At 61.2% G+C, this 113,258-nt stretch carries 109 protein-coding genes, 2 tRNA genes and 4 pseudogenes (1 of these 115 running past the window's edge); 40 read left to right on the top strand and 75 right to left on the bottom strand.

What is annotated here, in order from left to right; all coding sequences use genetic code 11:
- Positions 1 to 1,079, bottom strand: partial view of a molybdopterin-binding domain-containing protein gene (locus BM177_RS03410; RefSeq protein WP_091677977.1) — the 5' portion only. It extends 46 nt beyond the left edge of the window; the window shows 1,079 of its 1,125 coding nt (coding positions 1-1,079); its start codon is at positions 1,077 to 1,079; the stop codon falls past the left edge of the window.
- Positions 1,080 to 1,264: 185 nt separating this feature from the next.
- On the opposite strand from BM177_RS03410, the gene BM177_RS03405 reads away from it, so the two are divergent.
- Both BM177_RS03405 and BM177_RS03400 read left to right on the top strand, forming a co-directional pair.
- Positions 1,265 to 1,501, top strand: coding sequence for a sulfurtransferase TusA family protein (locus BM177_RS03405; protein ID WP_091677972.1), 237 nt, complete (start codon positions 1,265 to 1,267; stop codon positions 1,499 to 1,501).
- A complete protein-coding gene (locus BM177_RS03400) occupies positions 1,501 to 2,292 on the top strand; it encodes an NUDIX hydrolase (protein ID WP_091677969.1) in 792 nt (263 codons plus the stop codon). The genes BM177_RS03405 and BM177_RS03400 overlap by 1 nt, the downstream gene beginning before the upstream one ends.
- 10 nt (positions 2,293 to 2,302) lie before the next feature.
- Here the strand turns inward: BM177_RS03400 and BM177_RS03395 are convergent, their stop codons facing one another.
- On the bottom strand, positions 2,303 to 2,653 hold the full coding sequence (locus BM177_RS03395) for a hypothetical protein (protein WP_091677965.1): 351 nt from the start codon (positions 2,651 to 2,653) through the stop codon (positions 2,303 to 2,305).
- 200 nt (positions 2,654 to 2,853) lie between these two features.
- Between BM177_RS03395 and BM177_RS03390 the strand changes: the two genes are divergently transcribed.
- Complete coding sequence (locus tag BM177_RS03390) at positions 2,854 to 3,582, top strand: superoxide dismutase (protein ID WP_091677961.1); 729 nt, start codon at positions 2,854 to 2,856, stop codon at positions 3,580 to 3,582.
- Between the two features lie 39 nt (positions 3,583 to 3,621).
- Here BM177_RS03390 and BM177_RS03385 read toward each other — a convergent pair whose 3' ends face one another.
- The 5 genes from BM177_RS03385 to BM177_RS03365 all read right to left on the bottom strand — a co-directional run bounded on the left by BM177_RS03385 (position 3,622) and on the right by BM177_RS03365 (position 10,005).
- Positions 3,622 to 4,809 carry an FAD-dependent monooxygenase gene (locus tag BM177_RS03385; protein WP_091677956.1) on the bottom strand — a complete coding sequence of 396 codons (1,188 nt, stop codon included), beginning with the start codon at positions 4,807 to 4,809 and terminating at the stop codon, positions 3,622 to 3,624.
- Between the two features lie 24 nt (positions 4,810 to 4,833).
- Positions 4,834 to 5,082 (bottom strand): zinc-finger domain-containing protein, encoded by a 249-nt coding sequence (locus BM177_RS03380; RefSeq protein ID WP_091677952.1) that lies wholly within the window; start codon positions 5,080 to 5,082, stop codon positions 4,834 to 4,836.
- Between the two features lie 97 nt (positions 5,083 to 5,179).
- A complete protein-coding gene (locus BM177_RS03375; RefSeq protein WP_175492483.1) occupies positions 5,180 to 6,205 on the bottom strand; it encodes a glycosyltransferase family 4 protein in 1,026 nt (341 codons plus the stop codon).
- A 416-nt stretch (positions 6,206 to 6,621) separates the two neighbouring features.
- On the bottom strand, positions 6,622 to 9,294 hold the full coding sequence (ppdK, locus tag BM177_RS03370) for a pyruvate, phosphate dikinase (RefSeq protein WP_091677943.1): 2,673 nt from the start codon (positions 9,292 to 9,294) through the stop codon (positions 6,622 to 6,624).
- 126 nt (positions 9,295 to 9,420) lie between these two features.
- Positions 9,421 to 10,005, bottom strand: coding sequence for an HdeD family acid-resistance protein (locus tag BM177_RS03365; RefSeq protein ID WP_091677938.1), 585 nt, complete (start codon positions 10,003 to 10,005; stop codon positions 9,421 to 9,423).
- Between the two features lie 461 nt (positions 10,006 to 10,466).
- On the opposite strand from BM177_RS03365, the gene dxs reads away from it, so the two are divergent.
- From dxs to BM177_RS03350, 3 genes are all read left to right on the top strand, one after another.
- The gene (gene dxs / locus BM177_RS03360) at positions 10,467 to 12,410 is read left to right on the top strand and encodes a 1-deoxy-D-xylulose-5-phosphate synthase (protein WP_091677935.1); all 1,944 of its coding nucleotides are present in this window, start codon (positions 10,467 to 10,469) and stop codon (positions 12,408 to 12,410) included.
- A gap of 67 nt (positions 12,411 to 12,477) precedes the next feature.
- Positions 12,478 to 13,206 (top strand): TlyA family RNA methyltransferase, encoded by a 729-nt coding sequence (locus BM177_RS03355; protein WP_091677932.1) that lies wholly within the window; start codon positions 12,478 to 12,480, stop codon positions 13,204 to 13,206.
- Positions 13,203 to 14,474 carry a class I SAM-dependent RNA methyltransferase gene (locus BM177_RS03350; protein WP_175492482.1) on the top strand — a complete coding sequence of 424 codons (1,272 nt, stop codon included), beginning with the start codon at positions 13,203 to 13,205 and terminating at the stop codon, positions 14,472 to 14,474. Before BM177_RS03355 ends, BM177_RS03350 begins: the two co-directional genes overlap by 4 nt.
- Positions 14,475 to 14,543: 69 nt before the next feature.
- Here BM177_RS03350 and BM177_RS03345 read toward each other — a convergent pair whose 3' ends face one another.
- Positions 14,544 to 15,674, bottom strand: coding sequence for a calcium:cation antiporter (locus BM177_RS03345; protein ID WP_244532072.1), 1,131 nt, complete (start codon positions 15,672 to 15,674; stop codon positions 14,544 to 14,546).
- A gap of 141 nt (positions 15,675 to 15,815) precedes the next feature.
- A complete protein-coding gene (locus BM177_RS03340) occupies positions 15,816 to 16,628 on the bottom strand; it encodes a rhomboid family intramembrane serine protease (protein WP_091677925.1) in 813 nt (270 codons plus the stop codon).
- Positions 16,629 to 16,900: 272 nt separating this feature from the next.
- Between BM177_RS03340 and BM177_RS03335 the strand changes: the two genes are divergently transcribed.
- Positions 16,901 to 17,134 (top strand): hypothetical protein, encoded by a 234-nt coding sequence (locus BM177_RS03335; protein ID WP_091677921.1) that lies wholly within the window; start codon positions 16,901 to 16,903, stop codon positions 17,132 to 17,134.
- A 133-nt stretch (positions 17,135 to 17,267) separates the two neighbouring features.
- On the opposite strand, the gene prfB is transcribed toward BM177_RS03335, so the two are convergent.
- From prfB to BM177_RS03315, 5 genes are all read right to left on the bottom strand, one after another.
- Positions 17,268 to 18,399 (bottom strand): peptide chain release factor 2 gene (gene prfB, locus BM177_RS03330; protein ID WP_139223496.1). Its coding sequence is split into 2 segments (ribosomal slippage): positions 17,268 to 18,329 and positions 18,331 to 18,399, totalling 1,131 coding nucleotides; the frame shifts between segments, so codons are not numbered across the junction.
- Positions 18,400 to 18,503: 104 nt separating this feature from the next.
- Positions 18,504 to 18,884: a hypothetical protein gene (locus tag BM177_RS19425; protein WP_139223495.1), complete on the bottom strand. Its 381-nt coding sequence runs from the start codon at positions 18,882 to 18,884 to the stop codon at positions 18,504 to 18,506.
- A 157-nt stretch (positions 18,885 to 19,041) separates the two neighbouring features.
- On the bottom strand, positions 19,042 to 19,650 hold the full coding sequence (locus tag BM177_RS03325; RefSeq protein WP_091677912.1) for a DNA-3-methyladenine glycosylase I: 609 nt from the start codon (positions 19,648 to 19,650) through the stop codon (positions 19,042 to 19,044).
- 4 nt (positions 19,651 to 19,654) lie between these two features.
- Entirely contained in the window at positions 19,655 to 19,951 is a 297-nt protein-coding gene (locus BM177_RS03320) for a YciI family protein (protein ID WP_091677907.1), read from the bottom strand.
- A gap of 10 nt (positions 19,952 to 19,961) precedes the next feature.
- Positions 19,962 to 20,561: a TetR/AcrR family transcriptional regulator gene (locus BM177_RS03315; protein WP_091677904.1), complete on the bottom strand. Its 600-nt coding sequence runs from the start codon at positions 20,559 to 20,561 to the stop codon at positions 19,962 to 19,964.
- A 446-nt stretch (positions 20,562 to 21,007) separates the two neighbouring features.
- On the opposite strand from BM177_RS03315, the gene BM177_RS03310 reads away from it, so the two are divergent.
- Both BM177_RS03310 and BM177_RS19420 read left to right on the top strand, forming a co-directional pair.
- A complete protein-coding gene (locus BM177_RS03310) occupies positions 21,008 to 21,934 on the top strand; it encodes an NADP-dependent oxidoreductase (protein ID WP_091677901.1) in 927 nt (308 codons plus the stop codon).
- A gap of 522 nt (positions 21,935 to 22,456) precedes the next feature.
- Entirely contained in the window at positions 22,457 to 22,834 is a 378-nt protein-coding gene (locus BM177_RS19420) for a hypothetical protein (protein ID WP_139223494.1), read from the top strand.
- A gap of 38 nt (positions 22,835 to 22,872) precedes the next feature.
- Here BM177_RS19420 and BM177_RS19915 read toward each other — a convergent pair whose 3' ends face one another.
- The 8 genes from BM177_RS19915 to BM177_RS03270 all read right to left on the bottom strand — a co-directional run bounded on the left by BM177_RS19915 (position 22,873) and on the right by BM177_RS03270 (position 30,009).
- Positions 22,873 to 23,100, bottom strand: coding sequence for a hypothetical protein (locus tag BM177_RS19915; protein WP_175492481.1), 228 nt, complete (start codon positions 23,098 to 23,100; stop codon positions 22,873 to 22,875).
- A 149-nt stretch (positions 23,101 to 23,249) separates the two neighbouring features.
- Positions 23,250 to 24,089 (bottom strand): hypothetical protein, encoded by an 840-nt coding sequence (locus BM177_RS03300; protein ID WP_091677893.1) that lies wholly within the window; start codon positions 24,087 to 24,089, stop codon positions 23,250 to 23,252.
- Positions 24,076 to 24,555 carry a hypothetical protein gene (locus BM177_RS03295; protein WP_139223493.1) on the bottom strand — a complete coding sequence of 160 codons (480 nt, stop codon included), beginning with the start codon at positions 24,553 to 24,555 and terminating at the stop codon, positions 24,076 to 24,078. The genes BM177_RS03300 and BM177_RS03295 overlap by 14 nt, the downstream gene beginning before the upstream one ends.
- Before the next feature lie 416 nt (positions 24,556 to 24,971).
- Positions 24,972 to 27,437: a primase-helicase family protein gene (locus tag BM177_RS03290; protein WP_139223492.1), complete on the bottom strand. Its 2,466-nt coding sequence runs from the start codon at positions 27,435 to 27,437 to the stop codon at positions 24,972 to 24,974.
- 174 nt (positions 27,438 to 27,611) lie between these two features.
- Positions 27,612 to 27,911 (bottom strand): helix-turn-helix domain-containing protein, encoded by a 300-nt coding sequence (locus BM177_RS03285; RefSeq protein WP_139223491.1) that lies wholly within the window; start codon positions 27,909 to 27,911, stop codon positions 27,612 to 27,614.
- Between the two features lie 101 nt (positions 27,912 to 28,012).
- On the bottom strand, positions 28,013 to 28,570 hold the full coding sequence (locus BM177_RS03280; protein ID WP_091677879.1) for a hypothetical protein: 558 nt from the start codon (positions 28,568 to 28,570) through the stop codon (positions 28,013 to 28,015).
- Positions 28,570 to 29,781 (bottom strand): tyrosine-type recombinase/integrase, encoded by a 1,212-nt coding sequence (locus BM177_RS03275; protein WP_091677875.1) that lies wholly within the window; start codon positions 29,779 to 29,781, stop codon positions 28,570 to 28,572. Before BM177_RS03275 ends, BM177_RS03280 begins: the two co-directional genes overlap by 1 nt.
- 138 nt (positions 29,782 to 29,919) lie before the next feature.
- Positions 29,920 to 30,009, bottom strand: a tRNA-Ser gene (locus BM177_RS03270).
- Positions 30,010 to 30,374: 365 nt separating this feature from the next.
- On the opposite strand from BM177_RS03270, the gene BM177_RS03265 reads away from it, so the two are divergent.
- The 5 genes from BM177_RS03265 (at position 30,375) to rimO (ending at position 35,888) form a co-directional block, all read left to right on the top strand.
- On the top strand, positions 30,375 to 31,094 hold the full coding sequence (locus BM177_RS03265; RefSeq protein ID WP_091678729.1) for an outer membrane protein: 720 nt from the start codon (positions 30,375 to 30,377) through the stop codon (positions 31,092 to 31,094).
- A 238-nt stretch (positions 31,095 to 31,332) separates the two neighbouring features.
- The gene (locus tag BM177_RS03260; RefSeq protein ID WP_091677870.1) at positions 31,333 to 32,139 is read left to right on the top strand and encodes an outer membrane protein; all 807 of its coding nucleotides are present in this window, start codon (positions 31,333 to 31,335) and stop codon (positions 32,137 to 32,139) included.
- 292 nt (positions 32,140 to 32,431) lie between these two features.
- Positions 32,432 to 33,238: an outer membrane protein gene (locus tag BM177_RS03255; protein WP_091677866.1), complete on the top strand. Its 807-nt coding sequence runs from the start codon at positions 32,432 to 32,434 to the stop codon at positions 33,236 to 33,238.
- A gap of 359 nt (positions 33,239 to 33,597) precedes the next feature.
- A complete protein-coding gene (locus tag BM177_RS03250; RefSeq protein WP_091677861.1) occupies positions 33,598 to 34,407 on the top strand; it encodes an outer membrane protein in 810 nt (269 codons plus the stop codon).
- Positions 34,408 to 34,520: 113 nt separating this feature from the next.
- A complete protein-coding gene (gene rimO, locus BM177_RS03245; RefSeq protein ID WP_091677858.1) occupies positions 34,521 to 35,888 on the top strand; it encodes a 30S ribosomal protein S12 methylthiotransferase RimO in 1,368 nt (455 codons plus the stop codon).
- Between the two features lie 135 nt (positions 35,889 to 36,023).
- On the opposite strand, the gene mltG is transcribed toward rimO, so the two are convergent.
- The 5 genes from mltG to fabD all read right to left on the bottom strand — a co-directional run bounded on the left by mltG (position 36,024) and on the right by fabD (position 41,581).
- Positions 36,024 to 37,853: an endolytic transglycosylase MltG gene (gene mltG / locus BM177_RS03240; RefSeq protein WP_091677855.1), complete on the bottom strand. Its 1,830-nt coding sequence runs from the start codon at positions 37,851 to 37,853 to the stop codon at positions 36,024 to 36,026.
- 118 nt (positions 37,854 to 37,971) lie between these two features.
- Positions 37,972 to 39,234, bottom strand: coding sequence for a beta-ketoacyl-ACP synthase II (fabF, locus tag BM177_RS03235; protein WP_091677851.1), 1,263 nt, complete (start codon positions 39,232 to 39,234; stop codon positions 37,972 to 37,974).
- Positions 39,235 to 39,348: 114 nt separating this feature from the next.
- Positions 39,349 to 39,588, bottom strand: a complete 240-nt coding sequence (locus tag BM177_RS03230; protein ID WP_091678727.1) for an acyl carrier protein — start codon at positions 39,586 to 39,588, stop codon at positions 39,349 to 39,351.
- A gap of 276 nt (positions 39,589 to 39,864) precedes the next feature.
- Positions 39,865 to 40,602: a 3-oxoacyl-[acyl-carrier-protein] reductase gene (gene fabG / locus BM177_RS03225; protein ID WP_091677847.1), complete on the bottom strand. Its 738-nt coding sequence runs from the start codon at positions 40,600 to 40,602 to the stop codon at positions 39,865 to 39,867.
- Between the two features lie 25 nt (positions 40,603 to 40,627).
- Complete coding sequence (gene fabD / locus BM177_RS03220) at positions 40,628 to 41,581, bottom strand: ACP S-malonyltransferase (protein ID WP_091677843.1); 954 nt, start codon at positions 41,579 to 41,581, stop codon at positions 40,628 to 40,630.
- A gap of 278 nt (positions 41,582 to 41,859) precedes the next feature.
- On the opposite strand from fabD, the gene BM177_RS03215 reads away from it, so the two are divergent.
- From BM177_RS03215 to rplI, 6 genes are all read left to right on the top strand, one after another.
- On the top strand, positions 41,860 to 42,600 hold the full coding sequence (locus tag BM177_RS03215; protein ID WP_091677840.1) for an outer membrane protein: 741 nt from the start codon (positions 41,860 to 41,862) through the stop codon (positions 42,598 to 42,600).
- 202 nt (positions 42,601 to 42,802) lie between these two features.
- Entirely contained in the window at positions 42,803 to 43,219 is a 417-nt protein-coding gene (locus tag BM177_RS03210) for a hypothetical protein (protein WP_091678723.1), read from the top strand.
- A 228-nt stretch (positions 43,220 to 43,447) separates the two neighbouring features.
- Entirely contained in the window at positions 43,448 to 43,894 is a 447-nt protein-coding gene (rpsF, locus tag BM177_RS03205) for a 30S ribosomal protein S6 (protein WP_091678720.1), read from the top strand.
- The gene (gene rpsR, locus BM177_RS03200; RefSeq protein ID WP_091677836.1) at positions 43,894 to 44,136 is read left to right on the top strand and encodes a 30S ribosomal protein S18; all 243 of its coding nucleotides are present in this window, start codon (positions 43,894 to 43,896) and stop codon (positions 44,134 to 44,136) included. Before rpsF ends, rpsR begins: the two co-directional genes overlap by 1 nt.
- A gap of 143 nt (positions 44,137 to 44,279) precedes the next feature.
- Positions 44,280 to 45,365 carry a YybS family protein gene (locus BM177_RS03195; protein WP_091677832.1) on the top strand — a complete coding sequence of 362 codons (1,086 nt, stop codon included), beginning with the start codon at positions 44,280 to 44,282 and terminating at the stop codon, positions 45,363 to 45,365.
- A complete protein-coding gene (rplI, locus tag BM177_RS03190) occupies positions 45,365 to 45,934 on the top strand; it encodes a 50S ribosomal protein L9 (protein WP_091677829.1) in 570 nt (189 codons plus the stop codon). Before BM177_RS03195 ends, rplI begins: the two co-directional genes overlap by 1 nt.
- A gap of 151 nt (positions 45,935 to 46,085) precedes the next feature.
- Here rplI and BM177_RS03185 read toward each other — a convergent pair whose 3' ends face one another.
- Entirely contained in the window at positions 46,086 to 47,777 is a 1,692-nt protein-coding gene (locus BM177_RS03185) for a porin (RefSeq protein ID WP_091677825.1), read from the bottom strand.
- 347 nt (positions 47,778 to 48,124) lie between these two features.
- On the opposite strand from BM177_RS03185, the gene BM177_RS03180 reads away from it, so the two are divergent.
- The 3 genes from BM177_RS03180 to BM177_RS03170 all read left to right on the top strand — a co-directional run bounded on the left by BM177_RS03180 (position 48,125) and on the right by BM177_RS03170 (position 49,471).
- A tRNA-Ser gene (locus BM177_RS03180) sits at positions 48,125 to 48,218 on the top strand.
- Positions 48,219 to 48,384: 166 nt separating this feature from the next.
- The gene (locus BM177_RS03175) at positions 48,385 to 48,846 is read left to right on the top strand and encodes a DUF2147 domain-containing protein (protein WP_175492480.1); all 462 of its coding nucleotides are present in this window, start codon (positions 48,385 to 48,387) and stop codon (positions 48,844 to 48,846) included.
- A gap of 160 nt (positions 48,847 to 49,006) precedes the next feature.
- A complete protein-coding gene (locus BM177_RS03170) occupies positions 49,007 to 49,471 on the top strand; it encodes a hypothetical protein (RefSeq protein ID WP_139223490.1) in 465 nt (154 codons plus the stop codon).
- Positions 49,472 to 49,702: 231 nt separating this feature from the next.
- Here the strand turns inward: BM177_RS03170 and BM177_RS03165 are convergent, their stop codons facing one another.
- The 8 genes from BM177_RS03165 to BM177_RS03130 form a co-directional block, all read right to left on the bottom strand.
- A complete protein-coding gene (locus BM177_RS03165) occupies positions 49,703 to 50,173 on the bottom strand; it encodes a hypothetical protein (protein ID WP_175492479.1) in 471 nt (156 codons plus the stop codon).
- A 590-nt stretch (positions 50,174 to 50,763) separates the two neighbouring features.
- Positions 50,764 to 52,251 carry an Asp-tRNA(Asn)/Glu-tRNA(Gln) amidotransferase subunit GatB gene (gene gatB / locus BM177_RS03155; RefSeq protein WP_091677808.1) on the bottom strand — a complete coding sequence of 496 codons (1,488 nt, stop codon included), beginning with the start codon at positions 52,249 to 52,251 and terminating at the stop codon, positions 50,764 to 50,766.
- A 41-nt stretch (positions 52,252 to 52,292) separates the two neighbouring features.
- On the bottom strand, positions 52,293 to 52,568 hold the full coding sequence (locus BM177_RS19415; protein ID WP_139223489.1) for a hypothetical protein: 276 nt from the start codon (positions 52,566 to 52,568) through the stop codon (positions 52,293 to 52,295).
- Positions 52,565 to 53,062: an endonuclease domain-containing protein gene (locus tag BM177_RS03150; RefSeq protein WP_244532070.1), complete on the bottom strand. Its 498-nt coding sequence runs from the start codon at positions 53,060 to 53,062 to the stop codon at positions 52,565 to 52,567. The genes BM177_RS19415 and BM177_RS03150 overlap by 4 nt, the downstream gene beginning before the upstream one ends.
- Positions 53,059 to 54,540 carry an Asp-tRNA(Asn)/Glu-tRNA(Gln) amidotransferase subunit GatA gene (gene gatA / locus BM177_RS03145; protein WP_091677804.1) on the bottom strand — a complete coding sequence of 494 codons (1,482 nt, stop codon included), beginning with the start codon at positions 54,538 to 54,540 and terminating at the stop codon, positions 53,059 to 53,061. Before gatA ends, BM177_RS03150 begins: the two co-directional genes overlap by 4 nt.
- Positions 54,541 to 54,723: 183 nt before the next feature.
- A complete protein-coding gene (gatC, locus tag BM177_RS03140) occupies positions 54,724 to 55,011 on the bottom strand; it encodes an Asp-tRNA(Asn)/Glu-tRNA(Gln) amidotransferase subunit GatC (RefSeq protein WP_091677800.1) in 288 nt (95 codons plus the stop codon).
- Positions 55,012 to 55,180: 169 nt separating this feature from the next.
- Positions 55,181 to 55,444: a hypothetical protein gene (locus BM177_RS03135; RefSeq protein ID WP_091677796.1), complete on the bottom strand. Its 264-nt coding sequence runs from the start codon at positions 55,442 to 55,444 to the stop codon at positions 55,181 to 55,183.
- A 57-nt stretch (positions 55,445 to 55,501) separates the two neighbouring features.
- A complete protein-coding gene (locus tag BM177_RS03130; RefSeq protein ID WP_091678714.1) occupies positions 55,502 to 56,200 on the bottom strand; it encodes a metal-dependent hydrolase in 699 nt (232 codons plus the stop codon).
- Positions 56,201 to 56,318: 118 nt separating this feature from the next.
- Between BM177_RS03130 and ruvX the strand changes: the two genes are divergently transcribed.
- Complete coding sequence (ruvX, locus tag BM177_RS03125) at positions 56,319 to 56,801, top strand: Holliday junction resolvase RuvX (RefSeq protein WP_091677792.1); 483 nt, start codon at positions 56,319 to 56,321, stop codon at positions 56,799 to 56,801.
- Positions 56,802 to 56,887: 86 nt separating this feature from the next.
- Entirely contained in the window at positions 56,888 to 57,040 is a 153-nt protein-coding gene (locus tag BM177_RS19910; RefSeq protein WP_175492478.1) for a hypothetical protein, read from the top strand.
- A 554-nt stretch (positions 57,041 to 57,594) separates the two neighbouring features.
- Here BM177_RS19910 and BM177_RS03115 read toward each other — a convergent pair.
- Positions 57,595 to 59,082, bottom strand: a complete 1,488-nt coding sequence (locus tag BM177_RS03115) for an amino acid permease (protein WP_091677785.1) — start codon at positions 59,080 to 59,082, stop codon at positions 57,595 to 57,597.
- Between the two features lie 293 nt (positions 59,083 to 59,375).
- Here BM177_RS03115 and istA point away from each other — a divergent pair.
- From istA to BM177_RS03105, 3 pseudogenes are all read left to right on the top strand, one after another.
- Positions 59,376 to 59,921, top strand: a pseudogene (istA, locus tag BM177_RS19905) (IS21 family transposase); the annotation flags it as partial.
- A pseudogene (locus tag BM177_RS19900) lies at positions 59,913 to 60,257 on the top strand (ATP-binding protein); the annotation flags it as partial. The pseudogenes istA and BM177_RS19900, both read left to right, overlap by 9 nt.
- Positions 60,258 to 60,342: 85 nt before the next feature.
- A pseudogene (locus tag BM177_RS03105) lies at positions 60,343 to 60,534 on the top strand (integrase core domain-containing protein); the annotation flags it as partial.
- 19 nt (positions 60,535 to 60,553) lie between these two features.
- On the opposite strand, the gene BM177_RS03100 reads toward BM177_RS03105, so the two are convergent.
- From BM177_RS03100 to BM177_RS20895, 12 genes and pseudogenes are all read right to left on the bottom strand, one after another.
- Entirely contained in the window at positions 60,554 to 61,768 is a 1,215-nt protein-coding gene (locus BM177_RS03100) for an NAD-dependent epimerase/dehydratase family protein (protein ID WP_091677776.1), read from the bottom strand.
- Entirely contained in the window at positions 61,765 to 62,826 is a 1,062-nt protein-coding gene (locus BM177_RS03095) for an ATP-grasp domain-containing protein (protein WP_210185877.1), read from the bottom strand. The genes BM177_RS03100 and BM177_RS03095 overlap by 4 nt, the downstream gene beginning before the upstream one ends.
- Positions 62,827 to 62,899: 73 nt before the next feature.
- The gene (locus BM177_RS03090; protein ID WP_091678711.1) at positions 62,900 to 63,673 is read right to left on the bottom strand and encodes a TylF/MycF/NovP-related O-methyltransferase; all 774 of its coding nucleotides are present in this window, start codon (positions 63,671 to 63,673) and stop codon (positions 62,900 to 62,902) included.
- 200 nt (positions 63,674 to 63,873) lie between these two features.
- Positions 63,874 to 64,440 (bottom strand): dTDP-4-dehydrorhamnose 3,5-epimerase, encoded by a 567-nt coding sequence (gene rfbC, locus BM177_RS03085; protein ID WP_091677770.1) that lies wholly within the window; start codon positions 64,438 to 64,440, stop codon positions 63,874 to 63,876.
- 8 nt (positions 64,441 to 64,448) lie between these two features.
- Positions 64,449 to 65,675, bottom strand: a complete 1,227-nt coding sequence (locus BM177_RS03080) for a class I SAM-dependent methyltransferase (protein ID WP_091677765.1) — start codon at positions 65,673 to 65,675, stop codon at positions 64,449 to 64,451.
- Positions 65,672 to 66,745 carry a CDP-glucose 4,6-dehydratase gene (gene rfbG, locus BM177_RS03075; RefSeq protein ID WP_091677761.1) on the bottom strand — a complete coding sequence of 358 codons (1,074 nt, stop codon included), beginning with the start codon at positions 66,743 to 66,745 and terminating at the stop codon, positions 65,672 to 65,674. Before rfbG ends, BM177_RS03080 begins: the two co-directional genes overlap by 4 nt.
- Positions 66,742 to 67,872, bottom strand: a complete 1,131-nt coding sequence (locus BM177_RS03070) for a DegT/DnrJ/EryC1/StrS family aminotransferase (protein ID WP_091678708.1) — start codon at positions 67,870 to 67,872, stop codon at positions 66,742 to 66,744. The genes rfbG and BM177_RS03070 overlap by 4 nt, the downstream gene beginning before the upstream one ends.
- A gap of 150 nt (positions 67,873 to 68,022) precedes the next feature.
- Positions 68,023 to 69,237: a glycosyltransferase family 2 protein gene (locus tag BM177_RS03065; protein ID WP_091677758.1), complete on the bottom strand. Its 1,215-nt coding sequence runs from the start codon at positions 69,235 to 69,237 to the stop codon at positions 68,023 to 68,025.
- A 113-nt stretch (positions 69,238 to 69,350) separates the two neighbouring features.
- Positions 69,351 to 70,124 (bottom strand): glucose-1-phosphate cytidylyltransferase, encoded by a 774-nt coding sequence (gene rfbF / locus BM177_RS03060; protein ID WP_091677754.1) that lies wholly within the window; start codon positions 70,122 to 70,124, stop codon positions 69,351 to 69,353.
- Between the two features lie 620 nt (positions 70,125 to 70,744).
- Entirely contained in the window at positions 70,745 to 72,358 is a 1,614-nt protein-coding gene (locus BM177_RS03055; protein WP_091677749.1) for a two-partner secretion domain-containing protein, read from the bottom strand.
- Positions 72,359 to 72,721: 363 nt separating this feature from the next.
- Positions 72,722 to 73,535, bottom strand: a pseudogene (locus BM177_RS03050) (IS5 family transposase).
- Between the two features lie 307 nt (positions 73,536 to 73,842).
- Positions 73,843 to 73,965, bottom strand: a complete 123-nt coding sequence (locus tag BM177_RS20895; protein WP_280140519.1) for a hypothetical protein — start codon at positions 73,963 to 73,965, stop codon at positions 73,843 to 73,845.
- 369 nt (positions 73,966 to 74,334) lie between these two features.
- Here BM177_RS20895 and BM177_RS03045 point away from each other — a divergent pair, with 369 nt between their 5' ends.
- The 4 genes from BM177_RS03045 to BM177_RS03025 all read left to right on the top strand — a co-directional run bounded on the left by BM177_RS03045 (position 74,335) and on the right by BM177_RS03025 (position 78,619).
- The gene (locus tag BM177_RS03045) at positions 74,335 to 74,991 is read left to right on the top strand and encodes a hypothetical protein (RefSeq protein ID WP_091677745.1); all 657 of its coding nucleotides are present in this window, start codon (positions 74,335 to 74,337) and stop codon (positions 74,989 to 74,991) included.
- A 182-nt stretch (positions 74,992 to 75,173) separates the two neighbouring features.
- Positions 75,174 to 76,508, top strand: coding sequence for a flavin monoamine oxidase family protein (locus BM177_RS03040; RefSeq protein ID WP_342028886.1), 1,335 nt, complete (start codon positions 75,174 to 75,176; stop codon positions 76,506 to 76,508).
- Positions 76,509 to 76,823: 315 nt separating this feature from the next.
- The gene (locus BM177_RS03030) at positions 76,824 to 78,047 is read left to right on the top strand and encodes a GNAT family N-acetyltransferase (protein ID WP_091677739.1); all 1,224 of its coding nucleotides are present in this window, start codon (positions 76,824 to 76,826) and stop codon (positions 78,045 to 78,047) included.
- Between the two features lie 140 nt (positions 78,048 to 78,187).
- Entirely contained in the window at positions 78,188 to 78,619 is a 432-nt protein-coding gene (locus BM177_RS03025; protein WP_091677736.1) for an HIT family protein, read from the top strand.
- Positions 78,620 to 78,692: 73 nt separating this feature from the next.
- Here BM177_RS03025 and clpA read toward each other — a convergent pair whose 3' ends face one another.
- From clpA to BM177_RS03005, 4 genes are all read right to left on the bottom strand, one after another.
- Positions 78,693 to 81,176, bottom strand: a complete 2,484-nt coding sequence (gene clpA, locus BM177_RS03020) for an ATP-dependent Clp protease ATP-binding subunit ClpA (protein WP_091677732.1) — start codon at positions 81,174 to 81,176, stop codon at positions 78,693 to 78,695.
- Positions 81,177 to 81,189: 13 nt separating this feature from the next.
- Entirely contained in the window at positions 81,190 to 81,651 is a 462-nt protein-coding gene (clpS, locus tag BM177_RS03015; protein WP_425284359.1) for an ATP-dependent Clp protease adapter ClpS, read from the bottom strand.
- A gap of 501 nt (positions 81,652 to 82,152) precedes the next feature.
- Positions 82,153 to 82,698: a phasin family protein gene (locus BM177_RS03010; RefSeq protein WP_175492477.1), complete on the bottom strand. Its 546-nt coding sequence runs from the start codon at positions 82,696 to 82,698 to the stop codon at positions 82,153 to 82,155.
- Between the two features lie 179 nt (positions 82,699 to 82,877).
- Complete coding sequence (locus BM177_RS03005; RefSeq protein WP_091677725.1) at positions 82,878 to 83,219, bottom strand: phasin family protein; 342 nt, start codon at positions 83,217 to 83,219, stop codon at positions 82,878 to 82,880.
- A gap of 218 nt (positions 83,220 to 83,437) precedes the next feature.
- Here BM177_RS03005 and BM177_RS03000 point away from each other — a divergent pair, with 218 nt between their 5' ends.
- Positions 83,438 to 85,099 (top strand): serine hydrolase, encoded by a 1,662-nt coding sequence (locus BM177_RS03000; protein ID WP_091678698.1) that lies wholly within the window; start codon positions 83,438 to 83,440, stop codon positions 85,097 to 85,099.
- A gap of 47 nt (positions 85,100 to 85,146) precedes the next feature.
- Here the strand turns inward: BM177_RS03000 and BM177_RS02995 are convergent, their stop codons facing one another.
- The 13 genes from BM177_RS02995 to BM177_RS02935 form a co-directional block, all read right to left on the bottom strand.
- A complete protein-coding gene (locus BM177_RS02995) occupies positions 85,147 to 85,854 on the bottom strand; it encodes a DnaJ domain-containing protein (RefSeq protein WP_091677722.1) in 708 nt (235 codons plus the stop codon).
- An 11-nt stretch (positions 85,855 to 85,865) separates the two neighbouring features.
- Entirely contained in the window at positions 85,866 to 86,582 is a 717-nt protein-coding gene (locus BM177_RS02990) for a hypothetical protein (protein WP_091677719.1), read from the bottom strand.
- A 143-nt stretch (positions 86,583 to 86,725) separates the two neighbouring features.
- Positions 86,726 to 87,379 (bottom strand): glutathione S-transferase family protein, encoded by a 654-nt coding sequence (locus BM177_RS02985; RefSeq protein WP_091678694.1) that lies wholly within the window; start codon positions 87,377 to 87,379, stop codon positions 86,726 to 86,728.
- Positions 87,380 to 87,441: 62 nt separating this feature from the next.
- The gene (locus BM177_RS02980; protein WP_091677716.1) at positions 87,442 to 88,233 is read right to left on the bottom strand and encodes a YdcF family protein; all 792 of its coding nucleotides are present in this window, start codon (positions 88,231 to 88,233) and stop codon (positions 87,442 to 87,444) included.
- Between the two features lie 36 nt (positions 88,234 to 88,269).
- Positions 88,270 to 88,497: a DNA gyrase inhibitor YacG gene (yacG, locus tag BM177_RS02975; protein ID WP_091678691.1), complete on the bottom strand. Its 228-nt coding sequence runs from the start codon at positions 88,495 to 88,497 to the stop codon at positions 88,270 to 88,272.
- Positions 88,498 to 88,588: 91 nt separating this feature from the next.
- The gene (locus BM177_RS02970) at positions 88,589 to 89,251 is read right to left on the bottom strand and encodes a Maf-like protein (RefSeq protein WP_091677713.1); all 663 of its coding nucleotides are present in this window, start codon (positions 89,249 to 89,251) and stop codon (positions 88,589 to 88,591) included.
- Between the two features lie 27 nt (positions 89,252 to 89,278).
- Positions 89,279 to 89,497 carry a translation initiation factor IF-1 gene (gene infA / locus BM177_RS02965; RefSeq protein WP_012589799.1) on the bottom strand — a complete coding sequence of 73 codons (219 nt, stop codon included), beginning with the start codon at positions 89,495 to 89,497 and terminating at the stop codon, positions 89,279 to 89,281.
- 324 nt (positions 89,498 to 89,821) lie between these two features.
- A complete protein-coding gene (gene pssA, locus BM177_RS02960) occupies positions 89,822 to 90,706 on the bottom strand; it encodes a CDP-diacylglycerol--serine O-phosphatidyltransferase (RefSeq protein WP_091677710.1) in 885 nt (294 codons plus the stop codon).
- A 132-nt stretch (positions 90,707 to 90,838) separates the two neighbouring features.
- Complete coding sequence (locus BM177_RS02955; RefSeq protein WP_091677706.1) at positions 90,839 to 91,366, bottom strand: hypothetical protein; 528 nt, start codon at positions 91,364 to 91,366, stop codon at positions 90,839 to 90,841.
- Between the two features lie 114 nt (positions 91,367 to 91,480).
- Positions 91,481 to 92,884, bottom strand: coding sequence for a ribosome biogenesis GTPase Der (gene der / locus BM177_RS02950; protein WP_175492476.1), 1,404 nt, complete (start codon positions 92,882 to 92,884; stop codon positions 91,481 to 91,483).
- Complete coding sequence (locus BM177_RS02945; protein WP_091677699.1) at positions 92,884 to 93,663, bottom strand: tetratricopeptide repeat protein; 780 nt, start codon at positions 93,661 to 93,663, stop codon at positions 92,884 to 92,886. The genes der and BM177_RS02945 overlap by 1 nt, the downstream gene beginning before the upstream one ends.
- A 142-nt stretch (positions 93,664 to 93,805) precedes the next feature.
- A complete protein-coding gene (locus tag BM177_RS02940) occupies positions 93,806 to 94,366 on the bottom strand; it encodes a carboxymuconolactone decarboxylase family protein (RefSeq protein WP_091677696.1) in 561 nt (186 codons plus the stop codon).
- An 80-nt stretch (positions 94,367 to 94,446) separates the two neighbouring features.
- Positions 94,447 to 94,998: a hypothetical protein gene (locus BM177_RS02935; protein ID WP_091677691.1), complete on the bottom strand. Its 552-nt coding sequence runs from the start codon at positions 94,996 to 94,998 to the stop codon at positions 94,447 to 94,449.
- Between the two features lie 546 nt (positions 94,999 to 95,544).
- Here BM177_RS02935 and BM177_RS02930 point away from each other — a divergent pair.
- A complete protein-coding gene (locus tag BM177_RS02930) occupies positions 95,545 to 95,724 on the top strand; it encodes a hypothetical protein (protein ID WP_139223488.1) in 180 nt (59 codons plus the stop codon).
- Positions 95,725 to 95,786: 62 nt separating this feature from the next.
- Here BM177_RS02930 and BM177_RS02925 read toward each other — a convergent pair whose 3' ends face one another.
- The 4 genes from BM177_RS02925 to BM177_RS02910 form a co-directional block, all read right to left on the bottom strand.
- Complete coding sequence (locus BM177_RS02925; protein WP_175492475.1) at positions 95,787 to 98,753, bottom strand: PAS domain S-box protein; 2,967 nt, start codon at positions 98,751 to 98,753, stop codon at positions 95,787 to 95,789.
- Between the two features lie 140 nt (positions 98,754 to 98,893).
- The gene (locus BM177_RS02920; RefSeq protein ID WP_091677681.1) at positions 98,894 to 100,270 is read right to left on the bottom strand and encodes a glutamate--cysteine ligase; all 1,377 of its coding nucleotides are present in this window, start codon (positions 100,268 to 100,270) and stop codon (positions 98,894 to 98,896) included.
- Between the two features lie 186 nt (positions 100,271 to 100,456).
- Positions 100,457 to 101,263 carry a DUF937 domain-containing protein gene (locus BM177_RS02915; RefSeq protein ID WP_091677678.1) on the bottom strand — a complete coding sequence of 269 codons (807 nt, stop codon included), beginning with the start codon at positions 101,261 to 101,263 and terminating at the stop codon, positions 100,457 to 100,459.
- A gap of 50 nt (positions 101,264 to 101,313) precedes the next feature.
- A complete protein-coding gene (locus tag BM177_RS02910; RefSeq protein WP_244532067.1) occupies positions 101,314 to 102,669 on the bottom strand; it encodes an MATE family efflux transporter in 1,356 nt (451 codons plus the stop codon).
- Between the two features lie 363 nt (positions 102,670 to 103,032).
- On the opposite strand from BM177_RS02910, the gene BM177_RS02900 reads away from it, so the two are divergent.
- Positions 103,033 to 104,016 (top strand): cation diffusion facilitator family transporter, encoded by a 984-nt coding sequence (locus tag BM177_RS02900; RefSeq protein WP_091677670.1) that lies wholly within the window; start codon positions 103,033 to 103,035, stop codon positions 104,014 to 104,016.
- Between the two features lie 13 nt (positions 104,017 to 104,029).
- On the opposite strand, the gene BM177_RS02895 is transcribed toward BM177_RS02900, so the two are convergent.
- From BM177_RS02895 to BM177_RS19410, 5 genes are all read right to left on the bottom strand, one after another.
- The gene (locus BM177_RS02895) at positions 104,030 to 104,650 is read right to left on the bottom strand and encodes an ABC-type transport auxiliary lipoprotein family protein (protein WP_091677666.1); all 621 of its coding nucleotides are present in this window, start codon (positions 104,648 to 104,650) and stop codon (positions 104,030 to 104,032) included.
- Between the two features lie 105 nt (positions 104,651 to 104,755).
- Positions 104,756 to 105,829: an MlaD family protein gene (locus tag BM177_RS02890; protein ID WP_091677663.1), complete on the bottom strand. Its 1,074-nt coding sequence runs from the start codon at positions 105,827 to 105,829 to the stop codon at positions 104,756 to 104,758.
- A 47-nt stretch (positions 105,830 to 105,876) separates the two neighbouring features.
- A complete protein-coding gene (locus tag BM177_RS02885) occupies positions 105,877 to 106,665 on the bottom strand; it encodes an ATP-binding cassette domain-containing protein (protein WP_175492494.1) in 789 nt (262 codons plus the stop codon).
- A 141-nt stretch (positions 106,666 to 106,806) separates the two neighbouring features.
- Positions 106,807 to 107,946, bottom strand: coding sequence for an ABC transporter permease (locus BM177_RS02880; protein WP_091677656.1), 1,140 nt, complete (start codon positions 107,944 to 107,946; stop codon positions 106,807 to 106,809).
- A gap of 284 nt (positions 107,947 to 108,230) precedes the next feature.
- The gene (locus BM177_RS19410; RefSeq protein WP_139223487.1) at positions 108,231 to 108,473 is read right to left on the bottom strand and encodes a hypothetical protein; all 243 of its coding nucleotides are present in this window, start codon (positions 108,471 to 108,473) and stop codon (positions 108,231 to 108,233) included.
- Positions 108,474 to 108,746: 273 nt separating this feature from the next.
- Between BM177_RS19410 and BM177_RS02870 the strand changes: the two genes are divergently transcribed.
- From BM177_RS02870 to BM177_RS02850, 5 genes are all read left to right on the top strand, one after another.
- Complete coding sequence (locus BM177_RS02870; protein WP_091677646.1) at positions 108,747 to 109,799, top strand: hypothetical protein; 1,053 nt, start codon at positions 108,747 to 108,749, stop codon at positions 109,797 to 109,799.
- 10 nt (positions 109,800 to 109,809) lie between these two features.
- Positions 109,810 to 110,172 carry a copper resistance CopC family protein gene (locus BM177_RS02865; protein WP_091678685.1) on the top strand — a complete coding sequence of 121 codons (363 nt, stop codon included), beginning with the start codon at positions 109,810 to 109,812 and terminating at the stop codon, positions 110,170 to 110,172.
- 68 nt (positions 110,173 to 110,240) lie between these two features.
- A complete protein-coding gene (locus BM177_RS02860; protein WP_091677642.1) occupies positions 110,241 to 111,278 on the top strand; it encodes a CopD family protein in 1,038 nt (345 codons plus the stop codon).
- Positions 111,279 to 111,427: 149 nt separating this feature from the next.
- The gene (dgcA, locus tag BM177_RS02855) at positions 111,428 to 112,408 is read left to right on the top strand and encodes an N-acetyl-D-Glu racemase DgcA (protein WP_091677638.1); all 981 of its coding nucleotides are present in this window, start codon (positions 111,428 to 111,430) and stop codon (positions 112,406 to 112,408) included.
- A gap of 428 nt (positions 112,409 to 112,836) precedes the next feature.
- A partial coding sequence (locus BM177_RS02850) for a hypothetical protein (RefSeq protein ID WP_139223486.1) occupies positions 112,837 to 113,258 on the top strand: 422 nt, incomplete at its 3' end.

Raw genomic sequence — 113,258 nt, 5'->3', positions numbered from 1 at the left:
CAATTCGGGTCGACGGCAAGCCACGCGTCCGCCCGCGCGATGGCGCTCCAGCCGGGTTCGGCGCCCGATAGCGGCTCCCAGGCTTCGCCGCCCTCGGTCAGACTGCGGCGCAAAACCACAAGATCGCTCCATCCCGGATTCGAGGCGATCTTGCGCGTCAGCGGCAGGCTCTGACAAGGATCGCGCGCTTTCGAACCCGCGAATTTTCGTAGACAGGGGCGGACGAGCAAAAGCCAAGCTGCAAAGACGCATTCGAACCGTTCGGAGGTCAAGATAAAAACCGCCGCGTTCGCAGCGACCCCCCGCGAAACAAATCCGCATATCGTTTGTCCGGGACGCAGCGCGACGGCATAGGAAGAAATTGTTTCGGGTCCCGCGAGCCTTTCCAGCGCCAAACGGCCGGCTTCCCCGAGCGCGACAAAGAGATCGGCGGCGGAACTCAATTCTTCTTGCCGGACGCCCGAAGGAAACACAACGCAATCGACGCCTTCGCGTCGCGCCATTGAGGCGATCCAGCTTCCGCAGCCGGCTGGCCCTAGAATTCCAACGCGGGGACATCGGATGTTCAGGGATCCGATCCTAGCGAGTCGCAGAAACTCCGCACGATCCGGCCGCACAACCGCGCCCTCCGCGATGATCAACTCCCCCGCCGAAAAATCGCTCCCGGGCGGACGCAAGCCGTCGCCGGGCGCGGCGGTCTCGAAAATCTCGGCCCCACTCGGCGTCGCCTCGACGCTGTTTGGCGGCAGCACCGCGTCGGAGTTTGGCGGGGCCTCGCCGCCAAAGGCGATTCGGACCGGGGCCACGCTGGCGTAACACGGAGCGGCGCTCGACGCGCCAATCGTGTCCCGCGCAGCCACCGCCCACCCGTCCCGCAGAGCCACGGGAAAGAGAGGCGACGGCTCCAGAGCGTAGACCGCCTCCGAAGCGATGCGCCCGATAGCGGCTTCCGCCGGCGAGAGGACCGGCGCGACCGGCCGGCAAAACGGCGCCAGCGCGGCAAGAGCGTCCGGGAGGGACGTCAGCCGGCCGAATTTGCTCCAGACCAGCGATTTCGAAGAGTCAGGAAAAATATTCAACCGGTCGAATCCCTAGCGCATATTCCGATCGGATTGAATCAATCCAATCGACAAGACTATGCTCAAGCTTTTGACTTTGGAGCGATTTCTGATCGATCTCATGACTTCATGCGATCGGAAAGGGCTCTAGCGCTTGGCGCCAGCATCTATTACGCTCCTGCGATCATAGCCAGAAACATTCCTGCATGCCGGATCAATTGACCTCAACGATCCTCGACCTTCGCGGGTTGCTGTGCCCCTTGCCCGCGCTCAGGACTCGGAAAGCGCTGCGGCAAATCGCGACCGGCGATCTCTTGATCGTCGAATGCACAGATCCGCTCGCTGTCATCGACATCCCGCATCTCGTGCGCGAACAAGGCGACCTTCTGGAACTCCAGGAATCCGGCGCCGGCGTTCATCGTTTTCATATCCGGCGCGGCTGATGGCGACAGCAGCCATCGAGGCGTTCGCGATCCAAAACCAGGGGCCGGCCTTGAGGGATGAAACGCCTCGTATCCAGCGCATCGATTCCATTGTTTGCGAAAAGGAGCCCGGCGCCTGGTCCTTCGCCGTCGAACAGGGCGAGGCCATTGATCGTCATTGGGAGAAGGTGAGCGCGGCGAATCCGCTTCTCTTCAACGGCGCCGTCTTTATCATGCGGCGTTACGCCGTCGAGGTCGAGTCAAGCCGACGCATCTTGCGCGCCGCCGCCATCGAGGTTGAATACAAGGCGTTTCTCGCCTGGCGAAACTTCGGTTTTCCCGACCCCGACGTCACCAATTTTTTCGCTATGGCGGCGCTGGTTTCCGCCGACGGCGCCTTCATGCTCGGCCGGATGAACGAACACACCACCAGCGCCGGAATGATTTATTTTCCCGCCGGAACGCCCGATCCCGATGACCTCAAAGGAGACTTGGTCGATCTTGACGGCAGCGTCTTCCGCGAACTGGAGGAGGAAACCGGCGTTCGTTCCGACGAAGTCGAGGCGTCGCCGGGCTGGAGCGTTGTTTTCGAGGGGCAAAGGATCGCCTGCATGAAACTGCTCCGCTCCGGTCTGACCGCGGCCGAACTCGTGAAGCGGTTCGATGCCTTCGCCGCCACGCAGACCGCGCCCGAACTGCATTCGCTGACGCCTGTCTTTTCGCGGCGTGATCTCGATGAAGACCATATGCCCGCGTTCACCTTGCGCTATCTGCGCCACATGCTGGCGCAGCGCGAAGCGGCGGGTGGCTAGAGGGCGGACGTCAGGCCCGGTAGCCGTGACGTTGCTTGGTGGCGCGTATCAGGCTTTGCGCCTCGGCGTCGCGCCCGGCGGCGCAGGCTTGCGCGGCCTTCCCCAATTCGGTTTGAACCTGATCGTAAACCGTCTGATTGAGGTTGCCCGTTCCAACGTCGGCGGAGAGCACGGATTGGAAGCTGTTGAGTTCGCCCGTGCATTTGGCGGCCTCGGGCAGCGCCGGCCAATCCGGTTTCGCGGATGTGGACGCGGGCGCCGCCGCCACTGGCTGCGGGGCGGACCCGTTCGACGTAGCGTTGCAGGCGCAAAGGACCAGCGCCGCGCCCACGGAAAAAATCAATTGGAATCGAGACGCCATCTTGCACTCCAGAAGACAATTCCGATGCGTCTGACTTTCACCTGCCGAAAGATTCTGTCAAGTTCAGGCTCTCTACGAAACGCCCGTCCGCTTCCGGACCGCGTCAGGGGATGATGGCGTATGTATGATTCTGTCGCGTTGCGATGCGCGTCGGCGCGTGCACAAGACTCCCGCCTCCACCGCAGCCTTGAGAGGGTGAGATGAACTCCGGCCACACTATAGACAAGCGCGCGCTCAGCGCCGGAATAGACAGGCGCGCGCTCTGCGCCGGATCGCTCGCATTGATCGGCGTGACGGCCGTCAAAACATCCGCCGCGGCGGACGAGACTAAGCTGGAGGCGTCGTTTCCCGCCCTGCCCTATGCGGACGACGCGCTCGCTCCGGTCATTTCAAGCGAAACCATCGCCTATCATTACGGCAAGCATCATAAAGGCTATTACGACGCCGTCCTGAAAGCCGTGGCCGGCACCGAATTGTCCGGGCTGACCCTCGAGCAGATCGTCCGGAAAAGCGCGGGCGACGGCGCCGCTTTGTTCAATCCGGCCGGGCAGCTCTGGAATCATAATTTCTACTGGGTCAGCATGCGTCCGAAAGGCGGAGGGAAACCCTCCGGCGCAATCGCTGCGCGAATTGACGAAGACTTTGGAAATTACGATGAATTCAAGAAGCAATTCGCCGCCGCCGCGGTCAAGCATTTCGGCAGCGGCTGGGTCTGGCTCATCCAGGATCCAAACAACAAACTTGCCATCGTCGCCACCGCCAACGCCGATTCGCCCATGGCTCATGGCGTGCGCTGTCTTTTGACCTGCGATGTCTGGGAGCACGCTTATTATATCGACCACCGCAACCGCCGGGCCGATTACGCGAACGCGTGGCTGGACCAACTGGTCAACTGGGACTTCGCCAATCACAATCTCGGCGCGGGCTAAACGATCTTTTCCGGCGCCAGCCAATCGTTTGGCGCGCGTTCATCTGACGGCGTAAAGCCAATCCTGATGGGCGAGGAGTCTTCGCCCGCCGATCGCGCGAAAGGCGAGATCGCGCGCGAGCGCCGCAGGGCCGGACAAATGATAAAGTTCGCCTTGCCGGCGGGACGCCAGCTGAACCCGGCCCGCCCGCGCCCGCCGCGCGGTTTGATATGCGAGAAGCGCCCTCTCGACGCCGGCGCCGGCCGATAGAGCCTCGACCAAAGCCCCCGCATCCTCGATGGCCTGAGCCGCGCCCTGGGCGAGGAAGGGCAGCATCGGATGCGCCGCGTCGCCAAGAAGGGCCGCCCGCCCTTGAATCCAGGTCGGAATGGGATCGCGATCAAAGAGCGGCCATTTGCGCCACCCCGGGGCGGCGTGAAGAAGCGCCCGGGCGCTTTGCTCCCAATCGGAAAAGCGCGCTTCGAGAAAAGCCGCGTCGCCTGGCGTCGACCAGCCCATCGCCGCGGCTTGCGCGCCCGAGTCTTCCTCGACGATCGCCACCACGTTGACGACCGAGCCGCCGCGAAGGGGGTAATGAACGAGGTGGGCCTTGCGGCCTAGCCACAGCCCCGTCTCTGGACGAAGCAACGAGGCGGGAGCGTCGCCCGCGGCGACGAGGCTCCGCCACGCCGTCCGCCTTGAGGGCCTGAGCGCTCCCTCGCGCCCCAACATCTGATCGCGAATGCGCGAGCGTGAACCATCCGCGCCGATGAAGACGTCTCCGGCGGCGGCGCTCCGGTTCGCGCCCTGCTGGATGGAGATTTCGACGAAGCCGTCCGCGGGAGCGAAACCTGTGACCCTGCAGCCCGTGCAGAGGTCGATCGCCGTCTCGGCCCGGGCTCTTTCGACAAGCGCGCGGTGGAGGTCGCCGCGATGAACCACAAGATACGGCGCGCCCCATCGCGCTTCCGCGTCCTTGAGGGGAATCACCGCCAAAGCCGCGCCGTCGCCGGCGCGCCTGATGCGGATCGCCTCGGGACTGAGGCTGGCCGGAAGGAGATCATCCAGCACGCCGAAGCGTTTTAAAATCACGCTCGCATTGGGAGAGAGCTGCAGCCCGGCGCCGGCCTCCTGCAAAATTTCAGCTTGTTCGAAAACGCGGACTTTCCAGCCGGCCTTCGCAAGGCCCAGAGCAGCGCAGAGGCCGCCGATCCCGGCGCCCGCGATCAGCGCCTGGCTGGATGTCATCGCAGCGATCGAACCGGAGCGATCCTAGATCTGCGCCAATTCGGGATCGAACGCGCATTCAGCCGGCTCGCAGCCGCCATGCAGCGCCGCATCGAACACGTAATGCGTTGAGCAATAGGAGCAGATCGCTTCATTGTCTTCGCCCATGTCGATAAAAATATGCGGATGATCGAAGGGAGGCAAAGCTCCGACGCACATGAATTCCCTGGCTCCCACCCGCACCTGCCGTACGCCGGGTTGATTATGGAAATGAGGAGTCGCGTGGGCCGCCATGAGTCCGTCCTGAGATGCAAAAGCCTCCGCACTATAGGGGAGCAGCGGCGCGGCGGGTAGCCCCTTTGAGCGTTTTCCTGTCGCGGCCTTTGCCGATCTAATCGAGATTGCGGCTCACGGGCTGGGCTCCCGCGGGCGGTTCGGATTTTGAGGTCGATAATGTATCCTGACGCTGGCTTGTCCGAGGCTCCAGTTCATCGATCAGACTGTTCAGGTTCGCCTGGAAGTTGGGATCGAGAAATTTCGCGTCGACCTTGCGGCGTCCTCGCTCCCCCATCGCCTTCGCCAGGGCGGGCTGGGTCAACAAAATGTGAAGCCGATCGCAAATCATGGAAACGTTCGCCGAATCGACCACAAATCCGTCGAGGCCATCCGACACGACTTCTTTCGAGGCGCCCTTGTCGCTGCAAATCACCGGCAGGCCGAACTGCCAGGCTTCGAGATAGACGATCCCGAAGCCTTCCTTGGATGACGGCATCGCGAAGACGGTCGCCTGAGCGTAAGCGGCCTGCAGCGCTTCCGGACTGACCCAGCCGCGGAAATCGACGATGTCGGAGACGCCAAGGCTTTCCGCGAGCGATTCGAGCTCCGGTCTCAAAACGCCGTCGCCGATCATGACGTATCTGACATTCGGAATGGCAGCGCGGAGCTTCGCAACAGCCCTGATCATCTGATCGGCGTTCTTGCCGCGATCATGGGCGCTCATCCGGTTTACGGTGAGGATGGTCGCGGCGTCGCGGCGATGTTCATCGGGCTGAAACGCAATTTGGTCGACGGCGTTGGGCAACAGCCGGAACTTGCTCCTGGGCAAGCCGAAATCTTCCGCCATTTTCCGGGCGGTATAAGCGCTTACGGCGGCGATTTCAGTCACCGCTGCAAAAAACAGGCGTTCAGACCAATGTTTGCGCCGGTCGGGAGGGTCGATCCAGACCTCGATCCCGTGCACGAACAGCAAAATCGGCAATCTGGGCCTGAATAGGCGAACCAGCCCGGCGAGCGGAATGAGATTGACATGACAAATAACAAACAGATCAGCCTTGGATACGGCGGCCAAGGCCGCGGCGTACATGAATTTCAACCGATCCTTGAAAACAAAAAAATCGGCGGCGGTCTCCGCCGGCAAAGCATTAGCTTCATCATTTAAAAGGAAAACCTGTGGCGGAGGCTGTCTTTTTCCTAGAGCCCGCTTAACAAGTACATTGATTACTCGTCGATTGAAGTTTTGTATTCCGCCAATCTGACAGTAAGTCTGTAGCCCGCAAATCACCGCGCGCGGGCCTAATGCAGGATTTTCTGGAGCAGGAATCATTTTCCTAACTCGACTTGGCGAAAAACAATAGCGAACCCAACGCCAGATAGCTCATGCGAATTCCAAACGCTACTGTTTTATAATTAACGACGACGTCCGAGATTCAAATTATGATAAAAGTATACCGACAGATGACAACAGTATAAAGCGCATTATTCTCGCTAGACCATCGCTATCGCCATGAGCTGCTGGCGCTTCTCTGGACGCCCTCCCCCCGAACCCCCGCCGCATTAGCTTTTCGCGCGCTCGCGCAGCGCCGCCTGAGCCGCCGCAAGTCTCGCAATCGGCACCCTGAAGGGAGAACATGAGACGTAGGAGAGGCACAACTTTTCGCAGAACGCGATCGACTGCGGGTCGCCGCCGTGCTCACCGCAGATCCCTATTTTGATGTCGGGCCGCGTCTGACGGCCGCGTCGGCTGGCGATTTCGATGAATTCTCCCACCCCTTCCTGGTCAAGCGTGACGAATGGATCAGCGGGAAAGATGCCCTTGGCCACATACCCGCCCAAAAACGATCCCGCATCATCGCGGGAGAGCGCAAGACACGTTTGGGTCATATCATTGGTGCCGATCGAGAAAAACTCCGCGGTCACCGCGATCTCGCCCGCCCGCAAACTCGCGCGCGGCGTTTCAATCATCGTGCCGACCGAATAGGGAATGTTTTCGCCGGTTTCGCTCGCCACCGCCCGGGCCGTCGAATCGATCCTGGCCCTGACGAAATCGAACTCGGCCTTGGCGATGATCAGCGGAGCCATGATCTCCAATTGCACGATGGCGCCGGTCGCTCGCTTGACCTCGACCGCCGCCTCGAAAATCGCCCGCGCCTGCATTTCGGCGATTTCCGGAAAGGCGACCGCCAGGCGCGAACCGCGAAAACCCAGCATCGGGTTGATTTCGCGCAGGTCGGCGGCGCGGCGGCGCAGTTTCTCCGCGGCGATCCCCATCGAATCGGCGACTTCGGCGATTTCGGCTTCGGTTTGAGGCAGAAACTCGTGCAGCGGCGGGTCGAGAAGGCGGATCGTGACCGGCAGCCCGGCCATGATCTCGAAGATTTCGAGGAAATCCGCCCGCTGGATCGGAAGCAGCTTGGCGAGAGCGGCGCGACGCCCACGTTCGTCGTCCGCAAGGATCATTTCGCGCACGGCGACGATCCGGTGGCCTTCGAAGAACATGTGCTCGGTGCGGCAAAGCCCAATTCCCTCAGCGCCGAATCTGCGGGCGGTGCGGGCGTCCTGAGGCGTCTCGGCGTTGGCGCGGACGCCCATGCGCCGTGCGGCGTCAGCCCAGGCCATCAAGGTCGCGAACTCCCCCGAAAACTCCGGCTGAAGCATGGTGACGCGGCCCTGAATGACCTGTCCGCTGGTCCCGTCGATCGTGACGATGTCGCCTTTGCGGAAGACCACCCCCGCGGCGGTCATCGAGCCGCCGGCGTAATCGACGAGGATCGCGCCCGCCCCCGAAACGCAGGGCTTTCCCATCCCGCGCGCCACGACCGCGGCGTGAGACGTCATGCCGCCCCGAGTCGTCAGGATGCCTTCGGCCGCGTGCATCCCGTGGATGTCCTCCGGGCTGGTCTCGATGCGCACCAGGATCACTTTATGGCCGGCGTTTTTCAGCTGCTCGGCTTCATCCGAATCAAACACGATCGCGCCGCTCGCGGCGCCGGGAGAGGCGGGCAATCCGGTCGCCACCACCTTTCGAACGGCGTCCGGATCAATGGTCGGATGCAGCAATTGCTCCAGCGCCGAAGGGTCGATCCGAACGATCGCCTCGTCCTGGCTGATCAAGCCCTCGCGAGTCATGTCGACCGCGATCCGAAGCGCGGCCTTGCTGGTGCGCTTGCCGGCCCGGGTCTGAAGCAACCATAATTTCCCCCGCTCGACCGTGAATTCGATGTCCTGCATGTCGCGGTAATGTTTTTCGAGAAGCTCGGTCGCACGGACAAACTCCTGAAACACGGCCGGCAGGGTGATTTCAAGGGAAGGCTTCGTGGAACAGGCCGCGATCCGGGCCGATTCGGTGATGCTTTGCGGCGTTCTGAGCCCGGCCACAACGTCCTCCCCCTGCGCGTTGAGAAGAAACTCGCCGAAAAGCTCCTTTACTCCGGTCGCCGGATTGCGGGTGAAGGCGACGCCCGTCGCCGAAGTCTCGCCCATGTTGCCGAAAACCATCGCCTGCACGTTGACCGCGGTGCCCCAGCTCGACGGAATAGAGTGCAGGCGGCGATAGGTGATCGCGCGGGGATTCATCCACGAGCCGAAGACCGCGCCGATCGCGCCCCAGAGCTGCTCCTTCGGATCCTGTGGAAAGGAATTGCCGGTTTCTTCGTCGACCTTGGCTTTGAAGGAAACGATCATCTTCCTCCAGTCCGCCGCGTCGAGCTCCGTATCGAGAATGAGGCCCCTGCTCTCCTTGTAATACTCGAGAATGTCCTCGAAATAATGATGCGGAATGCCGAGCACGACATTTGAATACATCTGGATGAAGCGGCGGTAGGAATCATAGGCGAAGCGTTCGTCCGCCGCGCCTTTCGCCAAGGCTTCGACCGTGACGTCGTTGAGGCCCAGATTGAGCACCGTATCCATCATGCCGGGCATCGACGCGCGGGCGCCGGAGCGCACCGACAAAAGCAAGGGATTTTCCGCGTCTCCGAACGCCCGGCCCGTCAATTTGCCGACATAGGCCAGGGAGGTCTCGACTTCCGCTTCGAGTTCGTGCGGATAGCGTTTTCCGTTTTCATAAAAAAACGTGCAGACCTCGGTCGTGATCGTAAATCCCGGCGGGACGGGAAGTCCGAGGTTCGCCATTTCGGCGAGATTCGCGCCTTTGCCGCCGAGAATTTCGCGCAGATGACTTGCGCCGTCGGCCTGTCCGTCGCCAAAAGTATAGACTCGTTTGGCCATATCAGTCCTCTGCCAGAAGTCCGTTCGCGGCGGCGCCTCCCGTCAATAAGCTGTCAAGGCGGCGCCCCAGCCCCGCCGCCATGGTTCTTCGTAAAACCAAACGCTTGTCGCCCGAATTCTCGCAGTTCACGCGGCCTGCCGCAATCGCAAACCGAAAAAGATCCAGCCGGCTCCCCAGAAGATCAGATCGAGCCCGAGCAGAATGCCGAGCACGAAGAAGCTGTTCGCGGGCCAGCCGACAAGGATCAGAAGTCCGACAATGGCGGTCAGGACGCCAGCGGCGAGGATGACGTCCCGCGCCCCCGGATCTATTTTGGTCGCGAAATAGATGCGCATCGCGCCGGTCGCGATCATCCCGACGCCGAGCAACAGGGTGAACGCCGCCGCCGCGACAAGCGGCTGAGCGAAGGCGAAGGCGGCGGCGACGAGATAGACCGCTCCGGCGGCGACCCAGAGGAAGAACCGGCTCCAGGTTCGCGCGCCGATTCCGAGCGCGATCTCGGAGCCGCCCGCGATCACCATGAAAATGGCGATCGAATAAACCGAAACGATCGTGGCGCTCACCACCAGCCCGAGCGCGGCGAACCCCATCAAAGTGAGGAGCGATCCAAATCCGACGATCCACCCCCAACGATGCCGAAGTTGAGCGATCGCCGTGTCGAGACGGCGGGGATCGTCCGAAAGCGGTCGGAAATCGGGAGAGGACGGCATGGGAACGGGTTCCTTCCAGCAAGACGATTGAGATCGAACCAATCCGCCGCCTGCGGCGACTGCGCCGATGCGGCTCCGGGATAATAACAGAACAGGCGTTGCGGCAATAATCTCAAGATTTCGCTTTTGACTTATTGGTTAAACTTCGCCGCTTGCGAGATCGCCCGGCGTCCTCTTATTCTAAGGAGGGCGTCTCCTCGCGACGAGCCGGGCCAAAGTTCGCGCCTGCATGAAAATTTGCGGCTAAAGCGCTGTTCGTCTGGTGAATTCTTGCTCAATATGTGACGCAAAGGTCGCGCCTCTCCGTAAACTTCGCAAGGCGCCCCAATCCCGGTAAGGTTGGCGTTGCGGGGCCGAACCATGTTCGCTATTCACGTAAGACTGACAAGAACAACAATGACCTGATTTCCTTTTTTGAAGCATTTAGCAATTTATAATGGAGTTTCGGGCTGAGGTCCGCGATGAATGAGGCGAATGTGACCACACCTTCCAAAACCCCCCTGCTCGATCTGATCAGCTCGCCGCACGATTTGCGGAAGTTGAATGAGGAAGATCTTGCCCAGGTCAGCAGCGAATTGCGAACCGAAACCATCGACGCGGTTTCGGTGACGGGAGGCCACTTGGGCGCGGGCCTTGGCGTGATCGAACTCACGGTCGCCCTGCATTATGTGTTCAATACGCCCGACGATCGCCTGATCTGGGACGTCGGGCACCAGGCCTATCCCCATAAGATCCTGACCGGGCGCCGCGACCGGATCAGAACCCTGCGCCGGGGCGGCGGCCTCTCAGGCTTCACCAAGCGGAGCGAGAGCGAATACGATCCTTTCGGCGCCGCGCATTCCTCGACCTCCCTGTCCGCCGGACTTGGCATGGCGGTCGCCAATACGCTGGCCGGAAAACCTTCCAACGTGATCGCCGTCATCGGCGACGGCGCCATGTCGGCCGGGATGGCCTATGAGGCGATGAACAACGCCGGCGCGATGCATTCGCGCCTGATCATCATCCTGAACGACAATGACATGTCGATCGCGCCGCCGGCGGGCGCGCTGTCTTCCTATCTCGCCCGTCTCGTCTCGGGAGACGCCTATCGCTCGGTGCGCGAGGCCGCAAAGCAGCTCGGCAAGCTCCTGCCCCGCTTCGTCTATGACCGCGCCCGCAAGACAGAGGAGTTCGCCCGCAATTTCTGGGCGGGCGGCACGCTGTTTGAAGAACTCGGCATTTATTACGTCGGCCCGATCGACGGCCACAACCTCGACCAGATGCTCCCGGTTCTGAAAAACGTCCGTGATTTCAAGGAGACGGGGCCGATCCTCGTCCATGTCGTCACTCAAAAAGGCAAGGGCTACGCGCCAGCCGAGGCGACGCATGACAAATATCACGCCGTCAACATGTTCGACGTCGTCACCGGCAAACAGGTGAAGCCGAAGCCGAATGCGCCCGTCTATACGAGCGTCTTCGCCGAAGCCCTGGTCAAGGAAGCCGCCAAGGACGACAAGATCGTCGCCATCACGGCGGCGATGCCGAGCGGCACCGGCCTCGACATCTTTCAAAAACATTTCCCCGACCGCACCTTTGACGTCGGCATCGCCGAGCAGCATGCGGTGACTTTCGCCGCCGGCCTTGCGACTGAAGGCTACAAGCCGTTCTGCGCGCTCTATTCGACCTTCCTGCAGCGCGGCTATGATCAGGTCGTGCATGACGTCGCGATCCAGAACCTGCCAGTCCGCTTCGCCATCGACCGCGCCGGCCTCGTCGGCGCCGACGGCGCGACGCACGCCGGTTCGTTCGACGTCTCTTTCCTCGGCATCCTGCCGAACATGGTCGTGATGGCGGCCGCCGACGAAGCGGAGCTTGTCCATATGGTCGCGACCGCCGCGGCCTTCAACGAAGGTCCGATCGCTTTGCGCTATCCGCGCGGCGAAGGCGTCGGGGTGGAATTGCCGTCCGAAGGCAAGGTGCTCGAGATCGGCCGCGGCCGGGTTCTTCGCGAAGGAAACAAAGTCGCGATTCTCTCGCTCGGGACGAGACTCGCCGAAGCCCTGAAGGCGGCGGAAGATCTCGCGACCTACGGCGTTTCGGCCACGGTCGCGGACGCCCGTTTCGCCAAGCCGCTCGATCTCGAGCTTGTCCGGCGTCTGGCCGCCAACCATGAAGTGCTCATCACGATCGAGGAAGGCTCCGTCGGAGGTTTCGGTTCGTTCGTGATGCAGGCTCTCGCCGAGGACGGCGCGCTCGACAACCGCGGGTTGAAATTCCGGTCGATGGTCCTGCCGGACCTCTTCCTCGATCACGACAAGCCGGAGAAGCTCTACGCCCAGGCGGGTCTCGACGCCCAGGCCATCGTCGCCAAAGTCCTGGCGACGCTTGGCCGCAATTCCGATGCGGCCAAAAGCATGATCGCTTGATCGGGCCAGATCGGAAACCTGGCGGCCGCGCCCTTGCCAGCGGCCGCCAGCGCTTTATTTCTGCGGAATGACCTCACAGCGCGCCGATCTCGCCCTCGTCGAAAGACGGATTTTCGAGAGCCGCCAGAAAGCTCAGGAGGCCATCGCCGCGGGGCTCGTGCGCGTTGACGGAAAGACCCTGCGCAAGCCGTCCGAGCGGATTAAAGCCGACGCGTGCGTCGACGCCGCAGCGCCCTACCCCTGGGTCTCGCGCGGCGGGGTCAAACTTGCCGCGGCGCTCGATTGCTTCGGCTTCGATCCGGCCGGTCTGCCCTGCCTCGACATCGGCGCCTCGACCGGCGGCTTTACTCACGTTCTCCTCGACCGCGGGGCTTTGAGCGTCGCAGCCGTCGACGTCGGCCGTTTCCAGCTGCATCCCGACATCGCCCGCGATCCACGCGTCGTCTCGCTCGAATCTACGGACGCGCGCGGTCTCAGTCCGGCGGCCATTCCGGCGCCCCCCCTGTTCCTGACGTTCGACGTCAGCTTCATCTCCCTCGCCCTTGTGCTGCCCGCCGTGCTGCCGCTCGCCGGGACGAGGGCCCGCCTGGTCGCTCTGATCAAGCCGCAGTTCGAGGTGGGTCCCGGCCGCGCCGTCAAGGGGATCGTCAAGGACGAAGCGCTTCGCGCGAAGGTCTGCGCCAATATCTCCGCGCTGATCGAATCGCTCGGCTGGACGGTCCTGGGCCTCGTCCCTTCGCCGATCGAAGGCGGCGACGGCAACGTCGAATATCTCATCGGCGCGCAACGAACATGATCAGCCTCAACGCGAGGATCAAGATCGACCGCCTTGGGCAAAAGGGCGAGGGTCTCGGGCGCGGACCCGATGGCCAGGTCGCCGTCCCCTATGCGCTGGCGGGCGAGACGATCATTGCGGAACTCGACGGCGCGCAAGGCAAACTGATCGAAGTGCTGACGCCAAGCCCAGATCGGATCGAGCCTTTTTGCAGATATTTCGCCTCTTGCGGCGGCTGCGCCGTGCAAACGCTGGCCCCCGCGCCCACTGCGCAATGGAAACGGGAACTGCTGAGCGACGCCTTGCGTCAGGCCGGGCTGAACGCCTCGGTCGATCCCCCGATTGACGCGCATGGCGAGGGCCGCCGCCGCGCCACGTTCCACGCCCGCACGGGCGCGGACGGGCGCACCGCCGTGGGGTTCATGCAATCGCGCGCGCATGACATCGTCGAGATCACAGAGTGCCCCCTGCTCGCGCCCGCGATGAGTGGGGCCTTGCCCGCGGCGCGGGCGCTCGCCGACGCGCTGGCCGCGTCCGGCAAGCCGCTCGATATCCATGTCACCGCGACGGCGGCCGGCCTCGATATCGACCTGCGGGGCTGCGGCGCGCTCGACGAACACCAGACCAAAAGGCTCGTGCGCCGCGCCTTGAGCCTCGATCTCGCCCGGCTCTCCAATCATGGCGCGCTGATCACCGTCCAGCGCCAGCCCCTGCTCGAAATGGGGCGCGCGCTCGTCGCTCCGCCGCCTGGCGTTTTCCTGCAGGCGACCGAAGCCGCCGAAAAACTGCTCGCCGAAAAAATCTGCGCGGCCCTGGAGGGCGTTGAGACGGTCGCCGATCTGTTCGCGGGGGTCGGAACCTTTTCCCTGCCCATCGCCGAATTCGCCAGAGTCTGCGCCTTCGATCTCGAAGCCCCGGCTCTCGCCGCCCTCGCCAGAGGCGCCCGCGCCAGCGGCCTGCGGCCCGTCAAGACGGAAACCCGCGATCTGTTCCGCCGCCCGCTCGCGCCGAAAGATCTCGCCGCCTACGGCGCAGTGGTTTTAGATCCGCCGCGGGCGGGGGCGCAGGAGCAGGCCCGGGCCCTCGCCGAATCGGGCGCGCCGCTTGTCATCTCGGTCTCCTGCAACATCCGCACTTTCGCGCGCGACGCGGCGATCCTTTGCGCCGGCGGATATGAAATCGTCCGCATCCAGCCGATCGACCAGTTCCGCTGCTCGCCGCATCTTGAAATCATCGGCGAGTTCAGGCGGCCGGCGGTGAAGGCTCGGCGCCGTCCTCTGCTGGGATAGAGACGGACGTTCGCGGCAAGAAAGGCGGAGTATAGCGGAGCGCGGCGCCGAGGCGCTCGGTCGGCGCGATTATCCCTCCATCATCAGAAAAAGAAACGTCGTGAACATGATGAGGTGCACGGCGCCTTGCAGCACATTCGTCCGCCCGTTGGAAAAAGTGATGAAACTCAGGGCGAGGGTCAGAAGCAACAGGATCATGTCGGCATGCTCCACCCCGAGAACGACCGGATGAGCGGTCCAGCGACTGACGATGAGCATGACCGGAACCGTCAGCCCGATGGACGAGAGCACCGAACCAAGGAGGATGTTGACCGAACGCTGCAGCTTGTTCGCCAGCGCCGCCCTTACGGCGCCGACGGCTTCCGGCGTCGCCACAAGCAAAGCAATCGCGACGCCGCCGAAAATATCCGGGGCTTTGAGGGTCTCGATCACGTAATCGATCGGATGCGCCAGCTGTTCCGCGAGATAGATGACCGGCAGGACATACGCCGCCAGCATCACGAAATGAAAGGGGACTGATCGGGCGCCCGGCGCCGGCGCAACATGCGCCTTTTCCATCAAGCCTTCATCGAGCGTGAAATAGGCGCGATGGCGGCCCGTTTGCATCGCCAGGAAAGCGCAATAAAGGCCCAGCGACATGAAGCTGAGCGCGCTTTGCTGCAGAACGGACAAAGCCGGCCCGGGAGTCGTTTCCGTGTAGTCAGGCAGGATGACGCTCAACACCACCAGCGGAATAATGACCCCCAGATAGGTGTTTGCGCCTTGCAGATTATAGACCTGCTCGCGGTGCTTCCACCCGCCGAGGAGGAGCGACAGACCGACCATTCCGTTCAGGACGATCATGATCACCGAAAGGATCGTGTCCCGCACAAGGGTCGGATTGTTTTCGCCATGAAGCATGATGGCGGTGATGCTCATGACTTCGATGAAAGTGACCGAGAGGGTCAAGATCAGCGTGCCCGCCGGTTCGCCGAGACGCTCGGCGATATGTTCGGCGTGTCTGACGACCGCGAATGAAGAAACGAGAATGACGCCGAACAGCCAAAAGAACGTCAAACCCAGAACCAGAGGATTGGCGAGTTTGGCGTAGTACTCCTCCCCTTCGCGGGAAAAAATCACGCAGGTCGCCAGCGTGACGAGGAGTATCCGATCCGACCGCCAGCTGTCCCAAAGGCCGCTCGTCTTCCCCGCCTTCAGCAAGATGCAAATCGAATCATTGGAACGCTCGTTGAATTACCGACGGGCCGATGGTTGAAAATATGCCGTCTTCCACTCGCCGGAGCAAGGCTCAGGCGCTGCTGGCCTCTCCGCCGTCGCGCTGGAACGCCGACGTTTCAATCATCATGCGATCCCACCCCGCCCCACTGAAAATGGCGGCTTTGGATCAAACCAGCGAAACGCCAGCAACCCGACGAGGAAGCCGCCGATATGCGCCTCCCAGGCGATGGTCGCGCCCGCCATCCCGACCGAAGCCGGGACGACGCCGACGACGAAGTTCATCAAAAACCAGAACCCAAGGAACGTCGCCGCGCCGCGATTTGAAAACAGCTCGCGCAACGGCAGCGCCGGAAGGCGGTAGATCTCCTCGTCCTGCCGGTCCGCGAAGCCCAAAGTCTCCCCGAGCGGAGCTCCCGGCTGAAAGACGAATCGCGCCGCCGCCGCCATGGCGCCCGAGACGACAGCGGAGGCGCCGACAACGGGCTGTAGGTCGGTCATGTGCGTCAGGAAATGCAGGGCGGCGCCGGCGACCGCCGCGGCGATGCAGAACAAAAGGAAACGCGGCGGTCCGAACCGGCGCGCGACGGCCGAACCGAAGGCGACGAACCACAGCGAATTGACGCCGACGTGAAGCCAGCCGGCGTGCAGAAAAGCATAGGTGACCGGCGTCCACCATTGCGGCGAGCCGTCGCCGAGGAAAAATCGCGCGACGCCGGCGCCGGACTCGGATGAATCGGCGGCGTCAAAAGCGTCCGAGACGAGCCCGGGGTCGAACGCGTAGGTGAACCGACCCGGAACGAAGGCGAAATGTTCGAGAACGCCGAGATAGGTTTCCGGCGAGACCATCTGCGTCACAGCTTCGATCGCGACGAGGAGCACAACGATGGCGGCGATCACCGCCGGAATATTGAAGATCTTTTCTCTCCGCGGAACCATATTCGGCCGTCCAATCTTAGAGCTGCGGCCGCGGCGCGCATCAAAGGGTTGAGGATGATCCAGAACGCGCGAGCGCGCGAAAAAGCAGTTCAGTTTCGGCTCAAATCGAAGGTCGAACCGGAAGCTTGGCAGGTGGCGCTGGCGACGGGCGAAAATTCCTGGAACAATGGAAAATCATCTCCACATACTTGTGATATAGTCGCGCGGCCCCAATTAGTAGGGTCCGCTAAGGGCGGGGAACGCAATTTCGTTCTATGACAAAGGTTAAGGTTATGGAAGTCATCGAGTTTTTTCAATTCGCGGAGCGCCGGGCGGCGCGGGGGAATGCGGCGCAGGACAGGTTCGCGCCGCAGACGGCGGTCGGCGATCGCTGGGCGCAGCTTCATACCGAGAGCCCGATTCGCGAGATCGGCGAAGTCGTGTCGCCTGATTTATGGCAGGCCGATTTCTGGAACGATTTGCAGTTCCGGCTCGCTTATCCGACGCATCGCCTGCGCGCCTATTGAAACCAGGCTGCGGGACGCCCTGAGCATATTCCGATCGGATTGAATCAATCCCATCGAGAAGAATATGCTCAAGCTTTTGACTCTGAAGCGATTTCTGATCGATCGCATGACTTTCATGCGATCGGAAAGCGCTCTAATCGACATCCTCGATCGGAACGGACGCGCCGCCTGAAAGGCGCTGCGCCAGCGCCGCCTCCATGAACGGATCGAGTTCGCCGTCGAGCACGTCGTCAGGCGTCCCGGAGGTTGCGCCGGTGCGCAGATCCTTCACCAGCTGATAGGGCTGCAGCACGTACGAGCGGATCTGGTGCCCCCAGCCGATCTCGGTCTTGGTGGCCTCCGTTGCGTTCGCCTCCGCTTCGCGCCGCTCGATTTCCTGCTCGTAGAGACGAGCCCTCAGCATGTTCCAGGCGGTCGCCCGGTTCTTGTGCTGCGAGCGCTCGCCCTGACAGGCGACGACGATGCCAGAGGGAATATGGGTGATGCGCACGGCCGAATCGGTGGTGTTGATGTGCTGGCCGCCGGCGCCTGAGGAGCGATAGGTGTCGATCCGGCAATCGCTTTCCTTCACGTCGATATCGATCTTGTCGTCGATGACCGGATAGACCCAGACCGAGGCGAAGCTGGTGTGGCGCCGCGCGTTGGAGTCGAACGGCGAGATGCGCACGAGGCGGTGGACCCCCGATTCGGTCTTCGCCCAGCCATGCGCATTGTGCCCCTTCACAAGGAGCGTTCCAGACTTCAGGCCCGCCTCGTCGCCCGCGGTCTCCTCGATGATCTCGACCTTGAACTTGTGGCGCTCCGCCCAGCGGGCGTACATGCGAAACAGCATGCGCGCCCAGTCGCAGCTCTCGGTGCCGCCCGCGCCCGAATGAACCTCGATATAGGTATCGTTGCCGTCGACCTCGCCGGACAAAAGCGCCTCGATCTGACGCCGCTCGGCCTCGACCTTGAGCGCCTTGAGCTGATCGATTCCCTCTTTTTCGGTGGCCGAATCTTCCTCCGCCTCCCCGAGTTCGACAAGGGTCGCGGCGTCGTCGAGTTCGGTCTCGAACCGCCTGATTGAACCAAGCCGATCCTCGAGTTCGGTGCGCTCGCGCATGATTTTCTGCGCGGCCTCGGAATCGTTCCAGAGATCAGGGTCCTCGACCCTTGCGTTCAGTTCGGCGAGGCGGCGCGTCGAGGAATCGACGTCAAAGATGCCTCCTCAGCAATCCCATGGATTGCTTGATGGCTAGGACGAGCGCTTCGGCTTCGGCGCGCATGGCGGGAAATTCCACGGAGGTGACAAGGCGACGCTGGCGTTGCGCGCAACGAGCTACATAAGCTACCGGACTATCGCTGTAAATGCGGTCCGGATGATCAATGATCACGGATCCGTCGTACAATCACATTCATTTCCGGCTGTCTTGCAGACTGCCTTTATTTCGAGATATTGCTTTGGATTGAAGCTGAAATTAAATAAAAATGCGTTATTATCGCCTTTAAGTACGGTATATGTACAAATAACGTCCTGTCCTTTGTAGTTGAAACTAACGTCTCGACTTATATATGATACTTTATCCGCATCCGCATTAGTATCCTTGGAGCAAGACTGATTGTTTTGCTTTATGGCCACCCATGAATTGCAGCGGTTATCCAATATCAACGTACCAGAGGCGGCCATAGCCGATACTGGCGACACTAAAACTCCGACAAGAACAGCATATCGAGTAAGAATAGCACATCCAGCGCAAGCACTACCGCTCATTGACGTCTTCCCCCAAACAGAATCGCCTCGTTCAGCACGAACGTTTTTTTTATAACTGCCTCAGCTTGGCGCATTTGACAAGCGATCCCGCGAGGATATGCACCGCGCTTGAATTGTTCCGACGGCAGGCGGGCGGGCGTTGCTTCGCTTTTTGGTTCTATGCTGGTCGTGTGAAGGCCATTCTGGCGTCTGCCGCCTGTCCCCGGATGACGCATTCCTTCGCGTGATCGTTAATGAGACCCATGGCCTGCATGAAGGCGTAAATGGTGGTCGGGCCGACGAAGGACCAGCCGCGCTTCTTCAGATCTTTCGAGAGCGCAATGGACGCGGCCGAAGTCGAAGCTATCTGCGGCGCGGCCAGTTCATCCGGCTTCGGCTCGAAGCGCCAGACATAGGAGGCGAGTGAACCTTCCCGTTTCACCATCTCCTGCGCGCGCTTCGCATTGTTGATGACGGCGGCGATCTTGCCGCGATGACGAACAATGCCGGCGTCATTCAGCAGACGTTCAACATCAGCATCGGTAAAGTCGGCGATCCGATGGAAATCGAACCCATGGAACGCGGCGCGGAAGTTCTCGCGTTTAGCGAGAATCGTTCGCCAGCTCAGGCCCGCCTGAAAGCCTTCGAGGCACAGTTTCTCGAACAGGCGGCGGTCGTCATCGACTGGAAAACCCCACTCGGTGTCGTGATAGGCGAGGAACTCGGGCGTCGCCGCGCACCAGCGGCAACGCGGGCGCCCATCCGGGCCGGGGATGGTCGCGCTCATCGGCTCAGGCTTTCAGGCAGGCTTTCAGGAAGGCGAGCCGCTCATCGGCGCGGCCCGGCGCAATAGCAAGAATCTCGGCGCTGACCACGCCCTCGACGACGAAGGGGTCGTCCTGCACCCGCGCCTCCATCTCCTCTGGCGACGCATTGTGCGCGAGGATCGCGCCGCCCGCATTCGGCTGGAGGCTTCCGACCAGCAAAAACACGCCGTCGTCGAAACCGCGTTTGATCCAGGCATTGTGCCCGTCTATAAATTGCGGGGCTTTGGTCTTGTCGGCGAAGCGAAGGGTAACGACGAACATGGCGTCTCCATCAGACGGATTGGCGGGATCGGGATAACGAGGTCGCCGGGCATTGGGTTTGAAGCCACGCCTCCATGTCTGAGACCTCGCGGTAAATGAAAGCCTCGTCACGAAAGGCGGTGGCGAGTACGGCGACGCCCTGACTGCGCATCAAAAGGTGGAGGGCCAGCGCATCGGCATCCGCTTCGCGGCCGAGCATAGCGAACTGCCGGGCGAGCCAGTCGCGAAACAGCGAGAACAGACGCGCCGCATCCTCCTTCGCCGCATGATCGAGCTTCGCCAGTTCGTTGCAGAGCGTGCCGACCGGGCAGCCATGCGCCATGATCCTGGTGCGATTGGTGATGAGGATATGGACGAAGCTGCGGATACGGTCCGCCGGAGAGTCCGCATTCCGCGCCCAGGCCTCCAGGATGGCGCGGGTCTTTTCAACGCGCCCTCCGATCACGGCGGCGAGGATCTCGTCCTTGGTCTTGAAGTGATAATAGAAATTGCCGCGCGACAGCCCGGCATCCCTGGCGATATCGGCGAAGGACGTCGCCTCGAAGCCGCGCTCGTAGAAGAGCCGATCCGCTACATCCACGATCTGCTGGCGAGTTTCGCTCGCGCCCATAACCGGCCTCCACGACGATAGCGCGGAGGGACAAAGCCATGGACCGCGCTGTAGGACATTTGTCCTAATTCTGGGTTAAGTCAAATGTCCTAGAGCGTCAAGGGCGGCAGGCTTCGAACATCAGCCCGCAGGATGATCGGCTGGATCTCGCCACGCTCGACCGAACGTTCACCATTCGCGCCAGTGAAGGATTTGTCGGGAAAAGCCGGCGTCCAGCGGTCCAGTATTGCAAAGCGGGAGCGGAAGCTGCATCATATTGGCGTCGGAAAAGGCAGACTTGGTAAGGTAAGCCCAAGTCCTTCCCCATTGGGAAGTCCTATCCTTGCGCGAGCGCATGAGATTCCACGGCGAACGTTCGGCGCCCTTGCGGGATGTCGGCGATCGCTCGGTGTGGGTCGCAAAACGACAAACCACTCCGTGCGAGCCTTTTGGCGGCGGAGACGACAATGAAAGCAGTACAGTTCAGCCGGTTCGGCGGCCCCGAAGTCCTCGAGATCGTGGAACTTCCTGACCCGAGCCCTGGCCCGGGACAGGTCCGTATCAGGGTGTATGCGGCGGGGATCAGTGCGACTGACCCAAAGCTTCGCAGCGGCGCGATTCAGTTTGGCGCTGTCAGCTTTCCCCAGCGCACCGGCAGGGACGTGGCGGGCATAGTGGACCAAGTCGGCGACGGCGTGACCGACGTCGCTGTCGGCGAGCGCATCTTTGGTATTGCCGATGATGGCGCCGCGGCTGAGTTGGCGCTGGTCACCATCAGAGCCTTATTGCCAGCCACACTCGGCTTTATCGACGCGGCCGCCTTGCCTGTCGCGCTTGAGACGGCCACGCGCAGCCTCGACCAGCTCGATGTCGGCGCCGGCAAATCTCTGCTGATCAATGGCGCGGCCGGAGGCGTTGGCAGCGTGGCTGTGCAACTCGCCGTCGCTCGTGGAGCGCGGGTCATCGGCACCGCCAGCCCCGGCAATCACAGCTATCTTCGTCTCCTGGGCGCAGAGCCGGTAAGCTATGGCGAGGGCCTTGCCGAACGAGTCCGCTCGCTTTCGCCAAATGGAGTGGACCTGGCTTTGAATGTCGCCGGGGGCGCATTGCCGACGCTCATCGATCTTGCCGGCGGCCCGGCCAACGTCGTTGAACTTGCCGATATGACAGGAGCGAAAGAGCATAATGTTCATTTCAGCACTGGCTTCCACGGCCGTGCCTTTCATGCTCTGGACAGCATTGGAGCATTGATCGAACAGGGACGCTTCTGGCTGACTGTGGAACGCACCTATCCGCTTTCTCAAATCGCGGAAGCGCACCGCACAAGTGAAAGCGGCCATGTCCGCGGCAGGCTAGTGGTCGTCGTGGACCAAGCCCACTCGGGGAACGAATAACTGCAATGTTTGCGTATCCTTAGCTATCGCGCCACAGCGGTAAAATCGGCGGGGATGGCGGAAGAGGTGTCCGCCTTAGCACATTGATATTACAATGACTTCATCTCTTGGTTTGCCATAGCCCCACTTTGAACCCCACTATCTGCTGGTGAGCAATTCCACAAGACGGGGTTATCAGGAGTACCATCGGCCAAACGATACGATCTTTCGTCGCCGCGCGAACGCCTCTACCTCACGCGACAAAGCTTAGCCGCTCCTTCCTCTCACTGTTCGTAGTCGTAACCGGCGACTTATGCATAGAGCACGCCTCAATGGCGGATTAGGGTCGGTCCCACTGCCTTGCACGACGAAAGTTCGAAGGCAACCGGGCTCGGACCCTGCCCAGAAGAAACTTCTGCCCTCGCTCCATAATCGCGCGTGCTTTTCGAATTTCTGGCGAGGTTCACGAAGAATTGGCCAGTCAATTTCCTAGCGAGGGCGTAGAGCGTATGGATCGCCTCCAATTCGAATGGAGCAAACCAAATGATTTATAGTAAAGCTTTAGCTATCAGCATTTTCCTGGTTCCTCTTTTGATTCTCGCCCAAACCGACGGTGCCAGTGCGGACGCTGATACTGTCAAGGTGCAGTACGGTTACCAATCAAACGACGCAGGGGGCAGCTTCGGCACCGGCAGAGCATCGGGTGGTGGTTACCAATCAAACGGCGCAGGCGGCAGTTTCGGCACGGGTAGAAATTCGGGCGGCGGTTGGCAATCAAACGGCGCAGGCGGCAGCGTCGGCACCGGCAACAATGCTGGCGGCGGCTGGCAGTCCGATGGTGTAGGCGGAGCATATGGGACGGGTTCTAATAGCGGACACCACTGCTTCTCGAACTACGCAGGCGGCGTGAATTGTAACTGAGGCGCGGCGCGAGACAACCACGGCTTTCTCCAAGCGTGCTACGACCTCGGTCCCGATAGAAAGCGGCTGCGCGCCAGCATCCGCGCCCGCCCGCTAATATCCGCGCGGCCCTCAGTGGCGTCTTCGCGCTGCAGTAGCGCTACGGCGTCCCTTAAGAGGCCGCAGCCCGCTTCGGCGCGCAGGTAGGTCTCTTCACAGCGCCGCGCCTGCTCCGCCGCGTAGCGGGCTCCCTCGATCGTGTGTGGGCTTGGGCGCGGACTCGCCACTTGCGTAGCCGCAGCCCGCCACTGCTCAAGCTCCCGAAGAGCCAGAGGACGGAGCCGCTCATGTGTCTCTATGAACGCCAGCAGAGTTCTGGCTTGCTCCGCGCGCGTTGAACGCTGCGACTTCATCAGCGCCTCTCCTATAATAGAGGTTAGAGGTCTAGCTTGTTATAGCCCGCGCGGCGAGTGCCGGCAGCGAGCTTGCGTGCCAAACGAAGCGGAGGCCCATGCGCGATCCTATGTTCCTTGCTGATATTCCTGGCGAGCCATTTCGGCACGACGGCCGTGTGCGGCGGATCGCCCAAAAGGATCGACTGCGACTTCGGAAGACAGACTTCGTTCGGCGTGACTTCGCCGTACCTGTCAGGAGGGCTGGCCACCTGCACGAACACGGCGGCGGCGGTCTCATGGACTACGTCGACGATAGGGACCTCGCAGAAGGTTTCCTCCAGCGCCTCTCGGCCCCGGTTAGTCAAAGCCGCAAGCTCATCACGTATCGGCGTCGCCGTGAGGCGCGGCGTCTCAGGCGCGCGGCCTTGGGTACGCCGGTTATAGCCCGTCGTCCTCGGCAAATCCTTGTCCTTCGCGAGCCGGTCAGGATAACAAACGGCATAGTGCGCGCCGTCGCGAACAAGATTGAACGCGGACTTCGGCAGCCATATTTCGCGGCCATCGGCATAAACCTCGAAACAAACCGCTTTAGGTCTCTCTCGCAAAAACGTGCAGGCGAGCCCGCCAGCCAGGCGCGGGTCGCTGAACGAGGGATCGCCCCAAGGCTCATGCGCACGGGGCGCGTCGGCCCGCGGTGCGTCGATGGCGTCGAGCCAAGCGAACGAGTCCGGCGTCGTCTCCGAAGAGGGCGGCGCTGGCGTCGGATCAAGGTCGAGCTTGCGGTACAAGTCTGCTAACGCAGCGTCGTCAAAGGGCGCGTCGTCGACATCTCTGCCTTCGTCGTCAATGACATCGTTAATGTCGTCGTCATCGTCGCGCATCTGAACCTCCTGTTACGTCCAAAGGAGCGTTGCGTGATGCTTTGGCCGCGTTCCATTCCGCGAGTAGACGCGGGAGAATCGATGCGGTCTGCCGCTTCAGCGCATTCTCATCGAGTTTCAAGCTATTCACAATCGCCGACTGCGCCACATTCGCGAGCATGGCGTTGTGCTTATGCTGGAGCGTAGTCTCGGGGGCGACGACATGGCCCGAAACCGCAGCCTCGATCTGAACCAACTGCCCGAGTTCAAGCAAGGCATTCTGACGCTGCAAGGCGTCCATCGTCGGCAACGCATCAACGATCTGGGTTCGGCGGAGCTCAACATAGGCCCGACAGCGCGCTTGCCCATCGTCGGCAGGGCTGACGGAGGACGGCGTCGGATCACAGATAGGCAGCGCAGGCGTGTCGTCGGCAAAATCCGCCCAGCTCGGCCGAGGTGGCAGCGGGATAGGCTTCGCACGTTCCACGCCCCCGCTCTCGATGGTAGCGCCGAGACCCATGTAGGGGTCCAAGACAACAGCTAAGGGAGAGCTAGGTTCAGTCATTCTCACCTCGAATAAGTATGGCGGCGCTTACCGCTGGCCGCACTGGCCACTGGCCAAGGTCGATTTGTACTACGGCTATTGCGTGCAGCTGCCCCCTTCAGTGCGAGTGTGCTGTCGTAACAACCCATCGAACTAATTTTACCCTAGTGGTAGTATTTTACCTTGTCCACCTTGGTCACCTAGAAATTTCATATAAGAAACAAGGTATTAGCCAGGCCAAGGTCGTTGCGGGGACCTTGGCCAAAATCGGCGGGGCTTGACCAGAATAGCACAGCTTCGGCTGGCCAAGGCTGGCGCTCGGTTCGCTACCCCTGACCAAGGTCCCGGCGTATCGGACCTCACTTCGCCGCCTTCCGCAGGCTCTGTTCGAGGTATTTATTCGCCCATTCCTCGGGGCCTTTCCCCCGCCACACGTTCATCTCACCGACCGCGTATAATGTCTTCCGCCCCGCGCTTTCGCGCTTGCCCTCGCGTTCGATCCAAGCCCTGATCCGGCGGCGCGGAGCCCCCGCTCGCGTCAATGCTCGCACCAAGGCCTGCTCCGCCCGCTTGTCGCCCCGCTCGCCTACGCCAAGGAACTCCACCAATAGCTCGCGGAAGTCGCGGAGCGGCGCGGCATCCTCGCCCTGTCTGGCAGCCTCCGCGTCGTCAACGATGAGCTCATCGACAAAAGCCTCCGCTGGCGACCTACTCGCCTCGGCCATCAACGTTTTCCCGGAGGTGAGGGGGGCGGGCGCATGGATTGCAAAAGCGTCGCCGTCAACCTCATGCAAAAAGTGGAAAAGCATCGCCTCCTTGCCGCCACGGTCGTACCAGTTTTGCAGCGCTTGGGCCTCCGCCATCGACATGGGCTCTACGTCGTGTTGGACGATGAAAGGCCGCCGCTCTTTATCGTTTCGGATATATAGGGCGTTATGGTCGTTAGCGGTAAAGTATAGGTCTAGGTAGTTCTCAGTCGAGAATGCGGGTTTCCCCTTTGGGTTTATTTGTTGGACCTCCATGGAAGTCATGGCCTTCAGCCGGTTCGCCGTGCTTTTCTTTTCCTTTAAGGAAACTTCTTCGCTCATGGCGAAAAGAATGCCGTCTGCCTTCCAGTCATCGAAGCTGCTTTCCACTTCGCGGTCGGTTATAATTTTTCCATGCTTGCCGTAGAGGCCGACGATAAACTTGCCGAGTTGGGATTTGCCCGTGCCTTCTGCGCTGGTGACAATCAAGACATAAGAGGGGACCTTGACCCAAGGCTTCTGAAGTTTAATCGCGATGCGCCAAGTGAGATATCTGATCTCCTCCGGGTCGCCACCGCAGAGCTTACTTATCAGGGCTTTGAGGGGCTCTACGTCGCCCTTGACAGGCTCGCAGCCCCATCCCTGCCACAGGTTCACAAGGATGCCGCCCAAGGGCTTGCCCTTGATGTCTTTATCGACGAAGGGACCGTGCCCCGGCAAGAACTTTCGGCCCGCGAGTTGCCGCCGGTTCGGGGAGGTAAACCAAAGATTGTAGCCTGAGACGCGCTTCGTCTTTCCATTGTCACCCTCGCTTACGATGGATCGCGCAGCCGTGGCGCCCATCATTTGTTCGCGGCTTCGGCTCGTCATGAATTTCAGGTCGAAAATGATCTGTTCATCTTCAAGCCATGCCCATTGTTCGTTCAACACATCAACTAGGTCAGGTGATCGGCTGGCGGCTTCGGCTTTGGCGAAGACGGGGAAGCTCGTTTGCGGCGCGATCCAGCCGCCCTGAACCGCCGCGAACCGGATTGAACGCCACGTTGTGCGTTCTCCAGTGTAGTTACGTGAAACGCAGTCTAACCATTGCTTGTCGAAATCAGCGTCGTTGTACAGAGTAGAACCGGCGTAGCGCGTCGATTTGGAGTCGTCTTGCGCAAATCCGCTCGACCATTCGCGACAAATGGCTTCGGCTTCGCGCTGTATCGCCTCGTCGCCCCCCGCCAGATGAGCCATCGCCGCGAGGTGTGGCCACCACTCCGGACGCGGCACGTTGGATGAGACGAACTTAAGCATATCCGCGACGAGCGGCAGAAGCTCTTGGGCGGTAGGCGCCTCGATCGCGTTAGCAAAAAGATGCTCAGTCTTCGCGGCGAGCTTCTTCATTGTCTCCTGTTCGCCGCATTCCTTGAACACACCCGAGAATGGCATAATTTTACCGGAACGTGTTGTCTGTTGCGTTTGTACTAACGCCAAGGCCTGCTCGCGCGTGTTGCATTTCAAATAATCTTTGGTCGGGGACCCTTTGACGAGGGTCGGCTCCCCTTTTTGGTGCGGAAAGCCTGGAAGGCGCATGACACGCGGCAAATCGCAGACGGAGGCGTCCGACCCAGTAAAATCGATTATCGCCTTTTGCAGGGGCCTAAACTCATCGAGCTTGATGTTTTCCACCAGCCAATAGGCGTGGAAGCGCCCCTCGCTTGACACCGTCACCCATGAGGGTTTGAGTGGTACGCGTTCGATGTTTTCCAGCGGCGCTCCGTCGAGATCGGCGAACAGCGCGCGCACGCGGACAACGTTCCCCGAGCTGCGCCCAAGAAGGTTCGTCTCGTTGACCGTTACGAAGACGCCCGCGCCAACCTGCGAAAGGCTACATAACTCATCCCAAACCTCGGCGAGTCCGCCATGTAGCACTCTGATGAGGTGCATGCGCTTTGAGGGACTGTCATCAAAGGTCTGGAATGAAAACGCGCTCGCCTCCGGGTCAAGTACGCGCAAGAAACGCTCGGTTTGCGCGCGATTAACTTCCCAACGCGCTTGAGTTTCTGTTGGTTTTTTGCTAATATTGTGATTGTTCATCGTCGGATTCCGTCGCAAGCCTCGCTTTCACCAGCGAGGCTTTGCGTTTTCTATGGGCTCCTTCCTTTCGGGGCGCGGTAACGTGCGCCAAGCGCTAGATCAGTTTCGGAGATGCTGACCAGGGCACGTTTAACGTTTCGTGCAGCGGGGCCTCTAACGGTGGCCAGCCGGTGCTTACGACGCCTGTATGCCGCTTTTAGGGCTCTCGCCTGGCGCTGGGTTGTTCGGAGCCAAGCGATGCTCTGCGCCGAAGTGATTATCGGATTTCAGCGCGGGTAGCGCGTCAACAAAGCGCTTCGCTTCGTCGCAAGGGATCAACGTCCGGCCTCCAAGTTTTATCGCCTTGAGGTCACCGCTCGCAATCAGTTCATAAGTGGTGCTCCGGCCTACTCCGACCGCGTCGCACCACTCCCGGATCGTATAGCAAAGTTTTTCCCGCCATTCATCTGGGGAGTTGGTAGGGCGCTTGTTCAAGATCGTCTCCTTTTGGGTTTTTATCGGACACGATCAACAAGTGGCCTAAGACGTAAGTGCGAAAAAGGGACCCCCCGTTTGAATACGTTTTAAGGCCCGGATTACGAGATCATCGCGTCCTTTGGGAGGCTTCCTCTTGCCGACGCGCCTTGGCGTTCGCGCTTCATTTGGCCAAATTTCGTCTTTTTCGCGCGGTCGTATGCGCTTTTGGCTTGAGCCGGCGTGGGCACCCAGTCCGCCGCCGGTGCCGCTGCTTCATCAAGTTGGTCGCCTAGGCCAAGCTCCCTTACGGCCCGCTCCGCATCTGTGAACGGGATATCTTTCACGCCCTGATCATCGAGGATTCTTAAGGCTGCGAACATGGTCTCCCCCGCCTTATGGGCTTCGAGAAACCCCTTTATTGTGGCCACTTTTTTTGCGCCCTCCACGTGCTGCTCGTCTACGGCGCGCGTTAAGTGCCACACGAAGAACGGCGCTATTTCCGGCCGCCGCCCTCCTTTGCGCCGAAGCATGGGCTTCCCCTTCTCCTTTCGGCGTCCGGCGGAATAGCCTTCGTCGAAAATGCATGACAACAACTTCACAAAGTCATCGCCCCGCACGTGCGTAAACTGCTCCGGGTTCATGCCGTGCGGCGCGAGCCATTCTTCGAATTTTGTCATCACGCTCGCCTCAGCAAGGGTGTTAAAATGTCATTCTCCGGAGGATTGCAAAAGTTTGCCCAGAACTCCATCAGCTCGCGGCGTTTCTCAAGAGCATCTCCCCTTCGGTACGCGCGTTCGGTTGCATCGCCGGAGACGTGCGCCAGCGCCGCCTCGGCCACTTCGCGGGGGAATGACGTCTTCTCGCCGCACCAGTCCCGGAAGCTCGATCGGAAGCCGTGCACGGTCGCCCCAGCGTTCATGCGCCGAAGCACCATGTCAAACGCCATCGTCGAAAGAGGTCCCCGTCCGCTGCGACCGGGGAATATGAACTCGCATGTCCTGGCAGCGCCCATCTCCTCGATGATCCGGATCGCCTCTTGCGAAAGCGGCACGCGGTGCTCTCGCCCGCCCTTCATGCGGCCAGCTGGGATCGTCCATACCCTTGCATCATGGTCGATCTCGCTCCAGGTCGCGCCGAAAACCTCCCCTGATCGGGCGGCGGTCAGGATCAGGAACTGGATCGCCGACGCAGTGACCCCGCCATAAGACCGCAAGCGCTCAAGGAATGCTGGAACGTCGCCAAACGGCATCGCCGCGTGGTGCCCCCGCCTTAAAATCTCAGGTTTTGGCAAAAGATTATCGAGGTGCCCCTTCCACCGCGCCGGATTGGGAACGCCTTGCTCGATATCCCCGTAAGCTCGCGCCGCATCAATTACTGCTTCGATTCGCCCGCGAAGGCGGCTGGCGGTTTCGGGCTTGGCTCGCCAGAGCGGTTGGAGGGTAGCCAGCACCGCCGCCGTATCGACCTGCTCGACCGGCATCGAGCGCAGGGGCTTAGCGTACTCCGTCAGCGTCATGCGCCATTGCGCGGCGTGCTTGGCGTTCCGCCAACCTGGCTCATGCGCCGCGATGTAGTCGTCTGCAGCTTCTCCGAATGATCGGAAGCGCCTCTTGTCCGGCAAGGTCCGCTTGGCCTCCAGCGGGTCAAGTCCACCCGCCAGCAGCGAGCGCGCCGCCGTCGCCTTCTGTCGGGCCGTTGCTAGGGAGACGTCGCGAGCCGATCCTAGCCCCATCTCGACGCGCTTGCTGGCGCGAACGAACATGAATGCCCACTTCCGCGCGCCACTCTTTGTAATGACGAGATAAAGCCCGCCGCCGTCGGCATGTCGGCCGGGCGTCGCGATGGTCGCGGCGGTACGCGCGGACAGTCTGTTTAATGATCTTCCCATGACCGGACCCCACTTCCAGCCCCACTTCTAGCCGTGGATTGGGGCGGGTTGAAATGGAGATATGCGGACGCTTGTGGATTAACACAAGGGGAAGATTGGAGAATTTCGGATGATGGCGGGCGGCAGCGGATGTGGGTCTGGCGGAAGAGGTGGGATTCGAACCCACGGTGGACTTGCACCCACGGCGGTTTTCAAGACCGCTGCCTTAAACCACTCGGCCACCCTTCCATCGCGAGGCCCGACCAGGCCAAGCCTCTTTTACCCTTGTTTCAACTTGCCACAACCCCGTCGCGCCGCCTCGAACGCTTCAGGAACGGGCCGCTCACCCTAACCGGCCAGGCCCGATCGCCGCAACCCGCGACGATCCCCGCGTCTACGAATCACGCGGGAAGCCAGCCGATTCCTTAAAGACTTCGGTAAGAGGTCGGCCGCTAGATTAACCCGGCGTTCGGCAATGCAGACGCGGGCGACGCTTTGGCGGCATGAGGAAATCATCTTCTCCCGGCGCCGCCGAGGTTCGCGCCAGGGCGCGCCCCGCGCCGCCAGACTTAGGCAAGCGCGCCTCGACATATTCGGCTTTGAATGGAGAAGACATGATCCGAAGATTGCTGTTATCCGCCGCAGCTTGCGCGGCCGCGGCTGGGTCGGCGGTCGCCGCCGATCTTCCTTACCGTGAGGCGCCTCCGGCCTATATCGCGCCAGCTTTCAGCTGGACCGGCCTCTACCTTGGCGGCCAGATCGGCTTCGCCTGGGGCCAGGACAATTTCTCGGGCTACGGCCCCGGATATGCGTTCACGGGCGTGAACTCGAACCCCAGCGGCGTCGTTGGCGGCGCTCACGTCGGCTATAATTACCAGATCAATCAGTTCGTGATCGGCCTCGAGGGCGACGTAGAGGGGCTTTCCTATGGAAAATCATACCTTTACGGGAACACGTATTACAATTCGCATATCCCGGTTCAAGGATCGATCAGGGGCCGGCTTGGCTTCGCCCTCGACCGCGCCTTGTTCTATGTGACCGGGGGCGGCTCCTTCGCCGACTTCAACACGACCTATCAGGCGCCCTACGGCTTTAGTTCGTTCAATCGGAGCGTCGCGGGCTGGACCATCGGCGGCGGGATCGAATACGCCATCACCAACAATTGGACCGCGAGAGCCGAATATCGTTACGCCGATTACGGCTCGTTCACCGATTACCCCAATGCTTTCCTAGGGCTCACCGCCGCCACACATCACGAAACGACGAACGCCGTGCGGCTGGGTTTCAGCTATAAATTCGATTCTTTCGGCCCAATGCCGATCGGAGCCCGATAGAAAAACTCTGACCGAAAGGTCGGATTTTTGTCTTCCGCCAAAGGGAAATTAACGGATTTGCAACGCCTGCGCGGTCCGTCAGCCCAATTTTCGTTCACCCCAATTCGCTTTTGTTGCATCCAAGCCACAGCGTCCGGGATAGTGCCCGGGGAAAGCCCAAATCACCCGAAATAGGGTTGTGGCGAAGCTGCGCTGGAGTAATTTGCCGGTGCTTCAACTTCCGGAAAGGAGAAAGCCAATGCTTCGTAAACTTCTCATGGCCTCTGCGGGAGCGGTTGCTCTCGCCACTTCAGCGATGGCGGCGGATCTTCCGTCCCGCGCTCCCCCGCCAGTCTATGTTCCCCCCGTTCCGATCTTCACCTGGACCGGCGTCTATGTCGGTGGCCAGATCGGCTACGGCTGGGGCACCGCCAATGGCAGCCTCGGCGATTATTTCGGCGATTTCATCAGCGCCTCGACCAGCTATAACGGCGTCATCGGCGGCGCTCATGTCGGCTATAACCTCCAGCTGAACCAGTTCGTCATCGGCCTCGAAGGCGATGTCGACGGCACCAGCATGAGCAAGTCCGGCACCCACTTCTTCACCCCCTACGGCGGCCTCGCCCAAGGCTCCACCAGCTTCAACGTCAGCCACAGCGTCGAAGGCTCGATCCGCGGCCGCCTCGGCTACGCCTGGGATCGCGTCCTCGTGTACGCCACGGGCGGCGTCGCGTTCGCCGGCTTCAACGGCAACGCCTGCAGCAACTTCAACACCATCGACACCGGCGAATTCTTCGGCGGCTGCGCCAGCAACTCCGGCACCCGCGTCGGCTGGACGGTCGGCGGCGGTCTCGAATACGCCGTCACCAACAACTGGTCGGTTCGCGCCGAATACCGCTATTCCGACTTCGGACATGCGACCCAGTACGCCAACTCGTGGGACTTCCCGACCCTCGGCGCGCTCGGCGCCTACGTGAACCGCCACTTCACCGAAAACCGCGTCCAGGTCGGTTTCAGCTACAAGTTCGACCTCGCCCCCCCGGCTCCGGTCGTCGCCAAGTACTGAGATCGGTTCGTTCGGGTTTACGCCTGATAATGAACGCACAGGAAAACCCGGCAACATGTTGCCGGGTTTTCTAGTCAAGTAACAAAGCGTTGAGCATAAACAGAAAGAATTTTCCTTTAATTTATAATTTAGGTTTTTCTCTCCAGATTGCTCGGCCGCTGACATGTTGTTTTTTTGACACAAGTAAGGCGAATATCGCTCGTGTCACCATATTTCGGACATCAAAGGATTGTTGAAAGTCTGAAATAGAGTAAATTCATCCCGTCTGATTAACCTCGAAAGGTTCACGCTAATGCTTCGCAAACTTCTCCTTGCCTCCGCTGGAGCGCTCGCTCTCGCTGGCTCCGCCGTCGCGGCCGATCTGCCGTCCCGCGCTCCCCCGCCAGTCTATCTCCCCCCCGTTCCGATCTTCACCTGGACCGGCGTCTACGTCGGTGGCCAGATCGGCTACGGCTGGGGCACCGCCAATGGCAGCCTCGGCGATTATTTCGGCGATTTCATCAGCGCCTCGACCAGCTATAACGGCGTCATCGGCGGCGCTCATGTCGGCTATAACCTCCAGCTGAACCAGTTCGTCATCGGCCTCGAAGGCGATGTCGACGGCACCAGCATGAGCAAGTCCGGCACCCACTTCTTCACCCCCTACGGCGGCCTCGCCCAGGGCTCCACCAGCTTCAACGTCAGCCACAGCGTCGAAGGCTCGATCCGCGGCCGCCTCGGCTACGCCTGGGATCGCGTCCTCGTGTACGCCACGGGCGGCGTCGCGTTCGCCGGCTTCAACGGCAACGCCTGCAGCAACTTCAACACCATCGACACCGGCGAATTCTTCGGCGGCTGCGCCAGCAACTCCGGCACCCGCGTCGGCTGGACGGTCGGCGGCGGTCTCGAATACGCCGTCACCAACAACTGGTCGGTTCGCGCCGAATACCGCTATTCCGACTTCGGACATGCGACCCAGTACGCCAACTCGTGGGACTTCCCGACCCTCGGCGCGCTCGGCGCCTACGTGAACCGCCACTTCACCGAAAACCGCGTCCAGGTCGGTTTCAGCTACAAGTTCGACCTCGCCCCCCCGGCTCCGGTCGTCGCCAAGTACTGAGATCCAGCCTCCGGGCTCGATATCTGACCAGTAACAAAACCCGGCCTCGCGGCCGGGTTTTTGCGTTTTTCGGCCTCGCCCCGAGGAGTTCAGCCCTGAAGCATATTCCGATCGGATTGAATCAATCCAATCGACAAGAATATGCTCAAATCTTTGACTCTGGAGCGATTTCTGATCGATCGCATGAAGTCATGCGATCGGAAAGCTCTCTAGCGCGGTGTATTGTTGCCGCCCGGTCACAGTCGTCTGAATAGCGTCCTGACAAGGCCTTGCGCCGCGTATTTGGTGTTGTTGAACATTTGAATCGGCGTAATTTACCTCTGTAAGAAATTTTCAGAGAATGCTTGAGGGAGAAAGCTATGTTGCGTCGGTTTCTGTTGGCATCGGTTGGCGCCGCTGCCCTTGCTGGATCGGCCTTCGCCGCCGATCTTCCTTCCCGCCCCGCGCCCGTCATCGCGCCGCCCCCGCCGATCTTCAGCTGGACCGGCCTCTATGTCGGCGGCTCGATCGGCTACGCCTGGGGCAACGATCACGCCGCGCTGTCTATACCGGGGACGCCGGATGTCTTCGTTCCCGGAGTTCCCGGAGGAGAATTCCCAATTCCTGGCTTCATTATTCCAGGAACGCCCTCGGTCTATCATTCCTACGGTGCGAACCCGGGCGGAGTCATCGGCGGCGCCCAGATCGGCTACAATCTCCAGCTTGGTCCGTGGGTGGCCGGCCTCGAAGGCGACGTGAGCGGTCTGAGCCTCGGCCAGACGAAATACGCCGGCTTCGCCTACAACGACAACATCAAGTCGAACATTCAGGGTTCGATCCGCCTGCGCGCCGGCTACGCCATCGACCGCATCCTGCTTTACGCGACAGGCGGCGCCGGATTCGCCGGGATCAACACATCCTACGCGAGCCCCTTCGGCTACGACAGCATTTCACGGACGCGGACCGGCTGGACCGTCGGCGGCGGCGTCGAATATGCCGTCACCAACAACTGGACGATCCGGGCTGAATACCGCTACTCGGATTTCGGAGCCTTCAACGATTACTTGATCAACTCCAGCCCGATTCTCGGGACGTATGCGCGCCACCACCTGACTCAAAATCAGGTTGAGGTCGGATTTAATTATAAGTTCGACTCCTTGCCGCCCGCGCCCGTCGTCGCCAAGTACTGATCAGTAGTCTTAACTCTCCATCTTCACCCGGCCCTCGTGGCCGGGTTTTTTATGGGCCGGACACGGAAGAGGCTTCGCTTGCGCGGCGGCCCCCGCCATGCGAAGGCACGCTCATGACGTCCAATTCAGCGCAGGTTCCCGAAATCTCCCCGCAGCAGCTTCAAGGCGGCGAGGCGCCGCGAATCGCTTTCGTCTCGCTGGGATGCCCCAAGGCGCTCGTCGACAGCGAACGCATCCTCACCCGTTTGCGGGCGGAAGGCTACGAGCTGTCAAAAACGCACGAGGGCGCCACGGCGATCATCGTCAACACCTGCGGCTTTCTGGACAGCGCCAAAGCCGAATCATTGACCGCGATCGGCGCAGCAGCGGCTGAAAACGCCAAAGTCATCGTCACCGGATGCATGGGCGCGGAACCCGACGCCATCCGGACGCGATTCCCGGATCTTTTCCGAATCACCGGACCACAGGATTTCGAATCGGTCATGCAGGCGGTTCACGCGGCGGCGCCCCCGCCTCACGATCCGTTTATCGATCTGCTTCCGCCGCAGGGAATCAAGCTGACGCCGCGGCACTACGCCTATCTGAAAATTTCGGAAGGCTGCAATAATCGCTGCTCGTTCTGCATCATTCCAAAGCTGCGCGGCGATCTTGCCTCCCGCCCGGCGGCGGACATCCTGCGCGAGGCCGAGAAGCTGGTCGCGGCGGGCGTCAAGGAACTCCTGATCATCTCCCAGGACACCAGCGCCTATGGGCTCGACCTGAGATATTCCGAGAGCGCTTTCGACGATCGCATGGTGCGGGCGAAATTCATCGACCTCGCCCGCGAACTCGGGCGGCTCGGCGTCTGGGTGCGGCTGCACTACGTCTATCCCTACCCGCATGTCGATGACGTGATCGAACTTATGGCGGAAGGCTCTGTCCTTCCCTATCTCGACATTCCCTTTCAGCATGCGAGCCCGAAAATTCTGCGGGCGATGAAACGTCCTGGCGATCAGGACAAGACGCTGGAGCGGATCCGCGCATGGCGGACGACGGCCAAGGATCTGACGATACGATCGACCTTCATCGTCGGCTTTCCCGGCGAAACCGAAGACGATTTCAAGTTCCTGCTCGACTGGCTTGCGGAAGCGAAGCTCGACCGCGTCGGCGCCTTCAAATACGAGCCCGTCGCAGGCGCCGCGGCCAATTCCCTCGGCTTCGAACCTGTGCCGCCCGAGGTTCAGGACGCGCGCTTCCGCCGGCTGATGGAGCAGTGTCACGCGATGAGTGCGCGCAAGCTAAAGGACAAGGTCGGCGCGCGATTGCCCGTCATCATCGACAAGGCCGGTCCCCGCGCCGCGGAAGGCCGCTCGAAGGGCGACGCCCCCGAGATCGACGGCGTGGTGCACGTCGCCTCGAAGCGGCCCTTGCGGATCGGCGATATCGTGACCGTGAAAATAGACCGTTCCGACGCCTATGACCTTTACGGAACCGCCGTCTAGAGCGCTTTCCGATCGCATGAAGTCATGCGATTGATCAGAAATCGCTCCAGCGTCAAAAGCTTGAGCATAATCTTGTCGATTGGATTGATTCACTCCAATCGGAATATGCGTTCCCGCGCCGGTCCTTCTGCGGATTTATTTCATCGCCGGCACGGTTTTGGGATAATTGAGGTCGTAGGTCTTGTTGCGAAGCGGATCGAGAGGCGTGCCTTCGGAAACATCCACGACGCGGGCGCGTCCGGGAGTTCCGGCATTCTGCGGAGCGGGCGCGGCGGCCGGTTCAGGCGGAAGTTCGTCTGCGCCTGGCGACAGGCCGAATCGCGCGGCATGGGCCTTCTGCTCCGCACGCCGGGCGGGCGAGATCGGGAAAGTCGCTGTTTCGACCCGGGCGTCCTGCGGTTCCGACGCGCTCACCGGGCCATCAAGCGTTTCCGCGGGCGAGGCCATCACGCCGCGGACGCTGATGCCAAGATCGTCAAGGCCCGGCCCCATGGTGAAAGCGCTGAACGCAGCCGGCTGACGCCCCGAGTCCACCTTTCTGGTCGACCCCTTCTTCGCCGGCGTTGCGGGCGATGGAGCGGCCTTGTCGATGGCGGCGAAGGCCTGCGGATCATTCGGAGCCGGCGCGCCGTCTTGAGACAGAAGCTGGGCCTCGAACGAATCGCCGAGCGAGCCATAAACGGTAGGCTCCGTCTCGAGCTCGCCTCTTTTGTCGCCGCGAGACGGAGCCGAGGGCGCCGCGGGCGCGGGAGGCGCAGCAAGCGGAGCCGCTTCAGGCGATAATTTGTCGGGCTCGGGCGCGGATTTGTCCAGCCGTTCCTTCGCCTCCTTGTCGATCTGCCGCCATCTCTGGACGTTGCGGTTATGCTGATCGAGATTTTCCGAAAAAACATGTCCGCCGGAGCCGTCGGCGACAAAATAAAGATCATGCGTGCGCGATGGATTGGCGACGGCCTCGAGGGCGGCGCGGCCGGGGTTGGCGATCGGCCCCGGCGGCAGACCATCGATCGTATAAGTATTGTAAGGAGTCGGCTTTTCGAGTTCGGATCGCGAAATCCCGTGCCCCAGCGTGCCTTTACCGCCGACGAGGCCATAGACGATCGTCGGATCCGACTGCAGCCGCATCCGCTTGACGAGGCGGTTGAGGAAAACGCTGGCGACGCGCGACCTCTCGTCGGCTTTTCCGGTTTCTTTCTCGACGATCGAGGCGAGGGTCACAAGCTCATGCGGCGAATGCAAGGGCAGATCGCTGACTCTGCGCGACCAGATCTGATCGACGATCCGCTTCTGATCATCCTGCATTTTCTTGATCAGGTCGGCTCGAGCCGTTCCACGCGCGACCTTATAGGTTTCAGGCAGCAAACTGCCTTCTTTCGGCGCATCCTTCAGGTCGCCGACGAGGAAATCGCTTTCGAGCAGACGTTCGACGATCTGCTGGCTGGTCAGACCCTCCGGAATCGTGACGGCGTGCAGGAGTTGCTTGCCGCTGACCAGCGTGTCCATCACTTCCTGCAAGCTGGCGTTCTGTTTGAAAAGATATTCGCCCGCCTTGACCTTCGAGCGGTTGCCTTCGACGAGGAGCGCGACGTTCAGCGCAAAGGGACTGTCGATCACGCCTTGCTGCTCGAGTTCGCTGATAATATCGGGGAGCTCGGCGCCGGGCGCGATGTACAGCACCTTGTCGGCGGCCAAAGGTCCCGGCTCGCGCATGCGGTGCTGGCTCCAGACCAGCCCCAGCATCGCGCCGAACGCCGCGATCAGGAGAAAGGAAAGGATGCCGCTGAACGCCGAAAGCGCAGGCCGGCGGCGACTCGGCGGAACCGAAGGCGGTTGCGGCACCGTTTCGGGCTGAAGCGCCTCATTCGGACTTTGCGGGGCGCGCCGGCTTCCAAACAGACGGCTTGTGCCTTGATTCGTCTTGCGCGGCGCGGAGTCTTTCTGGAACTCTGGCGGGATATCGCCCATCACTCAACTCGCTGTTTGCCCGCCGAATGCGACCTGACGAAGCCGGTCACTTGGACTCGAAGAATATGGCGAATTCTGGTTCCGCGCCCGAATTCGCCACTCACTCGAGGCGCGGCGCTTATCCGGCGCGTTTGAAGATCAAGCAAGCGTTGGTGCCGCCAAACCCGAACGAATTGGAAAGGACACACTGCACCTCCCGGGCGCGGGCCTTATGCGGAACAAGATCGATACGCGTCTCGACCGAGACATTATCGAGATTCAGCGTCGGAGGGACGATCTGGTCGCGAAGCGTGAGGATCGAGAAAATCGCCTCGACGGCTCCGGCGGCGCCGAGGAGATGGCCGATCGCGGATTTGGTGGATGACATTGACAAGGAGTTTACGGCGTCGCCAACCAGCCTCTGAACCGCCTGCAACTCGATCTCGTCGCCAAGCGGGGTCGAGGTGCCATGCGCGTTGATGTAATCGATTTCGGACGGAGAGATTCCCGCCCGCTTGATCGCCGAAGCCATCGCCCGGAAGGCGCCGTCTCCGGTCGGTTGCGGCGCGGTGATATGATAGGCGTCGCCCGACATCCCGTACCCGACGAGTTCGGCATAGATTTTTGCGCCGCGCGCGAAGGCGTGGTCATAGGATTCGAGAACGACGCAGCCGGCGCCTTCGCCCATCACAAAGCCGTCCCGGTCGCGATCGTAGGGCCGCGAGGCCTGTTTCGGGCGGTCGTTGAAACCGGTGGACAAGGCGCGGCAGGCGGCGAATCCGGCGATTCCGATCCGGTTGATCGCTGATTCAGCGCCGCCCGCGACCATGACCTCGGCGTCCTCGAACGCGATGAGGCGCGCCGCATCGCCGATCGCATGGGCCCCCGTCGAACATGCGGTCACGACGGCATGATTCGGACCTCGAAGCCCGTGCTGGATGGAGACATAGCCTCCAGCCAGATTGATGAGACGGCCGGGAATGAAGAAGGGCGAGACCCGGCGCGGACCTTTCTCGTGCAAGACGATGGCCGTTTCAGCTATGCCGCCGAGTCCGCCGATTCCGGATCCGATCAGGACGCCTGTCCGGATCTGATCCTGATAGGTTGTCGGTTTCCAGCCTGCGTCCGCCAGCGCCTGCGTCGCCGCGGCGACGGCGTAGAGAATGAAATCGTCGATCTTGCGCTGTTCCTTGGGCTCCATCCAGTCGTCTGGATTGAAGGTCCCCTCGGAACCATCGCCTCTTGGGATCGGCATCGCGATCTTGCAGGCGAGATCAGACGTATCGAACGTGTCTATCACACGTGCGCCGCTCTGGCCCGCGATCAAGCGGCTCCAGGTCGGCTCAACTCCGCAGGCGAGCGGCGACACCATGCCAAGACCGGTAACGACTACCCTTCGCATCTTAGGACCTGGTCAACATGTCGCCCCGCACCGAGGCCGCCCGACGGCTCCGTTAGCGCTAATTCCATCGAAAAGTATTGGAAACAAGTCTTGCCGGCTCGTCCCGCCTGGGCCTCAGGCAGTGGTCGCCTTTTCCAGAAACTTGACCGCATCGCCCACGGTAACAATGGTCTCTGCGGCGTCGTCGGGGATCTCGACGCTGAATTCTTCTTCAAAAGCCATGACCAGCTCAACTGTATCCAGAGAATCTGCACCAAGATCCTCAATGAAGTTGGCATTGTCGACGACTTTATCGGCATCTACACCGAGATGCTCTATTACGATCTTCTTTACGCGCTCGGCGACATCGCTCATGGTCGTTTTATCCTCGTCCTCACTATTTCGCCGACACAAGCCGACACCGTTGCTTAGTTCTGGGTAGAGACATGCCCATACAACCGGAAAACTCATCTATCAAGGTCGTATGAACGCTTATCAAGGTCGTATGGACGTGATGAGGATCAAAGTCCAGCACGTCGCTCCGACCACCCCCGCAATGATTGCCGCCTGCTGCTCGACGAAGGTTGGTAACATACTTCGATCACGTTGGCGAGAGCCGGCGCAGCCGACCCGCCATACACACTAACATCTTCAAATCATTGCCATTCCTCCATTCACATGGAGGGTTTGACCGGTTACGTACGCGGCCTCGGCGCTGGCCAGATAGACCACGGCCGCGGCGACTTCCGCGCCGGTTCCAAGGCGGCCCATCGGCACGGCCGAAAGGATCGCGGCCTTTTGTTTTTCGTTCAGGACGTCGGTCATCGGACTTTCGATAAATCCCGGCGCGACGCAATTCACGGTCACGTTCCGGCTCGCGACTTCGGCGGCGAGGCTTTTCGACATGCCGATCATTCCCGCCTTGGAGGCGGCGTAATTGCCCTGCCCCGGATTACCGGTCACGCCGACGACGGAGGTGATCCCGACAATCCGCCCGTAACGTCGCTTCAGCATCCCTTTCAGGCACGCGCGCGACAGTCGGAAGGCTGCGGTCAGATTCACGTTGAGGACCGTGTCCCACTCTTCGTCCTTCATGCGCATGAAGAGATTGTCTTTGGTGACTCCTGCGTTGTTGACGAGAATGTCCACGCTTCCCATCGCCGCTTCGGCCGCGGGGACAAGAGCCTCGACCGCCGCCTTATCCGACAAATCGCAAGGCAGCGCATGCGCGCCGCCTCCAAGGTCGCGCGCGAGGTCTTCGAGCGCCTCCCGGCGCGTGCCGGAAAGGGCGACGACGGCGCCGCGCGCATGCAGCGCGCGGGCTATCGCTTGTCCAAGCCCGCCGCTCGCGCCCGTGACGAGTGCGGTTTTTCCCGAAAGATCGAACATGAAAACTCCAACGCGGCGGCGCGGCCTAGGCCTGGGCTTTATAAAGGTCGATGTCGGCCGGCGTTCCCACCGGAAGCCCCGACGCCGTATCAGTGATGCGCTTGATCAGACCGGAGAGGACTTTGCCAGCTCCGCATTCGACAAAGAGCGAGACGCCCCGGTTCGCCATGAAGACCAGGCTTTCGCGCCAGCGCACCGCGCCGGTCACCTGAGCAACGAGCAGACGCCGGATTTCCTCGACATCGACGACGGGCCTCGCCAGCACGTTGGCGACGAGCGGAACGCAGGGAGGCTTGATTTCCGCGTCGGCGAGGGCCGCATTCATCGCTTCCGCGGCGGGATTCATAAGGCGGCAGTGAAACGGAGCCGAAACCGGCAGGATGATGGAGCGCCGGCCGCCGTGGGCTTTGGCGATCTCGATGGCGCGATGGACGGCGGCGCTCGTGCCGGAAACGACAATCTGGCCGCCCCCGTTGTCGTTGGCGATCTGGCAGACCTCGCCCGGGGCGGCGTTCGACGTGGCTTCGTCGACGACCTTCGCGGCGGTCTCGAAATCCAGCCCGAGAAGCGCCGCCATCGCGCCGGTTCCGGCCGGAACCGCGTTCTGCATGGCCTCGCCGCGCACGCGCAAAAGCTTTGCGGTCGCAAATATGCTGAGCGATCCTGCCGCGGCGAGCGCGGAATATTCTCCAAGCGAATGCCCGGCGACGAAATCGGCGTCCTTGCGAAGATCGAGTCCGGCTTCCGATTCGAGCACTCGAATGGCCGCCAGACTGGCCGCCATGAGGGCTGGCTGCGCGTTCACGGTGAGCGTCAGCTCCTCTTGCGGCCCTTCGAACATGAGGCCCGACAGATTTTGCCCGAGCGCGTCGTCGACTTCGGCGAAAACAGCGCGGGCTTGCGGAAACGCCTCCGACAGCGCCTTGCCCATGCCGACCGACTGCGACCCCTGCCCCGGGAAAACGAAAGCCTTCGTCATTCCGTCCCACTTTTGTTATTTTTCGAGGAGGAGCGAGTGACACCGCAGCCCGCGCAAGTCAACCCGCCGCTTTACATTTTCGCTGACGGGCGGGCTCCAAATGCAATCGGCCGGGCGCAAGGATCTCCGCCGCAAAAATGCAACAGGTCGGCAAATTCAGACGCATGCGGGGTCATTTCGGCGCTCCGCCGCTTGCCACCTTTTGATGCGATGCTAACACTGGATCAAGACAGCAACGAAGAAATTTCGAGACATCAAAGCATACGGGGAGGAACTCCATGAGACACGAAATTCTGCGCAGCCTGGCTGGATCGATGGTCGGCCTTTCACTTCTGGCGGGATCCTCCGCCATGGCCGCCGACCTCGCGCCCGCGCCGATAGCGCCGCCGCCTGTCTTCACCTGGACCGGGGCCTACGTCACCCTTCAGGTCGGCGGCGCATGGAGCCAGACCTCAACCACCGCAAACGCTGGCTGGAATACGAGCTTTAATGGAGCTGGCGCCTTCGGCGGCCTCAATGTGGGATACAACCTTCAGTTCAACTCCTTCGTGCTGGGGCTTCAGGCGGAATACAATTTCGCCGGGGTGACCGGAAACACGTTCGCCTATCCGCTGGGCGTGACCAATTCCATCCGCCAGTTCGGTTCGGTTGACGGGCGGCTCGGCTACGCTTTCGACCGCGTGCTCGTCTACGCGATCGGCGGCTTCGCTTACGGCGACATCCGCCATACGATGACGCCGGCGATACCGTTCGCGACAGGAACTCCCGGCCACGTTCTCGATTTCGGCTCAAGCGCTTACGGCTGGGATGTCGGCGGCGGTCTCGAGTACGCCTTTACGAACAACATCACCGCGCGGGCCGAATATCGCTACTACAACTTCGGCACCAAGGGGTTCACCGAGTCAGTCAGCCTGCTCGGATTCCCCTACCATACGGTGAAAGAGACAATGCAAACCGCGCGCGTTGGTCTGACCTATAAGTTCGGCGCTCCCGCCGCGCCGGTCGTCGCGCGCTACTGAGCCGACGCCATCTCTGGCTTAAGGAACGGGCGAGCCATTCGCGGCTCGCCCTTTTTTTGTCGTGACGTCGTCCCGCGAACAGCGCCGACCGTCGTTAAGTTAAATCGCCTGATCTCAAGTCGACTGGTTGTGCTTGCGCCGACCGCCCCTCCTCGACAAACTTCATCGTCAAGCGAATCGGTCTTTGTCGGGGCCCGCGATCATGCCCGAAATTCCAGGAAAAGCCTGCGGCGAATGCAGTCTGTGCTGCAAGGCTCTCGAAATAACAGAATTGGTCAAACCCGCCGGAGACCTCTGCCGCCACTGCGCCGACGGCGGGGGCTGCGGGATCTATGCGGCGCGGCCGGGCGTCTGCCGCGAATATGAGTGCCTCTGGAAGGGCGACCGCGCCCTGACCGCGCAAATGCGGCCGGACCGCACCGGCGCCATCTTGATGGAAGATCCCGAATCGGACGAATACCGCGCCGTTTGCGATCCGTCGAAGCCGCTCGCCTGGCGAACGCCCCTCGTCTTCAAGCACCTTGTCGCCAAGGCCCGGAGCGGAAGGCTGGTCGTCGCCAAGGCGGGGCTGAGATCCTGGCGCATTTACGCCAGCGGCGAATGGGGCCCCTGCGTCTGAACCTTGCAGCGCGGAGGAGCAATTCGAACGTTCCGCCTTGCGCGCGAGCAAAATCCGGGTATAAACCGCGGTTCTCAGCTTCGGCCGGAGGCTGAACGGAAGACTCGCTCGTCGAGTTGATCGGTTGACGATCATGTCCGGTGTCTCCGCCTTCGTATGTCTGGTCGAGCCTTTCCCGGGCTCGAAGGGCTCGGCGCCGAAGCTCATATCGAAAGAAAGGCAAGCAGCATGGCTCTTTACGAGCACATCTACCTTGCTCGTCAGGATATTTCCGCCCAGCAGGTGGAAACGCTGACCGAGCAGTTGAAGGCGACGATCGAATCCCTCGGCGGCAAGATCGAGAAAGTCGAATATTGGGGCGTCAAATCCCTCGCCTATCGCATCAAGAAGAACCGCAAGGCGCATTTCTCGCTTTTGAACATTGACGCGCCGCCGGCGGCCATTACCGAGATGGAGCGACAGGAAGGCATCAACGAGGACATCATCCGCATCCTGACGATCCGGGTCGAGGAGCTCGAGCAGGGCCAGTCCGCGATGATGCGCAAGCGCGACGACGACGATCGCGGCGACCGGCCCGACCGGGGAGACCGCCGAGGCCCGCGTCCGGATCGCGGCGACCGGGGACCAAGACGCCCGCGCGAGGACGCCGGCTTTAGCGACGAGGGGAGCTTCTGATGACCACCGCCGCAGCGCCCCGCCGTCCGTTTTTCCGTCGCCGCAAGACCTGCCCTTTCTCCGGAGTCAACGCCCCGAAGATCGACTACAAGGACACCCGTCTCCTGTCGCGCTACATTTCCGAGCGCGGAAAGATCGTGCCTTCTCGCATCACGGCGGTGTCCGCCAAGAAACAGAGAGAACTCGCCAAGGCGATCAAACGCGCCCGCTTCCTTGGCCTCTTGCCATATGTGATCCGCTGACCATCTAAAGACGGTCGCGCCAAGCTAGGCCGCGTCCGTCTTTGAAGATCGACGTCCGCTCGATCGGACGAATTGCTGGGACGGGCGGAGGCGTTGGTTTCCGACCCGCCTCTAACCGCCCTACAGCGGGACAGCAGGGTACGATGAAAAAACGATTCTCTCACATCTCGCCCATCGTCGTTGCGGTCGGGATTGGAGCCGGCGTCTCGGCCGGAATCCTGTTCACCCTGAGCCGCCAGGGGACGGCGCCGGCGATGACGCTGGCTTACCTGTCGCCTCTTCCCATCATGATCGCCATGCTTGGCTTCGGGCCCTTCGCCGGAGTCGCCTCGGCCATCATCGCGTCGCTGACAGTCGGCGCGCTCGTGATCCCGCAAAATCTCCACGCCTGGACCTGGGGACTCGACACTGCGGCGCTGACCGGCCTGATCTTCGCCATGAGCCTTGGCCTGCCCGCCCTCGGCCTTGGTTTCCTCGCCGCCTTGAGCCGGCCGAAGGGAAGCTCTTCCTGGAGCATCACCACAACGGTCGGACGATCCTTTTCGCGCGATTATGCGCCCGTCGAACGAATCCTTGCGACCGCGGTGGCGATTTGCTCCGCGATCACCGTGGCGGTCACGATCTATTTCAGCGTCCAGCATGGAGGCCCGCGCGCCGCCTTCGCCGACGCCGTCGCAAAGGTGACGCCGCTGATCGAAAGCGTCGCCGGCGCGGATCTGCCGGCGGGACTGAAGCTTGAGGACGTGGCTCAGCTTATCGTCCGGGCCGCCGCGCCGCTGGCCGCCGCGTCGAGCGTCCTGATGCTGGTCTTGAATCTTTATCTCGCGGGCCGCGCCGTCGAAGTGTCCGGCCGGCTTCCCCGTCCGTGGCCGGATATCCCTCGCGAACTGGGCCTGCCCCGCTCCTTCGCAGCAGCTTTCGTCATCGCGGTCGCCGTATGTTTCATCGGCGGCTTCACCGCTTATATCGCGGCCATCGTCGCGGCGGCTCTCGCCATGGGCTTCGCCTTGCAAGGCCTCGCCGTCATGCACTTTCTGTCGCGCGGCGCGAAATACAGAACGCCGATGCTCGCGGCGATCTATATCGGCGTCTTCTACCTGATGCGATACGGATTTCCGATCCTCCTTTTCGTTCTTATCGGCCTCGTCGACGCCGCATTCGCCTTGCGTGAGCGCAAGGTCAAATCGGCGCTTTCCGCTTCTGAAATCAAATCAAAGGATCATGTCTGATGGAAGTCATCTTACTCGAACGCGTCGCCAAACTGGGGCAGATGGGCCAGACAGTGCGGGTGAAGGACGGCTACGCCCGTAATTTCCTTCTGCCCGGCGGCAAGGCTCTGCGCGCGACCGAGGCCAACAAGGCCCATTTCGACAGCCAGCGAGCCCAGCTCGAGGCGCGCAATCTCGAGTCGAAGAGCGAGGCCGCCGGAATCGCCGAAAAGCTCACTGGCCAGAGCTTCATCATCATTCGTCAGGCGGGCGAGACCGGCCATCTGTACGGATCTGTGTCGCCGCGCGACATCTCCGACGCGATCACGGCCGGGGGGTTCAACGTCAACAGGACGCAGGTCGTTCTTGGAACGCCGATCAAGTCCATCGGCCTGCATTCGGTCCCGGTGCATCTCCATCCGGAGATCATCTCTGAAATCACCGTGAACGTCGCCCGTTCGGTCACCGAGGCGGAACGTCAGGCGAAGGGCGAGGAAATTAACGTGGTCGAAGAAACCACCATGGATGATCTCGGGCTGGAAGTCGGCGCGGCCCTCGCCGACGCCGGCGGCAGCCTCGGCGACCGCTGAAACTTTTCGAAGCGGGATCAGGAGGGTCTTCGGCTCCTCCTTTCCCTCATCCGACAGCAAAAAACCCGGCGCTTTCGCGCCGGGTTTTTTGCTGTTCGGGAGCTTTCTTTCGGGAAAGCGTGGAGCGGACCTTTCAGTCCGCTCCTGCGAATTAGAAGGCGCGCTGCACGCGGACGCGGCCTTCGTATTCGTTGTTGGTGCCGCGCCAGGACGGCAGGCCCTGAAGGTTGAGAGCCTTATCGGGCGCAAGGCCGACCGGGCGGGACTGCGTGACGTTCACGTACATGAACTCGCCGCCGATATCGAAGCCCTTGATAGGGGTCCAGACGAGGTTGGTGCCGATGCGGGCGGTTTTCAGGTTGGAGACGCCGACCGCGCCGCCGAAGCCGGCGAGCGCATTCTGCGAGTAATTGACCTCGGTATAGGATCCATAGACGGCGGACGAGACGGTCGGGATCCAGTAATGCTTGAAAGCGGCGACGACGTTCCAGCCTTTTTGCTGCTCGCAGGAGCCGCTGGCCGTGAAGATGCAATCATACATATTGGTGTTCCAGCCCGCGCTGGTGTCGGCCGGGGTGAAGCCAGCGCCATAATAACGGCTGCCGTCCGACGCGCCATATGATCCGGCGAGGTTGTTGCCCCAGACATAGCTGAGCGCGCCCTGCTCGTAGGCGGCCTGGATCCAGAGTTTGTCTCCCGGCGAGAGATAAGGCAGCTGGAAATAGTCCAGATTCAGCTGAAGGCCGCCCTGGACAGCCCATCCGTAGGCGTTCGAAGTCATGGTCGGGAAGGCGTAGGTGGTGGCGGCCGTGCCGTTCGCCTGAAGGGACGTGCTGGAGAACAGGCTGGCCCGCGCTTCATGCCCGGCGGCCGAGACCTGGACCGCGCCCCATTTGTCGTCATAGCGAAGATTTGCGACGATATCTGGCCAGGCGTTTCCAGCCGGAGTTCCGGTATAGGTCGTGCCAGCTCCAAAGAGGGCGCCGGGCGGAGTGTAGGCTACGCTTCCGGCAAATGGGTAGCGGGTTCCGCCCGCAATCGTGCTGCCGATAAAGGCCTGGCGGGCGTTTTGGTCTTCAACCGAGAAAGTCGTCGAAAATCCGCTTCCGAAGGTCGCGGTATAGGCCAGCAATTGCGTCGTGGCGTTGGAGCCGCCGATGTTCGCATAATTATAGGCGTTGGCGTAGAAGTCGAACATCGATTGCGCGCGGCCCGCGGTCAGTCCCGCGAACTGGATGAAGGCCTTGCTGACGATCGTGGTTTCGCGCGTGGCGGTCGGCCCGGCCGTCGTATTGTAGGGATTGCCGTTGCTATTATAGCTGCCGCCCGTGCTCAGAGCGCCAGTCTGGGCGTACCCAGATCCGACATAGGCGTCGACGCGCAGGAAGGCGCGCAGGGTTCCGAACGGCGTTCCGTTCCGGGCGTCGAGTTCGACCCGGCCGAGTGAATTCCAGCCGTAGGTGTCGCGCGAACGCGAGTTGGTGTAATCGCCCGGAGTGGGCACATATCCTACGCTCGATGCGCCGCCCGTCGCGCGAAAAGCGCCGCCCGCCGGCAGAGCGAAGGGGTTCGTCGCGCCGATCGCGGTTTTGCCCTGGCCCGAAATATTGCTGCTCATGCTGTAGCTGGAGTCGTAGGACCGAACCTCGGTCACGACCTGGCCGCCGATCTTGAGGCAGGTTTCTGTGCCGGGAATATAGAAAAAGCCCGCGCCGTAAGCGTCGCAGATCCGCACATATTCGATCGGCGCCGCTTTGGTCGCCGGCAGATCGGCCGCCTGAGCGCCGGCGATTCCCGTAAGGGCTGCGGCCGATCCCAACAATAAGCCCCTGTACATCTTCATAGAAACTCTCCGTCAAAAGACCCAATCGGGAATAAGCGGCTGGGGACCTCGTCCCACGACTTGCCTGTCCCATTTCGTCAGAAAAACCCCCTTCTTGAGGTTTTTCGTCCGGCTCCACGATCGGGTGGCCCCCGTTCGTGAGGTCAATGTACCCGCAGGCGGGGCTATGTAAATTGCGATATCGTGTGCGCGAGGCTTTGGCGGAGGGGTGTGGTTTCGCTGCAACGGATTTAGGGGGTAAGGCCCGATTGCGACGCTTTCATAGCGGGTCTTGCCTTCGGCACGGGGGTCGGGCATATGTCCAAGGCCTGACGGAGCGGCGGCTTTCCCGCCGCTTCGGAGCGTTTGGAGACGTGGCCGAGAGGCTGAAGGCGGCGGTTTGCTAAACCGTTATAGGGTTGTAAAGCCCTATCGAGGGTTCGAATCCCTCCGTCTCCGCCATAGCCTGACGCCAGGCTGTCTGACGAAAGCAGAGATTACGAATCGATTTTCTTTTCAAAATCATAGGCCACGCGGTTCCTTTTCGGAGTTTGGTGCAATGTCTCAGGACCGCTCTCGAACCTCCTTGTCCACCCGATCCGCTTTTTCAGCAGGGCCCGCGATTCGCGTGGGACGCTTTTTCAGGCTCGCGCGGGTCACATTGGCCGTGGCCTGCCTCGAATCTTTGTTGGCGTTGGGCGCTGCGGCGGCCCCGGAAGATCCCGCCGGCCTCTGGCTGACCAAGGGCGGTGGATCGATCATCAAGATCGCGCCCTGCGGCAAATTCATGTGCGGCGCCCTTGTCTGGCTCAAGGAGCCCGTCGACGCCGCCGGCAAGCCGAAAACCGACGCCCTGAACGAAGACGCGTCCAAACGCAGCCGGCCGATGATCGGGATCGGCATTCTGCTCGATCTTGAACCCCAAAAGGATCATTGGCGCGGGAAGGCGTACAACCCAAAAGACGGCAAAACCTACGACATCACCTTCAGGAGCTTTGCCGAAAAGGCTGAGGTCGAAGGCTGCGTGATGAAAATACTTTGTCAGACCGATACGTTCGTGCGCACCCAGAGCGTTCCGAAAGCGCCCTGAGCGTCGCCCGCCACTCCGGACGCCGGAAACCGAAAGTCCGCGGATCGGCAAGCCGGTCAGCGGTTGAAACCACCGAGCCTGTTGCAATTGCGAAAGCGGGACGCCCCTGTTGGATCGAGCCGAAATCAGGGCCGGCGCAAAGCGGCGAGACAGCTCCAGCTTGAAGCATGGGATTGCGCGGCGGTCTGAACGCCAGCAGGTCCGCGACGCGAAATTGCGGATCGCCGCCAGTTCTCCAGCCGCCCTCGCATTCATTCTGGTTTTAGCGGCGTTCAATCCGGCTTTCGCGCCACAAGCGGTCGGCGGATCCGGACCGCAGAAGGCGCCCGCCGCCGTCCAGCGTCAAACCGCCCACCCGCCGCCGCCGTCCCGTCCCGCCAATCTTGGAAGCGGCAATATAGGCGCGCCTGGCGCATCGCCGGCTCCGCCGGCGCAAACGCCGTCACCGCCGCCGCCCTCGCCTTTTGCGCCGATCCCGGCCGAACTCGGGCCTCCCATGAGCCTGCCTCCGGCCACACGAGAACGCATGCACTCCTGCGGCGTCGAATGGCAAAAGATGAAACAGACTGGCGCCGCCGGGGACAAAACGTGGCGCGACTTCGCGACGGTCTGTCTCACCAGGTAAGCGACTGCCGGGCGGACGTTTCGCTGACAAAAATCTTGTCGCGCCGCGCAGATGGACGGCGCAAGGAGAGCCAGCTCCGCGACTCATCGCTCCGCAATGGCGGGATCAACAATCAGCATAAAATAAAAGGGAGACGTCCGAACTTGCGACCCTCGCGCCACAGGCGACCTCGAGAGGGCGCATGCGGACGTCTCCGGAGAACTCCGCACAAACCAAAAAACTTGCGCGTCGTCAGGAAGCTTCCACTGGCGGCGGCGCAACCTTGGGCTTGCGCGCCGGAGCCTTTCGCGCGGCTTTCGCCGGAGCGGTCTTTTTCACGGCCGCCTTCTTGGCGGCAGTCTTGGGAGCCGCAGTCTTGGCGGCGCTCTTGGGAGCTGCAGTCTTGGCGGTAGTCTTGGGAGCTGCAGTCTTAGCGGCAGTCTTGGGAGCGGCCGACTTCACGCTTTTGCTGGCGACGGTCTTTTTGGCCGGAGCCTTCTTCACCGCTGTGTTTTTCGCGGGAGCTTTTTTCACCGCTGTCTTTTTGGCCGGAGCCTTTTTCACCGCTGTCTTTTTCGCGGGAGCCTTCTTCGCCGCCGTCTTCTTTACAGCCGCTTTCTTCGCCGGGCTTTTCTTGGCCGCGGCCTTTTTCGCTGGCTTACTTTTGGTGGTTGCCTTCACCATGTCCGAAGTTCCCTCTGTTGTTTCGTCAGCCGGCGTCATGCGCCGACTAGAGGCGTGCATAGCGTAGCGTTGTTAATCAGTCGTGCAAGAGGAGGCGCGTCTACATCGCCGCAAGCAAGCGCGAAACCGATCCTCGGGACAGCTTGAAAAGCGATTGTTGATTCGCTCACGCGCAAGAAGCCGGAGCGGTTCGCGGGCCTCGCGATCATTAGCGAAGCTGCTCTTCGCTCGCTCCGTAAAGCGCTCAAAATTTTCATGCGCCATGGGTCTCATGCGATCGTCGCGGCTCGCTGAGAAGATCCCCAGAGGATTCGAAAGTCATTGATTTTACGAGTCCTCTGATGATTTTTCTTTGCGCCTTTCAAAACTCGGAGCGCAGCCGTTTGATCCGTTCGCGACTTCGTCTTCGCGATCCGTAATGCGCGCGGAAGAACATGCTGCGAAATATGCGGCGCGCAAGGATCAGGACGTTTCAAATCGTTCCGCGCATTGCGAAGGAACGCTGCGCTTCAACGCCAAAAATAAATTCGTGAGGAACAAAAAAAACGGCGAGAAAAGGACTTCGTCTGCGCTCGAAATCGAATGCGGCGCGCGAATCAGTTGAGATGATTCGCGCGCCGCTTCGCGTTTCAGATTCCGAGTTTGGATTTCAGGAGATCGTTCACAGCTTGCGGATTGGCTTTGCCGCCGGTCTCCTTCATCACTTGTCCAACGAACCAGCCAAGCATCGAAGGCTTGGCCTGCGCCTGCGCGACCTTGTCCGGATTGGCTTTGATGATGGCGTCGACTGCGCTTTCGATCGCGCCTGTATCGGTGACCTGTTTCATCCCGCGCGCTTCGACGATCGCGCGCGGATCGCCGTCTTTCTCCTCGGCGATGATGATCGCAAGAAGGTCTTTTGCGATCTTGCCCGAGATGGTGCGATCGGCGATGAGATCGACGATCCCGGCGATCTGCGCTGGCTTGATATGCGTCTGCGCGATCGGCGAGCCGACTGAATTGGCGAAGGCCGCGACGTCGCCGCTGATCCAGTTGGCGACAAGTTTCGGATCGCGTTTGGCTCCGCCGAATTTGACCGCGGATTCAAAATAGTCGGCGGTCTCCTTATCCGCGACGAGTACTCCGGCGTCATAGGACGGCAATCCGTAATCGCTGATGAAGCGGGCCTTCTTCGCATCCGGCAATTCCGGCAGTCCTTCCTTCAGCCGGTCGACATAGGCCTGATCGAATTCGAGAGGCAGCAGATCGGGGTCGGGGAAATAGCGGTAGTCATGCGCTTCTTCCTTGGAGCGCATCGAACGGGTCTCGCCGCGCGCGGGATCGAACAGGCGCGTCTCCTGATCGATCTTTCCGCCGTCCTCGATGATCCCGATCTGACGGCGCGCCTCGACCTCGATGGCCTGCGCGATGAAGCGGATCGAATTGACGTTCTTGATCTCGCAGCGCGTGCCGAGCGGTTCGCCCGGACGGCGCACCGAGACGTTGACGTCGGCGCGCAGCGAGCCCTGCTCCATATTGCCGTCGCAGGAGCCGATGTAGCGCAGGATCGTGCGCAGCTTGGTCACATAGGCGCGCGCCTCGTCGGAGGAGCGCATGTCGGGCTTAGAGACGATCTCCATCAGCGCGACGCCGGAGCGGTTGAGATCGACGAGAGACTCGGTCGCCGACTGGTCATGCAGCGACTTGCCGGCGTCCTGTTCGAGGTGGAGCCGCTCGATCCCGACTTCGATCTGTTCGGTCGGCGACACATCGACGATGACGATTCCCTCGCCGACAATCGGGCTCTTGTACTGCGAGATCTGATAGCCCTGCGGCAGATCGGGATAGAAATAATTTTTCCGGTCGAACACCGAGCGAAGGTTGATCTGCGCCTCGAGGCCAAGGCCGGTGCGGACCGCCTGCGCGACGCATTCCTCGTTGATGACGGGAAGCATGCCAGGCATCGCGGCGTCGACGAGCGAGACATTGGCGTTGGGCTCCTCGCCGAACGCGGTCGAGGCGCCGGAGAACAATTTCGAGCGGGACGTGACCTGAGCGTGGATCTCCATGCCGATCACCACTTCCCAATCGCCGGTGGCGCCCTTGATGAGCTTGGAGGGTTTGGCGTGCGTGTTCATAATGCTGCTCTCTTTCGCAAGAAGTCCGCGGTCGAAGCCATTTAGGCTTTCAGCATGGAAGCCGAATGCCCCTCGACATCGACCTGATCAAACAGACGAATGATCACATCCGAAGATTCAGGAAATTTCCTGAATTCGAACTCGGAGCCGCCCTGTTTCACAAAGTGTTCCAAAACTTCAAAAAACCGCTGGCGTCGCTCGCGTTGAACTTCTCTCTGGCGTAGACGGACATAGGTGATAGCCGACCAAGCTAAAGCGCAGAGGGGTACGGTTACACTCAAGATCGCCGCTGCTTGGGCGATTTGATCAATGGTCACTCGTTGCTCCCGGAGTCTCCCGCACGCGTCTCACCCCACCCGTCAGCTTCGCTGACACCCTCCCCTTTTAGGGGAGGGAGCATGCGCCTCGCCTCGGCCTCGCGAAAAATCGTCTCGACAACACCGTCGAGGTTTCCGTTCACCTCATGAGTCCAAAAACGGAGCACTTTGAAACCAGCGGCCGCGAGTTTGGCGTCACGGTTGGCGTCGCTTTGCAAATTACAGGTTTCGCCATGCTGCGCGCCGTCGATTTCGATGACGAGCTTCGACTTTAGACAGGCAAAGTCGACAATATAGCCCTCGCGCGGAACCTGGCGACGGAAATGAAAGCCTTGTTTTTTCAAGGCGCGAAGATGAACCCAAAGTTTCACCTCCTGAGGCGTCATCGTCTTGCGCAACCGCCGCGCCATTTCATTGGCCATCATTTCCTCGCCAATACGCAATCCCTCCCCGTACACGGGGAGGGTGTCAGCGAAGCTGACGGGTGGGGTCACGCCCACCATTTCGGCGGCAATTGGATTTTCGGCGCGGCCTGTTCGATCACCTCCGCGACGGCGAACAGAGTCTCCTCGTCGAACGCGCGCCCGATCACTTGCAGGCCAAGCGGCAGGCCTTCGCTCGACAATCCCGCGGGAACGGCGACGCCCGGAAGCCCGGCCATGTTCACCGTGACCGTGAAGATGTCGTTCAGATACATCTCGACCGGATCGGCCGAACCCTTCTCGCCAATTCCAAACGCGGCGGATGGGGTCGCCGGGGTCAGGATGGCGTCGACGCCGGCCGCGAACGCGGTCTCGAAATCGCGTTTGATCAGGGTGCGGATTTGCTGCGCGCGCACATAATAAGCGTCGTAATAGCCGGCCGAAAGCACGTAGGTTCCGATCATGATGCGCCGGCGCACTTCCTTGCCGAACCCGGCCGCGCGGGTGTTCTCGTACATGTCGGCGATGTCCTTGCCAGGCGCCCGCAGGCCGTAGCGCACGCCATCGTAGCGGGCGAGATTCGACGAGGCTTCCGCCGGCGCGACGATATAATAAGCAGGCAAGGCATGGCGCGTGTTGGGCAGCGAGATCTCGACCGGCGATGCGCCCGCGTCGATCAGCCATTGAACGCCCTGCGCCCACAATTTTTCGATTTCGGGAGACATCCCGTCGAGCCGGTATTCCTTCGGAATGCCGATCTTCATTCCTTTGATCGAGCGGCCCACGGCGGCCTCGTAATCGGGCGCTGGAAGGTCGGCCGATGTCGTGTCCTTTGGATCGTGACCGGCCATCGAGCGCAGCAGGATCGCGGCGTCGCGCACGGTCCGCGCGATCGGCCCCGCCTGATCGAGCGAAGAAGCGAACGCGACGATGCCCCAGCGCGAACAGCGTCCATAGGTCGGCTTGATGCCGACGGTTCCGGTGAACGCCGCCGGCTGGCGGATCGAGCCCCCGGTGTCGGTCGCCGTCGCCCCGAAGCAAAGCCGCGCCGCCACCGCCGCGGCCGAACCGCCGGACGAGCCGCCCGGCACGAGCGGCTTGTCGGAATCCTTGCGCCGCCAGGGCGAGATGACCGGGCCGAAATAGGATGTCTCGTTCGAGGAGCCCATCGCGAATTCGTCGAGATTGAGTTTGCCGAGCATGACGGCGCCATCGCGCCAGAGATTGGCGGAGACGGTCGACTCATAGGCCGGAGTGAAGCCTTCGAGGATATGGCTGCCCGCGGTCGTCTGCACGCCGTCGGTGCAATAGAGATCCTTGATCCCGAGCGGAATCCCTTCGAGCGGACCGGCTTCGCCCCGCGCGATGCGAAGGTCGGATTGCGCCGCCATCGCGAGCGCCTTCTCCGGCGTCTCCGTGATGAACGCGTTGAGCCCGCGCGCTTTTTCGATGTCGGAGATTTGCGCCGCCGCGAGTTCGAGAGCGGATATCTTTTTGGTCGCCAGCGCGTCGCGCGCGCCGGCAAGCGTGAGTTCAGTCAGGTCGCTCAATATCTCGTCCGTTCAAAACCGGAGCCCTTCCGGCCGCAGCGACGCGCGTGACCGAAAAGCGGCTCACCAATTCAAAGTTTCAGGGCGTGTCGTCATTGAAAAAGCCACCCGCTTTTTCAAATTACGAATGGCGTGAGCGCAAGCAAAAAGTTTCGGCGCTCATGCCGCGGCGCGCGCCCGAACCTATTCGACCACCTTCGGAACTTTGAAGAAATGATCTTCGCTTTCTGGCGCGTTGGCGATGATCTTGTCCGCGATCGAGCCGTCGGTCACGGCGTCCAAACGCTTTTTCATTGGCATCGGCAACACGGAAGTCATGGGCTCGACGCCCGCAACATCGACCGCGCCGAGCTCTTCGACGAAACGCAGGATCGCATTGAGTTCGTCTTGAAGATGGGGCACGTCGTCGTCGCTGACCTTGATCCGCGCCAGATGCGCGATGCGCCGCACGGTCGCCTGATCGACGGACATAAAGTCTCCTTCGAAAGTTTGCAGTTGTCCAGCCTGGAGCGCAGCCTATACCACCGCCGCTCCGCGCGGGGCAATGGCCGCGTCTTCACCCGGCGCGGCTGCCGCGCCTACTCCGCAGGAGCCTTTGCCTTCCCAGCCCTTCAATCAGGCTTTGGATAGGCTCTTTAGGTCAGGCCTTGGGCGCCTCCGTCGCATCGAGCGCATTTTGCTCCGCCTGCCGGGCCGCGAGGTCGAGTCTGGATTTTTTGACGGCGCGGCCCACCAGAACGCGCATCATCAGGATACAGACGCCAACGACAAGCATCGCGCCGAACCAGCCGAGCAGGGTCCGAACCTCTTCAGTGGCGAGAAGAGTGTCGATCGACCGCAGGAACGCATTGAGAAGGCTGCTGACCGCGCCTTCGTTCGCGTTTTGCAAAACGAGATGGTGCATGATGCTCTCCCTGGAACAAGATGATTTCGAAACCAGACGTTAACGTGGGCGCTCGCGTCAGAAATCCAACGCCTCTCCTATGGCCGGAACGAGAATTCGCGGCCTCGACCCCGCCATAGCCGCGACGAACTCGGAGGGATCGGACTTGAGCAGATCGAACGTGCCGTAATGGCAGGGGACGACAGCGCCGAAATCGAAAAATCGCTTGGCCGCAAGCGCCGCCGTTGTCCCGCTCATGGTGAAACGGTCGCCGACGGGGATCAGTCCGATATCAGGCCGGTGAAGTTCCTGGATCAGCGCCATATCGGAGAAAATGTCAGTGTCGCCCATATGATAGACCTTCGGTCCCGCCTTGGGCTTGATGACCATCCCGTTCGGATTGCCGAGATAGACCGATTGACCGTTAAAGACCGCGCCGGACGAATGCGCGGCGGGCGTGAAGCTCACGTCGAAGGCGCCGCAATCGATCGAGCCGCCTGTGTTGCCCGGATTGATGCTCGCCGCGCCCTGGTCCAGAAGAAACATGCAGATCTCGAAATTCGCGACGATCTGCGCGCCGGTCGACTTGCTGATCGCGGCGGCGTCGCCGATGTGATCGTCATGACCATGGGTGAGAATGATATGCGTCGCTCCCTCGCTGACCTGCTCGACGCTGCCGGTGAATTTCGGATTTCCGCTCAAAAACGGATCGATCAGAATGATCGCCCCATCGAGATCGATGCGGAACGCGGAATGGCCGAGCCATGTCAGTTTCATGGGCAAGATCTCCTGATGAGCGCATAAGAGCATTTAAAGCGGCGCGGGAGCCCCGGAAAGCTTTTTCCGGGTTCGCGCCGGGCGATTGAACGGCGAGACTGCGACAGGACGAACGGCGATGGCTATGGACGTAATCGATCTTGCCGAATTGCGGCCGATGATCGGACCGCGGCAACGATTGATCGGGATCGATCTCGGCACGAAAACGATCGGCGTCGCCCTGTCGGACGTCGAGCGCCGGATCGCAACGCCGCTCGAAACGATCCGCCGCACCAAATTCACCAAGGACGCCGAACGCCTCCTCGCGCTTTCGGAACAGCACGACGTTGCGGCGATCGTGATTGGCCTGCCGCTCAATATGGATGGAACGGAGGGGCCGCGGGCGCAGGCGACGAGGGCGTTCGCCCGCAATTTCGGCGCGCGAACCGCGCGGCCATGCGTCTTCTGGGACGAACGTTTGTCGACGGCGGCCGTCCTGCGAACCCTGATCGAACAGGACGCATCGCGCGCGAAAAGGGCTGAAGTCGTGGACAAAATGGCCGCGGCCTATATCCTGCAAGGAAGCTTGGACCGATTGCGTTGGCTGGCAACCACCGCTTGAGGATCGCGACGAAAAGACTTCATCGGGCGAAACGGAAGGCGTTCCGCACCAGGATGAAGCAGAACCTGAACAAATGGAGTGCTTTCATGAGTTCGTTTCTTTCAAGCGCCATCTTGACCGTGGCTTTGGCCGGAATGGTCTGCAGCCTGCCGGGACTGTCCTCGAACGCCGAGCGCGTGCGCGCCGTCGTCCGCGCGAGGCGGCCCGAAAACAGCCGCCGCGTCGCCGCCAAGGATTAGTGCATATTCCGATCAGAGTGGCTCGCACTGATTGATCAGAATGCGTTCAAGCTTTTGACTCTGAAGCTATTTCTTATCGACCGAATGATTCCCTCCGGTCGGAAGGCGCTCTAAGCCGCGACACGTCAGCCTCTCGTTTGCGCTCCGAAGTCTGGATAGCCGCGAAGGAGCGGCGCTTGAGGGCTCGAATGCGCGCGATCCGGTTCGAGCCGCATCGATAGCGACTCGCTCGAGCATATTCCGATCGGATTGAATCAATCCAATCGACAAGAATCGATCGCATGACTTCATGCGATCGGAAAGCGCTCTAAGCTTGAGAGCGCCTTGTTGAGCTTGAGAGCGACTCGTGAGCGACGTCGAAACGCTCTTCTTTTCCGAAAACCTCGGAAATGACGCCCGTCTTCGGTCAAGAACGCCGCTTCAATAAGTCCGGGTCTTGGGTTCGAGGATGACGAGCGTTCGGGAATAAAGCGCAACGCCGCGATCGGGAGAGCCGTCAGCTCTTTCGAGGCCGTTTGGCCCCTGCTGCGGCGCCTCGCGTAGGGCGCCGGGCGTTACTTGAGCCGCCCGATATGGCTGTTTGTACGGCCGTAGAAGAAATAGATCACGAGGCCGATGACCAGCCAGACAACGAGCCGCACCCATGTGTCTCCCGGCAACTGGAACATCAGGTAAATCGCCGAGATTGCGCCAAGCGGCGCAACGACGAAAACGAACGGCGTCTTGAACGGGCGGTGAAGATCCGGCTGGGTGATCCGCAGGATCAGAACGCCGATCGAAACCACCGTGAACGCGAACAATGTTCCGATGCTGACAAGTTCGCCGACAAGTCCGATCGGTAACAAGCCCGACAAAATCGCGACAGCCGCTCCCGTCAGCATCGTTGTCAGCCAGGGCGTGCGGAAGCGTGGATGAACGGCCGCAGCAAAGGGAGGCATGAGCCCGTCGCGCGCCATCGACCAGAAAATGCGCGATTGGCCGAGCATCAGCACCAGGATGACCGAGCTGAGCCCGAGGATCGCTCCGAACTTGATCAGGGGCGAGAGCCAGAGCAGACCAATGGCGTCGACGCCGACCGCAATCGGATCAGGGACATTCAGCTTGTCGAACGGAACGATCCCGGTGATCACGAGACCCACGAGCACATAGAGCACGGTGCAGATCGCCAGCGAACCGAGGAGGCCGATCGGCATGTCCCGCTGCGGATTGATCGATTCCTGCGCCGCCGTCGAGACCGCGTCGAAGCCGACATAGGCGAAGAACACGACAGCCGCGCCGCGCATGATTCCGTCCCACCCGTATTGTCCAGGCCCGAGATTCGGCGGAATGAACGCGCCGGTGGGGTTTGTCGAAGTCACCCAATTTGCTGAATCGACATACCAGACGCCAGCCCCGATGAAGAGAAGGATGATCGCCAGCTTGATGAGCACGATGATATTGTTGACTTTGGCGGATTCCCTGATCCCGACGATGAGCAACGCCGCCGCGAGGATAATAATGATCACGGCGGGCGCATTGACGAGCGCTCCGGTGCGCGACCATTCCCCGCTGTTTGGATCGAAGGCGAGCGGCGCGCGCGACAGATATTCCGGAATGACGATGTGCAGATCTCTCAGAAAGCTCGTGACGTAACCGGACCAGCCGATCGCGACCGTCGTCGCGCCGAAGGCGTATTCGAGAACGAGATCCCAGCCGATGATCCAGGCCACGAACTCTCCCATCGTCGCATAGGCGTAGGTGTAGGCGCTGCCCGCCACCGGCACTGTCGACGCCATCTCGGCATAGCAAAGGCCGGCGAAGGCGCAGGCGATTCCCGCCATGATGAAGGAAACGCCGACAGCGGGCCCGGCGTAAGCCGCGGCGGCGTGGCCGGTCAGCACGAAAATGCCGGCGCCGATGGTGCAGCCGATGCCAAGAGCGATAAGACTCATGACCGATAGTGTCCGGTGCAGCCCGACCGGATTGGCCTCTGTTCCGAATTCGGCGTCGCGCGCTTCGACGGCAAGCGCCGTCATGGATTTGCGAACCCAGATGTTTGTCACGTTACGCCCTTATATGATGCCGGGAGCCGGAGGGAAGGCGCGGAAACGAAGCAGCTGAAAACCGCCCGATCCGCATCGTCGCGGAGTCTTTCTTTTTTCGCATGTTTTACACATACGCAGATATGCCTTATATATCAATAGGTTACGTAGTTTTTCTGGGTTCTGGGTACAGCGCTGAGATACTGCGCCCCCGCTGAGCTAAGACTCAGCCCGCGAAAGGGGGCGTCGTCAAGCCGCCGCAACACAATATATAAATGTCATGCGCTCGGCTTTTTCTCTTCGTCCGCCGCCAGCGCCTCGCCGCCTTTGTTCGTCGCTGGAAGGCCGACCGGCAGCACGAGGAGCAGACCAGCGGTCGAGGAACATTCGTGCCGCTGGTCTTCCAGCCTGGGGAAGCGTTTCAATTCGATTGGAGCGAGGACTGGGCCATTGTCGCCGGCGAGCGAACCAAGCTGCAGGTCGCCCATACCAAACTGTCGCACAGCCGGGCGTTTATCGTACGGGCGTATTTGCTTCAGACCCACGAGATGCTGTTCGACGCGCTGGCCGAGGCATTCCGGGTTCTGGGCGGCGTTCCCCAGCGCGGGATATTTGATAATATGAAGACTGCGGTCGATCGGATCGGGTCGGGCAAAGCCCGGCAGGTCAACGCCCGGTTCGCCGCCATGGCCAGCCATTACCTGTTTGAGACGGATTTTTGCAATCCGGCCTCTGGCTGGGAGAAAGGGCAAGTCGAGAAGAACGCGCAGGATGCAAGGCGCCGGCTATGGCAGCCGATGCCCAGCTTCCCCGATCTGGCGGCGCTAAACGCCTGGCTCGAGGAGCGCTGCATCGAGCAGGAAAAAGCCATGAACCAGGCAGGCCAGTTGGCCGAACGCCTGCTGCGTCTCGACCTCATCATCCTCGACGAACTCGGCTATTTGCCGTTCAGCCCGTCAGGGGGCGCCCTCCTGTTCCACCTGCTCAGCAAACTTTACGAGCGAACCAGCGTCGTCATCACCACCAATCTCAGCTTCAGCGAGTGGGCCGGGGTGTTCGGCGACGCCAAGATGACCACCGCACTTCTGGACCGGCTGACCCACCATTGCCATATCCTTGAGACAGGCAACGACAGCTACCGGTTCAAGGCAAGCGCCGCAGCTCCCAAAACACGAAAGGAAAAATCCGCCGCTTAACCCTCGCCCGCAACGCCGGACACAATGTCAACCCGGGTCACTTCTCAATGAAAATCCCGGGTCAGTTCGAAGCGAAAATCAACACCAGACGGCCTATATCGAGCCTAGGAGCCCGTGGGAAAACGGCTACTGCGAGAGCTCCAACAGCAAGCTGCGGGACGAACTACTCAATGGCGAATTGTTCTTCAGCTTGGCCGAAGCACAAGTCCTGATCGAAGCCTGGCGGCGCCGCTACAACGCCTTCCGCCCGCCCATTGTTAGTAAATGGCTTTGTTAGGCGCACCAAGCGCTCGTCCCTATTGCGTGATGCTCAGCATCCGCCGCAAACCGGTGTCAATGTTGACGTTCGCTTTCCAACCCAGCCGCCGGGCCGCCTTCGAGGAAATCATGGCCACATTGCTGGTTTCGTCGTCTATTTCGATTTCGTCGAGTCGTAGCGGCTTTTGAACGATTTCTGCGATCATTTGAGCAATCGCAGCGGTCTCCGTCAAAGTGCCGGCGCCGAAATGGAAAACATCATCGATCCTGGAATTGACGAGGCAGCGCAGCGCCTGCGCCGCATCCGTGACATGCAGCAGATCGAGCGCCGGCCGGCCGTTGTGGAATCGATGCGTCGATATCGTGTCGCCACGCAGTAGGCTCTGGTGAAACGTGCCGATCAGCCGCGGTCGGTCTCCTCCCGTCCCATACACCGGAGCAAACCGCGCGATCGAAACTTTGACGTCCCCGCGGTCGGCATGCGCGCGCACCAACATCTCCTCTATGTATTTCGAGTCGCCATAAGCGCCTTTCGGCCGCAGGGCGACGCCTTCGTCGGCCCACAGCGAGGTGGAGGCGTAACCGGAGAACACGACCCAGGACGAAACGAAGATCAGCCGTATATCCAACGTTTTGCAAACATCGAGAACCGCTCGCAGCATATTGACGCTCGAGCCCGCCGCATTGGTGTTGGTGTAGGCGCGTGGATAGGCGAGATGCAGGATCTGACCTATGTTCTGCTCGCAACAATAGCGGCCAAGTTCGGCCGCTCCTTTTTCGATGTCGAGGGTGTTGCGAAGCGGCGTCAGGACACGCTGCCCGGACGCCAGAAGGGGCGACAAATGACGGCCGATGAAGCCGCTGCCGCCGGTGATCAGGAGGGAGCTTCGATCAGACCGCATCGAAACCGGCTCGAGCGCCGCCCGCACCGTCTCAATCATCGCAATCTTTATTTCGGCCTCGCCGGTGGCGTCGATGACGTCGGCGAGAGCAGCGTCAAATCTCTTTCCTTCAGCGCGGCTTAGGACGCCGGCCGCGATAGAATTGCTTCGCGATATGCCGAAGTCGCAGGCGATCACCACGGTTCGGCCGGCCTGCAGCAGCTGAAGACCGGCCTCGACAGCCTCGAGAACCGCGCCGCTTGGGTTGCCCGATTTGTCCACAAGGCGCCGCACGTCGACAACGGCGAAGTCACCTTCGGGGATTTCATTGAATGGCGCTGTGCCGAGCCGCGGCCGAATCCACCGGATCACGCGATCAGCCCTCCGTCGGTGACAAAAGCTTCCGTCAGGCTGCGAAGATGCCAGCCAGGGTTCGCCGCCAACGTCGGGAGCGGCTGTCCCAGCAGATGCCTGATGAAATAATCCACCTCGTTGAAGCCGGCCAGGGCGCGCAGATAGGTGGATGCTGAGAAACGGGGATTGATTTCGAAGGGCAGAAATCTCCCTTCAGCATCGACGCGGCCCTGTATGTTGATCGGTCCACGGCTGTCGACCGCCTTTGCGATGGCGATTGCCGTCGCGCAAACCGCCTCGTAGGGGCCGATGTGACCCTGGCTGTAGCCGCTCGAAATTAGAAAATCGGCTCCGCGCGCCGCGACCGACAGTTTGGCGGCGAAGGACCGCTTCATGGCGACGCTGCCTACCAACTCACCGTCCCGCCTCGACAAGACCCCAACCGTGAACTCGCCGTTCTGATGCGGTATATATTCCTGAGCGATCGGGCGGAGGCCGTTGCGCCTCATATATTCGGCATAGAGAGCCGCTTCATCAACGCTGCGCGCAAAGAAGACGAATGCGCTGCCTCCGCTGTCAATCGCCGGCTTCAGGATGCATGGCATTGGCAGATCGGACGGAATTCCCCGTTCGACGTCGAACGTCCGTGGAATAGGGAAGCCAAGTTCCTCCAGCCGTCGAAAGCACAAAGCCTTGTCGGCCAGTTCGGCGACGACCGCGGAGGAATTGGCGGCGACCTCGATCCCTTGCTCGGAGAATCGCGGATGCGCGGCTGCAACCAGCCTCGCCGGCTCGTCGCCTCCTGGAATCACCACTTTGAGGCAATGCGCCGAGCATAGAGTCAGGATGTCGTCGATGTAGGCGTCTTTGCGAACGAGCATCGATTTATCGAGGAGGCCCGCATAATGACCAAAGGCGAGGGGAGAGATGTCACAACCGAAGAGCCGATAGCCCTCCGTGAGCCTTAGCGCCTTGATGACCTCGGTGCCGAGAGAGGCACCGCCGATGCCGGCGATCAACACGCCCGTGGCGGATGTCGGCTCAGATCGACCTGTAGTGAGCGACGCATTGGGCACTTCGACGCTTCTCTTTTGGAGGATTACGAAAACAAGCTAAAAACGCGTTGTCGAACCGCTCGGCTTCGTGTTTTTATTCCAGGATCGCATAAGAGAGCGCGGGCGTCGTTGGAAAGCGCCGGATGCGCAGATTGCGCAGTCCCACGGCGTCCATGACTGCGGCCGTCTCGCCGGGCCATCCAGCTTGATTCAGCTCATCGAACGCCAGAATAGCGCCTTTCGGCATGCGCGGCAGAAACGTCTCGATCGCTATTTTGGTCGGCTCGTAGAGGTCGAAGTCGAGGTAAAGCATCGCCACCACAAGATGAGCGTTCGTGGCGAGATATTTCGGAATGGTTTCGCAGGCGTCTCCCCTGACCAACTCTACCCGCGGAATATGCCCAATCGGACGGTTGAGGTCGAACAGGCGAATGCAATCCTGCAGGTCTGTATACGAATCGGCGGCGAGGCCCTTCGGCTGGGCGTAACTCAAGCTTCCTATCGCGTCCTTTTCGGAGAATTCGACAAATCCGGCGAAAGTGTCAAATCCAACAACACGTCGCGTGTGGTTGACCGGTTCAAAGATGGCGCTGAGATTCGCCCATGTCATCAAACCCGCGCCGAGATAGACGCCGCATTCGACGATATGGCCATGCACGGGCAGGATCGCCTGAAACAGCTCGTTCTTTGCCAGAAACTGCGCCAGCGCCTGACGCGGCGCGAATTTCGGAAAGGTCCGTAGCTTGTCCAGGTTCGAACCGAGGCTGCCGGCGAAAAACGCTTCCATGCCTTCAGCGAACTGACGATCGCTGGATGTTTGCGAGCGCGGGTCGACCATCGAATAGGATTGTTCGGTTGAATCGCTCATCAACATCCCTCGCGCGCCGGTCGGCACTGAACGCGCCAGCGCCGCCCTTATGCAGCGATCCTGGCTAGAATGGCTCGCCTGCCCTCATACCAGAAAGTGAGAGCGGCACAAGTGCGTCGGGCAAGGCCAGCTCGCTATGTCGGCGCGACCGGCTTTGTCCGAAAGGCTTTGCTTCAGCCGATCCCGACGCGTGTCGGGTTTTACGCGCCTCGCGCCGGCAACATGGCGTATTTTGTATCGTCTCCCAACAAAGGAAGGTTGAGATCCCGCTCGGAGATGACCGAGACCGGACGCGGCCAGTTGATCGCGAAGGCCGGATCATTCCACCGCACGCCGCGCGCGGCCTCGGCGACGAATGGCCTGTCGATCAAATATAGGACGCTCGCATCGTCCGTCAGAGTTTGGAAGCCGTGAGCGAAGCCGGCAGGGATGTAAAGCAGGCGGTGGTCGTCCGCCGTGAGAATGAAAGCGACGCTTTGCCGGAAGGTCGCGGACTGTGGCCGCAGGTCCAGAACAACGTCGAAAATCGAGCCGGACACACAGCGCACGAGCTTGGTCTCCGCGTCGGGCCCGGCGGAGTAGTGCATTCCTCGCACGGTCCCGCCCTGCGTGTTGGCGGAGACAGAGCATTGCGAAAATTGCGAGACGAGCCCTTGTTTCGCGAAGCTCTCGGCGCAAAACACGCGTGCAAACGCGCCTCGCGCGTCGCGATGCGGCTCGGGCTCGATCAGAAACACTCCGGGCAAAACCAATTCACGAAAAAGCATCTTGTGCGTCAGAAGATCGAGAGGGTGGGCACGGCCACGACGAAGCGGCAGCCCCAGTCCCGCGCCGCTGCCAGTTCCGCGGATATTTCCTCGCGCAGATTCCAGGGGAGAATGAAGATATAATCGGGCTTCAGGGCCAGCATCTCATCGGGCGACACGACCGGAATGCGGCTTCCGGGGAGCAAGGCGCCCTGCTTGTGCGGTGAGCGGTCGGCCACGACCTTGATGTAGTCCGGGCCTGTGCCGGTGTAGTTGAGAAAAGTATTGCCTTTGGCGGCGGCTCCGTAGCCGCAGACGAGCTTGCCCTCCCGCCGGGCGTTGATCATAAAAAGCAGCGCGTCAGATTTGATCGTCACGGCCGCATCGGCGAAACCGGCATATCCCGAGAGGTCGTTCAGTCGGGAGGCCTCCTCGAGGCCGAGGATGTGAGCGACCTCGGGGCTGATCGGATAATGCGCCGCATCGTGGCAGACGAACACCCGCAGCGAACCTCCGTGGGTTGCAAGCTGTTCGACGTCAAAGACGCGAAGCCCACGCCGCTGCATGAGGTCGGCGACGACGCCAAGGCGCAGATAGGAAAAATGTTCGTGGTAGATCGTGTCGAACTGGCTCTGTTCGATCATCCGGAGCAGATGCGGGAATTCAAATGTAGCGACGCCGGCGCTCTTCAAAAGGATGCGAAACCCCGCGACGAAATCGAGAATGTCCGGCACATGCGCCAGGACATTATTGGCGACCATCAGATCCGCGGCCTCGCCCTCATCCAGCAATCGCCTTGCCGTTTCGGCTCCGAAAAACAGCACGCGCGTCGCAACGCCGTTTGCGATGGCGGCCTTTGCCACATTGGCCGCCGGCTCGACGCCGAGGACCGGGACGCCACGCGCCAGGAAATACTGCAGGAGGTAGCCGTCATTGCTGGCCACTTCGACGACTTTGCTATCGGCGCCAAGACCGAAGCGCGCCTTCATCGCGCCTGCATAGGCGTCCGCATGGCGAAGCCAGGCCGCTGAATAGCTCGAAAAATAGGCGTAGTTCGAGAAGATGGCGTCTGGATTCTCGAACTCCTCGAGCTGCACCAGAAAGCATTGATCGCAGACATAGGCGTGGAGCGGATAGAAGATCTCGCCGCGCTTCTCCTTGTCGAGGGGAACATAGGAATTTGCGAGCGGCGACACGCCCAGATCGACGAATGTGTGGCTCAGCGGCGATTTGCAGATGCGGCAATGCGAGCTCATAAGGTCGGACGCCCTCCAATTGCCTCATAACGCGCGATCTGACCGGCTGTGAAGGCGGTCATATCGCCCTGCGACCGCGCGATGGAATACCAGTCGGAGGTCCATTCGATCGCCTCGTCAAGCCGCAGTCTCGGAAACCAGCCAAGGCGAGTTTTGGCTTTCGACGCATCGATCTTGAGATAATGCGCCTCATGCGGCAGACTATGATCGCGGATCCGCCACGACGCCCCCTCGCCCCACCGCGCAGCGAGTTGGCCGACAAGGGCTCGAACCGGCACGCAATCCTCATCGCGCGGACCGAAATTCCACGCTTCGGCAAAGGAAGCGGAGTTGCGACGGCTCAGAGCCTCGGCAAGCAGAATGTAGCCGCTGAGCGGCTCCAGGACATGCTGCCATGGCCGGGTGGCTTCCGGGCTTCTGATCTCGACGGCGTCGCCCGCGTCGAAGGAGCGGATCATGTCGGGGACGAGACGGTCCTCGGACCAGTCGCCGCCGCCGATGACGTTTCCGGAGCGGGCCGTCGCAATCGCGCAGGAGCGCGCCCCGCCCTCAAAGAAACTTGATCGATAGGCGGCCGCCACGAGTTCGCTGCAGGCTTTCGAATTCGAATAGGGATCGCGGCCGCCCATTGGCTCGGTTTCGCGATAGCCCCAGTGCCAGTTGCGATTCTCATAGCATTTGTCGCTGGTGACGATGACGGCGGCGGCGACCGATGGCATTTCTCGGATCGCCTCCAGGACATGCGCGGTTCCCATCACATTTGTCGCATATGTGCCGAGCGGATCCCTGTAGGATCGCTGGACCAGAGCCTGCGCCGCAAGATGAAAGACGACATCGGGCTTAGATCGCCGCATCGCCCGCTTGACGGTCTCGAGGTCGCGAATGTCTCCGATGATCGAGTCTGCGCCGGATGTCACCATGCGATAAATCGCTTTTCCCGGCTCCGGATCGAGCGCGAGGCCTGTAATGCGCGCGCCCATTCGTTCGAGCCACAGACTGAGCCAGGTTCCCTTGAAGCCGGTATGACCCGTCACAAGGACTGAGCGATCCTTCCAAAAGCCCGGGGTCACGTTCCACCGTCGACCACTTGACGCAAGGCCGAGCAAACGGTCTCTACGTCGCCTTCAGTCAGACCGAGCGCGCTCGGCAGATTGACGCCAAATGGCGTAATCGCATAGGCGTTGACGTTGCGCGCGCGCGCCGCGGCCGCCTGCTCGCTTGCCTTGAACGCGGGAATTGAGCTCAGCGGCGAAAAAAACGGGCGCGCCTCGACTCCGCGCTTGCGAAGTCCCGCGATCAACTCGGCCTTCGGCATAGGATCGGATCCCTTCAGAATGACGGTTGTCATCCAATGCGAATTGCAAAGGTCCGGATGGTCAGCCTTCAGCGAGCCGCCGCTCCAGCCCGCGAGCCCGTACTGGTACCAGCCGAAGATGCGCCGCTTGGCCTCGACGAGTTCGGCGACGCGCTCAAGCTGGGCGATCCCGAGAGCCGCCTGCATCGACGACATCTTGTATTTCCAGCCGACCTCTTCATTCAGGAACTGCACGTCGCCGGGTTTCCGCCCATGATCGCGGAGTCGCATCACGCGATCATGGAGGCGGTCGTCGTCGAGGAGTAGCATTCCCCCTTCGCCGGTGGTCAGCGTTTTGGAGCCGTGAAATGAAAAAGCCGAGAATACGCCAAATCCGCCGGCCAACCGGCCGCGCCAGCGCGAGCCAATGGACTCCGCCGCGTCCTCTATCAACGCTACCCCGTGTTTTTGAGCTATGGCAGTGATGGCGTCCCAATCCGGCATCGAGCCATAAAGATTGACCACGATGGTGGCCTTGGTTCGAGGCGTGATGAGAGCCTCGAACGCTTCCGGCGAGAGGCACCAGCTATCTCGGTCCATGTCAGCGAAGACGGGAGTCGCGCCCACATAGACAACCGGCGCGACGGAGGCGATCCATGTCGCGTCCGGAACGATGACCTCATCGCCGGGACCGATTTCTAGCGCCAGCAGGGAAAGGTGCAGGCCAGAGGTGCAGGACGGCAGGGCAACGGCGTGACGGCGCCCGCAGTAGACTTCAAAGTCGCGCTCGAAACGGTCGTTGAAGCGGTTTGCGCCTTCGTACCACGCCGTTGCGACCGCCTCAGTCACGTAGTCGATTTCTTTTTGCGTAATCGACGGTCCCGCAACCGGTATGTTTTTCACGAAGTTTTCGCCCTCATGCAATCCCCGGCCGCTGCTTACCGCAACCCAAGCCAAGCCGCAACACTACAGGCGTGGCCAAGCCGCGCCTTATTCTCATCCCTTGCGACAAATCAAGGCAAGACAGCGATAGTCCGTCTCATAGAGACAGGGCTAAAAGAAAAAGAACCTCTTTCGTGCGATCACGGGCTGCGGCGGCAGCGGAATGATTTCGATATCGCGCGACTGCACAAGGGCTGAGGCGTAAGCCGAAGTAAAATCCGCAATATTATTTATATAGGCCGAATTTGGATAGTATGAATAACTGACTGTGCTTGCCGATTTGTCCAGTGTCGGAAAAAATGCTGCACGCTGTATATGCGTCCATACAGGATCAATCTCGATCTGGGCCGGATCGACGCCGTTCTTTGCGGCGATCGAGTGGATAGCCTCGACCACCTTATCATAATGAGACATGAACCGCGGCGCCGCTTTGCTGAACCAGCTGACGAACCCCGCCATATCAAGCTTCACGTCGTCATCATCCGGATAATACTTGTCCTTGAACTGAAGAAGCTCGTTAGCCACGGCAATTTCAACAACATAACCTGCTTCCAGTTTGGGGTGCAGTTGCTCTTTCCAAAGTCCGCCTTCGGTTTCAAGTTCGAAAGCCTCTTTGCTGCCTTTGGCAAAGGGGAAATAACTGAAAGCCGCCCCTGTGCTGTGATGCGACACGCCCCGCACGGCGAGCGCACGATAGGAATAAAGAAAGGTTTCGGTGGACCACGCGTTGACCAGGCCCGATCCAATATCGGGCGAACGGCTGAGGAAGTAGCGTCCGTACTTCGCCTTGACGTTAGCGATCAGGTCGCGCGGCACGAAGGCGTCATATATAGACGGCAGCTCGTTGTAGATACGACTACAGGAATAAATATCCTTCAGAAAGGATTTCGAATTCCGAAATTCTATCCGCGATCCGATGTGAACATGAGCCAGATTTTGATATTCTTCTACAAGAAATTTTGGCCAGAAATAGATGAGGGGCTTCCATGCCAGAATCATGCTTGGCCAGCGCGCATGAACCGATTTCGCAATTTCGACGGCATCGGGCAATGGCCCATCATCATCGCCGAGAAAATTGATGTAGTCGCCTCGCGCATATTCGAGCGCCAGCTCCCAGTTATCCGTCATGGCGAGGCGCTTCTCGGAACGGAAATAACGAATGTGGGGGCTGGAGAAGGAGTCGACGACCTTCTTAGTCTCTGGAGAACTTGCATTATCCATAATGACGAGCTCAAATTCAGAATGCGTCTGGCGAAGAACGCTTTCAATCGTCGATTTCAGCACGTCATGGCGATCCCGAGTTGGGACGACGAATGAATAGAGCATGCAAACTCCCGGCGCGGCTCCTCAATATTTAAACGACGGCCCCGTGCAGCAAACCGGCATCAGGAGAGCGCGACTAAAGTTTCCTGAGCCCCAAAAGTCAAGCGCCCTCGGCGTTACCACCGCTTCCACGGAGCGGTTCCTGCGGCCCAAAGGCTTTCCAGAACATTTTTGTCGCGCAAGGTGTCCATGGCCTGCCAGAAGCCCGTGTGGCGATAGGCGTTCAGGTGACCGTCGCGGGCAAGCGTCTCCAAAGGCGCGCCTTCCCAGGCGGTCGCGTCGCCCTCTATAAGCTCCAAGGCAGCGGGGTCCAGAACGAAAAAGCCGCCATTTATCAAGTTATTGTCGCCCGGCGGCTTCTCGACGAAGCGCATCACGCGGTCGCCCTCAAGGACGAGCGCGCCGTAGCGTCCCGGCGGCGCAACGGCGGTCAAGGTCGCCAGCTTGCCGCTTTGTTTATGATGCGCCAGCAAAGCGCCAATATCGATATCGGCCAGGCCGTCGCCATAAGTGAAGCAGAAGGGCTGCTTTGGATCAATATAGGATGCAACACGCTTCAGGCGCCCGCCGGTCATCGTGCTCTCGCCGGTGTCGACGAGTGTAATGCGCCAAGGCTCCGCCGACGACTGATGGTACGTGATCTTGTTGCTGACGGCGTCGATCGTCACATCGGAATTGTGCAAGACGAAATTGGCGAAATACTCTTTGATCATATAGCCCTTATATCCGAGGCAGATGATGAAGTCCGTCAGGCCATGTGAGGCGTAGAGCTTCATGATGTGCCAGAGGATCGGGCGCGCGCCGATTTCGATCATTGGCTTTGGCCGCGTCGCGGTCTCCTCCGCCAGCCGGGTGCCGTAACCGCCTGCAAGTAGAACAACTTGCGTCATTATTCATTCCACATTCTGAATACATATCGGCGCGCTAGCCTGCGCCTACAAACGGGAAGAGAGGGCCATCCACACCTAAGACCAATTGGCACCAAATCAAAAGATAAAAATGAGGCAAGATGCATGCTGTCCCCCGATAAAGAGCCGATGGGGATGAAAACTGAGAACTGCCATGTAATTTCTTTTGCAGCGCAAAGAGGATGAAGACGCGACCCGCTGTCTTCTTCGAAATTGCGCTTTCACCAGTCAGGTTTAGAATTTATTCCGCGGTCGGAGGGCCCACGACCCGCCCTGTCGTCCCCGAGCCCGCGCGCGTTCAGGGCGGCGGTCAGAGCCGCATGGAGCAGGACGGCCCGGCCAGAGCGGCAGGCGATTTAAACTCAGCGGTGGTCAGACCGGCCGCGTTGAAAGACCCGGTATTACACCTCCTATGCATTGGGAGCGGTTACCGGGGAATCCTTCGTGGGCGGCCTCGTCGGAACCAACACCGGCATGGTTTCAAATTCCTATTCCACTGGAGCCATCGGCGGCGTTCTTAACAGCGCCACAGATATTAGCGGCCTCGTCGGCGCAAACCCCGGTTCCGTGACGTCTTCCTATTGGGACACAGAAACCTCGGGTCAAAGTAAAGGGACAGGAACCTCCATGTCCCCGTCAGGGTTGGCGCCGCTCACCGCGCCCGTCGCGTAGGATTTTGAAATAGAGCCCCCATTGCCGCCAGCGAGGCCGCCGACGTTGCGAACAACATTTCCGACGCCGCTCACATTTCCGGTCGCATAGGATTGCTTGATCGAGCTGCCGGTGTAGTTCTCCCCGACAAGCCCGCCCAATGAACAATTTCCCGCGACGTTTCCGGTCGCATAAGATCGCCTAATTGCGCCAACATTTGCTCCGACCAATCCGCCTACGTTCGAAGCATAATCCCCGGGTGAATTTATTCCGCCAGTGGCGTAGGAATGTTCGACGATATAGTTGCTTCCGCCCGCAAGACGACCAACGTCGCGGGCGCCCTTGACGGTGCCGGAGGCGCTGCTGTCGATAATGCTTCCATAGCTCCAGCCGACGAGGCCCCCGACATATGAGTCGCCGATGACCGAAACGGATGCTGAACTGTTTTGCACGAGGCCATGATTCTTGCCGACGAGAGCGCCGACCCTCTGATAACCGCTAACTCCGCCGCCCGCGAGGGTGACGTTCTTCACCACGCCCGCGCCGCCGACATAGCCGAACAAACCCACATTGTACCCGGTCCATATTGCTGCGTTCAATGCGTCCGTCGGGCGCTGAATGGTCAGGTTCGAGATCGTATGGCTCTGACCGTCGAAGGTGCTCTCTGCGATCGGCCCCCCGGCGTATTTTTGCCCGCCCGACACGTTGAGCCTGCCGGAGACATTGACCGCCCCGCCCGCGCCGCCGCCGATGACGATCGCGCCCGAATGGCCGCCGATGCTGCGGGCCTGCACGAGGCCGCTGATGTTGACGGCGTTGCGCGCCGCCTCGCGCGCCGTGGCCGCCTCGATCACGACGAGGCCGCCGTCGGCCTTGATCGTTCCTGAGTTGCTGACGAGGGCCTCCTTGCCGTTGGAGCGGGTGGGCGCCGCAACCTTGAGGAAGCCGTTGCCGGAGAAATCAAGCGTCGCGGTTTCGCCGGAGCCGAGCCCGACCTTGCCCATCGGCGCGAGGATTTTCCCGGAATTCGACACGACGCCGCCAATCAGCGCGGCGTAGCCGCCGCGCCCGACGCTGATGACGCCGTCATTGGTCACTGCCTTCGAGGCGCCGCCGCCCTTGAATTTCAGTCTGGCCCCGCCGCTGAGGAATTCACTGTCGGAGACGCCGAGCGTCGAGGCGACGAACCCGGCGGCCCTGACCACGCCCGTCTTTGTGATCGCGACGCCGTTGGGATTGACGAGGTAGACCTGACCGATGGCGTTGAGCTGTCCGGCGATTGTCGAAGGCGTCGAACCGATCACCCGGTTAAGGAGCGCCGAGGATGAACCGGGTTGATGAATGTTGACAGTATTGCCCTGGCCGATCGAAAAGCCCTGCCAGTTGACGATGGCGCCCTGGCTGGACTGGCGAATGTTCAGCGTATTGCCCGAGGTCGGAGAAATCGTTACCGAGCCGGAGACCGCGCGTCCGCCCGTCGGCAGGCTCTGGGCGAAAGATCCCCCGCTGCTCAGCGCCGTCGAAGCCAGCAGAACTGCGCCGAAGCGAGAGTGACTGCGGCGCATGGAGACCCCTTAATATCGTCTTCAAAACTATGAAATCAGCCAAATTTGAGCCTCGCCGTATTCTCGCCATAAAACATTTGCCGTCAAGCCGGAGTTCTTCAGTCAACGGTTATATAATTTGTAGGACATTCTCCCCGCATTACTACTAACTGTACGGCTGCTACTAGATTATTTCGAGGCCGCACTTTGGAAGCGCGTCGCTAAACGTATAAAGCAGAAGGATTGATTATACCCTCGAACATCTTGTCAGCGCAAATCCTGTCTATGGCCTAACGTAAAGTGCATGCCCTCAGACACAGTTCCCCGATTTGCCCTGGTCAGCGAGTTTCCGCCGGAGGGCAACGAGCCTTGGACAGATGTCAATCACGGTTTCACGTTGGCCGACATCATTGGCGACCTTCCCCGCCCGCTAGGTCCTGTTGACAAATGCGCGTGTCCATAGGCGGATGGCGGCGATGTGGACGAAGGCAAGGTAGCTCGCGGCGGTTTTGTCGTACCTTGTCGCCAGTCGGCGCGCGTTTTTCAGCTTGTTGAAGCAGCGTTCGATGCGGTTGCGCAAAGCGTAGATGTGGCCATCGACCGGGATTTGAAGCTTGCGATTCCGACGCATCGGAATGACTACGGCGGCACCGTTTTCCTCCAGCGTTTCGCGAATATGATCAGAATCATAGCCACGGTCGGCGAGCACGACCTTCGCTTCTGGACCCTCCGCCTCCATCAACGGGTCAAAGCCAAGATAATCGGAGACCTCGCCCGCCGTGATGGCGGCGGTTATCGGCAGGCCTTCGCCATTCGTGCGGAGGTCGATTTTTGTCGTGAAGCCACCTCTTGAGCGCCCAAGACCCTGACGCGGAGTCCCCCTTTAGCGCCGGCGGCGCAATGATGCGCCCGGATGATGGTGCTGTCGATCATCTGAACGGTCTCGCCGACGCCCTCGGTCTCATTCAGGGCTTCCAGCAGGTGCTCCCATAATCCAGCCAGCGTCCAGCGTCGGAACTGTCGGTAGACCGATGACCACTTGTCGAAATGCTCATGTAAGTCCCGCCACTGCGCGTCGGTTCGGGCGATCAAGAAAATACCATCCAGAACAAGGCGATGATCTTTTCGGGCGTCGCCCGCTATGGGCTCCGCGGGCACTCACAAACGGCTCAAAACACGCCCATTCCTCGTCGCTCATCAATCCCCGAATCAAGCCCGCCTCCTTACGAAAGCGACCTTGAATCAGACACACCCAGGAATTGGAATCCTATTTGTCAACGGGACCTAGGCTGCTCGGACCGGACCTCGATAGCGCGTGCGCGCCGACCTCGTCACATAATCCCCGTCTTGACAAGCGCTCCGTCGTCTCGGCTCCGCCTAGGCCCCATTCATCGAGGCTCAGCGCCGTCCGAAGTTCCATTACCGTAAAGGGGTTGACCGCCGGAGGTTCGAAACGTGTTTCAGTTTCAAATACCCCGGCCGACCCTTCGAGCAGACTGAGCCTTTCAATGAAATGCGCTGGTTTGGCGGGACAGGAATTGCGGGGTCAGGTCGGCCAGCGTCTTTTCGCCCTTGATGGCGGCCAAGGCCATCGCTGGTGCGTGGTTCCAGCGGGGTCGCTTGCTCACCGCCTTTCCTGCGCTGCGACCATTTTGGTCGCGATCAGGCAGAAACTCCATTTATCGGATTGCCAAAACTCGTCGAGCCAGCTCTCCATTAAGATCAGCTAAGAACAAATGTCTGCGCTTTCGGTGTTGCCTACACCGTCGCCGATGATTCGAAATCCCAGAACGACACTACATGAATATTTTTTGCAAAATTCTGGACAACGGGGGCCAAACAGATTCAATATAGATCCGCTTATTCGTTGCTCACAACTATAACGAACTCCAACGCCAGAACCCAGTAGCCTATCAATTGTTTGCAGGTAAGTTTTTGCCGAAAAGGCGTTTCATTCCTATAGTTCTCCCTGTGGCCATGTTGCCAGGAATCGGTAAATGACGAAGCCAACCGACCACGACCGCAAAAAGAGCGTCGCTAATGCTGTGGGAACGACGCCGACGCTGCAACAGCGCGCTGTTATCGAGCGTTACCTCATGCGCCGAGGGAGTCGCCCAAACGCGCCGCGCCTGGTCGTCAAATCAAAACCGCACAAGCCACTGCAAATTAGTCAACCGTCCATTGCCGACGTCGCGGGCTTGGCGCTGGCTTTCGGGACAACCGACCAAGGGGTCGCGAATATCTTGCTCACAAGCCTCATCGGCGCGGCTTGTGATAGCGACCCCACGTGTTCGCCGAGCGAAAAAGACGTCAACGGTATGCTGGCAGCCATTCATGGCGTTGGGGCGAACGACGAAATCGAAACGATGCTGGCAGTCCAGATGGTCGCAACCCATTTCGCCGCAACACGCGCGCTTCGTCGCTTGAAAGGGTCGGGCACGATCCCCCAGCACGACAGCAACGGAAATCTCGCGGTGAAACTTTTGCGGACCTTCGCGGCCCAGACCGAAGCGTTGCAACGCTATCGTGGTAAGGGGCAGCAGAAAGTGACCGTCGAGCACGTTCACGTGCATACCGGCGCGCAGGCGATTGTTGGGTCAGTGAAAAAATGTGTCTGTCAGTTTTCTGGCCTCAGCCATGGCTCGCTCCCCTAGGGTACATTTTGAGTACAGTCGCAAACGTCACTAGCATGCGACGTCACGAATGTTCACCGGACATCTTTTATGTAGATCGGGGGCGGATAAGTGCAAGGGATCATTGGGGAATTAGGCCGTTGACAACGGCTCAGGAAACTTCAGGAGCGCTCAATTAACGCCAGAGGGAATGCCTGCTTCGCATGTTTTACACATACGCAAAAGGCGCTGATTTCAAGATGGAGGTTGCGGTGCGTCGAGTCTCGCCGGACGATTTCAACGTCGTGGTCATCGGCGCCGGAGCCGCCGGTCTCGCAGCGGCTGCGCAGCTTCTGGCCTGCAACATCGCCGTCCGCATTGTCGAGGCGCGCGATCGGATCGGCGGGCGCGCCCATACGGTTATGACGGCCGGCTTTCCGCTCGACCTTGGATGCGGATGGTTGCATTCGGCCGATCGCAATCCATGGACCAGGATCGCCTCGATGGCCGGCTTCACGATCGACAACACGGCCCCTGGCTGGGAGCGCCAGAGTCTCGATCTTGGTTTTCCGGCTAAAGATCAAGTAGATCTGCGCGCCGCCGGGGCGCGTTTTCGCCAACGGCTCGAGGCGCTCGATCCGGGCGGCGCGGACTCGCCTGCCGCCGACCTTCTTGATCCCGGCTGTCGCTGGAACCCGATCCTCAATGCGGAAAGCGCCTTTATGAGCGGCGCCGAACTCGATCTTGTCTCGGCGCAGGACCTGAAACGCTACGCCGACAGCGCCGTGAACTGGAGAGTGCGCGAAGGCTACGGGAGCGTCATCGCAGCCTATGGCGCACGCCTGCCCGTCGAGTTGAACTGCGCCGTGAGGCTCATCGATCATCGCGGCTTGCGCGTGCGGATGGAGACGTCGCGGGGCGCGATAACAGCTGATGCAATCATCGTGACGGCCCCCGCCGCGCTGATTGCAAGCGAGGCGATCAGGTTCCAGCCCGCCCTGCCCGACAAGGTCGGCGCGGCGGCGGCTCTTCCCCTCGGCCTCGCCGACAAACTCGTCATGGCGATAGACGATCCGCAGCTGTTCCCGGCCGACGGGCATCTTCTGGGAGACCCGGCCCGCGCCACCACGGCAAGTTATCATTTACGCCCCTTCGGCAGGCCGTTGATCGAGGGATTTTTCGGCGGTCGGCTTGCGCGCGATCTGGAGGCCGGCGGTCCGGACGCATTTTTCGCTTTCGCTGCGAACGAACTCGCCTCGCTTGCGGGCGAGTCGATCCGCGGCAAGCTGCGGCCGGTTTCGGCAACGCGCTGGGACGCGGATCCTTTCGCGCGGGGCTCTTATTCCTATGCGACGCCCGGCCATGCGGGCGCGCGCGCCCGGCTTGGCGAACCGGTCGGCCAGCGCCTGTATTTCGCCGGAGAGGCGTGTTCGCCCGACTCTTTTTCAACCGCGCACGGCGCCTTTCTCTCCGGCGTCAGCGCGGCCAAACAGATCATCGCCGACCTGGCCGACGCTGGAGCGCTTTCCTCAGAAATCGCTCCAGAGTCAAAGACTTGAGCGTATTCTTATTGATGGGATTGATTCAATCCGATCGGAATATGCTCGAGCGCTTTCCGATCGCATGAAGTCATGCGATCGATCAGAAATCGCTCCAGATTCAAAAGTTTGAGCATATTCTTCTCGATTGGATTGATGCAATCCGATCGGAATATGCTCGAGCGGCGATCTTCCTGCGTCCGGACCGTGACCGCGCCCGCGCGTTTCGCCAAGGATCCATCGCGCGGCGCCATACTACGGATGAAACATAAAAAGGCGTTGTTATTGCACCGAATGAATTGATTTGGAGCGCAGCGTCTAAAGGAAACAGTTCCGATGCCTTCGCCCTATAAAGTCCATATCGCGCAATCGATGAGCGACATCGGCGCGGCGGAATGGGATGCATGCGCCAATCCCAAGCCGGATGCGCCCGGCCCGATCGCCGGCCTCGGCTCAGGCGGCCCGAACCAGCCGCCGCGTCAAAGAGAGCGATTCAATCCCTTCATCACGCATGCTTTTCTGAGCGCGCTCGAGACGTCGCAATCCGCCTCCCCGCGAGCCGGGTGGGTCGCGACCCACGTCGTAGTCCGCGATTCCGCGGGAGGGCTGGCGGCGGCGGCGCCGGCTTATCTCAAAACTCATTCGATGGGCGAATACGTGTTCGACCATGCGTGGGCTGACGCCTACCATCGCTCCGGGCTCAAATATTATCCAAAGCTACAGGTCGCCTCGCCGTTCACGCCCGTCACCGGCAGGCGCCTCCTCGTTGCGCCGGGTCATGGCGAGGCCGCGCGCGAAGCGCTGATCGGGGGATTACGAGCCTGGAGGAACAAAATCGGCGCTTCATCGATTCACATCACCTTTTCCACCGAGGAGGAATGGGAGCGCCTCGGCGCATCGGGCTTTTTGCAGCGCACCGGACAACAGTTTCATTTCGTCAACAAAGGCTATGCCGATTTCGACGCTTTCCTCGGCGATCTCTCTTCCCGCAAGCGAAAGATGATCCGGCGTGAACGTAAGGAAGCGCTCGCCAGCGGAATCGAGATCGAACTTTTGACCGGAGCTGACATTCAGGAGAAGCACTGGGACGCGTTCTTCTTATTTTATACCGACACCGGCGCGCGCAAATGGGGAACGCCTTATCTCCGACGCCCGTTTTTTTCGGCCATCGGCGCGTCCATGGCCGACCGCGTCCTGCTGGTCATGGCGAAACGAAACGGAGTCTATATCGCGGGCGCGATCAATTTCATGGGCGACGACGCGCTCTACGGGCGCAATTGGGGCGCAATTGAAGAACACCCCTTTCTGCACTTCGAGGTGTGCTATTATCAAGCGATCGAATTCGCAATTTCACATAGCCTCTCCCGCGTCGAGGCGGGCGCGCAAGGCGAGCATAAACTCTCACGCGGCTATGGTCCGGTCGCGACCTATTCGGCGCACGACATTCCGGATGAACGGCTCGCCCGAGCGATTGACGATTATCTTCAGAAAGAGCGCGTCCACATTGACGCGGCGATCGAGGACTACGGTGAATTGACGCCGTTCAAAAAAGAGTCCTGAGCGGGCGAGGCGCATTGACGGCGTCGCCGCTCCTTCATGAGTGAGCCGCAGGGAGTCGATCTAAAAGAGATCCTGAAAACGAAACCAGCCGCCACGCGGAACATCAAAGACGCGGCGTAAAAACAGGGACGGAAAAGACGATGATAGCGGTCTACGACGAGTCCAACATATTCGCGAAAATCCTGCGCGGCGATTTGCCGTGCCACAAGGTTTACGAAGACGAGGCCGTCCTGGCTTTAATGGACATCATGCCGCGCGCGGACGGTCATGTGCTCGTTGTTCCCAAAGCCCCGGCGCGCAACATCCTCGACGTCGAGCCGAAGGTTCTTTGCGAATTGATGACGCGGGTGCAGAAAATCGCCCGCGCGGTCAAGGGAGGGCTCGGGGCCGACGGCGTCACCATCCAGCAGTTCAACGAACAGGCCGGCGGCCAGGTCGTATTTCATCTGCATTTTCATATTCTGCCGCGCTGGAACGGCGTCCCCCTGCGGCCTCAAAGCGGGGCGGCCGAACAACCGGACGTGCTGGAAGGCTTTCGCGTCAGAATCGCCAGCGCGCTGGCCGGCAACTGAGCGGACCCCAAAAGAAAAGGCTCCGGAGCGACCCGAAGCCTTTTTGAGGCGCGTCTAACAGGCGTTTAACCCCTCAGTGTTTCAGATCCGGCTCGTCGCCGCCGATGGTTTCCGCTTCGTCGTCATCGGGGCTTTCGTTCGGATCTTCGTCATCGTCCTTCAACCGGCGCGCCTTGGCGCGGCGCACTTCCGGCTCGGGCCGCACCCGCTTTTTGCCGGCTTCGACGATATCGCGTTCCGGACGCGGCAGGGCCGGTCCTTCCGGGAAGACGAAGCTCAGCTTCTTCACGCCATCGTCGTCCGCGGTCACGACCACCCGCACCGTTCCCCCGTTCTTGAGACGGCCGAACAGCACTTCGTCGGCCAGCGGCGTCTTGATCGATTGCTGGATGACGCGGGCCATGGGCCTTGCGCCCATCTGCTCATCGTAGCCGTTCTCCACCAGCCAGTGGCGGGCCTCATCGGACAATTCGATGGTCACGTTGCGATCGGCAAGCTGAGCCTCGAGCTGCATGATGAATTTGTCGACGACCTTGACGATCACGTCGGCCGGGAGATGGCCAAAGGTCACCACCGCATCGAGCCGGTTGCGGAATTCCGGTGCGAACATCCGGTTGATCGCTTCGACGTCCTCTCCCTCGCGCTTTCCGCGCGTGAAGCCGTAGGACGAGCGCTGCATGTCGGCGGCGCCCGCATTCGTCGTCATGATCATGATGACGTTGCGGAAGTCGACCTGCTTGCCGCTGTGATCGGTCAGTTTGCCGTGATCCATCACCTGCAGCAGGATATTGTACAGATCAGGATGGGCCTTTTCGATTTCGTCGAGAAGGAGAACGCAATGCGGATGCTGATCGATCGAATCCGTCAAAAGGCCGCCCTGGTCGAATCCGACATAGCCGGGAGGCGCTCCGATCAGCCGGGAAACGGTGTGGCGCTCCATATATTCCGACATGTCGAAGCGGACGAGCTCGACGCCGAGACTGACGGCGAGCTGGCGAGCGACCTCGGTCTTGCCGACGCCGGTCGGACCCGAGAAGAGATAGCTGCCGATCGGCTTTTCGCCGTCGCGCAAACCGGCGCGCGCAAGCTTGATCGCCGACGTCAGAGCCGCGATGGCGCTGTTTTGCCCATAGACGACCCGCCCGAGCGTTTCGGTCAGATGTTCGAGAACCTCGGCGTCGTCCTTGGACACGGTCTTCGGAGGAATCCGCGCCATCGTCGCGATGGTGACCTCGACCTCCTTGATGCCGATGGTTTTCTTGCGTTTGCCCTCCGGCAGCAGCATCTGGCTCGCGCCGGTCTCGTCGATCACGTCGATCGCCTTGTCCGGCAGCTTGCGGTCATGAATGTAGCGGGCGGACAATTCGACAGCGGCCTTGATCGCCTCGTTGGTGTAGCGGATTTTATGGAATTCCTCGAAATAGGGCTTCAGTCCCTTCATGATTTCGATCGCATCGGGGATCGTCGGCTCGTTGACGTCGATCTTCTGGAAGCGGCGGACCAGGGCGCGGTCCTTTTCGAAATATTGCCGGTACTCTTTGTAGGTCGTCGAGCCGATGCAGCGCAGCGTGCCTTGAGCCAGCGCGGGTTTCAGCAGGTTGGAGGCGTCCATCGCGCCTCCTGACGTCGCTCCGGCGCCGATGACAGTATGGATTTCGTCGATGAACAAGATCGCTTTCTTGTGGTTTTCGATCTCCTTCATCACCTGCTTGAGCCGCTCCTCGAAATCGCCGCGGTAGCGGGTTCCGGCCAGCAAGGTGCCCATATCGAGCGCGAACACCGTGGCCTCGGCGAGAACCTCCGGCACTTCGCTTTTGACGATCTTGCGGGCGAGGCCCTCGGCGATGGCCGTCTTGCCGACGCCCGGGTCGCCGACGAGTAGGGGATTATTCTTGTGGCGACGACAAAGCACCTGAATGGTGCGCTGCACTTCCGCCTCGCGCCCGATCAGAGGATCAATGCGGCCTTCCCTCGCCTTTTTGTTGAGGTTGACGCAATAAGCATCAAGCGCGCCTTCTTTTTTCTTGGACTCGCCTGCGTCCTTGGAGTCTTTCGAATCTCGGGCTTCGGCTTCTTCATCGGCCCCGCGTGGAGACTTCGACGGATCCGAGAGACCCGGCCGCTTTGCGATGCCATGGCTGATGTAATTGACGGCGTCGTACCGGGTCATGTCCTGCTCTTGCAGGAAATAAGCGGCATGGCTCTCGCGCTCGGCGAAAATCGCGACAAGAACATTGGCGCCGGTGACCTCTTCCCGCCCCGAGGACTGCACATGAATCACGGCGCGCTGGATCACACGTTGAAACCCGGCGGTCGGTTTGGCGTCGTCCCGGCCGTCGCTGACGAGATTGTCGAGCTCCTGGTCGATGTACTCGGTGAGATTTTTCTTCAGCAGATCGAGGTCGACCGAACACGCCCGAAGAACCGCCGCGGAATCGCCGTCCTCCGTCAGGCTGAGCAGCAAATGCTCCAGCGTCGCGTATTCATGGTGACGCTCATTGGCGACGGCAAGCGCTCGGTGGAGGGTCTGTTCGAGATTGCGGGAGAAGGACGGCATAGGCTCCAACCTCTCATTTCTTTTCCATGATGCATTGCAGCGGGTGCTGGTTCTTGCGTGCGAAATCCATGACTTGCGTAACTTTGGTCTCGGCGACCTCGTAGGTAAAGACACCGCACTCGCCCACCCCATGCTGATGCACATGAAGCATAATGCGCGTCGCCTCTTCCGGCCCTTTGTTGAAGTACTTTTTCAAGACGGAAACGACGAATTCCATGGGCGTGTAATCATCGTTCAAGAGAAGAACGCGGTACATGCTCGGCCGCTTGGTCTGCGTCTTTGTCCGGGTGATGACGGCCGTCCCCGAACCGGGAGGACCATCGCCGACCTTTGAGTCTTTAGCTGACCGCAGCCTCTCTAGAGAGCCGCCAGGCGCCTGGGCGACGTGCACGGATTGGTCGTCCCGCGAAACAGGCTGAGCGGCCATCCCGGCACGCGCAAAACCAAATAATCGCGAAATAAACCGCCTCAACATCTTCTTCGTCCCCAAAGACAAGGTCTTCTTTTTTTCCCGTCGCCCGTTGGGATTCGACGAGGCGACGATTCAGTGAACAACGCGTGCGCCCCTCCTGCAAGAGCGATTTTTTCCGCCTGTTTTTCCTGCCTGTTTTTTCTGGCGCTATGGCTGCCTTAAGTTAACTCGCGATCGTCGGTCTGGTTCTGAGTATGATCCAAAGGCGGCTTTTAGCAAGATTCCCGAAGACGGCTTTGAGCAAGATTCATAGAACATATTCCGATCGGATTGAATCAATCCAATCGACAAGACTATGCTTAAAACCTTGATTCTGGAGCGATTTCTGATCGATCGCATGACTGCATGCGATCGGAAAGCGCTCTAGTGTCGCGGCCTCACCTCTCAAGATCGCTTTCCTGACGCATGGGAAAGGAGCCGTGTTCAAATTTTCGGCAACAAAAAACCCGGTCAAATGCCGGGCTTCAAGGATTGTGCCGCTTCAGGAACTTCGGGATTGTCGGATTATACCGGCTTCGGATCGCTGCTTGCGTGGGACGGCAATTTGACGGCCTTCCTGGCGATGGCGATGTAAATGCCTTTGATTTTCGCAGAATGTTCAAGGAAGTCTGCGAAGGCCGTCTTGGCGAAGTTCGCGTAAATCTGCGCGCAATCGCCAGGAGTCTTCGCCTTGAGCAGACTGCCCGCCAAGGCGAGCCGGTCTGTTGCTGATTTCTTGGCGTAGGTGAATGTTTCTTCGGCAATGGTCTTCAAGCCCGTCGAGGCCAGCTCAGCGGCGACAATGTTCCCGCCGGCGACGCCGTTCGCCTGATCTACGATTATCACGTCGTTTTGCTCGGGACCGGCCTCGACGTAAAGCGTCGCAGGTTCGGTCGCTGCGTCTTCGCTTAAATCAACAGAACCACTGAAGTCGGCTCCGGAAAAATTTGTCGCCGGGTCAGCGGCTTGAACCCCCAGCTCGATTCGTCCAGTAAAATCCTGCGCGCCGGCCTCAGGCTGTTCTCCAGGGCGAACGGTCGCGGGACTCGAATCGTCGTTAATTTCAGCCACTGGCAAAATCCGTTTTGTGAGAGGGCTTCACTGGCGCCGACGCCGTCTGACGCCTGTCCAGCAACGGCTCCTTCACCAGACCCGGCATAAGCCGGCCTTGTTCGATAAAGGCTCGGCGCCGCCGGGCCTTCAGTGCGTCAAGCCTCCCCGATGCGCATGCTTCGCGAGGAAGAGAAGTTCTAGAGTTTGCCGCCCTGCACCTTGGCGAAAGCGGTTTCGACCGGCTTGAACGCTTCTTTCGCCAGAGCGGAATAGAGCTCGCTCATCTTCGTCGCCTGAGCAATAAATCCCGCATAGGAGGTCTTGGCGTATTCCGACTGAATCTGGATTGCGGTGTCGAACGATTTGGCCCCGAGAAGTTTTTCAAGAAAAGCCGAGCTGCTTTCAATGGACTTTTTCGAATAGTCAGAGGTCTCTGCCGCAATGGCCTGCCAGCTCTTGGCGAGAGTCGACGTTGAGGCGTTTACGGCCTCGAGCTGCTCTTTGCCGAATTTTTGGAAATCGTCATAGGCGTTGGTCATTGGATCTCCTTTAGGGAAAGCGCCTGGCTCCTGTGAAGAGGCGACTGATGCGCATTTTTATGATCGCACATTCTTTATAGTGCAGCGCACAATTCACGTCAAGTTGATATTGCAGCGCACCCAGAGCTACGCAATAAGGGAGAGTCCGCGCCTTTAACGCGCCGGTAACCGGCTCTCGTTAAAGTTTGGAAAGGATCATTCGAAGCCGCGGGTCGAGCATGCAGGACAGGTCTAAGCTGGAAACGGGTTTTGGCCGCATAAATCTGGGTGTGGCGCTGTCCTCGATCCTGGCTTTATCGGGCGTCCTCGCCGCTCCGGCCGAGGCGAGGCATTCACGCCATCACCATCACGCTTCGCAACGGCACGCCATGGGCGCGCATTTTTCCCATCGCCGCCATCATGAGCACGGCGTCGACGGCACTCTGCAGTCCCGGATAGCGGAAATCGTCGTCGACGCGAATTCCGGCCGCATCCTCTACGCCAGGAACGAAAACGAGCTTCGCCACCCGGCCTCCATCACCAAAGTCATGACGCTTTATATGCTGTTCGAACAGATCGAACGCGGGCGCTTGCGGCTGGACAGCGAATTGCGCGTTTCCGCTCATGCCGCCGCTCAGGCGCCGACGAAACTCGGGTTGAGGCCAGGCCAGACGATCAGCGTCGACGACGCGATCAAGGCCGTCGTCACCCGCTCTGCGAACGATATCGCCGTGGCGATCGCCGAAACCATTGGCGGCGACGAAGACAGTTTCGTCGATATGATGACCCGCAAGGCTCATTCTCTGGGAATGAGCCGCACTCATTTCGCCAATGCGTCGGGCTTGCCGAACGACGCGCAGGTGACGACCGCCAGCGATCTCGCGGTCCTCGGGCGCGCCATTCAAGACCGTTTCCCGCGCTACTATCGCTATTTCTCGACGCACGCCTTCTATTACGCGGGCGCGACGATCCTCAATCACAATCATCTCATGGACCGTATCGAAGGCATGGACGGCATCAAGACCGGCTATACCCGGGCGTCCGGCTTCAATCTTTTGACTTCGGTCAAGCGCAACGGCCACTTTATCGTCGCGGTCGTCCTCGGTGGGTCGAGCGCATCCTCGCGCGACAAGATCATGGCGGATCTCATCGAGGACCAGATCGACAACGGCGAGACGGTCCGCACCGCCGCCCTGATCTCGGAAAACAACGTCCGCACCGCCGACGCCGACGAAGCGCAACAAGATCTTCCGCATCGGCCCGAGCCCAGCATGGATCTGCCCGCGAAGGCGCCGGCCGCGCCGAAGACCGCGATACCGAGCCAATTCCTCGACCCTGTGCGCGTCGCCTCGATCAGCCCCGAAATTCCGCTTGAAAAAGCCCGGCCGGCCTATGTCGCTGGAGCCCTCAAACCTCCGGCCGAAGGCGGAGCCGGGGCGAAGCCCGCGCTTGCGAAACAGGCTTCCCTGAATGGTTCGACCGCAGGATTCACCCGTTCCTTTGGAGCCGCCGAGTCCGGCGCGACCAATGCTGCGGCGCAGCGAACGACGCCATCCGCCAAAGCGCACGACGCCGAGAAGCCTGCGGCGTCGAAAATCGATCCGCCGCAATCAGCGAAGGTCAAACTCGCGGATGCCGGTCGCCCCGCCGCAGCGCGCAACGGATGGATGATCCAGATCGGCGCGACCGACAACGCCGCCAAGGCGACTGAACTTCTCGTCCGCGCGAAATCGGAAGGCCGCAAGGCGCTCAACGGCGCGCAGCCCTTCACGGAGAAGGTGGAGAAAGGATCGGGAACCCTTTACCGCGCTCGTTTCGCCGGCCTTGAAGCCGACAGCGCGGAACTCGCCTGCAAGACCCTTAAACGTTCGGGATTCGCCTGTTTCGCGACGCGAAACTAGCGGGCCCTCCCTATCGCCAAAGCGCATTTCACCGCTAACCCCGGACCTTACTGATGACGACGCATCAGGACTTCTTTGGCTTCATTGACTCGCGCCGCCAGATCGGTCGTCCCGCCATGGTCTGGATGCAGTTTTTTCATCAGCGAGCGATGCGAGCGAACCACTTCCTCCGCCGAGGCGCCCTCCTTAAGTCCCAGAACCTGATACGCTTCGTCCTTGGACATCGCCGTCCCACGGCGGGCGGCCCCAGAGTCGCGCTGACCTTGTCCTGCTGGACGCCAACCGGAAAACCGGCGGTCGAAATACGCCTCAAGCAGACGCGCTCCGTCAGGGTCGTCACGTCGGCACAGATGGAACAGCGCCTCGCATTGCGGCCGGGTCATCGAATCTAGCGAACGGCCCTCGTCCGGACCGGCGAGGACGGCTCCCCGCATTTTGCCGGTCTGGTGATCGAGTTCCATTTCAATCATGGCGGAGCGGACGCACGAGCCTCGCGCAGCCTTTGGGCGGGCGAAATTGAACATTCCCAGCGTCGAGAAATTGCTCCATCCGAGCAGCCACGCGCCAAGGCCCCCGAGGCCGATCGCCATATCGACCCGCCCGCGCAGAAGCAGGAACCCGGCGGCGAACAGCGCGCCTCCGCCCATGCCGGACCGGATCAGCTTTGCAAGCTGGGTCGGATTGGCCCTCGCAAAGGCCTTCAGCCCTGTCGAGAACAGCCAAAACAGAACCAAGCCCGAAACGAGATAGATCATCTCCCCACCCCTCAGCGCATCTGCGCCAAAAGAAGGTTTGCCGCCGCGCCGCTTCCACGAGCCTCTGTTTCAAGGGCCTGCCGTCCTCCGGCGGCGTAAGCGGCGGCAGCCGAAAGGAGCGCCATGAGCCGGCCCGGAGCGGAGACGTCGAATGTGGCATAGGCGCCGCCTGTCAGCAAGGCGATCTGCCGGAACGCCTGCTCCGCGGCTCTGTCGCGTCCCTCCTGAAAAACGAAAGCCTTCACGCCCAAAAGTCCAATCTGACCGGCGGCCGCCGCCAGCGCGTCCGCCTGTTCCTCCATGGCGTCGCCAATGAACACCAGCGCGCGGACCGGCTGCCTGCCGTTTTCATCGCGCACATGCTTCAGAATTTTTTCGATTTGGGTTTGCCCGGCCGCGACACTGATCTTGGTCATGATCCCGGCGAGCCCGGGCCCTGCGGTCATGAACCGCGACGCCCTGCATTCGTGAAATCCGCGATAATACACAAGCTGAACCTCGAGACCTCCATGAGCCGCGGCAGTCTCGAACATTTTTCCCTGGACGGATTGAGCCAGATCCCAGGTCGGCTGCCGGCTCATCGTCGCGTCGAGCGCAAAAATGAGCCGCCCGCGTCCGGACCCGGCAAGCGCCGGCGCCTTCGACGCGGCGTCAAGAAAGCGATCGACGTCGGTCCTTTGACCCGGCGACTGACCGGTCACAGCCGTTCCGCCTTCGGGGCGGCTCATTGCAGGGCTCGCGAACGAAATTCTTTCATGCGGTACAGATCGTACTTGCGACACGGAACGGCAAGCGGTTTGAGCGGGCGGACGACATTTTGGCGCGCGGTCCCCTCATCGCCCGAGGCCCGGCCCGCGCTGAACGGCGGCGATCACGCGATTTCGTATTTCTCGATCATCCAGGGTTCGGCGGAGGCCTGCTCGCTCCAGTCCTTCCAGGCCGGAAGGTCCATCAAGGCGTCCATATAAGCTCGCGTCGGCCCCGTCACCGCGACGTCATAGACGTGAAGCCGGTTGACGACCGGAGCGAACATCGCATCGGCGGCGCAGAAAGCGCCAAACAAAAATCGCCCGCCCGCGCCAAACTCTTGACGCGCCGCGGCGAACGCCTGTTCGAGCCGCGCGACATCGGCAGCGGCCTCCGGGTTGAGATCTATTTTGCGGACCGGCCGGCGCATGTTCATTGGCGTCTGCTGGCGCAAAGCGAGGAATCCGGAGTGCATTTCCGCCGCCAGAGACCGCGCCCGCGCTCGCGCCCCGCGCTCCCTTGGCCAAATCGGATGATCAGGAAAGGCTTCCGCCAGATATTCGATGATCGCCAGCGAATCCCAGACGACGAGTCCCTCGTCGATCAACGACGGGCACTTTCCGGAAGGAGCGTAGCGCAGAATGTCCGCGCGGGTGTTCTCCCGCCCCAGGGGGATCACGATCTCCTCGAAGGGAATCTGAAAGTAACGCATCGCCAGCCACGGGCGGAACGACCATGACGAATAGTTCTTGTTGGCGATAATCAGCGTCAAGGCCATGTGAGCGTTCATCTCCCTCTTTGGACCAATAGCGGCGCGCGTTTTGCCGAAACGCAAAACCCTCAGGGCGCCGGAAAAAGTTCGCTGGTTTTTCCCGTCAGGCGGTAGGCCAGCAGACCGACATATTCGCGGACCGCGAAATCCAGCATCGCCACTTTTTCCGGCATGGCGGAAACAAACCAGTCCCGCCTGTCTCCAAAGGTGCGGTACGCCACCGAATAAGGCGTAACGTTAAACCCGACGCGGCGGAAGATCCCGACCGCGCGGGGCATATGCCAGGCCGAAGTCACGAGCAGCCATTTGTCGTTTGGACCCGGCTGGAGGAGATCGAGGGTGAACAGGGCGTTTTCCCAGGTGTTGCGCGACCTCGCCTCAAAGCTCACGCGCCCCTCCGGCGCGCCAAGCGCCAGCCAAAGCTTGCGCACGCCAATGGCCTCCGCCGGTTCTTCGCCCGACAGGTTCGCCGCTCCTCCCGTAAAGACAAGCCGTGCGTTCGGATAGCGCAGGGCCAATTTCAGACCCGTTGTGAGCCTGGCGCCATCCCCCGTGAGGATGTCTTCTCCGCGCGCTTCCGACCTCGCTTCATCCAGCGCCCCGCCCAGCACGATGATGCCGGTCGGCTCGGCCGCGCTGACGGACGGTTGAGGAAATCTCTCCTCCAGAGGGCGTAGAAGCAGCGCGCCAAGAGGCGTCAGCAAGGCGATCGCCAGCGTGATTATGGAAAAGGCCACGACGGCGCGCCCCACGCGCGCGAACCGCGTAAAGCCGAGAAGCACGCCGACAACGCCAACCCCGAGCAGCAGGGCGACGGGTTCGGCGATCAGCCAGAAGATCTTCGAGACGATGAAGAACATGGGCGCTTTATCTCGAAGCCCGGGGCCGGGCGAAAGTCACTCGCCGCGGTCCTTTGCGTCGGCCTCAAGCGGCGGCTCATCGTCGTCCGCGGCGGGAAGGGCGTAGGCGCCGCGAAGCCAGCGATGCAAATCAACGTCGGCGCATCGGTTCGAACAAAACGGGCGCGCGGCGAAGACGGCGGGCTTGCCGCAAACCGGGCAAGGCCGCGGTGGAACCGACGCCTCGCCGTCGTGCGCGTGATCTTGATCGCCCTCGCCAGCCATGGACTTTTCCTTGGAACGCAAGGCGTTCGTGCTTTAGGAGCAACGCCTCGGAAAGCCGCCTTTCAGGGGCAAGCCCGCGGGAGCCGTCCCATCAGACCCTGTTCAACCAGAAGAGCTGGGCGGGATAGCCTTCGCCCGCCAGAAGCGACATCGTCTCGTAAAGCGGCAATCCCACGACGGAAGAATAGGATCCGACGAGTTTCAGCGCAAACGCGCCCGCCAGTCCCTGAATCGCATAGCCTCCGGCCTTGCCCCGCCATTCGCCGGAGCCAAGGTAGGCTTCGATCTCACTTGAGGAAAGCCGCTTGAAGCGCACTCGCGTCTCCACCATCTTTCGTCGCTCCTGCCCCTTGGGGTTGACGAGGCAAACGCCGGTGTGAACCCGATGCGCGCGCCCCGACAGGAGACGAAGGGATTGTGCGGCTTCCGAGAGGATTTCGCATTTCGGCAGGATTCGGCGTCCGACGCTGACGACGGTATCGGCGCCGATCACATAGGCCCCGGCGAGTTCGGGGCGGCCCGCCGCCACCTTCGCCGCCGCATGCGCCTTTTCCCGGGCGAGCCGCGCGGCGAGGCTGCGGGGGAGCTCGGTCTTGCCTGGCGTTTCATCGATGTCGGCAGGCAAAAGCGCATCGGGTTCGATCCCGATCTGCTGCAGAAGTTCGAGACGGCGCGACGACGCCGACGCGAGCACGAGCTTCGGCCGCCAGGGTTTATCCTCGCCGCTCGAAGAGGCTTTATCTGCGCCAGTCATGGCCGCCGCCGATCATGATAGGCCGGCTCACTTGAACCGGTAGGTGATGCGGCCCTTGGTCAGATCATACGGCGTCATCTCGACGAGCACTTTGTCGCCGGTGAGGACGCGAATCCGGTTCTTGCGCATTTTTCCGGCGGTGTGAGCGATGATCTCGTGTTCGTTCTCGAGCTGAACCCTAAAGGTGGCGTTGGGCAGCAATTCGACTACGACCCCCGGAAACTCGAGTAATTCTTCTTTCGACATTTCTTTCCTTGTTCTGTAGCCGCTCGACTGGACAACGGCTCGCCCGGATGCTGTTGACCCAATCGCGGACCTTGAGATGCTCAAGCTCCGTTACCCCGCAATCACGCGTCAGGGCTTTCTTGCCCTACCGCGGGCTGCGGTTCAATCATTTGCGCAATTCGCGGACAGTGAATCCCGCCCCCAACCGCGAGACCCGTCGAAATCCCCCGTTCCCGCCCATAATCCGGCCAAGCTGATTGCCGGGCGGGCAATTCGCCGCGACCGTAATCGAGAACCGGGCGTTTGTGAACAGGGCGTTTGTAAACGGGGCGGACGGGCTCCGCCTCAGGATTGCGGCGGAGTTCCGGACGGGACCGCAACCTCCTCCGTCTCATGGGCCTTGAACCGGCGAACGGCGAGGGGGATTGTCGCGAGATAGGCCAGCGCAAGAAAAATCATCATCTCCATCGGGAAGGTCGCCAGTAAAATAAGACCGGCGGCGACCCCGAACAGAACGGCGATGACATATTCGCGCGGCACCCGGCCGCTTTTTTTGCCGGAAAAATGCGGGATCTGGCTCGCCATCAGGTACGCGATGACAAGAACATAGGCGATTTCGAAGGGAACCAGACCTCGCGCGTTCGGGACGCCGAGAACGGACAGATTGAGATAGAGCGGCAGCAGGCTGACGATGGCCCCGGCGGGCGCGGGCATCCCGGTGAAAAAATGCGTGCGCCAGGCGGGGCGGTTCGGCTCGTCGGCCGTGACGTTGAAGCGGGCGAGCCGAAGCGCTCCGGCGATCGCGAAGATCAGCGAGGCGAACCAGCCAAAACTCTTGAACTCATGCAGACTCCAGAAATAAAGGATCAAAGCCGGCGCGACGGCGAAATCAACAAAGTCGGCGAGGGAATCGAGTTCCGCGCCAAACCTTGACGTTCCACGCAAGGCGCGCGCGATTCTTCCGTCCAATCCGTCCAGAATCGCGGCGCCGATCACCGCCAGAGCCGCGGTCTCGAACTGCCCGTCGGCCGCAAGACGAATAGCGGTCAGGCCGAGGCAAAGCGCCAGCAGGGTGACGAGATTGGGAAGGATGATCCGGATCGGAACCGGGCGGAAGCGGCGCTTCCGGATCAGCGGAGGCTCGAACGCCTCGAATTCGCTCGCTTCGTCGTGGGCGTGTCCGGGCTCAGCGCCGGCCCCAAAGCCGGAAGAAGTCGTGCCGGTTTTCATGTGCGCCTGATCCTCGCTGTGGGAATGATCGCGTCACGCCGGCGCAATCGCTTCTTGAATGGTTGGAACCGCACTATTTATTCCGAAAAACCCTTGGTGAAAAACCCCGCCGGAAACCGGGATTGCGAAGCTTCAACCCCAACCAATGCGCAGCTTGATCCGCGCGGTCAGCGCTCTCGCCTTGCGGCCAAGCGCAACTCCATAGGCCCAGGCCTCGGTCGATTTCGCCCAGGCGATGATCCTGTCGCGAAACGCGATCAGCCAGTTGAGAATTTTAGCGAACCATTCGATGGTCATGAGCTTCGCCTTGCCCGCGTCGTAAATTCTCTCAATGATCAGAAGGCTGACGGCGTAGGCGAGGACAAGCGCGCTGACGCCGACGATCACATGGCCGGTGCCGATCAGGATCACCGCGTAGATTTTCGCCGGCTCCGCGACGGCGAAGGGAATCGCGAGGGCGACGAGGACGCCATAGGGAGGCAGTCGCGCCACGGCGGCCTGCAACCTTGCGATGACGCGAAGCTGCGCCGTCCACCGGATCAGGGGGCGGAAAACAGGCGTGACGAGGGCGTCGAGAACGACGTAAACGACGACGACGGCTTCGGAAATCAGCAGCAGAGCTCTGCGCCAGCCTTGAGATTTATCATCTGGGCGCGCCATGCTGGTCCCCTTCCTTTTTTCTTGTGGCTTGACGAAAATTCCCTTCGGACCTGGCGAAGCATACTCGCAGCCGCGCCGACCCGGAAGCGCCGGCGGCCTACAAAGACTTTATCGTTACCGCTGCCGCGCCTTCCGATGTTGATACGGGTTGTCGCTGGTCTTTTTCGATACGCGGATCGGAACGCCGGGAAGATCGAAAGCCTGGCGCAGGCCGTTGACGAGAAATCTCTCGTAACTCGCGGGCAGCGCGTCGAGCTGATTGCCGAAAATGATGAAATAGGGCGGCCTTGCGCGCAATTGGGTCATGTACCGGATTTTGATCCGCCGCCCTGAAACCGCCGGCGGCGGCGTCTGCTCGAGGGCGCCTTCAAGCCATCGATTGAGCCGCGCCGTGGAAATCCTCTTGTTCCAGGTCTCGTGCGCGCGAACGACGGCCTCCATGAGCTTTTCCACGCCTTCCCCGGTCTCGCCGGCGAGCGGAACGACCGGAGCACCCTTGACCTGCGGCAGAAGACGGATCGCTGATTCGCGCAATTCGCTGAGCTTTGATCCCTTCGCCTCGATCAGGTCCCATTTGTTGAGGCCGATGACGAGCGCCCTGCCCTCGCGCTCGACAAGATCGGCGAGGGTCAGATCCTGTTTTTCGAACGGAATCGTCGCGTCGAGCAGAAGGACCACGACCTCGGCGAATTTCGCCGCCCGCAAGGCGTCAGCGCCGGCCAGCTTCTCGAGTTTGTCGTCGACCTTCGCGCGCCGGCGCAGGCCCGCAGTGTCGAACATCTTGACCTTGCGGCCCCGCCATTCGAAATCGATTCCGATCGTATCGCGGGTGAGTCCAGGTTCTGGTCCGGTGAGCAGCCGGTTCTCGCCCAGAAGGCGATTGAGCAAGGTCGATTTGCCGGCGTTGGGCCGGCCGATGATCGCGACCCGCAAGGGCTTTGTGACGTCAAGTTCGGAGCCGTCCTGGTCCTCGCCAAGAACAATCCTGGTTTCAGCTTCAACCTGATCGTCCGGCACCTCCGTTTCGGCCGGAAGCGCTTCGCGCAGGGCCGCGTAAAGCGAGGCGAAGCCATCGCCATGTTCAGCCGAAAGCGGGGTCGGCTCGCCAAGGCCAAGATCATAGCCTTCGACGGCGCCGGCTTCTCCGGCTCGGCCCTCGGCTTTGTTGGCGATGAGGATCAGGGGCTTGCCGGCCCTGCGGACGAGATTGGCGAAGACACGATCGTCCGGGGTGAGGCCCGTCCGTGAATCGAACAGAAAGAAGATCGCATCCGCGTGTTCGATCGCCATTTCCGTCTGCGCCCGCATGCGGCCGGGCAAAGAGGCGGCGTCGCCCTCTTCGAGGCCCGCGGTGTCGATGATCTTGAAGGTCAGATCGCCGAGCCTCGCCTCGCCTTCGCGGCGGTCGCGGGTCACTCCGGGGCGATCATCCACCAGCGCGAGCTTTTTGCCGACGAGCCGGTTGAACAAGGTCGACTTGCCGACATTCGGGCGTCCGATGATCGCGACGGTGAACATTATTTGCCGGGATCCAGTCCCTTGGATTGCGGACCTAGCGGCTGCACTCCCTGGGGCGAAGCATCTTTTGGAGCAACCGCTTGAGAGGGAGCGGGTTGCGGCGCGGCGGTTGGCGCGGCGGCCGGCGTCAGGGTTCGCGCCCCCTGCACGAGGGTGATGAAAGCCTCGATCCGCTGGCGCAGCGCGGTGGGAGTAATCGGATCCGAGATGATCGCGTCGAACCAGCGTCCGGCCGCCTCGAAATCATTGCGCTTCAATTCGGTGATCCCGAGCAGTTCCCGGATCTGGTTCTGATAGGGGTAATTCGGGTTCGCAAGCGGGCTGAGCTTCAGCATGAGGTCTTTGTAATCGTCGTGATCGACCCTCAAGAACGCGGCTCTCAATTCGGCGAGATCACGAAAGCTCACATTGATGGATTGATCAGCGGCCAGCTTGTCATAGGCCTCGATCGCCGCGGCCGGATCGCGTTTGGCGATCTCGTCCGCCGCCCGCAACCGGGCCAGCGCAGCATAGCCCTTCGCCGCGCTCTGACCCAAAGCGGCGAGCGCGGCCTCGGCCTCCGTCGTTTTGCCGTCGCGCGACAATTGGACCGCGGCCTCGTACTCGGCTCCGGCGGCCTGCGCGGCCTCGTCCCGGAAGTGTACATAGGTCTGAAATCCGACCGTCCCGACCACAACCAGAAGCGCCAGGGCGAGCACCCAATATTGGTACCTCGTCCAGAGCTGGATCGCCCGGTCGCGGCGGACGTCTTCGTCAACTTCGCGGAAAAGATCAGTCATTGTGCGTCTCGTGAATAGCCGGGGTCGCTCCCGCAGGTCCCTCAGCTAGCATGACGCTTGCGGAAATGCGACCCGCCTTCGCACACTCGTCTTCGCACACTCGTCTTGGCTCGACTGAAGAAACGGGGCGAGGGTATGGCCGTTAATCCGGCACGGGAACGTCGAACGCGTTCAACGTGACCGAGACGAGACAATAAAGACCGACGAGATAGCACAGTTCCGCCGCGCCGTGCGGTCCGAAGGCCTCGACGGCGGCCCGATAGGTCAGTTCCGGCAAAACTCCGCCCCCGGTCAGCGCGGCGGCGACATCGTAAGCGACGCCCTCCTCGGCGCTCAAATCCGCAGGCCGCTGCCCGGCGACGATGGTCGCGAGTTTGGCGTTCGGAAGCTTGTCCTTTTGCGCCACGGCTACATGCGCATAAATCTCGTATGCGGCCTTGAAATGCGCCCCGGTCACGAGGATTGCGACCTGCCGGACCGAATCCGGCAACGTCGATTCGCCAGAGAGCGCTTTGGTCAAATCCCAGATCGGCTTGCCGATCCGGGGTTCCTGCAGCCAGGGGTTCCACGGTCCCATCAGGGCCCCGTCGTCCCTTTGCGTGACGAAGCCGCCGAACCCTTTCGCGATCCCATCGCGCATGTCTTCGTAAAGGGGACGTTGATCGGGCGACAGATCAGAAGGCGCAATGAGCGGAAGACGCATGTCCAGGGCTCCTGTTCAGACGAATTCACAGGCGGAATTTGATAGCTCGACCTTCAACGCTGAATTCGCTCAAAGGGTTGTCAGCGCGATTTCTCGTCGCGAGAACCTCGAAACGCCAGAAACAGGCCGATCAGGGCGATAATTCCCACAATCGCGAAAGCCGACCGCTCGACCCAGGCGATGGTGGGCACGCCAACCGCCATGGCGACGCCAAGGAAACAAACCCGCCAGGAAGAGATATGCACGCCCGCGACGAAGGTGCCGAGGGCCAGCTGAAGCAGAATCATCAGCGAGACGCCTCGCGGATGAATCAGCCGCTGCACGTCGGGCAGTAGCGCGAGGTTCATCGCGATCAGAAACGCGAGCCAATGCAGAACCTGCCGCCAGATCAGCCGCCATTGCGCGCTCTTGTCGGGAGTGTCGGGCCACGCCGTGTACATGCAGACGAGTGCGATGATGGGAGTCATGAGCTCCCAGTACAAATTGACAGGATAACGCGCGACGCCAGTCATGGCGATGCCAAGGACCGTCAAGGCCAGCAGAATGAGATAAGGCCCCTCGCGCCGCATGAACTGCGTATTGAGCAGTCCCTTCGGCTTCAATTCGTCTTCTGACAATCGCGGGTCGCTCATGACGCCTCCTCAATGACTGTTCAAGCTGATGACGCGTCGGATCATACTGGTCCGCATGGTTCCCGCGCATCGCTCGAATTTCACAACCCGTTCGGGAGATCATCCAAGCAGCACCATGCTTGCCAAAGATGAGCCCTCAAGACAATCCCACAGGCCATGGAATTCCCGCCCACAGGCCATGGAATTCCCGGCTTCCTCCCACGGCGCTGGCGCGCCGCGACCGAAGACCGGCCCGGATCAAAGCGGTCTTCGTCTTGATGATTGATTTTTCCGGTGATAGTTTCACAACGTCGGCGGCGTCCGTCTTTTCCGCCTCATGAGCGTGAGGCGGAATAAGCTAATTCAGCCAACGCCGCCAAAGAAAGCAGAACCTCTCAAAGGTCGTCTAGAGCATATTCCGATCGGATTGAATCAATCCCATCGACAAGAATATGCTCAAGCATTTAACCTTGGAGCGATTTCTGATCGATCGCATGACTTCATGCGATCGGAAAGCGCTCTAAAGGCCGCCGCGTACCGGCCCTCATGATGGAAGGAACGTTCAAGATGTTGCCTCGCCGCTCTTTCTTATCTGGCGCCCTGGCCAGGGCCGCGATTTCTTTGCTGATCCTCTCGGGCGCTTCCGAGACAAAGGCGCAGGCGACACTGAATCCGCACCGGAGTCTCGCCCGCTCCCGCCGCCGCCGCGCGGCCAAGACGCGCCAGCATCACCCCGAGGCCAAGTAGGCTTCTGCGCAAGAGAGCGCTTTCCGATGGGATGGATTCAATCCCATCGACAAGAATGTGCGCTAGGATCCGATGGCGTTCTGGATCGCGCTGACGATCGCCGACGCAAGTTGCGTTTGCCGGAATGGCTTCGCCAGCCTCGGCAATCCGAGCCCCACCCCTTGAGCGAGGTCGGCGTAGCCGGTGATCAAAAGAACGGGGAGGCTAGGTCGGATCGCCCGCGCTTTCACGGCCAGTTCCGCCCCCGTCATCGCCGGCATGAGGTAATCGGTCAGGAGCGCGTCGATGCCGCTGTCGCGGCTGAGCAGCTCAAGGGCTTGCGCGCCGGACTCCGCCGCGCAAACCTCATGCCCCATCTCGATCAGCATCTCCATCGTTCCCGTCCGGACGAGTTCATCGTCGTCGACGAGCAGGATCGACATTCGGCGAGCCAGAACAACAGGCTCGTCGCTCTCGTCCAATCTGCCGGCGTCCGCGTCGCTCGCCAGCGGAAGCCAAAGAGCTATTTGCGTTCCGCGGCCGGGTTCGCTCTGGATCGCGAGGGCCCCGCTCGACTGCGCGGCGAGGCCATGCACCATCGAAAGTCCAAGACCGGTGCCCTTGCCAATATCTTTCGTCGAATAGAACGGCTCGACGGCGCGCTTCAAAGTTTCGCCGTTCATCCCGCAACCCGTATCGATGACGCGAACCCGCTCATAGGCTCCCGGCTCGAGATGCGGCGGACGATCAGGCGCTCTTTCGTCAGGCTTATCGACGCGAATCGTCAGGACGCCCTCGCCGGACATCGCGTCGCGCGCGTTGACCGCGAGATTGAGGATTGCGAGTTCAAGCTGATTCGCGTCGACGCGAACGGCCGGCAAATCCTGCGCAAGCTCGAGTTCGAGTCGAACCCCCGGCCCGACAGAGCGGGAGATCAGATCTTCGATTCCCGCCACAAGGCCGGCTAAATCGACGGCGCGCGGCTCAAGATGCTGGCGCCGGGCGAAGGTGAGCAGGCGCGAGATCAGCGTCGTCGCGCGCTCGGCCGCCTGCTGCGCTCCGGCCACCAGCCTTTGCGCCCGCGCGTCGCCTTCAATTTTCTCGCGAATGATGTCGAGACCCCCGACAATCGGCGTCAGCAGGTTATTGAAATCATGCGCCACGGCGCTGGTCATTTGCCCGATCATGTCGAGTTTCTGCATCTCGTGCAGCTGGGCGAGCGCGCTCTCCCGCTCGGCGGTCGCCGCCTGCACGCGTTCTTCGAGGGTCATCGAAAGGTCGAGCAGCGCGCTTTCCGCCGCGCGTTGCTCCGTCACGTCGGTGTGCACGCCAACCCATTCGCGGACAGACCCTTCCTCGCCCACCAGCGCCGGAACAGCGCGGACCGAAAAACGCCGCCATTCGCCGTCATGCCGTCGCACGCGGTGCTCGAAAATGAACGTCCTGCACCCCGCCACCGCGGCGTTCCACGCCTCGACCGTCGGCCGCACGTCGTCGGGGTGAATGGCGTTCGACCAGCCAAGGCTCTGATATTCGTCGAACGTCTGCCCGGTCAGCGCGGCCCAGCCGGGCTGCTCGCCTCTCATCCGGCCGCTCGCGTCATTGGTCCAGAGGATGCCCTGCACCGCATCCACAGCTGCGCGGAACCGCTGTTCGCTGATCGCAAGGTCCGCCTCTGTGCGTTTGCGCTCGCTGATGTCCATGACCGATCCGACGTAGCCGAGAAAGGCTCCATCCGGCCCGAAACGAGGCGCGGAAACGTCGATGACCCAACGATATTGTCCGTCCGCCACGCGAAGGCGATATTCGAGATTGATCGGCTCATGCTTGGAGTTGGCCTCGACGGCGTCCCGCGCCGCCTCGGCCGCGTCGTCGGGATGAATAGCGTCGAGCCAGCCGAAGCCAAGCCCCGTCTCAGGCGTCTGTCCGGTGAACTCATACCAGGATCGCGACAGGTAAGTGCATGCTCCGTCGGCCGCCGTCATCCAGACCATGACCTGCGCGCTGTCGGCAAGGTTGCGGAAGCGCGCTTCGCTTTCGCGCAGACGGGACTCCGCGCGGGCCCGCTCCGCCGAGGCGAAGGTGCGTTCGGCGACCTCCTTGACGAGCAGAACATCGCCCTCCGTCCATCGCCGCGAGCGCTCGTTGAGGACGAACATCAGGCCCGCAAGAACGCCATCCCTCACGACGGGGGCGCAGATCAGCGCGCGCGTTCTGATCAGCGCATAAGCCACGGCGGCGCCGCCGGTCAGAGGGTGGGTCGCGGCGTCGAAGATGACCGCCGTCCGCCCCGCGCGCAGTTCGTCCGCCAGGCCGGAGCCGAAATCGTCGAGGCGGTGAACGCCGGCAATGCTCGCGAACCCCGGCGCCGACCAATCGTCCGCCACTATCGCGAGGCCGGACTCCGCATCGAATTCGGCATAACCGGCGCAGGACGCGTCAAGGTGACGCCCGAGCATCGCCGCGGCCGTGGCGATCCCCTCCCTTGGATCGCTTGATGCGCGAAGCCGGTCCCAAAGTTCGCTCCGGAACGCGACGCGGCGCTCGGCGAGGACCCGTTCGGTCGTCTCGCTCACGATACAGAGCACCCCTCCGATCCCGCCGGTCTCGTCGCGGAGGGCGGAATAGGAAATGTCGAAGGACACTTTTTCACGATAGCCGCGCCGTTCGATATCGAACGGCCGATCTTTGGCGAACACCGTTTTCCCGGTCGTCCGCACCTGGCTCAACATCGGTTCAAGATCGTCCCACAATTCCGTCCAGCTTTCCGCGGCGGGGCGCCCCAGCGCGCGCGGATGCTTGTCGCCAATCGAGGGCGCATAGGCGTCGTTGTAGAATGCGACATAGTCCGGACCCCAGAACAACACGATCTGGGCCTCGGAGGGAAGGACAAGGCCGAGCGCATTCTTCAGGGCCGCTGGCCACTGCGAAACGGGGCCGAGCGACGAGCCGGACCAGTCGCTCGCGCCGATCCTCGCGCCCATTTCGCCGCCATGCCGGAGAAATTCCGGGACTTCCGGCGAGCCGGCGCCGGACGAGCGATTGATCAACAAATTTTCCTGCTCTGACGCCGACGCACGCATACGCGCCCCCGCATTGGCTTAGATGAAAAACCTGTAAGCAGCGCCAAAGCATATAGGAACGTCGTCGCGAGCGCGACAGGGGTCAAGGCCCTGCGCGACAGGTTAGCTCAATAGACGCATTCCTCAAAGGCCGGAGCGACGCTTCCGCCCCATTCGCTTTTGTATCGGCCGATCAGCGCCTCGGCCTGCGTGCCCGCGGCGACCACCTCGTCCAGCGGATCGAGAAAGCAGGTTTCGTCCCGGCCTTCCGAGTCGCGCCGGTCGCGCCGCGCAAGACCCGCCCGAGCAAAACCGAGAACGTCGCTGGCCACATCGCGCAGTTTGCGGCCGGCGATGGTTGCTTCAAGCCCCAGCCGCGGCGCGTCCGCGCGCAGTGTCTCACGCGCTTCCGCCGTCCAGGGTTTGACGAGATCGAAGGCGGCGTCGAGCGCCGGGGAATCATAAAAAAGGCCCGTGAAAAGGGCGGGAAGCGCGGTCAGGAACGGCCTCGGACCAGCGTCGGCGCCGCGCATCTCAAGGTAGCGCTTCAAGCGCACTTCGGGGAAAATCGTCGACAGGTGATTGGCCCAATCCGAAAGGGTCGCCTGTTCGCCGGGCATCTGAGGAAGGGCGCCGGCGAGCAGATCGCGAAAGCTCGCGCCCGCGACGTCGTGGTACTCCCCGCCGCGTTTGACGAAATACATCGGCACGTCGAGCGCATAATCGACGTAGCGCTCAAATCCCATTCCGGGCTCGAAGGCGAACGGCAGCATCCCCGTGCGATTGCGATCGGTGTCGCGCCAGATCTCGGAACGCATGGACAAGAACCCGTTCAGCTTTCCATCCGTGAAAGGCGAATTGGCGAACAGCGCCGTCGCGAGCGGCTGCAGCGCCAGCGAAACGCGCAATTTCTTGACCATGTCGGCTTCGCCGGAAAAATCGAAATTGGCCTGCACGGTGGCGGTCCGGAACATCATGTCGAGGCCGTGGGAGCCGACCTTCGGCATATAGCCCGCCATGATCGCGTAACGCTGCTTCGGCATCATCGGCGTCTCGGCGAGGCTCCATCTGGGACTCATGCCAAGCGAAAGGAATCCGATGCCGCAGGGCCCGGCGATGACCTCGAGCGCGGTGAAATGCTCCTCGAGTTCGGATTTCGTCGCATGGATCGAGTCGACCGGCGCGCCCGAAAGTTCGAATTGCCCACCGGGTTCGAGCGAGATCGCCCCGCCGCTTTTGTCGTCGAAGAGCCCTATGATATTGGGCCCGTCATTGATCGGAGCCCATCCCAGTCCGCGCTCCATCGCGCGAAGGAGCGATCCGACCCCGCAGCGCGAAGCGCCGCCGTGATAGGGGACCGGAGATTTATTGTCCTTATAGAAGGGAATTTTTTCGTGTTCGGTGCCGATTTTGAAGTCTTCGGGCGGTCGCGAACCCGCTTCGATCCAGGCGACGAGTTCGTCACGCGACCCGATGGGCGTTGAATCCGAAACGTCGCGGGCCATCGTCTGCTTTCGTTTACGCCGGTCAATGCGATGCGGAGGGAAGCGCGCGCGCTCCCAAACGCACCGCGCAACTTCATAGGCGAGAGCGCGCGAGGGGGCAATGCAAGAGAATTGAACGGCTGGCTTTCCTCTGCGGCGCAACCGCTCAGAAAACGCCGGGCCCCGTTCCCGAAGGCCCGGACCGATTCAGGCCTTGTGATCGAGAATGTCGCCGATTTCCTTGTTCAACCCCGCATGCGCGGTCGGCGCCGCGGGCGGGGTCCCAGGCTGAAGCATCTTGTTCAGCGCCTCGAGCGCCGCTTGAATCGATGTCATGTCAATTCCGGGAGCCTGGGGCGCGGGCGCGGGCGCGGGCGCGGACGGAGCTGGAGCCGAGCTTGAACGCGACAAAAGCCCTCCCAATATGGACCCGAGAATTCCGCCAAGTCCGGACGGCGAGGGCGCCGGAGCGGGAGCTGAGGGAGCCGGCGCGGGTTCAGGCTGGCCGCCGCCGAGGACCTGGCCAAGGATCGAACCAAGACCGCCCTGCCCCGAAGCCTGCGTCAATTGGGCGAGGATTGGGCCAAGACCCTGATTTTTAAGGGAGTTCGACATGCCGCCGAAAAGCATCGAGGCAATGACGGGCAGCATTCGTTCAAGCAGGTCGGGGGCGACGCCGCTGGCCGCGGAAGCCCGCTGCACGACGGCTTCGTCCACATGGCGCTCGCCGAAGATCTGGCTCAGGATTTCCGCGCCCTTCTCGATCGTGGTGCTGGACTGCGACGCCGCGGGATCGGCGAAGGCCAGAGCGTGCTGGCCCTCTTCCATTGCGCTGAAAATCGAGCCGAGAGCGAGCGGCTCGGATGACTTGCTCAAAAAGGCCTCCGACAGTGCGGGGGTGAGCGCCTTGACGGCGGCGTCGGCCTCATCGGGCGAGATGTTGAACTGCTTCGCCAGATTTTCGATCGCCTCCCCGCCATGAGCGCTTTGCAAGATCTCGTAGAGATTGAACATTTTGGTCCTCCCGGTTTTTTTATTCCGCCGAACTTCGCCGGCGGACGATCTTACGCATCTTTGTGGTTCTTTGCGAGCCGCCCCGTCACCCAATAGGCGGCGACGACGGCGCCGACGCCGAAAAGGGCCGAACCGGCGATGAGGCCGAGATAGCCGCCTTCGGGACCGTAATGCGCCGCCCCGAAGGTCACGAAGGGGATCGCGCCAAGCGTCGCCCGGCCCCAGTTGAACAAGGTTGAAAGGAACGGAAAGCCGAGATTGTTGAAGGCCGCGTTGGCGACGAAAATGGCGCCAAGAAACAGCCAGAGCGGGCCCCCGTAGGCGCAAAAGAAGGTCACGAGGTCGGCGGTTTCGCCCTTGGCGTGAAACAGGTCGACGACGAGCGGCGCGGCCTGCCGCAACGCCAGCGCGACGACAACCACATAAAGCGCGGCGACGACGAAGCAATTGGTGAGCACTTGCCGGACCCGGCCGATCAGCTTCGCGCCGAGATTTTGGCCCATGATCGGGCCGACCGAACCAGACAGCGCGAAGAGCACGCCGAACGCGACCGGATTGACCCGGTCGATGATGGCGAAAGCCGCCACGACGGCGTCGCCGAATTGCGAAAAAATCCGCATCGAATAGGCGCCCGCCACCGGCGCGGCCAGATTGGTCAGAATCGCGGGGACCGCGATCCCCATCATCGCCGGAACGTCGGCGATGGCCGCCGCCGCGCTCGGGCGCGCGATGAGCCGATGCTTGCGGGAGGCGCCGTGAAGACCGACGACGACGAAAATGATCCGGGAGATGATCGTGACGATGGCGGCGCCGTTGACGCCGAGGCCGAAGCCAAAGATGAAGACAGGGTCCAGCGCCGCCGTGGCGAGAGCGCCCGCAAGGGTGACATACATCGCCCTGCGCGGGTCGCCGATAGCCCGCAGGATGCCGGCGAGGGACATGCCAAGACCGAGAAAAACAGTCACCGGCAGCGTGATCGCGAGATAGGTCGCGCCCACGTCAAGCGCCTCCCCCCGCGCCCCGAACAGCATCAGGATCTCCCGCCGCAGCGGCCATGCGGCGCTGCTGACGAAGGCCGTCACGAGAACGACGTGGACGAGGCCGGACGCGGCGAACCGTCTCGCCGCCGGCCTGTCGCCCGCGCCGATCGCCCGCGAGACGAGCGCGCCGATCGCGATCGACAGGCCGATGCAGATCGAGACCGAAAAAAACATCACCTGCGTCGCGAAGCCGACGGCCGCCGTCAGGTTGGCGTCGCCGAGCCGCGAGACGTACAAAAGCGACAGAAGGTCCACAAGAAAGATCGATATCAGCCCCACCGAAGCGGCCGCGGTCATGACCACGACATGGCGCATCGTAGAGCCTTCGGTGAAAACGGCGGGCGGCGAAACCGGGTCGGATTGCAATGGAATGTTCACCTTTCGAAGGCGTCAGGACCTCGAACGCGTCAGGACCTCGAACGCGTCAGGACCTCGAACGCGTCGGGACCGCTCGTGGAGACGCGGGTTTTGAGGAGCCTCTGGTCTTTCCGGCGGAAGGTTCGGGGACTTCGTTACGCCGCCGACAGCTTAGAGCATATTCCGATCGGATTGAATCAATCCAATCGACAAGAATATGCTCAAGCCTTTGAATTTGAAGTGATTTCCGATCGATCGCATGACTTCATGCGATCGGAAAGCGCTCTGAAGGGATGATTCAGGCCACGAAATGATATAGGAAGCGCGCCTGACGCAGGATCTGGCGGCGCGAGCCGGAACGATGGATATCAGATGAGCCATTCGCACGATCATCACATCGAAGACGAATCTGGCGAACCCCATGGCCCTCCTCATCATCATCGCCCGGGCCATTCCCACTCCCATTCCCATGCCCACGCGCCGGCCACTTTCGGCTACAGGTTCGGCGTCGGGATCGCGCTGAACCTCCTGATCGTCGCCCTCGAGCTGATCTACGGGATCATCGCCCACTCGGTCGCGCTGATTGCCGACGCCGGGCATAATCTTTCCGACGTGCTCGGGCTTTTCGTGGCCTATGCGGCGACGATCGCCTCGGCGCGGGCGCCTTCGCCGCGCTTCACCTACGGGCTGCGCGCGACCTCGATCATGGCCGCCCTGTTCAACGCAGTGTTCCTGCTCGTCGTCACCGGGGCCCTCGGTTATGCCGCGATCGAGCGGCTGTTTCGGCCAGAGCCTGTCATCGCCGGCGCGATGATGGCGGTCGCCGCCATTGGCATGGTCATCAATCTCATCACCGCCGCCTTATTCGCGTACGGACGCAAGGGCGACCTCAATATCCGTGGTGCGTTCCTGCACATGGCGGCGGACGCCGCGATCTCCGCTGGCGTCGTCCTCGCCGGTTTCGCCATCATGCTGACCGGCAGGCTGTGGATCGATCCCCTGGTGAGCCTTGGGATCAGCGCGCTGATCATCGCCGGAACCTGGGGTCTTCTGCGCGAAAGCCTCGCCATGGCGCTCGCCGGAGTTCCAGCCGGGATCACGACAGCGGAGGTGCGCGACTACCTCGCCGACCTGCCGGAAGTCAGCGCGCTGCACGATCTCCATATCTGGCCGATGAGCACCAGCGAAACCGCGCTCACCGCGCATCTCCTGACGCCGGATGGCCATCCGGGCGACGCGTTTCTCGCGCAGACGGCAAATGAATTGCGGCGGCGATTTGGCATCGGACACGTCACGCTTCAGATCGAGGTCGATCGGGAGACCGTCTGCGCGCTGGAGCCGGACCACGTGGTCTGAGGCCGGCGAAATTTCAGATCCGGGGCGCGGTCCAAAGCACGATCTGCCGCATCACGTCGCCGAGCGCGGAGTCGAGGGCCGCGGCGACGTTCGCTCCGTCATCGCCTGCCGCGGGCGCGCTCGCGGAAAAGATCTTGCCGGCGGCGATCCGGTCGTTCTGTCCGATCAATTGCGCGGAAATCTCGACCACCGCTTCGCGGCGCCCCGCATCGAGCTCGAACCTTCGAATATCGGTCTGAAGCTTGTAATCGGCAAGAATGCCCGGTCTGCCCACCGCCATCAGCAGATGCGCATTGCCGAAGGTCTCGATCAGCCGGTTCTGGATCAGCGCCGGCAATTGATCCGCCCATTGCGCGCTGCCGAGATAGGCGACCGCATCCGAACTCGTGCGCACGACAATGCGGTCGGAGTCGGTTGGCGCAATGGCGGAAGGCTCCGCCACGGCGACCTGACCACGCCGGCCGGCGCGCGCCTTGAAACTCATATCGGGCGCGCTGAGGTCGAAGGTCGCTCTTGGCGGCGCGGAGCATCCGCCCGGCAAGGCCGCCAGAAGGGACGCGAGGAGCGCAATGAAAGACGCGCCGCCATGACGCGTCTCTCGCCTCATGGCGCCCACATTCTCGTCCCACGCCATGCCCGATCCGTTCCGCTTCGCGCAAAGCGGCCAGTAAAAGCCGCCCTGTCTTAAAAGGCTTTTAATATCAGAAACGCCCGGGGGCGAGTTCACGCGGGAAAGGGATCAACGCGCCGGATAATCGGGAATCTGCTGTTTCTTGCCGAAGATGAACTGTTGCGGGTTGTTTTCGATCGAGCGAATGGCCTGGCTGAGTTCTTCCAGCGTCTTGCGGCCTTCGACGGCCAAAGCCTCGTACTGGCGCAATCCCGATCCGGTAAAACGAGCGAGGTTGCCTCCGATCTCCTTCAGACGCGCGTCGAGATCGTCCGACAGCTTGCGGAACGATTTCGCGGCCGCCGCGACTTCGCCGAAAACGCCTTTCGAGTCGCTCGTCGCAAAAAAGCCGTTGAGGCTGGTCAGGACCGCGTCGACCTTGTTCGACGCCGAGTTGAGTTTCGACGACATCTCCGAAAAATCCGTCATGATGGATTTGACCTTGGCCGGATCGACGGCCTTCACCACATTGTCGGCGTCGGTCGTAAGGGTCTCGAGCTTGGCGGTCAGCGGTTTGATCGATTTTCCGACATCGGCGATGGCCCCCATGAAATCCTTCAGCCCGCCGGCATTCGCGGCGAGGGCGTCGCTGAATTTTTCCGCGTTCTTGATCGACGCGTTGATCGAGCCGGAATTCTGGTCAAGCAGCTTGTTGGTCCGGTCGAGGAACTCCGAGGCCTGACCCGCGACTTGCCGCGCCTTTTCGAGAAGGTCCTGGAAATCCGACCGGTCGGCGATGATCACGCCCGGCGCTCCGTCCGGCCCGGGTGGCAGGGGCGCCGCCGCTTCGCTTCCGCCCGACAATGCGACCGAGGCGACGCCAGTCAGCCCCGTGGCCTCGAGCCGGGCCTTGGTGTCGGTGCGGATCGGGACGCGGCCGTCGATCTCGATGAGAGCGTAGACTTTGGTCGGATTGTCCGGTTCGAAATCGATCCTGGTCACGTCGCCGACCCTGACGCCGTTAAAGAGAACGGCGGCCCCGCGCAGCAAGCCGGACACCGAGCCCGTGAAGACGACTTTGTAGACGTGTCGGCCGCCGGGCTTGTCGCCGCCGCCCGAAAACCAGATGACGAAGCTGAAGGCCGCGGCGATGACCGCCAGGGTGAACCCCCCGATCAGGGCGTAGTTTGCGCGGGTTTCCATCGACTGGTCCTGTGTCCTTGTCCTTTGATCGAAAACCCGGCGTCTGCCTATGACGCGTTATCGAAGCCAGCCCCGCCATTGAGGCGAGCCTCGCCGAGGTGTCCCGTCGCGCCTGCCTTGGCTCGGCAGGCGACATTCTCGGGATCGAACTGGCGCGCCCTTTTGCCATGGAAATAGGCCTTGAGCCAAGGATGACCTGACGCGAGCATGGTTTCGATTGGGCCCGCCGCGATCACCTTGCCCTCCGCGAGGGCCGCGATCCGGTCGCAAATCGAATAAAGGCTGTCGAGATCATGGGTCACCATGAAGACGGTGAGCCCGAGCGTCTTTTGCAGCGTGCCGATCAATTCGTCGAATTCCGCCGCGCCGATGGGATCGAGGCCCGACGTCGGCTCGTCCAGAAAGACGAGTTCAGGGTCGAGCGCAAGGGCCCTCGCCATCGCCGCCCGCTTGATCATGCCGCCGGACAATTCGGACGGATATTTGTCGGCGGCGTCGAGCGCAAGGCCGACAAGCTCAATCTTCAGCATCGCGAGCTCGTCGGCCAGGCGGGGCGACAAATCGAGATGCTCGCGCATCGGCACCTGAACGTTTTGCTTGACGGTGAGGCCCGAAAACAAGGCGCCCTGCTGAAACATGACGCCGATACGGCGTTCGATGCTGTCGTATTCGCGTTCCGACACTTCATCGAGATCGGCGCCGAAAACTTCGATCCGTCCCGAGCGTTTGGGAAGGAGACCAAGGATGGTCCGCGTGAGGACCGACTTGCCGGTGCCGGAGCCGCCGACGACGCCGAGCACCTCGCCACGATAAACATCGAGGTCGAGACCTTTCATGATGATCTTGTCGCCAAAACCCGCGACAAGGTCGCGGACGCGGATCACGACGTCCGGGGCCGCGGAGCCGAGGACGCCGGCGTCGGCCGGACCGAACGTGGACAAGGCTTCACTCAATGCGCGGACCCTCAAAGCGCTGGTTCAATACCGGATTCCCGCGAAAAAGGCGCCAAACAGTCCATCTACGACGACCACCATGAAAATCGCTTTAATGACCGATGCCGTGACCCTGCGTCCAAGCGATTCCGCCGAGCCTTCGACGGCGAAGCCCTCGACGCAGGAGATGAGGCCGATGACAAGGCCCATGAACGGAGCCTTGATCATGCCGACCATGAAGGTGTTGACGCCGATCGCCTCGGGAATCAGCGCGATGAAGCTGGTCGGCGTGATGCCGCCATAGATCCAGCTGACAAGGATGCCACCGAAAATGGCGGACATGTCGGCGATGAAGGTCAAGAGCGGCAGGCAGACGATCAGCGCGAGGATCCGCGGAACGACCAGGACTTCGACAGGCCGCAAGCCCATGACGTGCAGGGCGTCGATTTCCTCGCGCATTTTCATTGAGCCGATTTCGGCGGTGATCGCCGAACCCGACCGGCCCGCGATCATGATCGAGGTCATGAGGACGCCGAGTTCGCGCAGGACCAGAACGGAAACAAGATCGACGGCGAGGATGACCGCGCCAAAGCGCCGCAACTGGAAAATGCCCTGCTGCGCGATGATGGCCCCGACGAGAAAGTTGATCAGGGCGATAATCGGCACGCTGCGCACGCCGATCGTCTCCATCTGGGAAACCAGCGAGACGCCGCGGAAGGACTTGGGGTGAATCACGCTTCTTGCGATCGAGGCCACCACTTCGCCAAGAAAGCCGACGCTTCTGACGAGATCCCTTCCCGCCTCGGCGACGCTTTCGCCGACATCGGCCAGCATCGAGAAAAGATAAAAATCCCGCTTGCGGCGCGGCGCGTGAAAGACGCGGTAACCGGCCTCCTGCAACAAGAGCCCGTATTCTGGACTGATCGCTTCGAAACTGGCGTCGACGCCCTTGGCGGCGAGATCCTGGCGTGTCTTGTCGATCAGCCAGGCGCCCGCGGTGTCGAGGCGCGAGACGCTGCGAAGATCAAGAACGGCTTTGCGCGCCGCGCCCGCTTCGCGCAGGAGCGCGCTCGCCTCCGTCTCCAGCCCCGCGGAGGCGTCGAGAGTCCAGTGTCCGGCGAGCCGGAGACGCACGGCGTCGCCCGAACGCTCGCACGTGAAGGTCGGATCGTCCGGCAAATCCATCCTTCGCGTCTTCCACCGATCGACAAAGCCAAGCCTCTCTTTTACGTCTTGGATGCGGCGAATTCTAGGCCGCCCCGCCATATATTCGCCGCGAACGCGCCCTCGCCGAGATCTGTTTGTTGCTTCATTGCAACGGCCCGGCGCAAACGAAGTTTCAAGGCCTTCTCCACCTGGAGTTAGGGTTGACGGCGGCAAGAGGAACCTCCCATCGTGCTGCGGTTGCAATCGAAAATGGGCGCTCACGCCCAAGGTGTCTTGTCGTGCTGGCGGGTGGTTCGGGAAACTCACAAAAACTCCGTGGCGCGATGCGTCTCGCGGCCTGCCTTTGGCGCAGCCATGTCGCGCTCGCGCTTGCTGTTTTGCTGGTTCTCGCCGCCCCTCTTGCAAATAGCGGCCGGCCCCTGGCGGCGCAGGCGCAGCAGCAACACACCTGGATCGATTCCGGATCCGCCAGCCAGGTCCGGGCGGCGGCTCCCTTGCACTGCCAGCACGCGCGAGGAGAATCGCGCGGCGAAAACGGACATCATCGTCCCTGCCATGGCGATCGCTGCCTTTGTTGCGGCCTGACAAGCTTCGCCGACGCGTCGCCGTCTCCGGCGACGCTGGAGACGCATTATCCCACGATACGCGCCAAGATCGCTTTTCCCGGACAAATCGCCGATTTACGCCCGAGACCCATCGCGTTCGACGGACGCCCTCGAGGACCGCCTGCCCTCATCTGACTGCGATCGCCTGCCGGCTGTCCCGCGCCGCAAACGCGCCGGGCGCCAAACGAACGTCTTTCAGATTGAGGATCAATCATGTCTCGTCATCTCACTCTTCGCTTCGCGGGCGCGGTGAGCGCCATAGCGCTTCTTGCGGGCGTCAGCCCGACGCTCGCCCACACCATCGTCGGCAACCGCCTGTTTCCCGCGACGCTCACGGTCGACGATCCGGGCGTCAACGATGAACTGACGCTGCCGTCTTTCGCGTTTTCACAATCGGCGAATTTCGACGGCTCGCTCGCTTCGATGAACTACAATGTCGGGTGGGAATACGCGAAAACGATCACCGCCGATCTCGGCATATCGGTCGGCTCGGAAGGATATAATTGGGCGAAGATCTATAATCCGGGGCAACCCAATTCCTACGCCCAGGGATGGTCCAACATCGAAACCCAGTTGAAATACGTCTTCTACCAGAACCCCGAACACGAGTTCATCATCGCTGGAGCGATCAGCGCCGAATGGGGCCACACCGGAACCGTGAACTCATCCATCGCCGCCGACGCCTATACGGCGATCACGCCGAAACTTTATGTCGGCAAGGGCTTTGGCGATTCTTCGATCGACTGGGTGCGCCCCTTCGCGGTCACCGGCGAAATCGACTATACATTCTCGACGCATCCCAATGATTACTCTCTTCAAATCGACGACAGCGGCAATCCGTTCATCGCGCTCGACCAGACCCCGACCGTGCTGACCTATGGCTTCACGGTTCAGTACAGCCTCTTGTACATGAACTCCTTCGTCAAAGAGGTCCCGGAGATCTTCAGCCGCCTCATCCCGACATTCGAAGGCGTCTTCAACACGCCGGTTTCAAACATTGGCCCCTCGGTTTCCGGCAACTGGCCGCCCAACCACGTCACCACGGGCACGGTCGGACCCGGCGTCTACTACATCGGCAATTATTTCCAGATTGGCGTCACGACGCAGTTTCCCATCAATCTGGCCAGCGGCAAACACGTCGGCGTTCTCGCCAACCTGGATCTTTTCCTCGACGACATCTTCCCGGACACGATCGGCAAGCCTCTGTTTGGTCCGCCCCAGCCGCGCGGCCTGCAACAGACCGTCACCAGCGCGATGAGTCACTGAGGAGAGCATGATGATCCGTTTCCTTAAGATTGCTTCTGGCGCCGCATTCGTCTGCGCGCTCGCGACCGCAGCTTACGCTCACGCGTTTCTTGACCGCGCCATTCCGGGAGTGGGCGCGACCGTCAGCGGAGCGCCAGCCCAGCTTCAGCTGAGTTTTACTCAAGACATCGTCGCCGCATTCTCCAGCGTGCAGATCGCCGCCGTCGGCGGCGGCGCCGTTCCAGCCGGAAAGCCGACGCTTTCGGCCCCGAACGTCTTGTCCGTCACTCTTGGCCATGCATTGAGGCCAGGGGTCTATCGCGTCAGTTGGCACGTCGTTTCGGTCGATACGCATGCGACCTCTGGATCCTACCAGTTCACGGTCGCGCCCTGAATCAAGGCGCAGCGCTCGTTCGGGCGGCGTTATGGCCGGCGAACGCCTACGCCGCGCGGAAATGACCCATGACGATCTTCCAAATCCTCGCCTTGGCCGCGCAAGCGGCGGAGGCGACCCCGACCCCGCCCGCGGACATGGGAAGCATGCCCTCGCAGCCGGACGGAATCATCACGATCTTTCATGTCCTCGTGCTCTCGCGATGGATCCACTTCGCCGCGGTTTTCGTCCTCTTTGGCTCCTCATTCTTCTGGTTCTACATGGGCCGCGAGAGGCTGCTCGCGGGACCTGGCGGATTGCCCAAAACCCTGCGCGCGACGACACTACTCCTTCGCGTCGCCGCGCCCGTCGCGGCGATCTCGGGAGTCGCGTGGCTCGCCGGAATCCTGGCGAACATGACAAGCGGTTTTTCAAATCTCGCCGATCCCGAAAACTGGCGCCTCTTCTTCTTTGAAACCCAATTCGGGCCGGTGTCGGTCCTGAGACTGACGCTGCTGGCGGCAGCCGTCGTCGTCACCCTTCTGCCGTGGCGAAACCGGGCATGGTTTTCCGCGCTTCTCCACATTGGCGCGCTCCTCCTCATCAGCCAGGCATGGCTCGGCCACGCCAATGAGGGCGGCGAGGGTCTTTACGGCGCCGCCATGATCATCGCCTACGCGATCCATGCGCTCGCCGCCGGCGCCTGGGTTGGCGGCCTGCCGCCGCTGCTCTTCGCCTGCGTGGAGCAACGGCATTTCGGTCCCGAGGACGCGCGGATCTGGACCATCGACGTGTTGACGCGTTACTCGTGGATGGCGATCGTCGCGGTGGCGCTCATCGTCGCCAGCGGAATCGCCAATGCCGGCTTTCGCGTCGCCGGATCGTTCGACAAGCTGTTCGACACAGGCTACGGCGACGTGTTGTTCACCAAGATCGGCGTCGTCGCCCTGATGCTGGCTTTAGCGTCGTTCAACCGTTTCATCGCGATGCCCCGGCTTCGCGCCGCGACCCTTTGCGGAATGAAACAGATCAACAAGCTTCGCATCAGCGTCGCCGCGGAACTCCTGCTTGGAATCCTGGTGCTTCTTGTCGCTGCGGTCCTCGGGATCACGCCGCCGCCGCAATAGGTTCGTAATTCGGCCCTCGAGTCCGATCAGACAGGGCCGCGCGGGCTCGGCGACTTTCGGCTTGCCCGAACCGGACCTTGCCGGACCTTGCTGAACAGGGCTCCCCTGCGCGCGTTTGAGCGCCTTTTCAACATGTGCGGACCATATTGATGCCTCTGCTTTCGATCAGCGTCGAGCGATTCCCGATCGCCGGGCGATTCGTCATATCGCGCGGCGCCAAGACCGAGGCTATGGTGGTCATGGCGACAATCGAAGACGATGGCGCGCGCGGGCGAGGCGAATGCGTGCCCTACGCCCGCTATGGCGAGAGCGTCGAGACCGTTCTCGCTCAGCTCGCGTCGGTCCGGTACGCCATCGAGGCGGGCGCTGATCGCGCGCGATTGCAAGGCCTTCTTCCCGCGGGCGCGGCGAGAAACGCGCTGGATTGCGCGCTTTGGGATCTCGAAGCGAAACGGACCGGAGTTCCCGCCTATCAGATCGCCGGCCAGCACGCGCCCTCGCCGGTGACGACCGCTTACACGATCTCCGTCGGAACGCCTCGGGACATGGCGGAGGCTGCGGCAAAGGCGCGCAACCGGCCGCTTCTCAAAATAAAGCTCGCAGGCGAAGACGACGGCGCCCGCATCCGCGAGGTGCGGCGCGCGGCGCCGGACGCAAGCCTCATCGTCGACGCCAACGAGGCGTGGACGCAAGCCAATCTCGAACGCAATCTGCACGCCTGCGCCGAAGCAGGCGTCCGTCTCGTCGAACAACCCCTTCCTTCGCAGCACGACGCGGCTCTCGCCGCGATCGACCACATCATCCCGATCTGCGCCGATGAAAGCGTTCACGACCGAACCGGCCTCGAAGCCCTGAGAAATCGCTACGACGCGATCAATGTCAAACTCGATAAGACGGGCGGCCTGACCGAAGCTCTGGCCTTGTCGGAAGCAGCGGAGCGGCTTGGATTCACCCTCATGGTCGGGTGCATGGTCGCGACCTCCCTGTCCATGGCCCCCGCGCTTCTACTCGCCGCCCGGGCGCGTTTCGTCGATCTCGACGGACCGCTAATCCTGGCTGCCGACCGCGCCGAGGGGCTCGCCTACGAGGGCTCGGTGATCCGCCCGGCAAAACCGGCACTGTGGGGCTAGAGCATATTCCGATTGGAGTGAATCAATCCAATCGAGAAGAATATGCTCAAGCTTTTGACTCTGGAGCGATTTCTGATTGATCGCATGAACACATGCGATCGGAAAGCGCTCTAGATCCGGGTCATTCCCCGATCAGAGACCACCAGCCCGCCACCTTGCGGCCGTAACCTTCAGCGTTGCAGCATAATAATGCCCCGCTTGCGTCATGACGCAGACACCCTGCCCAAATAGTTATGCTTTAGCTTTGACTGACGATTATGATGCATCAACATGCGTCATTTTGTCCCAAGTCAAAAAGCTAAGGTTAAGGCATGATTAACGCACGACGATATTTCTCAGTCGTCAGACGATTACAAGAGAGGCCATAGATGCAGTTGAACTTTTCCTTCCGGATACCGCGACGACTTTCCGGAATCGGCGTCGCTCGAATGCGCTCATTCTTCTCCGCAACCCTGCTTGTCATTTTTGGCGGAACCGCTCTCGCCGAGCCGTTCATTTTCAATGCCCCGCACACGGCGAGACCCGGAGACTGGATGAGCCTGACGGGGCATGCTTTTGGACCCAATCCGATGGTCTTCATGAAGCCGGCGACGGAAGCCAATTCGTTCCAGATTCAGGGACCAAAGACCGTTGACGTCGCCGTCAATTTCCAATTGCCCAAGATCAACCCGTTGACGCAGCAACCCATCCCGTTCACCCAATATGAGATCTGGACGATGAACCCGGGCTTCGGTTTCAGCCATTCGCACGTGTTCATCAACGCGCCCCGCGCCATGCATTTCGATTTTCCGCAGGTCGCAAGCTCAAGCCCGCTGCGCATTTTCGGCCGCAATCTCTATCTCGGCGCCGG

Origin of the sequence: Methylocapsa palsarum (assembly GCF_900114285.1) — a bacterium.
GTDB lineage: Bacteria > Pseudomonadota > Alphaproteobacteria > Rhizobiales > Beijerinckiaceae > Methylocapsa > Methylocapsa palsarum.
The sequence above is the reverse complement of the archived record's forward strand: the minus strand, read 5'-3'. Positions and strand labels throughout refer to the sequence as shown.

Excerpts from the sequence above, each read along its gene's own strand:
- BM177_RS03130 (WP_091678714.1), bottom strand. The coding sequence starts at position 56,200 with ATGAAACTGACATGGCTCGGCCATTCCGCGTTCCGCATCGATCTCGAT.
- BM177_RS02895 (WP_091677666.1), bottom strand. The coding sequence starts at position 104,650 with ATGGCGTGGGACGAGAATGTGGGCGCCATGAGGCGAGAGACGCGTCAT.
- BM177_RS02995 (WP_091677722.1), bottom strand. The coding sequence starts at position 85,854 with ATGATCTATCTCGTTTCGGGCTTGGTTCTGTTTTGGCTGTTCTCGACA.
- BM177_RS03045 (WP_091677745.1), top strand. The coding sequence starts at position 74,335 with ATGACGAAGCCAACCGACCACGACCGCAAAAAGAGCGTCGCTAATGCT.
- BM177_RS19420 (WP_139223494.1), top strand. The coding sequence starts at position 22,457 with ATGATTTATAGTAAAGCTTTAGCTATCAGCATTTTCCTGGTTCCTCTT.
- BM177_RS02890 (WP_091677663.1), bottom strand. The coding sequence starts at position 105,829 with ATGGAAACCCGCGCAAACTACGCCCTGATCGGGGGGTTCACCCTGGCG.
- BM177_RS03260 (WP_091677870.1), top strand. The coding sequence starts at position 31,333 with ATGCTTCGTAAACTTCTCATGGCCTCTGCGGGAGCGGTTGCTCTCGCC.
- BM177_RS02945 (WP_091677699.1), bottom strand. The coding sequence starts at position 93,663 with ATGACTGATCTTTTCCGCGAAGTTGACGAAGACGTCCGCCGCGACCGG.
- BM177_RS02865 (WP_091678685.1), top strand. The coding sequence starts at position 109,810 with ATGATCCGTTTCCTTAAGATTGCTTCTGGCGCCGCATTCGTCTGCGCG.
- BM177_RS02880 (WP_091677656.1), bottom strand. The coding sequence starts at position 107,946 with ATGGATTTGCCGGACGATCCGACCTTCACGTGCGAGCGTTCGGGCGAC.
- rpsR (WP_091677836.1), top strand. The coding sequence starts at position 43,894 with ATGACCACCGCCGCAGCGCCCCGCCGTCCGTTTTTCCGTCGCCGCAAG.
- der (WP_175492476.1), bottom strand. The coding sequence starts at position 92,884 with ATGTTCACCGTCGCGATCATCGGACGCCCGAATGTCGGCAAGTCGACC.
- gatC (WP_091677800.1), bottom strand. The coding sequence starts at position 55,011 with ATGTCCGTCGATCAGGCGACCGTGCGGCGCATCGCGCATCTGGCGCGG.
- rpsF (WP_091678720.1), top strand. The coding sequence starts at position 43,448 with ATGGCTCTTTACGAGCACATCTACCTTGCTCGTCAGGATATTTCCGCC.
- BM177_RS03320 (WP_091677907.1), bottom strand. The coding sequence starts at position 19,951 with ATGTTCGTCGTTACCCTTCGCTTCGCCGACAAGACCAAAGCCCCGCAA.
- BM177_RS02870 (WP_091677646.1), top strand. The coding sequence starts at position 108,747 with ATGTCTCGTCATCTCACTCTTCGCTTCGCGGGCGCGGTGAGCGCCATA.
- BM177_RS03210 (WP_091678723.1), top strand. The coding sequence starts at position 42,803 with ATGCCCGAAATTCCAGGAAAAGCCTGCGGCGAATGCAGTCTGTGCTGC.
- BM177_RS03315 (WP_091677904.1), bottom strand. The coding sequence starts at position 20,561 with ATGGGCGCGAGCGAAACTCGCCAGCAGATCGTGGATGTAGCGGATCGG.
- BM177_RS02885 (WP_175492494.1), bottom strand. The coding sequence starts at position 106,665 with ATGAAAGGTCTCGACCTCGATGTTTATCGTGGCGAGGTGCTCGGCGTC.
- BM177_RS03135 (WP_091677796.1), bottom strand. The coding sequence starts at position 55,444 with ATGCACCATCTCGTTTTGCAAAACGCGAACGAAGGCGCGGTCAGCAGC.
- rfbC (WP_091677770.1), bottom strand. The coding sequence starts at position 64,440 with ATGCTTTTTCGTGAATTGGTTTTGCCCGGAGTGTTTCTGATCGAGCCC.
- BM177_RS03280 (WP_091677879.1), bottom strand. The coding sequence starts at position 28,570 with ATGACAAAATTCGAAGAATGGCTCGCGCCGCACGGCATGAACCCGGAG.
- clpS (WP_425284359.1), bottom strand. The coding sequence starts at position 81,651 with ATGTTGAGGCGGTTTATTTCGCGATTATTTGGTTTTGCGCGTGCCGGG.
- BM177_RS19410 (WP_139223487.1), bottom strand. The coding sequence starts at position 108,473 with ATGATGTCCGTTTTCGCCGCGCGATTCTCCTCGCGCGTGCTGGCAGTG.
- BM177_RS03215 (WP_091677840.1), top strand. The coding sequence starts at position 41,860 with ATGAGACACGAAATTCTGCGCAGCCTGGCTGGATCGATGGTCGGCCTT.
- BM177_RS03310 (WP_091677901.1), top strand. The coding sequence starts at position 21,008 with ATGAAAGCAGTACAGTTCAGCCGGTTCGGCGGCCCCGAAGTCCTCGAG.
- BM177_RS02940 (WP_091677696.1), bottom strand. The coding sequence starts at position 94,366 with ATGCGTCTTCCGCTCATTGCGCCTTCTGATCTGTCGCCCGATCAACGT.
- BM177_RS03275 (WP_091677875.1), bottom strand. The coding sequence starts at position 29,781 with ATGGGAAGATCATTAAACAGACTGTCCGCGCGTACCGCCGCGACCATC.
- BM177_RS03400 (WP_091677969.1), top strand. The coding sequence starts at position 1,501 with ATGGCGACAGCAGCCATCGAGGCGTTCGCGATCCAAAACCAGGGGCCG.
- dxs (WP_091677935.1), top strand. The coding sequence starts at position 10,467 with ATGAATGAGGCGAATGTGACCACACCTTCCAAAACCCCCCTGCTCGAT.
- pssA (WP_091677710.1), bottom strand. The coding sequence starts at position 90,706 with ATGAAAACCGGCACGACTTCTTCCGGCTTTGGGGCCGGCGCTGAGCCC.
- mltG (WP_091677855.1), bottom strand. The coding sequence starts at position 37,853 with ATGGGCGATATCCCGCCAGAGTTCCAGAAAGACTCCGCGCCGCGCAAG.
- BM177_RS03195 (WP_091677832.1), top strand. The coding sequence starts at position 44,280 with ATGAAAAAACGATTCTCTCACATCTCGCCCATCGTCGTTGCGGTCGGG.
- fabG (WP_091677847.1), bottom strand. The coding sequence starts at position 40,602 with ATGTTCGATCTTTCGGGAAAAACCGCACTCGTCACGGGCGCGAGCGGC.
- dgcA (WP_091677638.1), top strand. The coding sequence starts at position 111,428 with ATGCCTCTGCTTTCGATCAGCGTCGAGCGATTCCCGATCGCCGGGCGA.
- BM177_RS03365 (WP_091677938.1), bottom strand. The coding sequence starts at position 10,005 with ATGCCGTCCTCTCCCGATTTCCGACCGCTTTCGGACGATCCCCGCCGT.
- BM177_RS03025 (WP_091677736.1), top strand. The coding sequence starts at position 78,188 with ATGATAGCGGTCTACGACGAGTCCAACATATTCGCGAAAATCCTGCGC.
- yacG (WP_091678691.1), bottom strand. The coding sequence starts at position 88,497 with ATGGCTGGCGAGGGCGATCAAGATCACGCGCACGACGGCGAGGCGTCG.
- BM177_RS03255 (WP_091677866.1), top strand. The coding sequence starts at position 32,432 with ATGCTTCGCAAACTTCTCCTTGCCTCCGCTGGAGCGCTCGCTCTCGCT.
- gatB (WP_091677808.1), bottom strand. The coding sequence starts at position 52,251 with ATGAACACGCACGCCAAACCCTCCAAGCTCATCAAGGGCGCCACCGGC.
- clpA (WP_091677732.1), bottom strand. The coding sequence starts at position 81,176 with ATGCCGTCCTTCTCCCGCAATCTCGAACAGACCCTCCACCGAGCGCTT.
- BM177_RS03405 (WP_091677972.1), top strand. The coding sequence starts at position 1,265 with ATGCCGGATCAATTGACCTCAACGATCCTCGACCTTCGCGGGTTGCTG.
- rfbF (WP_091677754.1), bottom strand. The coding sequence starts at position 70,124 with ATGACGCAAGTTGTTCTACTTGCAGGCGGTTACGGCACCCGGCTGGCG.
- BM177_RS03000 (WP_091678698.1), top strand. The coding sequence starts at position 83,438 with ATGCAGGACAGGTCTAAGCTGGAAACGGGTTTTGGCCGCATAAATCTG.
- BM177_RS03005 (WP_091677725.1), bottom strand. The coding sequence starts at position 83,219 with ATGACCAACGCCTATGACGATTTCCAAAAATTCGGCAAAGAGCAGCTC.
- BM177_RS03065 (WP_091677758.1), bottom strand. The coding sequence starts at position 69,237 with ATGCTCTATTCATTCGTCGTCCCAACTCGGGATCGCCATGACGTGCTG.
- BM177_RS03080 (WP_091677765.1), bottom strand. The coding sequence starts at position 65,675 with ATGAGCTCGCATTGCCGCATCTGCAAATCGCCGCTGAGCCACACATTC.
- BM177_RS03165 (WP_175492479.1), bottom strand. The coding sequence starts at position 50,173 with ATGACGCCGGCTGACGAAACAACAGAGGGAACTTCGGACATGGTGAAG.
- BM177_RS03395 (WP_091677965.1), bottom strand. The coding sequence starts at position 2,653 with ATGGCGTCTCGATTCCAATTGATTTTTTCCGTGGGCGCGGCGCTGGTC.
- BM177_RS03290 (WP_139223492.1), bottom strand. The coding sequence starts at position 27,437 with ATGAACAATCACAATATTAGCAAAAAACCAACAGAAACTCAAGCGCGT.
- BM177_RS03040 (WP_342028886.1), top strand. The coding sequence starts at position 75,174 with ATGTTTTACACATACGCAAAAGGCGCTGATTTCAAGATGGAGGTTGCG.
- BM177_RS02970 (WP_091677713.1), bottom strand. The coding sequence starts at position 89,251 with ATGACTGGCGCAGATAAAGCCTCTTCGAGCGGCGAGGATAAACCCTGG.
- ruvX (WP_091677792.1), top strand. The coding sequence starts at position 56,319 with ATGGCTATGGACGTAATCGATCTTGCCGAATTGCGGCCGATGATCGGA.
- BM177_RS03230 (WP_091678727.1), bottom strand. The coding sequence starts at position 39,588 with ATGAGCGATGTCGCCGAGCGCGTAAAGAAGATCGTAATAGAGCATCTC.
- BM177_RS19425 (WP_139223495.1), bottom strand. The coding sequence starts at position 18,884 with ATGAGCGGTAGTGCTTGCGCTGGATGTGCTATTCTTACTCGATATGCT.
- BM177_RS03250 (WP_091677861.1), top strand. The coding sequence starts at position 33,598 with ATGTTGCGTCGGTTTCTGTTGGCATCGGTTGGCGCCGCTGCCCTTGCT.
- infA (WP_012589799.1), bottom strand. The coding sequence starts at position 89,497 with ATGTCGAAAGAAGAATTACTCGAGTTTCCGGGGGTCGTAGTCGAATTG.
- rimO (WP_091677858.1), top strand. The coding sequence starts at position 34,521 with ATGACGTCCAATTCAGCGCAGGTTCCCGAAATCTCCCCGCAGCAGCTT.
- BM177_RS03355 (WP_091677932.1), top strand. The coding sequence starts at position 12,478 with ATGACCTCACAGCGCGCCGATCTCGCCCTCGTCGAAAGACGGATTTTC.
- fabF (WP_091677851.1), bottom strand. The coding sequence starts at position 39,234 with ATGCGAAGGGTAGTCGTTACCGGTCTTGGCATGGTGTCGCCGCTCGCC.
- rplI (WP_091677829.1), top strand. The coding sequence starts at position 45,365 with ATGGAAGTCATCTTACTCGAACGCGTCGCCAAACTGGGGCAGATGGGC.
- BM177_RS02900 (WP_091677670.1), top strand. The coding sequence starts at position 103,033 with ATGAGCCATTCGCACGATCATCACATCGAAGACGAATCTGGCGAACCC.
- BM177_RS03380 (WP_091677952.1), bottom strand. The coding sequence starts at position 5,082 with ATGGCGGCCCACGCGACTCCTCATTTCCATAATCAACCCGGCGTACGG.
- BM177_RS03090 (WP_091678711.1), bottom strand. The coding sequence starts at position 63,673 with ATGAGCGATTCAACCGAACAATCCTATTCGATGGTCGACCCGCGCTCG.
- BM177_RS03185 (WP_091677825.1), bottom strand. The coding sequence starts at position 47,777 with ATGAAGATGTACAGGGGCTTATTGTTGGGATCGGCCGCAGCCCTTACG.
- fabD (WP_091677843.1), bottom strand. The coding sequence starts at position 41,581 with ATGACGAAGGCTTTCGTTTTCCCGGGGCAGGGGTCGCAGTCGGTCGGC.
- BM177_RS03340 (WP_091677925.1), bottom strand. The coding sequence starts at position 16,628 with ATGGTTCCGCGGAGAGAAAAGATCTTCAATATTCCGGCGGTGATCGCC.
- BM177_RS02980 (WP_091677716.1), bottom strand. The coding sequence starts at position 88,233 with ATGTTCTTCATCGTCTCGAAGATCTTCTGGCTGATCGCCGAACCCGTC.
- BM177_RS03325 (WP_091677912.1), bottom strand. The coding sequence starts at position 19,650 with ATGAGCGCGACCATCCCCGGCCCGGATGGGCGCCCGCGTTGCCGCTGG.
- BM177_RS03300 (WP_091677893.1), bottom strand. The coding sequence starts at position 24,089 with ATGCGCGACGATGACGACGACATTAACGATGTCATTGACGACGAAGGC.
- BM177_RS03030 (WP_091677739.1), top strand. The coding sequence starts at position 76,824 with ATGCCTTCGCCCTATAAAGTCCATATCGCGCAATCGATGAGCGACATC.
- BM177_RS02920 (WP_091677681.1), bottom strand. The coding sequence starts at position 100,270 with ATGGCCCGCGACGTTTCGGATTCAACGCCCATCGGGTCGCGTGACGAA.
- BM177_RS02985 (WP_091678694.1), bottom strand. The coding sequence starts at position 87,379 with ATGGCCTTGACGCTGATTATCGCCAACAAGAACTATTCGTCATGGTCG.
- ppdK (WP_091677943.1), bottom strand. The coding sequence starts at position 9,294 with ATGGCCAAACGAGTCTATACTTTTGGCGACGGACAGGCCGACGGCGCA.
- BM177_RS02990 (WP_091677719.1), bottom strand. The coding sequence starts at position 86,582 with ATGAGCCGCCCCGAAGGCGGAACGGCTGTGACCGGTCAGTCGCCGGGT.
- BM177_RS03265 (WP_091678729.1), top strand. The coding sequence starts at position 30,375 with ATGATCCGAAGATTGCTGTTATCCGCCGCAGCTTGCGCGGCCGCGGCT.
- BM177_RS02915 (WP_091677678.1), bottom strand. The coding sequence starts at position 101,263 with ATGTTCAATCTCTACGAGATCTTGCAAAGCGCTCATGGCGGGGAGGCG.
- BM177_RS03385 (WP_091677956.1), bottom strand. The coding sequence starts at position 4,809 with ATGACATCCAGCCAGGCGCTGATCGCGGGCGCCGGGATCGGCGGCCTC.
- BM177_RS03390 (WP_091677961.1), top strand. The coding sequence starts at position 2,854 with ATGAACTCCGGCCACACTATAGACAAGCGCGCGCTCAGCGCCGGAATA.
- BM177_RS19910 (WP_175492478.1), top strand. The coding sequence starts at position 56,888 with ATGAGTTCGTTTCTTTCAAGCGCCATCTTGACCGTGGCTTTGGCCGGA.
- BM177_RS03350 (WP_175492482.1), top strand. The coding sequence starts at position 13,203 with ATGATCAGCCTCAACGCGAGGATCAAGATCGACCGCCTTGGGCAAAAG.
- BM177_RS03055 (WP_091677749.1), bottom strand. The coding sequence starts at position 72,358 with ATGCGCCGCAGTCACTCTCGCTTCGGCGCAGTTCTGCTGGCTTCGACG.
- BM177_RS02860 (WP_091677642.1), top strand. The coding sequence starts at position 110,241 with ATGACGATCTTCCAAATCCTCGCCTTGGCCGCGCAAGCGGCGGAGGCG.
- BM177_RS03335 (WP_091677921.1), top strand. The coding sequence starts at position 16,901 with ATGGAAGTCATCGAGTTTTTTCAATTCGCGGAGCGCCGGGCGGCGCGG.
- BM177_RS02930 (WP_139223488.1), top strand. The coding sequence starts at position 95,545 with ATGTTGCCTCGCCGCTCTTTCTTATCTGGCGCCCTGGCCAGGGCCGCG.
- BM177_RS02935 (WP_091677691.1), bottom strand. The coding sequence starts at position 94,998 with ATGAGCGACCCGCGATTGTCAGAAGACGAATTGAAGCCGAAGGGACTG.
- BM177_RS02955 (WP_091677706.1), bottom strand. The coding sequence starts at position 91,366 with ATGGCGCGCCCAGATGATAAATCTCAAGGCTGGCGCAGAGCTCTGCTG.